The sequence below is a fragment of the Roseicella frigidaeris genome (genome assembly GCF_003258945.1).
Lineage (GTDB): Bacteria > Pseudomonadota > Alphaproteobacteria > Acetobacterales > Acetobacteraceae > Paracraurococcus > Paracraurococcus frigidaeris.
This window is the reverse complement of record NZ_QLIX01000004.1, coordinates 1-110,915: the sequence shown is the minus strand read 5'-3', so window position 1 is coordinate 110,915 and position 110,915 is coordinate 1. Positions and strand designations below refer to the sequence as shown.

The window sequence follows — 110,915 nt, the reverse complement described above, 5'->3', positions numbered from 1 at the left end:
CTGGAACGGATGGCGACCGGCGAGATGCGGGCGACGGGGCTGCGGCCGAGCGGCCCCGGCGCCGAGGCCCGCCCCGGCCCGGGCGGCGATGCGGCGGCCCGGCCCGGCCCCAACCCGATGCGCCCGGCGCCGGTGCCGAACCGGCCCGCCGGGCTCGATGCCCCGGCGGGCGGGCGCGAGGCCTGGGAGGGCGGCCGCGGTCTGGTGCCGGCGCCGGGCGGCGACCGGGCGGGCATGGCATGGCCTGATCCGGGCGGCCCCGGCGGCGCGGCCGGGGGCGGCTCTGGCGGGGCCATGGGCGGCGGCGGCCGCGGGCGCTGAGGCTGCCGCGCGGCAGCCCGTTGCCCTGGCGGGCGGAAGGGGCCACATGCGCCCCCATGTCTGCCCATTCCACCCAGGGCCAGCCCGATCTCGCGGGCTGGCACGGCACCACCATCCTCTCCGTCCGCAAGGATGGCCGCGTCGCCATGGCTGGCGACGGCCAGGTTTCGCTCGGCCAGACGGTCGTCAAGGGCAATGCCCGCAAGGTGCGGCGCATCGCCGGCGGCAAGGTGCTCGCCGGCTTCGCCGGCGCGACGGCCGATGCCTTCACGCTGCTCGAGCGGCTCGAGGCCAAGCTGGAGCGCTTCCCCGACCAGCTCGAGCGCGCCTGCGTCGAGCTCGCCAAGGACTGGCGGAGCGACCGCTACCTGCGCCGGCTGGAGGCGCTGCTGGCCGTGGCCGATGCCCGCCGCTCACTGCTGCTGACCGGCCAGGGGGATGTGCTGGAGCCGGAGGATGCGGTGATCGGCATCGGCTCGGGCGGCAATTACGCCCTCGCCGCGGCGCGCGCCCTGCTGCCGGTGCCGGATCTCTCGGCCGAGGAGATCTGCCGCCGCGCCATGCGGATCGCCGGCGATATCTGCGTCTACACCAACGGCAACGTCATCCTCGAAACCCTGGAAGCCGCCTGATCCGATGTCCGTGGAAGCCGTGAACCTGTCCCCGCGCGAGATCGTCTCCGAGCTCGACCGCTACATCGTCGGCCAGAACGACGCGAAACGCGCCGTGGCGATCGCGCTGCGCAACCGCTGGCGGCGGCAGCAGCTTCCCGAGGCGCTGCGCGAGGAGGTGGTGCCGAAGAACATCCTGATGATCGGCCCGACCGGCTGCGGCAAGACCGAGATCGCGCGCCGCCTGGCCAAGCTCGCCAACGCCCCCTTCCTGAAGGTGGAGGCGACGAAATTCACCGAGGTCGGCTATGTCGGCCGCGACGTGGAGAGCATCGTCCGCGACCTGGTCGAGGTGAGCATCACCCAGACGCGCGAGCAGTCGCGCCGTGGCGTGCAGGCCAAGGCCGAGCTGGCGACCGAGGAGCGGCTGGTGACGGCGCTGGTCGGCGAGGGCGCCTCGGGCGAGACGCGGCTGAAGTTCCGCCGCATGCTGCGGGAGGGCCAGATCGAGACCCGCGAGATCGAGGTGCAGGTGAGCGATGCCGGCGCCGGCGCGCCGCTCGGGATGATCGACCTGCCGGGCGCCCAGGGCATCCAGATGCAGAACATGCAGGAGATGCTCGGCAAGATGTTCGGCGGCCGGACCAAGCCGCGGAAGATGACGGTGGCCGAGGCGCGGCAGGTGCTGCTGAAGGAGGAGGCCGACAAGCTCCTCGACCAGGAGCAGCTGACGCGCGAGGCGGTGGCCAATGCCGAGAACAACGGCATCGTCTTCCTCGACGAGATCGACAAGATCGCCCGCGGCTCGGAGACCGGCACGCGCGGCGGCGATGTCAGCCGCGAGGGCGTGCAGCGCGACCTGCTGCCGCTGATCGAGGGCACCACGGTGACGACGAAGCATGGGCCGGTGAAGACCGACCACATCCTCTTCATCGCCTCCGGCGCCTTCCACCTCAGCAAGCCCTCCGACCTGCTGCCGGAGCTGCAGGGGCGGCTGCCGATCCGCGTCGAGCTCTCGGCGCTGACCCGCGAGGATTTCCGCCGCATCCTGACCGAGCCGGAGCACTCGCTCATCAAGCAATACGTGGCGCTGCTCGGCACCGAGGGGGTGACGCTCGAGATCACCGCCGATGCGGTGGATGCCGTCGCCGACCTTGCCGCCGACATCAATGCCCGGGTCGAGAATATCGGCGCCCGGCGCCTGGCGACGGTGCTGGAGCGGCTGCTGGAGGAGATCAGCTTCACCGCCTCCGACCGCCCGGGCGAGCATGTGCCGGTGGATGCGGCCTATGTGCAGGAGAAGGTGGCGCCGCTGGCCGGCAGCGCCGATCTCAGCCGCTACATCCTGTAGCGGCGGGATGACGCTTGCGGCCCGGCCCGATCCCTAGTTATAACGCTCGTGGCCACGATCCGGATGGGCTGGATCGACAGGAGAGTGTCATGGCGACCCTGAAGCTGCGGGCGATCGGCAATTCGGTGGGGCTGGTCCTGCCGAAGGAGCTGCTGGGCCGGCTGCGGGTCGATGAAGGGGATAGCCTGCAGGTGGTCGAGACGCCGGATGGCAGCCTGTTGCTGCGCCGGCACGAGCCGGAGATCGAGGAACAGCTCACCCATGGGCGCGAGCTGATGAAGCGCTATCGCGAGACCTTCCGGATCCTGGCGAAATGACCGAGCCGCGCTGGGTCTCCCGGCGCGCCTTGCAGCTCCTGCATCTCGAAAGCCTGACCGAGTTCGGCGGGGCCGAGGGGATGCGCGACGAGGGCCTGCTCGACAGTGCCATGGCGCGGCCACGCAACCTCCATGCCTATGAGGGCGAGACGGATCTGTGCCGCCTGGCGGCGGCCTATGCGGCCGGCATCGTGCGCAACCACCCCTTCGTGGATGGGAACAAGCGTGCGGGGCTGACGGCGGCTGGCGTCTTCCTCATGCTGAATGGCCTCGACCTGGTCGCCGACCAGGCGGAAGCCGCGGTCGCGGTGCTCGACCTCGCCGCCGGCGAGCTGCCGGAGGCGGAATTCGCCGCCTGGCTCCGCGACAACACGCGGCTGCGGGGCTGAGCCGCCGGCCTACTCCGCCGGCCGCAGCCATACCGCGATGTCGTGGAAGGCGACGCCGCCCGCCGGCGCCACCGGATCGGCGCCAACCAATGAGTTCACGCCGATCCCCTCGGGGAAGGCGTCGCTGGGCGCGATGCCCTCCAGCGCCAGCACCCCCTCCAGCACGCCCTCGAACAGCATCGCCGCCATGGTCAGCGCCCCGCGGGCATTGCCGATGCGCACCCGCCCCCCATCGGCGATGCCGAGCCGCGCCGCGTCCCGCGGGTTCACCCGCAGCCGCGGCGCCCCTTCCCGCTTCCGCGAGCCCGGCGTCTCGGTGAAGCTGGTGTTGAGGAAGCTGCGGGCCGGCGGGGTGATCAGGCGGAAGGGCGTCTCCGGCCCGGCCCATTCCAGCTTCTGCCAATAGCTCGGCAGGCGCGGCATCTCCGCCCCATAGGGGCCGAGCGCCGCCCAGTCCGGCTGGAAGCGGAAGCGCCCGTCGGGCTGCGGGAAGCCGGCGAAATCCGTCCCCGAGGGGATGTCGACCGCGACCGGCAGGAAGCCCGCCTCGACCGCCGCCGCCCAGCCGCCATGGCCGGAGGCGCGCAGCGTCGCGTCCAGGATCTCGACATCGCTCATCCCGAAGCCGGGATGCTCGGCGCCGAGCCGCGCCGCCAGGCCCTGCACCACCGCATGGTTCGAGCGCGCCTCGGCCTGCGGCGCGATCACCCGCGGCGCCACCGTCAGCGCGGTGTGGCCGAGGCCCATCATGATGTCGTCCTGCTCGAGGAAGGTCGTCGCCGGCAGCACGATATCGGCGAAGGCGGCGGTCGGGGTCAGGAATTGCTCGTGCACGGCGAGGAACAGGTCCTCGCGCGCCAGGCCGCGCCGCACCGCATGGCTGTCCGGCGCCACCTCGGCGCTGTTGGCGTTCTGGATCAGCATGGCGGTGACTGGCGGGCCGCCCATGAGCGCCGCCGGCTCGCCGTTCAGCACCGCGCCGATGCGCGACTGGTCGAGCACCCGCACCCTGGGATCGATCCGGTCGCTCGCCCAGGCGAGGCGCGTATCCAGCCCCCAGCCCTCCAGCGCATAGAAGAAGGCGCCGCCGCCCTCCCGCGCCCAGGCACCCGTCAGCGCCGCGAGGCAGGAGACGGCATGCATGGTGGCGGCGCCGTTGCGATGCCGGCTGAAGCCGACGCCGGCGCGGAGGAAGAGGCGCGGCGTCCCGACATAGAGCCGCGCCAGGGCCTCGATCTCCGCCACCGCGAGGCCGGTGACCTCGGCCGCCCAGGGGATGGAATGGCGGCGGAGATGCGCCTCCACCTCCGGCGACCAGTCGGTGTGGCGGGCGAGGAAGTCGCGGTCGGCGACGCCGGCCTCGAGCGCCGCGGCCATCAGGGCGAGGGCGAGCGCCGCATCGGTGCCCGGGCGCAGCACCAGGCCGAGATCGGCGGCCTCGACCGAGGGCGAGCGATAGGCGTCGATGACGACGAGCTTGGCGCCGCGCCGCTTCCGCGCCGCCTGGATGTGCGACATCAGGTTGACCTGGGTGGCGACCGGGTTGCCGCCCCACATCAGGATCAGGTCGGCCTCGGCCAGGCGCCGCGGGTCGCTGCCGCGGGCGGCGCCGATCCCGGCCTTCCAGCCGCTCTCGGCCGGGGTGACGCAGATGGTGCTCTTCTGCCGCGAATAGCCCATCACGTGCCGCAGCCGGTCGATGCCCCAGCGGGAGAGCACGCCGAGCGTGCCGCCGCTGTGATAGGGCCAGACCGCCTCCGGCCCGTGCCGCGCCGCCGCCGCGCGGAAGGCCGCGGCGATGCGGTCCAGCGCCTCGCCCCAGGCGATGGGCGCGAAGCGCCCTTCGCCCTTGGCGCCCAGCCGCGCCAGGGGCTGCGCCAGCCGTCCGGGATGGTGCACCCGCTCGGCATAGCGGGCGACCTTCGCGCAGCAGGTGCCGGCGGTGTAGTCGTAGCTGGCCGAGCCGCGGACGCGGCCGATGCGGGCGGGCGAGAGCCGCTCCACCTCCAGCACGCAGGCGCTCGGGCAATCATGGGGGCAGGCGGTGCGAATCATCGCGGGGGCAAGGCTGCCATCCATGGCACGTCTCCCGGGGCTTCCCCACATCCTGGGGGCCGGGCGAAGCCGGCGCCATCCCCGAAGGTTGTGACCCCCGCGATGACCGAGACCAGCCATCCCGCCCCGACCCTGCCCGAGCTCGCCCTGTCCGATGCGGCCCTGGCCGAGCTCGATGCCGCCGTGGTAGTGCTGGAGGGCACCTCCCTGCCGGTCCGCCTCGCCGCGCTGGTCGGCGGCACGGTGGAGGCGCTGAAGCGCCGCCTGCCGTCCGGCGCCCAGGGCATGATCGACGGGGCGGTGAGGCGGGCCCTGCTCGCCGCGCTGCGCACCGCGCTGCTGAGCGGGCCGGAGCGCCGCCCGGCGCGGCTGCCCGGGGAATGGCTGCATCGCGGGCTGCTCGCCGCCTCGGGCGCGGCGGGCGGGGCGCTCGGTCTGCCGGGGACGCTGATGGAGCTGCCGGTCTCGACCACCCTGCTGCTGCGCCAGGTGGCGGCGATCGCCGCCGAGCAGGGCGAGGACCTCTCGGACCCGCAGGTGCAGGCGGAATGCCTGAAGGTCTTCGCCCTCGGCGGCCGCAACCCGCAGGATGACGAGGCGGAGAGCGGCTATTTCGCGCTGCGCCTGGCCCTGGCCGAGGCGGTGCAGAGCGCGGTCGGGCGCGGCGTGGCGCAATTCCTGCCGGGCTTCCTCGGCGCCATCGCCGCCCGCTTCGGCGTGCCGGTGGCCTTCAAGCTCTCGGCCCAGGCGGCGCCGGTGGTGGGGGCGGCGGGCGGCGTGGCGGTGAACCTCGCCTTCCTCGAGCATTTCCGCGGCATCGCCCGGGCGCATTTCACGGTGCGGCGGCTGGAGCGGCGCTACGGGTCGGCGCTGGTGCGCGCCGCCTATGAGCGGCTGCGGGAACAGCCGTTCGGTTAGAGCAGATCCTGTCCGGATGACCTCATCCGGACAGGTGAAGATGCTCGTAAAAACAAACACCTAGAGCATTGCAGGTGAACGGACGTTCGCAGGACATGCTCTAGGGCGTGATCGCTTGAGGTGGACCCGCCGACAAGCGTGAATCACGCGATCGAACAAAGGCCTGGACCATGGTCCAGGGGCGCGCGGCAGGCCCCCAGAGCATCGGGCACCCGATCGGTTCAGGCGCGCTTCAGCTCCGCAGCACCGTCCGCAGCAGGAGGGCGATGGCGCCCACCGTCACCACACCCGCCGCCCAGAGGGCGAGGAACCAGAGCAGGCGGCGGCCCATCCTCAGTGATAGCCCTCGCCCGCCTTCACCTTGCCGCGGAACAGCCAGTAGACATAGCCGGTATAGGCCAGCACCACGGGGATCAGCACCACCGCCCCGACCAGCAGGAACAGCTGCGAATCCCGCGGCGCCGCCGCCTCCCAGATGGTGATGCTGGGCGGCACGATGGTCGGCCAGATCGAGATGCCGAGCCCGGTATAGGCGAGGAAGAACAGGCCAAGGGCGCAGGCGAAGGGGATGCCGTCGCGCCAGACCACGCGCCGGTGCTCGCGCCCGCCCCCGGCCTCGTCGAGGCCGCGGAACAGCCGCCAGGCCAGCACCACCACCAGGATCGGCACCGGCAGGGCGGTCAGGATCACCGGGAAGTCGAACCAGCGGTCCCGGAAGGCGGGCAGCAGGAAGGGCACCACGGCGCTGACCAGGGCGATGAAGCCGAGCGTCAGCCAGCCGAGGCCGCGCGCCAGGCCGCGCACCTGCTCCTGCAGCTCGCCCTCGGTCTTCCAGACCAGCCAGCAGGCGCCGAGCAGCCCGTAGCCGGCGAGGAGGGCGAGGCCGGTGACGATGGAGAAGGGCGAGAGCCAGTCCCACCAGCCGCCGGCATAGGCCCGCCCCTGGACCTCCACGCCCTGCACCAGGGCGCCGAGGGCGATGCCCTGGGCGAGGGTCGCCACATAGCTGCCGCCGGAGAAGGAGCGGTCCCACCAGGCATGCTGCCCCGGCGTCGCGGCGCGGAAGCGCATCTCGAAGGCGACGCCGCGGAAGACGAGGGCCAGCAGCATGACGATGATCGGCATGTAGATCGCCGGCATGATCGTCGCGTAGGCCAGCGGGAAGACGGCGAAGAGGCCGCCGCCGCCGAGGATCAGCCAGGTCTCGTTGCCGTCCCAGACCGGGGCGACGGTGTTCACCGCGAGATCCCGGTCCTCCTTCCCATGGATCCAGGGAAACAGGATGCCGACGCCGAGGTCGAAGCCGTCCATGCAGACATAGAGGAAGACGGCCGTCGCGATCAGGAAGGCCCAGATGGTGGCGATGGTCTCGGCCGACATGGGCTCACTCCGCCGGCTGCGGCCGGGCCTCGGCGGCCCGGTCCGGGTTGACCGAGGGCGCCGGCGTGATGCCGGCGCTGCGGATCGGCGGCTCGGACTCGGCGCCGCTCTCCTCCGCCTCGGGCGGGTGCCGGAACAGACGGAACAGGTACCAGATGCCGGCGCCGAAGACGACGAAGTAGACCACGATGAAGAGGACGAGCGAGGTGGCCACGGCCGGCGCCGCGATCGGGCTGACGCTCTCGGCCGTGGTGAGGTGGCCATAGACCGTATAGGGCTGCCGCCCCGCCTCCGTGGTGATCCAGCCGAAGGTGACGGCGAGCAGGCCGGAGGGGCCCATGGCGACGGCCCAGCGCAGGAACCAGTCGCGCTCGTGCAGCGCCCGCCGCCAGCGCAGCCAGAGCGAGACCATGCCGAGCGCGATCATCAGCAGGCCGAGCCCGACCATGATGCGGAAGGACCAGAAGACGAGCGGCACGTTGGTCGGCCGCGCCTCGGGCGGGAAGGCCTTCAGCCCGAGCACCTCGCCATCCCATTCGTGCTTCAGGATCAGGCTGCCGAGACGTGGGATGCCGAGGGCCAGCCGCGTCTCCTGCCGCTCCATGTCCGGCAGGCCGAAGAGGATGAGCGGCGCGCCGCGCTGCGTCTCCCAGTGGCCCTCCATCGCCGCCACCTTCTGCGGCTGGTAGTGCAGCGCCCAGAGCCCCTGCATGTCGCCGAACACCGCCTGGGCCGGGGCGACGGCGGCGGCCATCCACATCGCCATGCTGAACATCACCCGCGCCCGCTCGTTCCAGCGGTCGCGCAGCAGGTGGAAGGCGCCGACCGCGCCGACGATCATCGCCGTAGTGAGATAGGCGCCGGTGATGGTGTGCAGGTAGCGGAAGGGGAAGGAGGGATTGAAGACGATCTCCCACCAGTCGCCGGGCAGGAAGCGGCCGTCGGGGCCGAGGATGTAGCCTGTCGGCGTCTGCATCCAGGAATTGGCGGCGAGGATCCAGAAGCCCGAGATCAGCGTGCCGATGGCCACCAGGCAGGTGGCGGCGAAATGCAGCCCGCGCCCGACCCGGCCGAGGCCGAAGAGCATGACGCCGAGGAAGCCGGCCTCGAGGAAGAAGGCGGTCAGCACCTCGTAGCCGAGCAGCGGCCCCAGCACCGGGCCGGTGCGGTCGGCGAAGACCGACCAATTGGTGCCGAACTGGTAGGAAAGGACGATGCCGGAGACGACGCCCATGGCGAAGTTCACGGCGAAGACCTTCAGCCAGTAGCGGAAGAGGTCGAGGTAGAGGGAGCGGCCGGTCCAGATCCACAACCCCTCCAGCACCGCGAGGTAGCTGGCCAGGCCGATGGTGAAGGCGGGGAAGAGGAAGTGGAAGGTGACGGTGAAGGCGAATTGGAAGCGCGCTAGGTCAAGCGCGCTGGGGAAGGCGTCCCAAAGCATCGACCATGTCCCCTCGGCGTGACGGCACGTTAGGCGTGCCGCGCCGTGAGCGTTCCCCTCTCAGCCGTCGGTTTCTGTCACGAAGCCCGGAGCAGGCGGTGCAGCGGCAGCCTGGCCCCGAGCGCCGGGGTGGCCCGGGCGCTCAGGCGACGGCGCGCAGCAGCGGCAGCCGCTCCGTGAGCACCGCATGCACCCCAACCACCTGGCCGAGATTGCCGGCGACCAGATGCACCATCTCGGCCGGCATGGCATGCAACACCAGCTCGGCCCGCACCACCTCGCCCTCCCGTTCCACATGAAACAGGTCGGCGACGAGATCGCGTTTCGCGAGAGGCTGCAGGAGGCGGGGCAGAAGGCCGGGTGACACATCGGCCGTGACGAGGAATCGTGCTGCGACGACGTCGGACATCGGACTGGCTCCGGGATGAGGCGCGGGGAGGGAGGCGAACCCGGCTGCATGGCGCGCCACCCCTCGGGCGACGCGGCTCAGGCGGCCGGGCCGGTAATTCGCGCGGTGAGCGGTCCGATGATCGACATGCCCCCACCCTAGCCCTTCAGCCCGGGGCCAGTCCAGCATGCGGGGTCAACAAGCGCGTGTCGTGGCGGACCCGTAACGGAGGGGCCGCCGCTACCGGGATTGGCCGGCGCCCTACCCGATCTGCACCAGCCGTCCGCCATCGACCGGCAGCGCCACCCCGGTGATGAAGCCCGCCTCCTCCGAGGCGAGGAAGAGCGCCGCATTGGCCACGTCCCAGGCCGTGCCCATCTTGCGCCGCAGCGGCACCTTGGCGTCGCGCTCGGCCGCCACCTCGGCGCGGCTGCGGCCGGTGTGGCGGACGCGGGTGTCCACCGCCATCGGCGTGTCCATCAGCCCCGGCAGGATGGTGTTGCAGCGGATGCCGTGCGGGGCGTTCTGGTTCGCCACCTGCTCGGTGAAGGCGATCATCGCCGCCTTGGTGGTCTTGTAGGCGACATAGGGGTAGCTCTCGACCGCCGCGGCGGAGGAGATGGAGAGGATCACCCCCTCCTGCTGCTGCCGCATCACCGGCAGCGCGTGCTTCACCGCCATGACGAAGCCGCGGAGATTCACCGCCGTGACGCGGTCGAAGGCCTCCTCGGTGATCTCGGTCGGCGGCGCGTCGCCGCCCGCGAGCGACATGCCGACATTGTAGTGCAGGATGTCGAGCCGGCCCCAGCGCCGCACCGCCTCGGCGATGGCGGCGGCGAGGCTCGCCTCGCGCATCGCATCGGCCTCGATGGCAACGGCGCCGTTGCCGGCCAGCCGCGCCGTCTCCTCGGCCGAGGCGAGGTCGCGGTCGGCGCAGAGCACCAGCGCGCCCTCCTGCGCGAAGCGGATGGCGGTGGCGCGGCCGTTGCCCGTGCCCTCGCCGGGACTCTGCCCGGCGCCGATGATGATGGCCGTCTTGTCCTTGAGCCGCATGCGACGTTCCCCTCGGTTCGTCGCATGCTGCCCGCCCGGGCTGCACCGGTCCAGGGGCGGGGCCGGAGGGGTGTGCGGTTGTCGCGGCGGCGCGTCAGAACTCCCGCGGCGGGCGCGGGCGGCGCGGCGGCCGCGGGCCGCCGCCGAACTGGTCCTGCTGGTGCGTCGGCACCCGGCGCTCGCGCGGCGGCGGCGGCGGCGCGGCGAGGTCGGCCTCGAGCTCGCGGATCTTGCCGGCGATGGAGCTGCGCAGCTCCGGCGAGGTGTGCGGCTTCAGCGTCCGGATCGTCTCCTTCAGCTCGGCGAGGAGGCGCATCTTCTCCTCCCGCGTGCGCTTCAGCGGACGGTTGTCGGAGAACTGGCCTTCGAAGGAACGCATGTGACTGTCTCCCGGGGCGGGCGGCGCATCCTCCGGCGCCGACCCTTTTGCAGAAATGATAGCAAATCCGGCGCGGGGCGCCGCAGAAATACGGAGTGTCCGTGTGCGGTGGGATGCAGCGCCGCGGGCGGTCAGGCCATGGGAGGCTGCGCGGCCCCCGCAGGAGCGATGCCGCATCCTGGCCGCGAATTCACGCCAGACCGTTGACGGGGGCGGTGGCGGGGCGGGCGCCCGCAGGACGCGCCGAAGCGGCACCGGCGCCGCCCTCCGTCGGAGGGCGGGCCGGGCCGGCGCGGCGCTCCGGCGTCAGATATCCAGCATCAGCCGGCGCGGATCCTCGACGCTCTCCTTGACCCGGACGAGGAAGCTCACCGCCTCCTTCCCGTCGACGATGCGGTGATCGTAGGAGAGGGCGATGTACATCATCGGGCGGATCTCGACCTTGCCGCCGATCGCCATCGGCCGCTCCTGGATCTTGTGCATCCCGAGGATGCCCGATTGCGGCGGGTTCAGGATCGGCGTCGACATCAGCGAGCCGTAGATGCCGCCATTGGTGATGGTGAAGCTGCCGCCGGCCAGCTCCTCCAGCTTCAGCTGGCCGTCGCGGGCGCGCTTGCCGAAATTGCCGATCGTCTTCTCGATCTCGGCGAAGCCCATCCGGTCGGCATTGCGCAGCACCGGCACCACCAGGCCGTTCGGCCCGCCGACCGCGATGCCCATATGCACGAAATGCTTGTAGATGACCTGGTCGCCCTCGATCTCGGCATTGACCGCGGGGAATTCCTTCAGCGCGGCGACGCAGGCCTTCACGAAGAAGGACATGAAGCCGAGGCGCACGCCGTGCCGCTTCTCGAAGACGTCGCGGTACTCGCTGCGCAGCGCCATCGCCGCGCCCATGTCCACCTCGTTGAAGGTGGTGAGCATGGCGGCGGTGTTCTGCGCCTCCTTCAGCCGGCGGGCGATGGTGACGCGCAGCCGCGTCATCTTCACCCGCTCCTCGCCCTCGTCGAGCGCGCGCTGCGTCGCCGGCTTGGCGGCGGCGGCGGCCGGGGCGGCGGCGGGGCGCGAGAGGAAGTCGAGCACGTCGCCCTTGGCGATGCGGCCATCCTTGGCGCTGCCCTCGCCGATCTGCTCGGCGCCGACGCCGCGCTCGGCCATCAGCTTGGCGGCGGCCGGCAACGGCGCGTGGCCGGCCGCGCCCGGCACGGCAACGGGCCCCTGGGGCTGGCGCGGCGGCTCCACCTTCGGCTGCGCCGCGGCGGCCGGGGCGGGGGCCGGCTCGGATGTCTGCGGCTGCGGCCTGGCCGGCGCGGCGGCGGCCCCGCCGGCGGCGATGCTGCCGAGCACCGCGCCCGGCTCCACCTCGGCGCCCTCGTCGGCGGCGATGGATTCGATGACGCCGGCGGCCGGGGCATTCACCTCGACCGTCACCTTGTCGGTCTCGAGCTCCACCAGCGGCTCGTCGGCCTTCACGGCCTCGCCGGCCTTCTTCAACCAGCGCGCGACGGTCGCGGTGCTGACGCTTTCGCCCAGGGTGGGCACGAGAATTTCGGTCGCCATCGTCCTCATCGCCTTCCTGCGGGGTGCCGGTGATCCGGCGGCATGGCCCGGGCGGAGTTCGGCCCGGGCCGCGCCGTCAGAGGCCGAGCGCCTCCCGCACCAGGGTTTGCTGCTCCTGCTGATGCACCTTGGCGAGGCCGGTGGCCGGGCTCGCCGCCTCCTTGCGGCCGACATAGTCGGGCCGCTGCGCCTTGATGCCGATCTCCCGCAGCACCTTCTCCAGCCGCCGGTCGATGAAGGTCCAGGCGCCCATGTTCTCGGGCTCCTCCTGGCACCAGAGGAGCTCGGCGTTGCGGTAGGGCGCGAGCACCGTCTTCAGCGCGTTGACTGGGAAGGGATGGATCTGCTCGAGCCGGAGGATCGCCACGTCCTTCACGCCCTTGTCGCGCCGCTCCTGCAGCAGGTCGTAATAGACCTTGCCGGAGCAGAGCACGACGCGCCGCACCTCCTCCTCCGGCGCGATCGCGTCGATCTCCGGGATCACGGTGCGGAAGGCGCTGCCCGGGCCGAATTCCGAGAGGCTGCTGACCGCGAGCTTGTGGCGCAGCAGCGACTTCGGCGTCATCAGCACCAGCGGCTTGCGGTAGTTCGCCTTCAGCTGCCGGCGCAGCGCGTGGAAGTAGTTGGCCGGCGTGGTCAGGTTGCAGACCCGCATGTTGCGCTCGGCGCAGAGCTGCAGGTAGCGCTCCAGCCGCGCCGAGGAATGCTCCGGCCCCTGGCCCTCGTAGCCGTGCGGCAGCAGCATGACGAGGCCCGACATGCGCAGCCACTTGGTCTCGGCCGAGGCGATGAACTGGTCGATGATGACCTGCGCGCCGTTGGCGAAGTCGCCGAACTGCGCCTCCCACAGCACCAGGGTGTGCGGGTCGGCCAGCGAGTAGCCGTAGTCGTAGCCGAGCACGCCGAATTCGGAGAGCAGGCTGTTGAAGGCCTCGAAGCGCGGCTGGCCGTCGCGGATGTTGTTCAGCGGCACGTATTCGGCCTGGGTCTTCTGGTCGACCAGAACCGCATGGCGGTGGCTGAAGGTACCGCGCTGCACGTCCTCGCCCGAGAGGCGGACGCGGTGGCCCTCCAGCAGCAGCGTGCCGAAGCCGAGCGCCTCGCCGGTCGCCCAGTCGATGCCCTCGCCGCTCTCGATCGCCTGCTTCTTGGCCTCGAGCTGGCGGGCGATCTTCGGGTTGACGGCGAAGCCCTCCGGCACCCGGGCCAGGGCGGCGCCGACCTCGCGCAGCGTCTCGAGCGGCACGGCGGTGGACTGCAGCTGCTCGACCGAATCCTCGGCGCCAGCCGGCTTCAGGCCGGACCAGTGGCCCTCCAGCCAGTCCGCCTTGTTCGGCTTGAAGGTCTGCGCCGCCTGGTGCGCCTCCTCCAGCCGCTGGGTGAAGGCGTTCAGCACCGCCTGCGATTCCTCGGCCGGGATGCTGCCCTCGGCGGCCAGCTGCTCGGCATAGAGGGTCCGCGTCGTCTTCATCTCGCGGATGCGGCCGTACATGATCGGCTGGGTGAAGGCCGGCTCGTCGCTCTCGTTATGGCCGTGGCGGCGGTAGCAGACGATGTCGACCACCACATCGGTGCCGAATTGCTGGCGGAACTCGGCGGCGAGGCGGGAGACGAAGACCACCGCCTCCGGGTTGTCGCCGTTCACGTGCCAGATCGGCGCCTGCACCGACTTGGCGATGTCGGTGCAGTAGAGGCCGGAATAGGCGTGCGCCGGCACGGTGGTGAAGCCGATCTGGTTGTTGGTGACGATGTGCACCGTGCCGCCGGTGCGGTAGCCGATGAGCTGGCTCATCGCCATGGTCTCGTAGACCAGGCCCTGGCCGGCGAAGGCGGCGTCGCCATGCAGCAGGATGCCCATCACCGAGCGCCGGGTGCGGGTGTCGCCCGCCATGTCCTGGCGCGCCCGCACCTTGCCGACCACGACCGGATCGACCGCCTCGAGATGCGAGGGGTTCGGCTGCAGCGAGAGGTGGATGGTCCGGCCGGCGATCTCGACATCGGTCGAGGTGCCGAGATGGTACTTCACGTCGCCCGAGCCCTGGACGTCGTCCGGGTTGGCGCCGACGCCGGCGAATTCCGAGAAGACCTGGGTGAAGGGCTTCTTCACCACGTTCACCAGCACGTTCAGCCGGCCGCGATGCGCCATGCCGATGGCGATCTCGTTCACGCCGGCCTTCGCCGCGCTCTCGATCACCTCCTGCACCGCCGGGATGGTGCTCTCGCCGCCCTCCAGGCCGAAGCGCTTGGTCGAGACGTATTTCTTCGCGCAGAAGGCCTCGAAGCCCTCGGCCTCGGTGAGCTGCTCGAGGATCAGCCGCTTGCCCGCACGGTCGAAGGCGCTGGTCCAGGGGGCGCCTTCCATGCGCTGCTGGATCCAGGCCTTCTGGTCCGGGTCCTGGATGTGCATGAACTCGACGCCGATCGGGCCGCAATAGGTGGCGCGGCAGACCTCCATGATCTGGCGGACCGAGGCGCTCTCGAGGCCGAGCACGCCGTTGATGAAGATCGGCCGGTCCCAGTCGGCCTCGGTGAAGCCGTAGGTGGCCGGGTCCAGCTCGGGATGCGGCTTCGGCCGCTGCAGGCCGAGCGGGTCGAGCTGCGCCTCCAGATGGCCGCGCACCCGGTAGCTGCGGATCAGCATCAGGGCGCGGATCGAATCGAGCTGCGCGGCGCGGATCGTCGCCGGGTCCGCCGCCGCGCCGCGCCCCTTCGGCGCCGGCGGCGCCTCCGGCTCCGGCGCGAAGCCGCCGCGCGGCCGCGGCGCCCAGGAGGCGCCCGAGGCATCGGTCAGCACCGCCCGCGCATCGTCGTCCAGGGCGGCGAAGAGCTCGGCGAAGGAGGGTTCGACGCTGTCCGGCTTTTCCACCCAGCGGGCGTAGAGATCGGCGAGGAAGGCAGCATTCGCCCCCGTCATCGCGCTGGCGAGGATATCCACTCCGGCCATGTTTCTCTCCGTGCCGGCCGCCCATCAGGGGCCGGCGGCAACCTTCAGGTCTGTGCGCAGAACGCGCGGTCCCGGCAAGGCCGGGCCGCGCGCCGCATAACATAGTCATTGTGGCGGCGCTGCGGCAGGGGCGGCGACGATTCCCGGCCCTGCCGCATGGCAGCCGCAGCGTTTTCGCCGCCCCGGCCCGGGCTGGGCCGGGGCATGGCGGCGGGGCTCAGCCCCGCAGCGCCTTTACCATGGTCGAGCCCAGCGCCGCCGGGCTCTCGGCCACATGGATCCCGGCCGACCGCATCGCCTCCATCTTCGCCGCCGCCGTGTCCTTGCCGCCGGAGATGACGGCGCCGGCATGGCCCATGCGGCGGCCGGGCGGGGCCGTTGCGCCGGCGATGAAGCCGACCACCGGCTTCGCCCCGGCGCCGCGGTTCTCGCGGCCGAGGAACTCGGCCGCCTCGATCTCGGACTGGCCGCCGATCTCGCCGATCATGACGATCGACTTCGTTTCGTCATCGGCCAGGAACATCTCCAGCACCTCGACGAAATCGGTGCCCTTCACCGGGTCGCCGCCGATGCCGACGCAGGTGGACTGGCCGAGCCCGGCCGCGGTGGTCTGCGCCACCGCCTCATAGGTCAGCGTCCCGGAGCGGGAGACGATGCCGACCGAGCCGCGGCGGTGGATATGGCCCGGCATGATGCCGATCTTGCAGGCATCGGGGGTGATGACACCGGGGCAGTTCGGCCCGATCAGCCGCGTCCGCGAGCCCGACAGCGCCCGCTTCACCCGCACCATGTCGAGCACCGGGATGCCCTCGGTGATGCAGATGACGAGCGGGATGCCCGCATCGATCGCCTCCAGGATCGCATCCGCGGCGAAGGGCGGCGGCACGTAGATGACGGAGGCATCGGCGCCGGTCGCCGCCGCGCAGTCCGCCACCGTGTCGAAGACCGGCAGGCCGATATGGGTGGTGCCGCCCTTGCCCGGCGTCACGCCGCCCACATACTTGCTGCCGTAGGCGATGCCCTGCTCGGCATGGAAGGTGCCCTGGGCGCCGGTGAAGCCCTGGGTCATCACCTTGGTGGTCTCGTCGACGAGGATCGCCATGGCTCAGGCCGCCTTCTTCACCGCGTTGACCACCTTCTCGGCGGCATCGGCCAGGTTGTCCGCGGGGATGATGGCCAGCCCGCTCTCGGCCAGGATCTGCTTGCCCCGCTCGACATTCGTGCCCTCCAGCCGCACCACCAGCGGCACGGAGAGGGAGAGGTTCTTGCTCGCCGCCACGATGCCGGAGGCGATCATGTCGCACTTGGCGATGCCGCCGAAGATGTTGACCAGGATCGCCTTGACGTTGGCGTCCGAGGTGATGATGCGGAAGGCCTCGGTCACCCGCTCCGCCGTCGCGGTGCCGCCGACATCGAGGAAGTTCGCCGGCGAGGAGCCATAGAGCTTGATGATGTCCATCGTCGCCATGGCGAGGCCGGCGCCGTTCACCATGCAGCCGATCTCGCCGTCGAGCGCGACGTAGTTCAGGTCGTTCCTGACCGCCTCCAGCTCCTTCGGGTCCATCTCGCTGTCGTCGCGCAGGGCCTCGAGGTCCTTGTGTCGGAACAGGGCGTTGTCGTCGAAGGCGATCTTGGCATCCAGCGCCACGATCTCGCCGGCGCCGGTGACGACCAGCGGGTTGATCTCGACGATGGCGCAATCGAGTTCGAGCACCGCCCTGTAGAGGGCGGTCACGAATTTCGTGAAGCTCGCCACCTGCTTGCCCTCGAGGCCGAGGCCGAAGGCGAGCTTGCGGGCATGGAAGCCGGAGATGCCCGAGGCCGGGTCCACCGCGACCTTCAGGATCTTCTCGGGGTGGTGCTCGGCGACCTCCTCGATCTCCATCCCGCCCTCGGTCGAGGCCATGATGGTGAGGCGGGAGGTGGCGCGGTCCACCAGCAGGCCGAGATAGAGCTCGCGCTTGATGTCGCAGCCAGCCTCGACATAGACGCGGGAAACCACCTTGCCCTGCGGCCCGGTCTGCTTGGTGACCAGGGTGTGGCCGATCATGGCGGCGGCGGCGGCCTTCGCCTCCTCGGCCGACTTCACCACCCGGACGCCGCCCTTGCCCTGCGGGTCGTCCTGGAAGCGGCCGGCGCCGCGGCCGCCGGCATGGATCTGCGACTTCACCACATAGACCGGCCCGGGCAGCTTCGCCGCGGCCGCCGCCGCCTCCTCCGGGGTCCAGGCCACATGGCCGTCGAGCACGGCGACGCCGTAGCGGCGCAGCAGCTCCTTCGCCTGGTACTCGTGGATGTTCATCCGCTGGCCCTCATGCGCTGCTGGCCGGACCCCGGCCGGAAGGGACGGGCCGGGGGCGTCCCCCGGCCCCTGGCCACCTGGGCCGAAGCCTCAGACGCCGAGCTTCTTGAAGTCCGCGATCAGCTTCTTCACCGCGTCGCAGCTCTTCTCGAAGGCGGCCTTCTCCTCGGCCGTGAACTGCACCTCGACGATCCGCTCCACGCCCTTGGCGCCGATCACCACCGGCACGCCGACATAGAAGCCGGACTGCCCGTATTCGCCGTTCAGCAGCACCGCCGAGGGCAGGACCCGCTTCTTGTCGAGCAGGTAGCTCTCCGCCATGGCGATGGCCGAGGCGGCCGGGGCGTAGAAGGCCGAGCCCTTCTCCAGCAGCTTGACGATCTCGCCGCCGCCATTGGCGGTGCGGGTGACGATGGCGTCGATCTTCTCCTGCGTCGTCCAGCCCATCTTGATCAGGTCGGGGATGGGGATGCCGGCGACGGTGGAGTAGCGGGTCAGCGGCACCATGGTGTCGCCATGGCCGCCGAGCACGAAGGCGGTCACGTCCTCGACCGAGACGCCGAATTCCTGCGCCAGGAAGAGGCGGAAGCGGCTGCTGTCCAGCACCCCGGCCATGCCGACCACCTTCTCGGGCGGCAGGCCGGACTTCTGCTGCAGCACCCAGACCATGACGTCGAGCGGGTTGGTGATGCAGATGACGAAGGCGTCGGGGGCATAGGTCTTGATGCCCTCGCCGACCTTGGCGATGACCTCGGCATTCTTGGTCAGCAGGTCGTCGCGGCTCATCCCCGGCATGCGCGGGAAGCCGGCGGTGACGATGCAGACATCGGCGCCCGCGATCGCGGAATAGTCGCCGGCGCCGGACATGGCGGAATCGAAACCATCCACCGGCCCGGACTGCATGATGTCGAGCGCCTTGCCCGCGGCGACGCCCGGGAAGACGTCGAAGAGCACGACGTCGCCGAGCTCCTTCAGGCCGATCAGGTGGGCGAGGGTGCCACCGATGTTGCCGGCGCCGATCAGCGCGATCTTCTTACGGGCCATGAGCCGTCCTTCGCCAGGATCGTTGGAATAATGTTGCGGCGCACTCCTACTCCCCGCCGTCCGGGGGGACAAGGCGCTCGCCAGGGCGCGAATGGCTGCACGCTAGAGCGGATCGCCGCAGGGCGGAACCGCCCGCAGGCGTGAATCCGCTCGATGGGGTTGGGGCGGATCGCCGCAGGGCGGAACCGCCCGCAAGCGCGAATCCGCCCGGTGGCAGCCATATGCAACCAATCAAGTTGCATATCGTCCCCGGCGACCCGTCCGGCCGGGCCGGGGAGGCTCAGGTCAGATGCGGCAGGGCCAGGTAGTCCTGGCTCTGCATCTCCATCAGCCGGCTCGCCGTCCGCTCGAACATCGCCGCGTTCTCGCCCTGTTCGTAGAGGGCGTCCGGCGTCGCGGCGGCCGAGGCGACGAGCTTGCAACGATGCTCGTAGAGGGCGTCGACCAGGGTGATGAAGCGCCGCGCCCGGTCGAAATTCTCTGGCCCGAGGCGCGGCACGCCGTCCAGCACCAGGGTGTGGCAATGCGTCGCCAGCGCCAGGTAGTCGGCCGGGCCGAGCGGCTTGCCGCAAAGCGCGTCGAAATCGGCCCGGGCCACGCCGCGCGTCACCTCCGGCACCTCGATCACCCGGCCGAGGACCTTGAGCTGGCAGGGCGTGCCATGCGCCTCGCCGGTCAGCTCCAGGAAGGCGGCGTCCAGCGCCCGCTCCGCCCGGGCGCCGAGCGGGCTGTGCCAGGTCGGCAGCCCGCGGATGCGCTCCCGCCGGTAGTCGCGCTCGGCCTCGAGGTGCAGGACGTTCAGGCGCTGCTTGATCAGGGCGATGAAGGGCAGGAAGGCGTCCCGCCCCGGCTTGCCCTTGAACAGGTCGTCGGGCGCGGTGTTGGAGGTCGCCACCACCACCACGCCGCGGGCGAAGAGCGCCTCGAAGAGCCGGCCGAGGATCATGGCATCGGTGATGTCATGCACCTGGAACTCGTCGAAGCAGAGCAGCGAGGCCTCGGCCGCGATGCTGTCGGCGAGCGGCGGGATGGGGTCCGACTCGCCCGGATGCGCCTTCTTCCAGCGATGGATGCGCTGGTGGCAGTCCTGCATGAACTGGTGGAAATGGATGCGCTTCTTCCGCGGCACCTCGGCGCAGGCGAAGAAGAGATCCATCAGCATGGATTTCCCGCGCCCGACCTCGCCGACCAGGTAGAGGCCCTGCGGCGTCGCATCCACCGCCTCGGGGGCCGGCTTGCGGCGGAAGAAGCGGGCGAGGAAGCCATCGGGCTCCGGCGGCTCCAGCTGCGGGTCGTAGCCGCGCAGCCGCCGCCAGAGATCCTGCAGCGTCTCCGCCGCGAGCGCCTGGGCCGGGTCGGGCTTCAGCCGGCCGGCGGCGATCCGCGCGCGATAGGCGGGCAGGGGGCCCTCCGGCCGCGCCGCGCCGGGAGGGGTGCCGGTGGTCGCGTCCATGTCGCTGCCGGGATAGCCCCACCGGCGCCGGCCGACAACGGTGAAAGCCTGCGGCCCGTCCAGGCCGCGTTGGAGCGGGTCCTGATCAGGATGACCCCGGTCCGCCGGTCCCGCCCTCCGCGGGCGCCGGGGCCAGGGCGGATGGCAACCCCTCGCGCCCGGCGATGCCGGCGGGCCTCGCCCGCCTCCGGCTCAGGGCTGGTGCGCCATGTAGTGGGCGATGGCGGCGATCTCGGCATCCGAGACGCCGTGCATCACCGCGTTCATGTTGGTGTCCGTCCCGTGCCGCTGGTTGTCGCGATAGGCGGTCAGCGCGTGCTGCAGGAATTCCTCGCGCTGGCCGGCGATCCGCGGCACCTGCGCCTGGCCGTGGTAATCGGCCTTGTGGCAGATGCCGCAGCGCAGCTGCTCCGACAGCCCGGCGCCCGCCGCCAGCGCCGCCGCCTCTGGCGGCCCGCGGTCGGGCGCCGGGCCCGGCGGCAGCCCGGCATAGAAGGCGGCGAGGTCCTCCACCGCGGCATCGTCGAGCCCCTGCGCGAGATCCGGCATGGGCGGATCGGTGCGCAGCCGCTCGCGGAACAGGATGAGTTGCAGCGTGAGGTACTCGGCCTGCTGCCCGGCCAGGGAGGGCACGCCGCGCTCGCCGGAGAGGCCCGCCTCGCCATGGCAGCCGCCGCAGGCGCGGTCCCGGGCCAGCGCCTCGCCGCGCTGCGGGTCGCCGGCCCGCGCCGGGGCGGGGACCAGGGCGGGGAGGAGGGTGGCGGCCAGCAGGGCCGCCGCCGGCAGGAGGGCCCGCAACGGCCTCACGGGCCGTAGGTGATGCGGTAGATCGCGCCGGCCTGCTCGTCGGAGACGAGGAGCGAGCCATCGGGCAGCATCTGCACGTCGGTCGGCCGGCCGAGGAAGCTGTTGCCCTGCAGCAGGCCGCCGAGGAAGGGCCGCATCTGCGGCTTGCCCTGGGCGTCGAAGGTGACGTTCACCACGTCGTAGCCGCTGCGCTCCGTGCGGTTCCAGGAGCCGTGCCGGGCGATGAAGAGGCTGTTGCGGTACTCCGCGGGGAACATGCCGCCGGTGTAGAAGCGCAGGCCGAGGGCCGCGACATGCGGGCCGAGCAGCAGCGCGGGCTGGGCGAATTCCGAGCAGGCGCGGCCGGTGATCTCCGGGTCCGGCATGCTGCCCATATGGCACCAGGGGAAGCCGAAATGCTCGCCGATCCGCTGCACGACGGCGAGCGTGTCCTGCGGCTGGTCCTCGCCCGCCCAGTCGCGGCCGTTGTTGGTGAACCAGAGCTGGCCGGTTGTCGGGTGGAAGGCCTGGCCGACGCTGTTGCGCACGCCGCGCGCCACCACCTCGCGGCCGGAGCCGTCCGGGTTGAAGCGCAGCAGCACGGCATGCGTATCCTCGTCCACCTTGCAGATGTTGCAGGGGGCGCCGACCTGCAGGTAGAGCTTGCCGTCCGGGCCGAAGCTGGCGAATTTCCAGCCATGGTGCTCGTCCTTCGGCAGGTCGAAGGCGGCGGTGAGGTCGGTGGGCGTGCCGGGATTGTCGAGCTTGCCCTCGATGCCGTCGAAGCGCAGCACCCGGTTGATGGCGATGACGTAAAGCGCGCCGTCCTTGAAGGCGACGCCGTTCGGCTGCGGCAGGCCGGAGGCGATGGTGTGCACCTTGCCGTCCTTCACCGCATAGACCCGGCCGATGGTGCGGGTGCCGATGAAGAGCGTGCCGCCGGAGCCGAGCGCCATCATGCGGGCGCCGGTCATGCCATGGGCATAGACCTCGGCCTTGAAGCCCGCCGGCAGGGTCAGCTTGCCGACCGGTACCTGGTCGAGCGGCGTCGCCGTCAGCTTCGGCGCATTCGGCGCGAGCGACGAGCCGGCCATGCTGCCCGGCCGGCCCTGCTGCCAGCCGGGCACCGGGGGCTGCTGCGCCCCGGCGAGGGCTGGCAGGAGCAGCGCGGCACCGAGGCCGAGCGCGATGAGGCGCGATGTCACGATGGAATTCCTCCCTTGGGCCCGCATGGGAGCCGCCGCGCCGGACGATGCGGGCAAGCCGCCGCCGAGGCAAGGAAGGGAGAGGCTTGCGGTCTGATTTTCTTCAATTTTTGCCCGAACATAAAGACATGCTTATGCCTTGTGGCCAGTGCTGGCCAGGGCATTATGGCCGTGCTAGAGCGGGCGTCGGGATCGGGTGCGCCGGCGCCTTCGGCCCGCCGCCCCGTCAATCGGGCCCCATCGCGGCCCTGCCTGGCCACGTCGCCGCAGGGTGCGCCCCAGCCATCGAGGAAAGCCGCGTCATGGCCGTTGCCGCCGATCACATCGTGAAGGATCTCTCGCTCGCCGATTGGGGCCGCAAGGAGATCGCCATGGCCGAGGACGAGATGCCCGGCCTGATGGCGGTGCGGCGGGACTACGGCCCGTCCCAGCCGCTGAAGGGCGCCCGCATCGCCGGCTGCCTGCACATGACCATCCAGACCGCGGTGCTGATCGAGACGCTGAAGGCCCTCGGCGCCGATGTCCGCTGGTCCTCCTGCAACATCTTCTCGACCCAGGACCACGCGGCGGCCGCCATCGCCGCCGCCGGCACGCCGGTCTTCGCGGTGAAGGGCGAGAGCCTGCCGGAATACTGGGAATACGTGCAGAAGACCCTGGAATGGGGCGATGGCGGCGAGCCGAACATGATCCTCGACGACGGCGGCGACATGACGCTGCTCGTCCATTACGGCCTGCGCGCCGAGCAGGGCGACACCGCCTTCCTGCACAAGCCGCAGAACGAGGAGGAGGAGGCCTTCTTCGCGCTGATCCTGGTGGCGCTGAAGGAGAAGCCGGGCTGGTTCGGCCGGCTGGCCAAGTCGATCCGCGGCGTCTCGGAGGAGACGACGACGGGCGTGCACCGGCTCTACACCATGGCCAAGGAGGGCAAGCTGCTCTTCCCCGCCATCAACGTGAACGACAGCGTCACCAAGTCGAAATTCGACAACCTCTATGGCTGCCGCGAGAGCCTGGTGGACGGCATCCGCCGCGGCACCGACGTGATGATGGCCGGCAAGATCGCCATGGTCGCGGGCTTCGGCGATGTCGGCAAGGGCAGCGCCGCCTCGCTGCGCAACGCCGGCTGCCGGGTGATGGTGAGCGAGGTCGACCCGATCTGCGCCCTGCAGGCGGCGATGGAGGGCTACGAGGTGGTGACGATGGAGGAGGCGGCGCCGCGCGCCGACATCTTCGTCACCGCGACCGGGAATGTGGACGTCATCACCCTCGACCACATCCGGCAGATGAAGCACCGCGCCGTGGTCTGCAACATCGGGCATTTCGACAGCGAGATCCAGGTCGCCGCGCTCAAGAACTACAAGTGGCACAACGTGAAGCCGCAGGTCGACGAGGTGGAGTTCCCCGACGGCAAGCGCATCATCCTGCTCTCCGAGGGGCGGCTGGTGAATCTCGGCAACGCCACCGGGCATCCGAGCTTCGTCATGTCGGCGAGCTTCACCAACCAGACCCTGGCGCAGATCGAGCTCTGGTCGAACCCGGGCAAGTACGAGCGGAAGGTCTATGTGCTGCCGAAGCACCTGGACGAGAAGGTGGCGGCGCTGCATCTTGAGAAGGTCGGCGCCAAGCTGACCAAGCTCTCGCCGCAACAGGCCTCCTATATCGGCGTCGACCAGGCCGGGCCGTTCAAGGCCGATCAGTACCGGTACTAGGCTCCGGTCGGAACTCCCCGTGCCCCGCCGCGGCGGGGCACGGGGCCGGGGCCCGCCTCAGCGGCGGGCCTTGCCGCGCTGGATCTCGCGCTCGACCGCGCTGCGCTCGGCCGAGCCGATGCGGCGGATGATCTCGCGCACGATCGCCGGGGTCACCCGGTGCCGCTTGGCGAGATAGGCGATCTCCTCCTCCGGCGCGGCATCGGTCGGGGGGGTGGGGGTGGCTTTCGCCTGACTCTGGACCACGGGGCGTATCCTGTCGTTCCGGCCTCGCCAGGCGGGGCCGTTCTGCAAAAGGGGCTCAAGCGGGAAAAGGGCCGCCTTCCGGGCGACCCTGCCACCTCAATGTGGACCGGCCGGCGGCAATTTGCGCGTTTCGTTCTGTTGCCATGGCCCGCGTGCGGCGCGGGGGAGACCCTCGCTAGTGCTATGGCTCGCCATGGCCGGCCGGCTGCGGGCCGGAGGGCCGGGTGAGGATATAGGCCGCCACCGCCACCATGCAGGCCCCGACCAGCGCCGAGACCAGCGGCCGGCGCAGCAGCAGGGTCAGCATCAGCCAGCCGAGCCCCATGCCGATCAGCGCCGCCCGCTTGGCACCCGGGGCGATACTGCCATGATCCTCCCAATGCCGCAACGTGGCGCCGAAGCGCGGATGCGCCCGCAGCTTCGCCCGCAGCGCCGGCGAGGCGCGGCCGAAGGCCGCGGCGGCGCCGATCAGGAAGACGGTGGTCGGCATCCCCGGCACCACCACGCCAATCGCCGCCAGCGCCAGGCAGAGATAGCCGAGGCCGAGCAGCAGCAGCCGCGCCGGCCGGCGCAGCGCCCTTTCCTCATTAGGGGCCTCCTTGGGGCCCTCCTTCGAGCCCTCCTCCGGTGGCTCCGCCTCCGCCGGCACCGCGGCGGGTCAGGCGACGGCGAGGCGGGCGGCGACCCGGGCGACCAGCGCCTCCCGCTCCGCCCGCATCGCCGCGCCGCGCTGCCGGGCGGCCTCGAGCACCGCGGGCGGCGCGGTCGCCGGCTCGCCGGCCGTGAAGGGCGGGTCGGGCGCGTATTCGATCTGCAGCTGCACCGCCTGCGCCGTCTCCGGCCCGGCGAGCTCGGCGAGCAGCGCCAGGGCGAAGTCGATCCCCGCCGTCACGCCGCCGCCGGTCACCAGCCGGCCGTCGCGCACCACCCGCGCCCGCACCGGCTCGGCACCGAGGGCGGCGAGGAGGTCATGGCTCGCCCAATGCGTGGTCGCCCGCTTGCCGCGCAGCAGCCCGGCCGCGCCGAGCACCAGCGCGCCGGTGCAGACCGAGGTGATCCAGCGCGCCCCGGCGGCCTGCCGTTGGAGGAAGGCCAGCACCGCCGCATCCTCCATCAGCGGCGCCACGCCGGGCCCGCCGGGGACGCAGAGCAGGTCGAGGGGCGGGCAATCGGCGAGGGCGGTGTCGGCGAGGATGGTCAGGCCGGTATCCGCCCGCACCGGCCCCGCCTCCTTCCACAGCGTCCGCACCCGCGCCCCGGGCAGCCGGCTCAGCACCTCGAAGGGGCCGGTGAAGTCGAGCTGGGTGAGGCGGGGAAACAGCAGGAAGCCGATCTCGAGGCCGGATGGCGGGGGAGACGACATGCGGGCACTCCTCTCCGGGGACGGCGGCGCGTCCGGCGGCGGCGTTGCTGCGAGGGGACGAGACTGTGCCATGCCGGCGCGGTGGGGGAAACCGCGGGGCGGCGCCCGCCGCGCGCAGGGGCACGGCCGCGGCCGGGAGGCGGGCGTCCAGGGGGCATCACCGCCCGGCCGGGCGGATTCCCTCCCGCCGGGATCTGCCCTAGCCTCGCCGGACGCCCGCCGCGGGCCGGCACGGCGGGGACGGTGCGGCGCGCGGCGGCGCGGCCCGTGGGGTGGCTCCCGCGGGCGGTCGCCGATGCGACCGCGCCTGGCGGTGATGCGCGCCGGGGCGCCGCCCGCCCGGCCGCCCCGATCCAGACCCCGATCCAGACAGGGTGCGATGCGGCCTCGATCCTTCCCTTCCGCGCGGCGCCTCCGGCTGCATTCGGCACGCACCCAGCGGCAGGCGGTCTTCCTGCTCGGCGGCATCGTGGTCGGCGCCGCGGCGGTGGCGCTGGCCCTGCTCGCCGACCTTGCGCAGGAGGCCTTCCAGGCGCTGCTCGCGCGCTCGCGCTACGCGCCGCTGCTCGTCACGCCGCTCGGCATGGGGCTCTCCGTCTGGCTGGCGCGGCGCTACTTCCCGGGCTCCGGCGGCAGCGGCATCCCGCAGGCGATCGCCGCCCGCAAGCTGCTGAGCCAGTCGGCGCGGGCCTCGCTGGTCTCCCTGCGCATCGCGGTCGGCAAGATCCTGCTGACCCTGTTCGGCCTGCTCTGCGGCGCCTCGGTCGGGCGCGAGGGGCCGACGGTGCAGGTCGGCGCCTCCATCATGTTCGCCATCGGCCGGCTCTCGCCGCGGCGCCAGCCCGGGCTGATCCTGGCCGGCGCCTCGGCCGGCGTCGCCGCCGCCTTCAACACGCCGCTCGCCGGCATCGTCTTCGGCATCGAGGAGATGGGCCGCGCCTTCGAGGTGAAGTCGAGCGGGCTGCTCATCGTCGCCATCATCACCGCCGGCCTCACCTCGCTCGCGCTGCTCGGCAACTATACCTATTTCGGCACCACCACGGCGACGCTGCAGGGCGCCGCGGGCTGGCTCGCCGTGCCGGTCTGCGGCCTCGCCGGCGGGCTGCTCGGGGGCGCCTTCAGCCGCATCCTGGTCGAGGTGGCGCGCGGCCTGCCCGGCGCCGCCGGACGGGCCATCCGCCGCCATCCCGTCCGCTTCGCCATGCTCTGCGGCCTCGGTACCGCGCTCTGCGGCCTCGCCTCGGGCGACATGGTCTACGGCACCAGCTACGGCGAGGTGCGGGCGCTGGTCGATGACGGCGCGCCGCTGACGCAATCCTTCGCCCTGCTGAAATTCGGCGCGACCATCCTCGCCGCCATCAGCGGCATCCCGGGCGGCATCTTCGCGCCCTCGCTGGCCGTCGGCGCCGGGCTCGGCTTCAACCTCGCCACGCTGTTCCCGGATGTCGCCCTGAACGCCATGGTGCTGCTCGGCATGGTCGCCTACTTCGCCGGCGTGGTGCAGGCGCCGATCACCGCCTTCGTCATCGTCACCGAGATGACCAACGACCATGCCATGGTGATCCCGCTGATGGCCGCGGCGATCATCGGCTCGCAGGCCTCGCGCCTGCTCTGCGCCGAGGGCGTCTATCACGCGCTGGCGCACGGCTTCATCGCCGCCGCGGCGAAGCCGGGCGAGGCGGCGGCGAGCACCGCGGAGCAGCCCGGGCCGCGCTGAAGGCGGGCGCGGCGGGCCTGTGCGCATGCGCACAGGATTCCCGAATTCAGCCCTTGCGGCATCGCGCGCTGCGGCGGCACGGTCCCTGCCGCGCGGCGCTGCCGCGGGCAGGAGGCCCGGATGTCGAATATCGCCGGCAAGGCCTATGCGATGAACGTGCTGACGCCCATCCGGCGTCGCTGGAGCTGGCTGCCGCAATGGCGCTGGCTGCCGACGCGGCCGGGCTTGCAGGTGCTGTTCTTCATGCTGTCGCGCTGCCGTCCCTCGCAGCTCGGACGGCTGCTCGGCCTGCGGCTGATCCACTTCGCGCGCTGGGTCGTCATCCCGCGCGACGCCTGGCCGGATCTCGGCCAGGGCCGGCCGCACCTGCAACACGACGCCATGCTCTTCCTGAGCAATTTCAACGGCACCTGGGACCAGTACATCGACGCCTTCGCCGACGGGCTGCCGGATGGCCTCGACCTCTTCTGGTACACCAGCAGCAAGTATCCGCGCTCGATCCCGGTCGGCGAGTTCAAGGCCTACATCGCCCGCAACCAGATCGACACCAACTACTACTACAACGCCACGCCCGGCGCGGCGCAGCGCGACATCAAGCGGGCCCTGCGGCTGGCCCAGGGCCTCGCCGCGCTGACGGCGGTGCATGCGAAGGGCGATCCGGCGGCCTTCGCCGCGGAATATCGCCGGCAATTGGTGGAGGAGGGGCTGCAGAACTGCCTCGGCAGCCATGGCTACGCGCCCTCCGCCTCGGTCGCGGCGGAAAGCGCCGACAGGGACCGCGCCGCCTATCTCGACCAGAGCCAGGCCGCCGACTGGCGGGTGCCGGCGCCGGCCGACGCGCCATAGGAGCGGGCGATGCCGAATTTCGACGCCGGGCACTATTTCCTCACCGTCCTCGCGCCGGTGCGCGCCGGCCGCGACGCGCCGCTGGGCGAGGGGCAGGCGGAATCCCACCGTCAGCGCCTGCTCGAGGCCCTGGCGCGGCTGCCGCAATCCGAGACCACGGCGAATTCCCGCGGCCGCGCGCCGGGGAGCCCCTTCGCGCGCAGCCGCATGACGCATCTCGCCCGCTTCGTGCTGATCGACGACCTGCCCTACAACGGCCGCGAATCCGGCGATGCGCTGCTCGACCGCTTCGCCGGCGCCGACCCGCTGGTGCAGCAGCGGGTGGACCGGCTGCCGATGCCCTATCTGCTCTTCGCCGCCGAGTTCGACGCCGAGGATGGCAGCGAGACCTCGCTGCGGCGCTACACCGACACGCTCTGGCAGACCATGCGCCCCGAGCTGGAGGCCGTCTTCGGCGCCTGCCACGGCTTCGAGGCGGTGACCGGGGCCGAGGGCTTCTTCGACTACATCCGGCGCTGCCAGGTCGAGACGACCATGCCCTTCAACGACTACTACCCGGCGGAGCCGCAGCGGCTGCGGCTGCAGGATGTCCTGCCGCTGCCGCTCGACAGGCTCCGCCGCCTGCGCCAGCTCCTGCCCCGCCTCGCCTATGCCTGGGGCGCCGCGCTGCTCCTCGCCCTCGTCGTCGCGCTGATCGCGGGCGGGGCGCTGCCGCGCATCGCCGTCGGGCTGCTGCTCGGGAGCCTCCTGCTCCTGGTGCTGGCGCTCGGCGCCGCCTGGTTCGTCCTGCAGCGGTTCTGGCGCCGCGCCCTGGCGCTCGGCGCCGCGCCGCTGCAGCGCAGCGCCTCGCTGCCCGAGGTGCTGAAGGCGCTCTACCTGCAGCAGCATTTCGCCGATTTCGTCATCGCCGCGCAGGATGCGACGCCGGAGGCCCTGCATGCCGGGTTCAGCCGCTTCCTCGCCCGGCACCGGCCGGCGGAGATCGCGGCGCCGAGCCAGGCGCCGGGCCTGATCTGCCTGCCGGAGAAGATCCTGCCGCCGGGAGCCTGAGCCATGCCGAAGGACGACACCGCCACGCCGGGCCATTGGCAGGGCGAACCGGCCATGCCGGCCGCCCTGCGCCGCGGCGCGCCGCCGCCGGGCGGCGCGCGCCGGCTCGACCTGCCCGACATCCAGGGCAACATCCACCGCCCCTATGGGCGCTACGGCTTCCCCTATGCCCGCTATTTCCTGTTCCACATCGCCGAGGGCGGCAGCGCGGCGGGGCGCTGGTTCGTCGACCAGATCCGGCCGCAGGTCACCACCGCCGAGCCCTGGGCGAGCAGCCGCGTGCCGGGCGCGGACGGGCTGCGGCCGAAACCGCCGGTCGCGCTCAACATCGCCTTCACCTGGACCGGCCTCGCGGCCCTCGGCCTGCCGACCGCGACGCTGCGGCAGATGCCGGATGAGTTCATCGAGGGCATGGCCCGCCGCAAGCACGTCCTCGGCGATCTCGGCGACAACGATCCGGCGTGCTGGGACCCGGTCTGGCGCGAGGGGGTGGCGCGGCGCGAGCGGCGCGTGCATGTCTGGATCGGCCTCTGCGCCCAAGCGCGGGAGAGCGATGGCGGGCCGGTCGAGGCGCTGGAGCGCTGGACCCGTTGGCTGCAATCCCTCGTCGCGCATTGGCGCGCCGGCGGCAAAGTGCTGCTGCTGGAGGGGCATGGCCGCGACGGCGCCGGGCTGTGGCAGGACAGCGCCGCGATCATGGCGCGCGACCCGGAGAGCGGCCGGCTGGTGCCGACGGCGAAGGAGCATTTCGGCTTCACCGACGGCATTTCCGACCCGGTCTTCGCCGGGCAGGGGGTGCTGGAGGAGGATGCCGGGGCCGCGACCGGCGCCGGCAAGCTGCTCGCCAGCCCGCCCGGCGTGCCCCGCCGCTGGGAGCCGCTGGCCACCGGCGAGTTCCTGCTCGGCCATCCGAGCGAGGGGCAGGAGCTGGCGCGCAGCAGCGTGCCCTATGGCTTCATGCGCAACGGCACCTTCATGGCGCTGCGCAAGCTGCACCAGAACACCGGCCGCTTCGCCGCGGCGATCGAGCGGCATGCGGCGGTGTTCCAGCGCGTCGCCGGGCTGCCGACGCCGGAGGTGGCGCGGGAGACGCTGCGCGCCAAGATGGTCGGCCGCTGGTCGAGCGGCGTGCCGCTGATCCTGGCGCCGACCCATGCCGAGATGCTGGCGGTGCTGGACCGCTTCCCGCTGCTGCTGAAGCAGCAGCGCGGCCAGCCGCTGACCGCCGCCGAGGCGCTGGCGGCGAAGCGGCAGCTCGCCACTTTCAACCGGGAGGTCGCCGACTACCGCTACGGCGACGACCCGGAAGGCATGCGCTGCCCGCTGGGTTCGCATGTCCGGCGCGCCAACCCGCGCGACATGCTGGACCCGGCGCCGAAGGATGGCTGCACCGCCTCGACGCTGACCAACCGGCGGCGCATCCTCCGTCGCGGCCTGCCCTATGGCGAGACCACGCCGCGCGACGAGGACGAGCACGGCGTCTTCATCATGGCGCTCTGCGCCAGCCTGTTCCGGCAATTCGAGTTCGTGCAGCAGCAATGGATGCAGTACGGGCTCGACCTCGATTCCGGCAACGACACCTGCCCGATCACCGGCAGCCGCGGGCAGTCGACGCGCTTCGTCATCCCCGCCGACCCGGCCTCGGGCCGGCTGCCCTATGTCGCGGCGGAGCTGCCGCAATTCGTCGAGACGCGCGGCGGCGACTACTTCTTCATCCCGAGCCTGACCGCGCTGCGCATGATCGCCATGGGGGAGATCGACCCGACATGACCGAGCTCTCGGCGGCCCTGCCGGCCCACCTCGCCCCGGCGCCGGCGCCCGAGCCCGGCGGGCGGATCGCCGCCTGGCTGCGGCGGCACATGGATCTGGGCTTCCGCATCCTGCGCACCGTCGCGCCGATCCTTCGCTTCCGCCTGAAGGGCCAGCGCTGGGCGGTGGTGACGCGCGCCGAGGATGTCGAGGCGGTGCTGCGCCGGCCCGATGTCTTCGACGTGCCCTATGCGCCGAAGATCGCCACCGTCATGCAGGGCGGCAATATCTTCCTCGGCATGCCGGCCACCGAGGAGGCGCGGCGCGACAAGGCGAATATGCGCCTGACCGCGCCCTCGGCCGAGGCGCGGGCGCGGATCGGGCCGGAGACGGCGCGGCTGGCCGCCGGGCTGGTCGAGCAGGCGCGGCCGCGCGGCCGCCTCGACCTCGCCATGGAGCTCACCCAGGCCGCGACGACGCGGCTCTACCTCGCCTATTTCGGCCTGGCGGATCTGCCGGAGCGGGAGACCTCGGACCAGGCGCGGGCGCTGTTCGGCTACATGTTCGCCAGCCCGCTCGACGATCCGGCGCGCCACGCCGCGGCCGAGCCTGTCGCCGCGGCGCTGCGCGGCCGGGTCGAGGCGGCGATCGCGGCCCGCCGCGGGGCGCGGGGCGCGCAGGAGGACGTGCTGGAACGCTGCCTCCGCCTGCAGGAGCAGGGGCTGCCCGGCTTCACCGACCGCGAGATCCGCAACAACCTGATCGGCCTCGTCGTCGGCGCCCTGCCGCAGGCGCCGATGCTGGTCCCGCAGCTCTTCGACCTGCTGCTCGACCGGCCGCGCGAACTCGCCGCGGCGCAGGCGGCGGCGCGGGCGGATGACGAGGAGGCGCTGGCCCGCATCGTCTTCGAGGCGGCCCGCTTCCGGCCGCTGACGCCGGGCCTGTTCCGCCTCTGCCGCGAGGATCACCGGCTGGCGGCGGGGCATTGGCGGGGGCGGACCATCCGGGCCGGCACCATCGTCATGGCCGCGACGCGCTCGGCCATGATGGATGGCCGCCGGGTGCCGGCACCGCGCGAATTCCGCACCGACCGGCCGGACCCGCTCGGCCTGCATTTCGGCCTCGGCCAGCACGAGTGCTTCGGCATCCACATGAACCGGGTGATGCTGCCGCAGCTCTGCAAGCCGGTGCTGCGCCTGCCGGGGCTGCGCCGGGCGCCGGGGGAGGAGGGCCGGCTCCGCCTCGACGCCGCCTTCGGCATCTTCCCGATGAACCTGACCGTCGCCTTCGACTGACCGGCGCTTCCCGTCCCCCCTCGGGGGAGGGGAGCGCCAGCGCGCCCCTCGGCGCGGGAAGTCACTTGCATGATGATAGTGACTCCGCCTAGCCTGCCGGCATGCGCCGCACCGGCTTCGCCGACATGCCCTGCCCGATCGCCCGCGCCCTGGAGAGGGTGGGGGAGTGGTGGAGCATCCTGATCCTGCGGGACGCCTTCGGCGGCATGACCCGCTTCGATGAATTCCAGGCCAGCCTCGGCATCGCCCCGAACATGCTGACCCGGCGGCTCAATGCCCTGGTCGAGGCCGGGCTGCTGGAGCGCCGCCCCTATTCCGAGCGCCCGCCGCGGCACGACTACGTCCTGACCCCGCGCGGGCGGGATTTCCGCCCGGTGCTGCTGGCGCTCCTCGCCTGGGGCAACCGGCATTTCGCGCCGGAGGGCGCCGCGGTGCAGATCGTCGATGCCCGCACCGGGGCGCCGGCCGAGCCGCTGCTGGTCGACCGCGCCAGCCTCAGGCCGATCGACAGCGCCGACTTTACCCTCGCCCCCGGCCCGGCCGCCGGCGAGGGCATGCGCCGCCGCTTGGCGCGGCGCCGTCCCGGGCCGGGCGAGGAGAGGCCATGACCGCCGCCACCCCCATCCGGCCGGCGCCCCCCGCCGCCACGCCCGCCCTGGACCCGCGCACGCGCCTGCTGCTGCAGGGCCGGCCGCTGCCGGTGCTGCTGCGCCTCGCCTGGCCGAACACGCTGGTGATGCTGGCCCAGGCCTCGGTCGGGCTGATCGAGACCTGGTGGGTCGGGCATCTCGGCACCGATGCGCTGGCCGGCATGGCGCTGGTCTTCCCCGGCTTCATGATGATGCAGATGCTCTCGGGCGGGGCGATGGGCGGCGGCATCGCCTCGGCCATCGCCCGGGCGCTCGGCGGCGGCCGGCGCGCCGATGCCGATGCGCTGGTGCTGCATGCGCTGATCATCAACGGGCTGCTCGGCCTGCTCTTCTCCGGCCTCGTCCTCGGCTTCGGCCCGGCGCTCTATCGCAGCCTCGGCGGCGAGGGCGCCTCGCTCGAGGCGGCGCTCGCCTATTCCAACGTGGTCTTCGCCGGCGCCGTGCTGGTCTGGCTGTACAACGCCTTCGCCAGCGTGCTGCGCGGCACCGGCAACATGCTGCTGCCCTCGCTCGCCGTCGTGCTCGGCGTGCTGCTGCTGATCCCGCTCTCGCCGCTGCTGATCTTCGGCCTCGGCCCGGTGCCGGCGCTGGGCGTCGCCGGCGCCGGCTGGTCGGTGGTGCTGACCTCGCTGCTCACCACGGCGCTGCTCGGCTGGGCGGTGTGCAGCGGCCGCAGCATCGCGCGGCTGCGGCCGGTGCGGCTGCGCGCGGCGCTGTTCCGCGACATCCTGAAGGTCGGCGCCGTCGCCTCGCTCTCCACCTTCCAGACCACGCTGACGGTGATGCTGACCACCGCCGTGGTCGGCGCCGCCGGCGGGCCCGATGCGATCGCCGGCTACGGCACCGGCAACCGGCTGGAATACCTGCTGATCCCGCTGGTCTTCGGCCTCGGCGCGCCGCTGGTCGCGCTGGTCGGCACCAATATCGGCGCCGGGCAGCGGGAGCGGGCGCTGCGCATCGCGCTGACCGGCGGGGCGCTCGCCTTCCTGCTGACCGAGGCGATCGGCCTCGCCGCCGCCCTCTGGCCCGAGGCCTGGCTCGGCCTGTTCGGCGCCGATCCGCGGATGATCGAGACGGGGGCGGCCTATCTGCGCATCGTCGGCCCGGCCTATGGCTTCTTCGGGCTCGGCCTGTCGCTCTACTTCGCCTCGCAGGGGGCGGGGCGGCTGCTCTGGCCGCTGCTGGCGGGCGGGCTGCGGCTGCTGATCGCGGTCGGCGGTGGCTACGCCGCGCTGCACCTGACCGGCTCCCTCACCTGGGTCTTCGCCGCGCTGGCCCTGGCGCTGGTGGCCTATGGCACGCTGATCGCGGGCGTCCTCGCCTCCGGCGCGTGGTTCCGGGGCGACTGAGCGCAAGCGGGGCTCGCCTTCCGGCGATCCGTTCCGGTAGCATTCCCCGAACAAGCGGCAGCGAAGACGCCGCCACGGGGAGGCAAGGACAATGACCCAACTCGACCGCCGGGCCGTCGTGAGGGCGGCCGCGGCCGCGCCGCTGGCCGGCCTGCCCTGGCGCAGCGCCCGGGCGCAGGGGCAGAACACCATCCGGCTCGGCGTGCCGGTCGACATGTCCGGCACCTATCGCGACGTCACCGGCCAGGTCTCCGTCGCCGCGGTGCGCCAGGCGATCCAGGATTTCGGCCCGCGCGGCTTCGCGGTGGAGGTGCTGGCCGCCGACCACCAGAACAAGCCGGATGTCGGCGTCGGCATCGCCCGGCAGTGGTTCGACCGCGACGGCGTGGATTGCCTGGTCGACGTCGCCACCTCCTCCGTCGCCCTCGCGGTGAACGACCTGGTGCGGGAGAAGAACAAGGTCCATCTCAACAGCTCCGCCGCCAGCTCGGACATGACGGGCAAGGGCTGCTCGCCCAACATGGTGCACTGGACCTACGACACCTGGATGCTGGCCAACTCGGTCGGCGGCGCCACGGTGCGGGCGGGCGGCGACAGCTGGTACTTCATCACCGCCGACTACGCCTTCGGCCATGCGCTGGAGCGCGACACCACCGGCTTCATCAAGGCGGCCGGCGGCAAGGTGCTCGGCAGCGTCCGCACGCCCTTCCCGGGGACGCAGGACTTCTCCTCCTTCCTGTTGCAGGCGCAGGCGAGCAACGCCAAGGTCATCGGCCTGGCCAATGCCGGGGCCGACACCACCAATTGCGTCAAGCAGGCGGCGGAGTTCGGGCTGACGCGGCGCGGCATGAAGCTCGCCTCGCTGCTGCTCTTCATCACCGAGGTGCATTCGCTCGGCCTGCGCACGGCGCAGGGGCTGATCGTGACCGAGAGCTTCTACTGGGACCTCAACGACCGCAGCCGGGCCTTCACCGCGCGGCTGCGCCGGCTGGTCGGGCCCACCCCCGGCATCGCCAGCACCCATGCCGGCACCTATGCCGCGACCCTGCACTACCTGAAGGCGGTGCAGGAGATGGGCGTGCCGGCGGCCAAGGCCAGCGGCGCCGCGGCGGTCGCCCGCATGAAGGCGCTGCCGACGGATGACGACGCCTTCGGCCCCGGCCGCATCCGCGAGGACGGGCGCAAGCTGCACCCGGCCTATCTGTTCGAGGTGAAGCCGCCGGAGGAGTCGAAGGGGCCCTTCGACTATTACCGGCTGCTGCAGACCACCCCGGCGGAGGAGGCCTTCCGGCCGCTGGCGCAGGGCGGCTGCCCGCTGGTCAGGGCCTGAGCGGCAGCGCGGCCGGGAGGGGCGGGCGCGGCCCCGGCCAGGATGCCCAGGGTGCCGCGGATTTTCGCGCTGCACAACGGCCCGGGAATTGCCTAGACCCCCGCCTTCGGCACCAGGCATCCGGGACGGGCAGGCGGGCAATGAGCGGCACCAACCAGCGCATCGACGGCAAGCGGCTATGGGACAGCCTGATGGCCATGGCCGAGATCGGCGCCACGCCGAAGGGCGGCGTCCGGCGGCTGACGCTCACCGAGGTGGACAAGGCGGGACGCGAGCGCTTCCGCAGCTGGTGCGAGGCGCTGGGCCTGGCGGTGCGGGTGGATGCGATCGGCAACATGTTCGCCCGGCGCGAGGGGCGCGACCCCGATCGCCTGCCGGTGCTGATGGGCAGCCATCTCGACAGCCAGCCCTCCGGCGGCAAGTTCGACGGCGCGCTCGGCGTCATCGCCGGGCTCGAGGTGATGCGCAGCCTGAACGACCTCAACATCCAGACCGAGGCGCCGATCGAGCTGGTGAACTGGACCGACGAGGAGGGCAGCCGCTTCGGCCATTCGCTGATGGGCAGCGGCGCCTGGGCCGGGGTCTATCCGCTGGACAAGGTCTATGGCCTGCAGGACGTGGACGGGGTGAGCGTCGAGCAGGCGCTGACCGCCATCGGCTACAAGGGCGAGGCGCCGGCGAAGCCCTTTCCGGCCGATGCCTATTTCGAGCTGCATATCGAGCAGGGCCCGATCCTGGAGCAGGAGGGCAAGCGGATCGGCATCGTCACCGGCGCCCAGGCGCAGGTCTGGTGGGATGCCCGCATCCTCGGCCAGGACGCGCATGCCGGCACCACCCCGCCCTCCGCCCGCAAGGACGCGCTGGTCTGCGCCGCCCGCATCATCGACCTGGTGGACCGCATGATGCGCGCCCGCGGCGAGGATGGGCGCGGCACGGTGGGCTTCCTGCAGGTGATCCCCAACAGCCGCAACGTGGTGCCGGGCGAGGTGCGCTTCAGCGTCGAGTTCCGCCACCCGGACACCGCCGAGATCGAGCGGCTGGCGGCGCAATTCCCGCGCGAGGCCGGCTTCATCGCCCGCGATTGCGGCCTGCCGCTGGAGCTGACCGAGCTGTTCCGCTTCCCGCTGCAGCCCTTCGATGCCGGCTGCGTCGACCTGGTCCGCCAGGCGGCGGCGCGGCTCGGCCTGCCGGCGCGGGAGATCGTCTCGGGCGCCGGGCATGACGCGGTCTATGTGGCGCGCAGCGTGCCGACGGCGATGATCTTCACCCCCTGCAAGGACGGGCTCAGCCACAACGAGGCGGAGAGCATCGAGCCGGAGGAGGCCGAGGCGGGCTGCCAGGTGCTGTTCGAGGCGGTGCTGGCGCGGGCCAACCGGGCGCTCTGACGCCGCCCGGGGCCGGCGCGCCCGCCCCGGCGCGCCCGTCCCGCCGGGGCGCGGTCCAGAGCCTGTGTCGCCGCGGCACGATTGTTCGGGAGTCCGCGAGGCAACCTGCGTTAGGCTCGGCCGCTATCACCCTTCGGACGGCGAGGCGGCTGATGGCACCTGTGGACTGGTCCCGGATTTCCCGGCCTCGGCCCCGCCGGGGGCCCTGGCCCGAAGGACCCTGGTGGTTGCTCGGTGCCGCGGCGCTGGCGGCGCCGCCGGCGGTGCTGATCCAGGGGGGCGATCTGCATGTGGCGTTGCTCGCCTCGCTCGCCTGCCTGGCCACGCCGGGTGCGGCGATCGAGGCGATGATGGGGCTGGCGCGCCTCGCCCTGGCGGTGGCGCCGCCGCCGCGCTGAGCGGCTTCCCGCCGCGGCTCCGGAGCTCGCGAGCCGCGTCGTGAGGGCTTGCCAGCCCTGCAAACACCGCCTAGGCCCGCTCAGGGTTCCGTGTTAAGCCCCCCGCCTCTTTAGGGGTGCCCTGACGGGTGCCGCCGGGGCCCAGTCACGCGCCATCAGGAGCACCAGGCGATGAGCGATACCGCCGAGAAAGTTAAGAAGATCGTTGTCGAGCACCTCGGCGTCGAAGAGGCCAAGGTCACCGAGGATGCCTCCTTCATCGACGATCTGGGGGCCGACAGCCTCGACACGGTCGAGCTGGTCATGGCCTTCGAGGAGGCCTTCGGCGTGGAGATCCCCGACGACGCCGCCGAGAAGATCACGACCGTCAAGGAAGCGATCGCCTATATCGACAGCCAGAAGGCGGCCTGACCAGGGTCGGGACTGAACAGGGACGGAGAGGCCAAGCGTGTTCGCGAACGGAGCCGCGCCGCGGCGTGTCGTTGTCACCGGCATGGGCATGGTCTGCCCGCTGGGACTCGGCGTGGAGCATGTCTGGAAGCGTCTGATCGCGGGCGAGAGCGGCATTTCCGCCATCCAGTCCTTCGATACCAAGGACCTGCCGGCGAGGATCGCCGGCCAGGTGCCGTCTGGGACGCGGGAGACCGGCGGGCTCGACCTCGCCGAATGGATCCCGGTCAAGGACCAGAAGAAAATGGACCGCTTCATCCAGCTCGCCATCGTGGCGGCGACGGAGGCGGTCGAGGATTCCGGCTGGCGGCCGGAGGATGAGGAAGGCCGCTGCGCCACCGGCGTCATGATCGGCTCCGGCATCGGCGGGCTGCAGACCATCTACGAGGCCTCGCTCACCGTCGCCTCGGGCCGGGCGAAGCGCCTCTCGCCCTTCTTCATCCCGAGCGCGCTGATCAACCTGGCCTCCGGCCATGTCTCGATCAAATACGGCTTCAAGGGCCCCAACCACTCGGCGGTGACGGCCTGCGCGACCGGCGTGCACGCGCTCGGCGACGCGGCGCGGCTGATCGCCCTCGGCGATGCCGATGTCATGGTGGCCGGCGGCGCCGAGGCGGCGATCAGCGAGCTCGGCATGGCCGGCTTCTGTGCCTCCCGCGCCCTCTCCACCGGCTACAACGACACGCCGCAGCAGGCCTCCCGCCCCTGGGACGAAGGCCGCGACGGCTTCGTCATGGGCGAGGGCGCGGGCGTGATGGTGCTCGAGGAGCTCGAGCATGCGAAGCGTCGCGGCGCCAAGATCTATGGCGAGGTGGTCGGCTACGGCATGTCGGGCGACGCGCACCACATCACCGCGCCCTCCGATACCGGCGACGGCGCCTTCCGCTCGATGCGCGCGGCGCTGAAGAGCGCCGGCGTGGCGCCGGCCGAGGTGCAGTACGTCAACGCCCACGGCACCTCGACGCCGCTCGGCGACGATCTCGAGCTCGGCGCGGTGGAGCGGCTCTGGGGCGGCGATGCCGGCAAGCTCGCCATGTCCTCGACCAAGTCGGCGATCGGCCATCTGCTCGGCGCGGCCGGGGCGGTGGAGGGCATCTTCTCGGTGCTCGCCATCCGCGACGCTGTCGCGCCGCCGACGCTGAACCTCGAGAACCCGTCGCGCGAGAGCGCCATCGACCGGGTGGCGAAGCAGGCGCAGCCGCGCCGCATCGAGGTCGCGCTGTCCAACAGCTTCGGCTTCGGCGGCACCAACGCGAGCATCGTCTTCCGCGGCGCTCCCTGACGCCGCGGCTCAGGGACCGGGATTTTCTCCATGCGGGAGAATAGGTCCCGGTCCGGCTCACGGATCGCCGCTTTCCTCGCGCGGCGGCACGTTTCCGATGGAGCCGATCCCGGTTCCCGGGCGTTCTGACGGGGATGACCCTCCTTCCGACCATCCGGCCGGGCCGCCCCGGTGGGGCGGTGCCCCAAATGGCGCCCCGAGTGGCATCTCGGGCCGCGCCATGAGGCGCTGGCTGCGCCGCCTCGCCCTTGGCCTCGTGGTGCTGGCGCTGGTCGCCGGCGCCGTCGGCTGGCAGGCGATGCGCCTCTATCGGGCGCCGGGTCCGCTCGCCGCGCCGGCCAATGTCGTCGTGTCGCGCGGCGGCACCGAGGCGATCGCCACCTCGCTGTTGCAGGCGGGCGTCATCGCCGATGGCCGCAGCTTCACCGCCGCCGCCTGGGCGACGCGCGGCCAGGGGCCGCTGCGGGCCGCGGAATTCGCCTTCCCCGCCAATGCCTCGCTCGAGCAGGTGCTCGCCGTGCTGCGGACCGCCAAGCCGGTGCAGCATCGGCTCACCATTCCGGAGGGGCTGACGGCACGCCAGATCACCGCCGTGCTGCGCGAGGCCAGCGGCATGACCGGCGAGGCCGCCGCGCCGGAAGAGGGCAGCGTGCTGCCCGAGACCTATGCCTATCAGTGGGGCGACGACCGCGGGGCGCTGCTGCGCCGGGCGCAGGCGGCGATGGCGCAGGCGCTGAAGACCGCCTGGGCGGAGCGCGCCGAGGGCCTGCCGCTGGCCAGCCCGCGCGAGGCGCTGGTGCTGGCCTCCATCGTCGAGCGGGAGACCGCGGTGCCGGCGGAGCGGCCGCGCATCGCCGCCGTCTTCCTCAACCGGTTGAAGCGCGGCATGCCGCTGCAATCCGACCCCACCGTCGCCTATGCCGCGACGGAGGGCGGGGTGCTGGACCGGCCGCTGTCGCGCGCCGACCTGGAGCGCGACCATCCCTTCAACACCTATCGCAACCGTGGCCTGCCGCCGGCGCCGATCGCGGCCCCCGGCGCCGCCGCGCTGCGGGCGGTGACGCAGCCGGCGGCGAGCGACGATCTCTATTTCGTCGCCGATGGCAGCGGTGGCCATGCCTTCGCCCGCACGCTGGAGGAGCACAACCGCAACGTGGCGCGCTGGCGCGACATCGAGCGGCGCCGCGGCGACAAGGCGGAGGTGCGGCGCTAGAGCAGATCCTGTCCGGATGACCTCATCCGGACAGGTGAAGATGCTCGTAAAAACAAATACCTGGAGCATTTCCAGTGAACGGAAGTTCGCGGGAAATGCTCCAGAGCAGATCCCGATCGGGTGGAATCACCTGATCGGGTGAAGGGCGCTCCGGACCCTCCCTGCCCAATCGGGCCCGCGCCGATGCCGCCGCGGCGCCGGCCGTCAGTCGATCGCGTCGCCGATCGCGTGCACCGGCGCGCCGAGCGGCTTGCCGACCACCGGCACCACCTGGATGATGTCGCCGGTCACCCGGAAGGGCAGCGCCACCAGGCCGCAGCCCGAGAGGCTGAGGGCAGCCAGCAACAGCAGGGTCAGTCGCATCGTCGTCACTCCTTCGCCACGGCAGGTCGGCGCCACGGCCGGTTCGGGGCCATGCCCGGGAAACGTCATGGCGGCGGGGTCGTTCGGCGCGCTGCATCCTCGGTGATCCGCCCATCCTCCATCCGCACCACGCGGCTGCAGCGCGCGGCGAGCGCCGGATCGTGGGTGATGAGCAGCAGCGTGGTGCCGAGCCGCGCCTGCAAGTCGAAGAGCAGGTCGATGATCTGACCGCCGGTGGCGCGGTCGAGGTTGCCGGTCGGCTCGTCGGCCAGCAGCAGCGGCGGCTCGGCCACCGTGGCGCGGGCCAGGGCGACGCGCTGCTGCTCGCCGCCCGAGAGCTGGCCCGGATAGTGCCCGAGCCGATGGCTGAGCCCGACCGCCGCCAGCGCCGCCGCGGCGCGGTCGAAGGCGTCCCGCCGGCCGGCGAATTCGAGCGGCACCGCCACGTTCTCGAGCGCCGTCATGGTCGGGATGAGGTGGAAGGCCTGGAAGACGATCCCGACATGGGCGCGGCGGAAGCGCGCCAGCGCATCCTCGTCGAGTTGCGTCAGGTCCTGGCCGGCGACGCTGAGGCTGCCGCCGCTCGGCCGTTCCAGCCCGGCGAGCAGCATCAGCAGCGAGGTCTTGCCCGAGCCGGAGGGGCCGACGAGGCCGAGCGCCTCGCCGCGCCGGACGGAGAGCGCCACGCCGCGGAGAATGTTGACCTCGCCCGCCGCCCCCGCCACCCTGAATTGCAGGTCCCTGGCGGCGATGAGCGGTGCGGAGTCGTCGGATTCGATCAGGGATCGGGAGTTGTTTGCGATGGCATCCATGGCGCCGAGGGATTTCCGGGGTGCCGCTGGATATGGCCGCCGCCTCGTCTTGGGAACAGCCCTCGCCGGTTTCGGAGTGTTACCCCGCCGCGGCCGGGCCGCCGCTCCGCCGCGCCTGCTGGTGCTCGGCGACAGCCTGGCCGCGGGCTACGGCCTGCCGCAGGACCAGGGCTTCGTGCCGCAATTGCAGGCGGCGCTCGCGGCGCGCGGCCGCGCCGTGCAGGTGCTCAATGCCGGCGTCTCGGGCGATACCACGGCGGGCGGCCTGACGCGGCTCGACTGGGCACTGGCCGATGCGCCGCAGGCGGTGATCCTGGAGCTCGGCGGCAATGACGGGCTGCGCGCCCTGCCGCCGGCGGCGAGCCGGGCGAACCTCGCCGCCATCCTGGACCGGCTCAAATCCCGCGGCATCCCGGTGCTGCTGGCGGGGATGCTGGCGCCGCCCAATCTCGGCGCCGCCTATGGCGCGGAGTTCGCGGCCGTCTTCCAGGGGCTGGCGCGAGAATATCCAGACACAATTTTCTATCCATTCTTCCTGGAGGGGGTCGCGGGCGATGCCGGGCTGAACCAGCCGGACGGCATCCATCCGAACGGGCAGGGGGTGGCGGAGATCGTCCGGCGCATCCTGCCCGCCGTCGAGACCCTGCTGGACCGGGCGGTGCACCCGCCCGATTGATGAGGAGACAGCGCCCATGATCCGCCTCTTCGTCGCCCTGGCCTTGCCGGCCGCCATCAAGGCCCAGCTCGCCATGCTCGCTGGCGGCATTCCCGGGGCGAAATGGGTGCCGCCCGAGAATTACCACCTGACGCTCCGCTTCATCGGCGAGGTCGAGGGCTGGCAGGCGCAGGAGGTGGACGACGCGCTGGCCAATATCCGCGCCCGGCCCTTCGAGCTGTCGCTGCGCGGCGTCGGCATCTTCGAGAAGGGCGGGCGAATCAACACGCTCTGGGTCGGGGTCGAGAAGACCGAGCAGCTCGGCTTCCTGCAGACCAAGGTGGAGACGGCGCTGCAACGCATCGGGCTGCAGCCGGAGCGCAAGCGCTTCGCGCCGCACGTCACCCTGGCCCGCACCGAACGGGCGGCGCCGGAGAAGCTGATCACCTTCGTGCAGGCGCACAACCTGTTCCGCGCCCCCCCTGTCGCGGTCGAGCACTTCACCCTGTATTCCTCCCGCCTGGGCAAGGATGCGGCCGTCTATGTCCCGGAAGTGGAGTATGAGCTGGCCTGAGCCCGCGGCGCGGGCGCTGCTCGCGCTGGCCCTGCTGCTGGCGCCGCTGCGGGACCTGCCGGTTCCCGCGGCGGCGGCGCTGCTGCCCATCTGCGCGGCCCCGGGCGGGCCGCGGCACGCCCCCGATCCGGCGGCGCCGGCCCTGCCGCCGGCCGCGCATTGCGATGCCTGCCTGCTCGCCTGCCCCGCCCTGGCGGTGCCGGAGGCGAGGCTGCGGCCTCCCGCCGCCCTGCGCCTCGCCCCCACGCCGGCGGCGGCGCGGCAACCCGCCCCGGCCGTCCCGCCCGCGGCCCAGGCCCGGGGCCCGCCCCGCGGCTGACATCGCCCGCCTCTCCCCCGGCCCGACCGGCGGAGGCATGCGGGCCGCGGGCCCTGGGCCCGCCCCATCCCACCGCGCGCCCTGCGCACCCCACCCCTAGCGGGCCGACGACGCCAGCCTCGACAGGCGCGACCGGCTCCCGGAGATCCTGATGCGACTGTCTCTTGCCCTTGCCGGCGCGCTCTGCGCCCTGCCGGCCATCGCGCCCGCCCGGGCGCATGTCACCGTCGACCCCGTGGCGGCCCCGGCCGGCAGCTATGTCCGCGCCGCGCTGGGCGTGCCGCATGGCTGCGGCGGCGCCGCCACCACCCGCCTCTCGCTCGAGCTGCCGGAGGGGGTCTACGAGGCCAAGCCGATGCCCAAGCCGGGCTGGCGCCTCAGCATCGAGCGGCGGCGCCTGCCCGAGGCGGTCCGCAGCCCGCATGGCGCCGAGCTGGAGAGCGCGGTGTCGCGCATCACCTGGGAGGGCGGGCCGCTGCCGGATGCGCAGTACGACGAGTTCGTCGTGCTGCTGCAGGCGCCGAACGAGCCGAATGGCGTGCTGGCCCTACCGGTGGTGCAGGGCTGCGAGGGCGGCAAGGTCGATCGCTGGGTGGAGCGGCCGGCCGCCGGCCAGTCCGCGCACGACCTCGCCCGGCCGGCGCCGGCCATCCGCCTGGTGCCGCGGTGAGCGGCGCGGGCCTGCGGCGCCGCCGCCTCCTCGCCGCCGCCCTGCTCCCCGCGCTGCCGCTGGCGGCCCGGGCGCAGCAGGCGGGGGACCTGCGCATCGCCGAGCCCTGGACCCGCGCCGCCGGGCAGAGCGGCACCGGCGCCGGCTTCCTGACCATCGCCAACCAGGGCGGGGCGGCGGACCGGCTGATCGGCGCCAGCACCCCGGCGGCGCGCGTCACCGAGATCCACACCCATGTGCGGGAGGGCGATGTCCTGCGCATGCGCCCGGTGGCGGCGGTGGAGATCCCGGCCGGGCAGACCGTCACGCTGCAGCCCGGCGGCTTCCACCTGATGCTGATCGGGCTGCTAGCGCCGCTGATCCAGGGCCAGACGGTGCCGGTGACGCTGCGCTTCGAGCGGGCGGGGGAGGTCCAGGTGACGCTCGCGGTCCTGCCGGCTGGGGCAGGCGGGCCGAAGGCGCCGGCGCATTGAAGCCGGCGGCTCCGATGCATCCGTGCATCGGAGCCACGGCCCTGGTCGCCGCTCCGGGGCGCGGCGAGGTCTTCGGGCATGGCCTATCGGCCGCGGAAAGCAGCCCCGCAGCGCCAATACTATGACCGAGGACTGCATGTCAAAAGATTCAACTTTTGGTTAATATCCCTTCAATTTTCGAAGGTTGCGCGGAAAAATGCGGGTCTTTGAATAATAACTGCGTAGACTGCGCACTCTTCGCTTGTGTCGTTCTGATCGCTGTACGAAAGAGGTTACGCAACAATAATCCGGGAATATGAAGCGATGTGGCAGCACTTCCAGGGGGCCTTGGCGTATCTCAATCGTAAGGCTCCAGCCATCCGCCGGGTTTTGCCGGCTGAGTTGGACGCTGCCCTGATCTCCCTGTTCGATGGTCGGCTCGTGCCGAACGAACCGGACCGAAAATATCTGACCAGCGTGATCTTCCCGAACCTGGTCCCGCTCGAGCCGGGCCGCGTCCTCTTCGTCGGTTGCCGCAGCTACACCAAGCCCTACGAGGCCTTCTTCCAGGACAGCGAGTACTGGACGCTGGAGATCGACCCGATCCACGCGAAATGGGGGTCCAAGAACCACAAGACCGGCGATGTCCGCCATGCCGACAGCCTCTTCGCGCCGGGCTATTTCGACCTCGTCTTCCTCAACGGCGTCCTCGGCTTCGGCGTCGATGCCGATGACGACCAGGACATGACCTTCGCCGCCCTGCACCGGATCATGCGCCCGGGCGCCATCCTGCTGGTCGGCTGGAACGAGGGGCGGTGCAGCGACCCGCTGACGCGGCCGACCCTCGGCGCGGCCTTCCGGCACCAGGCGCTCTGCGGCATGCCGGCCCGCAAGGGCTTCGCCGCCTCGACCCATGTCTACGACCTGTTCCGCGCCGTCGGCGGCAGCCCGTCCAGGGCCGACCAGCTCTGCGGGGCGAGCGCGGGGCCGGCGTTGCGGGGATAGGGCAGCGCGGGGCGTCGCGGCCCCGCCCGACCCGGCCCGGGGCGGCCGCGCCCGGATCCTCCTTCGCGCCCGCGCCGGTTCGGAGTATCGGCTCGGGCATGACGCCGCGCGCCGCCCTGTCCTGCCTGACCGCTCCGTTCCGACGGGGGCGGGCGAGCCCAGGGCGGCGGCGCCTTGCCGCCGCCCTGGCGCTGTGGCCCGGCCTGGCCGCGGCCCAGCCGGCCCCGGTCGCCGCCCGCCCGGGTGAACGACCGCCCGGCATCGGCGCCGTCGATCCCCGCCGCCCGGTGAGCCTGGCGGAGGCGCCCTGGCGGGGCATCGGGCGGCTGCAACTCGAGCTCGGCCCGCGCTGCTCCGGCGCGCTGATCGGGCCGCGGACGGTGCTGACGGCGGCGCATTGCCTGGTCGCGCCGCGCACCGCGACGCTGGTGCAGCCGGGAACGGTGCATTTCCTGCTCGCCTACGACCAGGGCCGGCAGGCCGGGCATGCCCGCGCCGTGGCGTTGCAGGTTGCGCCCGGCTTCCGCCCGGCGCTGCGCGGGCCGCGGGCGGCGGACTGGGCCGTGGTCACGCTGGAGGCGCCGCTCGGCACGCCCGACCGGGTCCTGCCGCTGCTGGCCGCCCTGCCGGCGCCCGGGACGCCGCTCATGCTCGGCGGCTACCAGCAGGACCGGCCGGAGGTGATGCTGGCCGATTCCGGCTGCCACCTGCTCGGCGCGGCGCAGGCGGGGACGCTGCTGCTGCATGACTGCGCCGGCACCCGCGGCGCCAGCGGCGCGCCGCTGCTGGCGCGGGGCGAGGATGGGCGCTGGGCGGTGGCCGGGGTCATCTCCGGCGGGCTGGCGACGGGGACGGTCGGGGTGGCGGTGGCGCTGCCGGCCGCCGCGGCGGCGCTGCGCTGAGGGGATCCCTGGCTGGGATGCCGAGAGCCTCTTCACCCGATCAGGCGATGCCGCCCGACCGGGATCTGCTCTACTCCGCCTCCCCCTCGCCCTCCAGCCGGGCGATGTCGGCGTCCGAGAGGCCGAAATGGTGGCCGATCTCGTGCAGCAGCACGTTGCGGACCAGGCGGAAGAGATCCTCCCCGGTCTCGATCCATTCCAGCAGGATGGGCTCGCGGTAGAGCAGGATGGTGTCGGGCGCCTGCGGCACGTCCAGCACGCTCTTCTGGGTGAGCGGCACGCCGCGGTAGAGGCCGGTCAGGTCCCAGGGATTGTCGATCCCCATCTCGGCCAGCGTCTCGTCGTCGGGCGCCTCCTCGACCACGATGGCGGTGTCGCGGACCTGGGCGCGCAGCGCGGCGGGGATGGCGGCCAGGGCCGTCTCCGCCATATCCAGGATGTCCTCGAGGCTGGGCGGGGTGCCATGGCGCATGCCCGCACCGGAGGACGCGGCGGGCGCGGCGTCAAGCGTGAAAGGAGGCGGCATGGTCGAGCGGCTGGAGGCGCAGGCACGGGCGGGGCTGGCGGAAAGCCTGCCGCAGTGGCGCCTGGTGGAGGGGCGGGATGCGATCCGCCGGGAATTCCGCTTCCGGGATTTCTCCGAGGCCTGGGGCTTCATGAGCCGGGTGGCGCTGCTGGCCGAGGCGCAGGATCACCACCCGGAATGGTCGAATGTCTGGAACCGGGTCGAGATCCTGCTCAGCACGCATGATGCCGGCGGGCTGTCGGAGCGTGACCTGCGGCTGGCCCGGGCGATCGACGCGCTGGGGGCCCAGAGTGTGATCGCCTGAGACGGCACCACCGAAGGCGTGAATCGCACGACCAATCAGCGCGCTGGACCATGGTCTGGTGTCCTGCCCGCGAGGTTCGCGGGTTTACCCACCGGCCTCGCGGCCCGGCAGGCCGGTGGGGAGAAGGGCTGGCGCCGCCCGACCCCGCCATCGGCAGGACGGTCGGGGCCGGCGCATCAGCCCGCCGCGCGCATCGGCGTGCCCTGCCGCAGGCCCTCGGCGAGCTGGGCGATCGTCGTGGTGTCGAGATCCTGCAGCAGGACCATCTCCGCGGCGTCGAAGCGCTGGCGCAGCAGGGCGGGCACATGGCGGCCGACAGGGCATTCCGCATTGGTCTTCTGGTGGATGCCGAGCAGCTTTTCCTTCTCGGGATGGATGGCGCGCCAGACATCGCGCAGCGTGATCTGCGAGGCCGGGCGGGAGAGGGAGGCCCCGCCAGGCCCACGCTGGACGGAGATCAGCCCCGCCCGCGACAACTGGCCGGCGATGCGACGCACCACCACGGGGTTCGTGCCGATGCTCCAGGCCAGCCGTGCACTGGTGGAGTCGCCGGCGGAGTCGTCGGCGACGAGGAGCAGGATGTGGAGAGCGACGGAGAAGCGTGTTGCGATCATGTCCAGGAATGTAGGGCTGGCGACAATTGACAGCCGGAAGCCGGCATGGCCAGGGGGCAGCCCTTCGCGGAGCGGCGTGGCATGAACAAACTCCCCATCTGTGGCGGGTCGGTCGCACCAGCCGAGCGCACCTTGGCCATCTGCCGGGCCGCCACGCGCTTCTGCGCGCTGCGTGGCTGGGCGCCGGTGCAGGAGGTGCCGCTGCCCAATGGACGTCGCGCCGATATCCTAGCGCTGCAGCCGGATGGCGGGTTCGTCATCCTCGAGATCAAGTCCTGCGCGCGGGACTTCCTTTCCGACACCAAGTGGCCCGAATACCGCGACTTCTGCGACCGCCTTTATTTTGCGGTCGATCTGGACTTCCCGCAGGATCTCGTGCCCGAGGATGCCGGCCTCGTCGTCGCCGATGGCTGGGAGAGCGCCCTGCTGCGGGAGGCGTCGCCGCACCCGCTCGCACCGTCGCGGCGCCGTTCGCTGCTGCATCGTTTCGCCCGGCTCGCGGCCGGCCGGCTCGCCGCCCTCGCCGATCCCGAGGGGCATGCGGCGATGCGGGCGGCGCTGAAGGTCGAGTAGCCGCGGCCCCGCGGCCGGCTCAGGCGATCTGCAGCTCCTGCAAGGCCTGCTCCAATTCCTGGAAGCTCGGCATATAGGCCGTTGGGGCCATCTTGCGCCCGGTCTCGACCGCGACCTGCGGCGCGTTGCCATGCAGATGCGCGACCAGGACGGCGCGGATGACCTCGTAGTATTTCGATTCCTCCTCGACCACGCCCTTCAGCCGCGCCGCCATCGGCCCGACCATGCCATAGGCCAGCAGCACGCCCATGAAGGTGCCGACCAGCGCGCCGCCGATCATGCCACCGAGGATCGCCGGCGGCTGGTCGATGCTCGCCATGGTCTTGATGACGCCGAGCACCGCCGCGACGATGCCGAGCGCGGGCAGCGCATCGGCCACCGATTGCAGCGCATGCGAGGGGTGCAGCTCCTCGACCAGGATCTTCTTCAGCTCGCGCGCCATGACGTCCTCGATCTGGTGCGGGTCGTCGGCATTCATGCCGACCATGCGCAGGTAGTCGCAGATCAGCGCGGTGGCGTGGTGGTCCTTCTGGATCTTCGGGAATTTGCCGAAGGCGTTGCTCTCCTCCGGCTTCTCGATATGCGGCTCCAGCGCCATGGCGCCCTTCGACTGCGCCAGCCGGACGAAGAAGTAGAGCAGGCTCAGCATCTCGATGTAGTCGGCCTTCCTGAAGCGGGCGCCCTTCAGGATCTTCCCGAAGCCGCCCGCCACATGCTTGATGTCGCCGATGCTGTTCGCCATCACGAAGGCGCCGATGGCGGCGCCGCCGATCACGATCATCTCGTGCGGCAGGGCGTGCAGGATGATGTCGAACTTGCCGCCGGCGATGACATAGCCGCCGAAGACGCAGGCCAGCAGGAAGACGAGTCCGGCGATCGTCGTCATGGCGCGGCGGCCGGCCCGGACCCTGGTGCCGCGCCCGGGCCCGTGCCGGGGGTGCTGCGCAGCAGGGTGATGGCGACCCGGCGGTTGGCCGCGGCCATCGGCGCCTCGGGCAGCAGCGGCATGCGGTCGGCATGGCCGGCGACGCTCTGCAGCCGCCCCTCGGCGATCCCGGCCTCGAGCAGCAGGCGGCGGACGGCGTTCGCCCGCTCGGCCGAGAGCTCCCAGTTGCTCCGCGCGTCGCCGCGGAAGGGCGAGGCATCGGTATGCCCGGCGATGGCGAGCCCGTTCGGTAGCCGCGCCGCGACCGCCGCCACCTTGGCCAGCAGGGCGCGGGCGCGCTCGTTCGGCGCCGCGTTGCCCACCGCGAACATGGCCTGGCGCTCGGCATCGAGGAGCTGGATGCGCAGGCCTTCCGGCACCTGCTCGACGAGGAGCTGCCGGCCGAGATCGGCCAGCGCCGGGTCCTCCCGCACCGCGGCGCGGATCTCGGCGGCGGCCTGCTCGAAGGCATGGGCCTCGCGCCGCGCCAACTCGGCCCGCAGCGCCGCCTCGCCGAGCGCCGCGGCCCCGGCCGGCGGGTCCGCGGGCGTCGTGCCGGCCGGATGCGGGGCTGGCGGCGCAACCTCCGGCGCAGCCTCCCCCGGGGGCTGCGGCGGCCGCGCCAGGGCGGCCTGCGCCGGCGCCTCGCCCGCGGGCTGCGGCGGCGCCGGCGGCGCGGTCTCGGGCGGCGCGTCCGAGGGGCCGTCATCCTCGATGTCGAGCCGGACCGGGGCGCGCCCCTGCTCGATCCGGATGGCGCCGTTGTCCGAGACCATGGCGCCGTCCGAATTCGGCGTGGTGCCGCCGAAGGGCTCGCCCGAGCCGGTGGCGCTGCGGCCGAGCACGTTCGCGGGGGCGAAGTAGTCGGCCAGGCCGCGGCGCTGGTCGTCCGAGGTGGCGTTCAGCAGCCACATCAGCAGGAAGAAGGCCATCATCGCGGTGACGAAATCGGCATAGGCGACCTTCCAGGCGCCGCCATGGTGCCCGTCGCCGCCGGCCTCCTCCCGCCGCAGCACGATGGTCGGCGCCCCGTCGCGCCCCCCCTTGCCCTTGCCCGCCATCAGCCCCGCACCTGCCGCTCGGGCACCATCCTGCGCGGCAGGGGCTTAAGAATTCCCAAGGATGGCGCCAGGCGGCGCGGGCGCCGTCGTTGCGGGCAGGCTGCCCGCCGCTTGGGCAGCGGGGCCGCAACGGGGCGTCGCCGCGGCGCCGGCGGCATGGCACGCGGCTTGCGAACCGCCGGTCAGGAAGGGCGGGCCATCACCCCAGGCGGGGCGGTGGCCACGCCACATGCCCGGGAGTTCCCATGCTTCTCTACCTGCTGCGCCGGGTGGTCTACGCCGTGCCGATCGCGCTCGCGGTCGGCTTCGTCTGCTTCATGCTGGTGCAGATCGCCCCGGGCGACCCGATCAACGCCATCGTCCCGCCCGATGCCCCGGCCGACGTGGTCGCGCAGGTCCGCAAGGACTACGGCCTCGACAAGCCGCTGCCGGTGCAATTCGGCCTGTGGATCTCGAAGGTGGCGGTCGGCGATCTCGGCCGCTCCCTCGCCACCGGCCGGCCGGTCTGGTCGGACCTGCGCTCGGCCATCGGCAACACGCTGACGCTCGCCTTCGCCGCCTCGGCGATCGGCTTCACCCTCGGCTGCGTGCTCGGCGGGCTGGCCGGCACCTTCCGCGGCTCGGCGATCGACCGCGGCGCGGTCGGGCTCGCCGTCGCCGGCGTCTCGGTGCCGCATTACTGGCTCGGCATGGTGCTCGTCGTCGTCTTCTCGGTGCAGCTCAACTGGCTGCCGGCGATGGGCGCGGGGCCGGGCGGCTCCTCCGACTGGGGCTGGGACTGGGAGCATGTGAAGCACCTGGTCCTGCCGGCGGTGACGCTCTCGGTGATCCCGATGGGCATCGTCACCCGCACCGTGCGCGGCATCGTCGCCGAGATCATGAACCAGGAATTCGTCACCGCGCTGCGCGGCAAGGGGCTGACGCGCTGGGGCGTGTTCCGGCACGTGGTGAAGAACGCGGCGCCGAACGCGCTCGCCGTCATGGGCCTGCAGCTCGGCTACCTGATGGGCGGCTCGATCCTGGTGGAGACGGTGTTCTCCTGGCCGGGCACCGGGCTGCTGCTCAACAGCGCCATCTTCCAGCGCGACCTGCCGGTGCTGCAGGGCACCATCCTGGTGCTGGCGATGTTCTTCGTCGCGCTCAATCTCTGCGTCGACCTGGTGCAGACCTCGCTCGATCCCCGCATCAAGCGCGCCTGAGGAGAGCCCCGGCATGAGCACCACCACGACGACGGCGGCCGAGGCCGAGCTCGCCGTCCAGGCGCGGCAGGCGGTCGCCCGGTCCGAGGGCTACTGGGCCGGCGTCTGGAAGCGCCTGCGGCGCGACCCGCTGACCATCGCCTGCGCCGCCATCCTGCTGCTGATGCTGCTGGCGATCGTCTTCGCCCCGCTGCTGGCGCCGCACGACCCCTACCAGGGCAGCATGATCCGCCGGCTGAAGGCGATCGGCACGCCGAACTACCCGCTCGGCACCGACGAGCTCGGCCGCGACATCCTGACGCGGCTGCTCTATGGCGGGCGGCTCTCCTGGTTCATCGGCATCCTGCCGGTGGTCTTCGCCTTCGCCATCGGCTCGACGCTCGGCATCCTGGCCGGCTTCATGGGCGGCCGGGTGAACATGGCGATCATGCGCACCACCGACATCTTCTACGCCTTCCCCTCGGTGCTGCTCGCCGTCGCCATCTCGGGCGCGCTGGGGGCGGGCATCTTCAACGCCATCCTGGCGCTGACCCTGGTCTTCATCCCGCAGATCATCCGCGTCGCCGAGAGCGTGACCCAGGGGGTGCGCAGCCTCGACTTCGTGGACGCGGCGCGGGCCTCCGGCGCCTCGGGCTTCACCATCGTGCGGGTGCATGTGCTCGGCAACGTGCTCGGGCCGATCTTCGTCTATGCCACCTCGCTGATCTCGGTCTGCATGATCCTGGCCTCGGGCCTCTCCTTCCTCGGCCTCGGCACCAAGCCGCCGGAGCCGGAATGGGGCTTGATGCTGAACACGCTGCGCACCGCGATCTACGTGCAGCCCTGGGTGGCGGTGCTGCCGGGCGTGTGCATCTTCGTCACCTCCATCTGCTTCAACCTGCTGGCCGACGGGCTGCGGCAGGCGATGGACGTGAAGGGCTGAGCGGCCCGGCCGCGGGCATCGCCGGCCGGCGCAACCGCGCCGGCCGCCGGGCGTTGCCGAGCGGTTTCGGAGTGCCGCCCATGTCCCGCCCGACCCGCCGCCGGCTCGCCCCGTTGGGCCTTGCCACCCTCGGCCTCGCGGCCGGCCTGCTCGCCCCGCCGCGCGCCGCCCGCGCCGCCACGCGCCGGGAGATCGATGCCGAGGTCGAGGCGGCGCTGGTCCGGCTGCGGCAGATGCCCAATGCCGAGCCGCTGCTGCGGGCGGCCCACGCCACGCTGGTCTTCCCGCGCATCATCAGCGGCGGCTTCATCGTCGGCGGCCAGTATGGCGAGGGCGCCCTGCTGCGCGGCGGCGTGACGGAGGGCTACTACGCCATCGCCGGCCTCTCCCTCGGCTTCCTCGCCGGCGCCCAGTCGGCCGGGCTCGCCATGTTCTTCCTGCAGGAGTCCGCCCTTCAGGCGCTGCGACGGGCGGATGGCTGGGAGATCGGCACCGGCCCCTCGGTGGTCGCGCTCGACCACGGGCTGCAGGCCAATGCCACCTCCACCACCCTGACCGAGCCGGTCTATGCCATCACCTTCGGCCAGCAGGGGCTGATGGCGGCACTGGCGCTGAACGGCACCAAGATCACGAAGATCGAGCCGGGCGGCTGAGGCCCGGCCCGCGCCCCGGCCTTGGCGCGCCCCGGTTTCAGCGCGCCTCGGGCCGGGCCGGCGGCGCGGCGCCGGCCTCGCGCATCCGCCGCCGGGCGAGCGCCATGGCGAGGCCGACCAGGCCGAGATGCGAAAAGGCCTGCGGGAAATTCCCCACCTGCCGGCCATGCGGCACGTCGTATTCCTCGGCCAGCAGCCCGACATCGTTGGCGATCGCCACCAGCCGGTCGAGCACCGCTTCCGCCTCGGCCCAGCGGCCCTGCAGGGCATAGACCTCGCCGAGCCAGGCGGTGCAGGCGAGGAAGGTGCCCTCCGGCTGCGGCGGCAGCCCCTCCACCACCGGGTCCGGCCGGTAGCGCAGCACCAGCCCGCCTTCCATCAGCTCGCGCTCGATCGCCCGCACCGTGCCCTGCACGCGCGGGTCGTCGGCCGGCAGGAAGCCGACCAGCGGCATGCGCAGCAGGCTGGCATCGAGGTGCTGCGCGCCGTAGCTCTGGGTGAAGGCGCCGCGCCCGGCATCGAAGCCCTGGGCGCAGACCTCGGCGAAGACCGCGTCGCGGACCTGCCGCCAGGACTCGACGGGCCCCTCCAGCCCATCCGCCTCGGCGGCGCGCACCGCGCGGTCGAAGGCGACCCAGACCATCACCTTGGAGTGCACGAAGTGGCGGCGCGGCCCGCGCACCTCCCAGATCCCCTCATCCGGCTCGCGCCAGATCCGCGCCAGGTGCTCGAGCATGCTGCGCGCCATCGCCCAGCCCGTCCGATCCGGCCGCAGCCCGATGCGGCGCGCGGCGAAGAAGGCGTCCATCACCTCGCCATAGACGTCGAGCTGCATCTGCGCGCCGGCCTCGTTGCCGATGCGGACCGGCGCCGATCCCTCGTAGCCCGGCAGCCAGGGCAGGATCATCTCCGGCGTCCGGTGCTCGCCGGCGAGGCCGTAGAGCGGCCGCACCTGCTCGGGGTTGCCGGCCACGGCGCGCATCAGCCAGCGGCGCCAGGCCTCCGCCTCGCCGAGATGCCCGGCGCTGACGAGCGCATTCAGGGTCAGCGCGGCATCGCGCAGCCAGCAGAAGCGGTAGTCCCAGTTGCGCTCGCCGCCGAGCGCCTCCGGCAGGGAGGTGGTCAGCGCCGCGGCGATGCCGCCGGTCGGCGCATAGGTCAGCGCCTTCAGCACCAGCAGCGAGCGGCGGACCATCTCCGGATGCGGGCCGTCCTCCACCACCCGGGCGCCGGCCAGCCAGTCCTGCCAGTGATGCTCGGTGGCGGCGATGGCGGCCGCCGCATCCACCGGGGGGCCGGGCGGCTGGTGCGAGGGGGTCCAGACCAAGTGGAAGGGCACCGTCTCGCCCGCCGCGACGGTGAAGTCGCCGAGGGTGCGGCAGGCCTCGCCATGCAGCGGCACCGGGGTGCGCAGCGCCACCTGGTCCGGGCCGCAGATGGCGAGCAGCGCGCCGTCCGGGCCGCGATGCACCCAGGGCACCAGCGCGCCGTAGTCGAAGCGCAGGACGAGCTCCATGGCCATGGCGACGCGGCCACGGCGGCCCTCGACCAGGCGGACCAGGTCGGCGGCGCCGTTGCGCACCGGCATGCCGTCGATCAGCGCGACGACGCCCTCGGCGGTCTCGAACTCGGTCTCCAGCACCATCGTGCCGGGCCGGTAGCGGCGCCGCACCCGCAGCACCTCGCCCGCCGGGGCGATCCGCCAGCGGCCATGCTCCGGCGTGCCGAGCAGCGCCGCGAAGCAGGCGGCGCTGTCGAAGCGCGGCAGGCAGAGCCAGTCGATGCTGCCGTCGCGGCCGACCAGCGCCCCGGTATGGCCATCGGCGAGCAGGGCATAATCCTCGATGCGCAGCGCCACGTCGTCTCCGATCCGTTCCGTCCCTTGGGGGCCTTGGGAGGGGCAGGGGACAAACCCGGCTCACCCGGCCGGGTTCGGTGGCCGCGGGGCGCGCCGCGGCGGCTCGAAGCGGTAGGGCGCGTCGCTGGCCACCAGCGGGTCGAGGGCGAGCCGGTGCTCGAGCGGCGGGAAGGCGCGGCTGCGGCAATCCATGCGGTCGCAGAGCCGGCAGGACAGGCCGATGCCGACCATCGCCTTCTCGAGGTCCAGCCCGTCGCCATAGACCACCTCCGGCGCGCGGGAGATGTCGCAGCCCATGGCGACGACATAGACCGGCGGCGGGTCGCCCCAGCGCGCGGCGACGCCGTGCACGGTGCGGGCGACGCAGAGGAAGGTGCCGCCATCGGGAAGCTGGGCGAGCTGCACCCGCAGCGAGCCGGGCGTGGCGAAGGCCTGATGCACGATCCATTTCGGGCAGGAGCCGCCGAAGCGGGCGAAGGGGAAGCCGGCGGCGGCCAGCCGCTTGCCGACATTCCCCGCCGGGTCGACGCGGAGGAAGAAGAAGGGCACGCCGCGCTGCCCCGGCTCGTCCGGCCGCTGCAGGGTGGTGAGGCGGTGGCAGGCCTGCTCGAAGGAGACGCCGAAGCGCGAGGCCAGCGCCTCCAGATCGTGCCGCAACTCCCGCGCCGCGGCGAGGAAGGGGCCGTAGGGCATCAGCAGCGCCGCCGCGGCGTAGTTCAGCAGCCCGATGCGGATGAGCTGCCCGGCCTCGGCCGAGGAGGGCTCGAAGCCGCCGATCGCCGCCTGCACCGCCTCGCCTGCCTCCAGCAGCATGAGCTGGAAGGCGAGGTGGAAGCCGCGGCTCTCGCGCGGCAGCGTCTCCGAGAGGTCGAGGCGGCGGCCGGTGGGATCGTAGCGGCGGAGCGCCCCGGGCAGGGCGGTGACGGTGACGACGAGGCCATGCGTCTGCCGCAGCCGCTGCGCGACCGCATGGTTCATCTCGGAGGGCGCGGTGACGCCCATCTCGGCGGCGATCGCCTCGGCCGCCGCCTCCAGCCCCGGGAAATGGTTGGCGCGGTCGTGGAAGAAGTCGCGCGCCTCCTCGGTCGGCAGCAGGATGCGCCGCCCGGTCGGCAGGGCGATGCCGCCGGAATCCTCCCGCGCCACCCGCCAAGCGCGGTAGAGGGCGAGCATGGCGCGCGCGACATTGGGCGCGCTGCCGGCGAGCGTCCCCACCTCCTCCTCCGGCACCTGGTCGAGGCCGAGCAGCGGGTCGGAGAGCACCTCGCGCAGCCCGGTCTCGATCGCCTTCTCCCGCAGGCCGGAGAGGGCGGCGATGTCGACCTGCAGCGCCTCGGTCAGCTTGATCAGCAGGGAGGCGGTGACGGCGCGCTGGTCATGCTCGATCAGGTTCAGGTAGCTGGCGGAGATGCCGAGGCGAGCGGCCAGGGCCTGCTGCGCCAGCCCCTTCTCCTGCCGCAGCCGGCGGACCGTCCGCCCGATCAGTGTCCGCGCCATCCTTGACCACCTTTACGAAATTTACGCCAGCCCTGTGAAGACCGTTACAGCTTTGCCGGATTTCACGGCAATAGGGGCTGAACTTTGGCGTCGCAATGTGAATTATTGACCTGCCCGCCCGATGACGGCAGCAGGAGTTGGAACGATTATGCGTCAGACGACCCCCACCCCCACCTATGCGCCCGATGGCAGCTTCGGGGGTGACCGGCCCGAGCCCGGCCGCTTCGACGGTATCCGCCGCGACTACACCCCGGCGGATGTCGCGCGGCTCGCGGGCAGCTTCCGCATCCAGCACACGCTGGCCGATCGCGGGGCCCGTCGCCTCTGGCAGCTGCTGAAGTCCGAGCCCTATGTGAACACCCTCGGCGCCCTCACCGGCATGCAGGCCCTGCAGCAGGTGAAGGCCGGGCTGAAGGCGATCTACCTCTCCGGCTGGCAGGTGGCGGCCGACGCCAACAGCGCCTCCACCATGTACCCCGACCAGTCGCTCTACCCGGTCGACAGCGTGCCGACGGTGATCCGCCGGATCAACAACGCGCTGCGCCGCGCCGACCAGATCGCGGTGCAGGAAGGCAAGGGCGACGAGACGCACTACATGGCGCCGATCGTGGCCGATGCCGAGGCCGGCTTCGGCGGCCCGCTCAACGCCTATGAGCTGATGCGCGCCATGATCGAGGCGGGCGCGGCCGGCGTGCATTTCGAGGACCAGCTGGCGTCCGAGAAGAAGTGTGGCCATCTCGGCGGCAAGGTGCTGGTGCCGATCCAGCAGCATATCCGTACCCTGAACGCGGCCCGGCTCGCGGCCGATGTCGAGGGCGTGCCGACCGTGCTGCTCTGCCGCACCGATGCCGAGAGCGCGCAGCTCCTCACCAGCGACGTGGACGAGCGCGACCGCCCCTTCATCACCAGCGACCGCACGCCCGAGGGCTTCTTCCGCATCAAGCCGGGCGTCGGCAAGCAATACGCCATCGCCCGCAGCCTGGCCTATGCGCCCTATGCCGACCTGCTCTGGTGGGAGACCTCGGATCCCGACCTGCAGGATGCCCGCGACTTCGCCGAGGCGGTGCAGAAGGAGTTCCCGGGCAAGATGCTCGCCTACAACTGCAGCCCGTCCTTCAACTGGCAGCGGAAGATGGGCGTCGAGGCGGCGAGCAAGTTCCAGCGCGAGCTGGGCGCCATGGGCTACAAGTTCCAGTTCGTGACGCTGGCCGGCTTCCACAGCCTGAACCTGTCCATGTTCAAGCTGGCCCGCGGCTACAAGGACCGCGGCATGGGCGCCTATTCCGAGCTGCAGCAGGCCGAGTTCGCGGCCGAGGCCGAGGGCTTCACCGCGGTGCGGCACCAGCGCGAGGTCGGCGTCGGCTACTTCGATGCGGTGGCGACGGCGGCCGGCGGCGGCCAGTCCAGCACCACGGCGCTGGCGACCAGCACCGAGGCGGCGCAGTTCCACGACCACGACGATCACCACGCCCCGGCGAAGCAGCCCGCCCCGGCGAAGTGAGCGACGGGGCCGCGCCGCCCCGGTGGCGCGGCCCCCCCACCACGACCACCCCAACCAAGACAACCCCAACCAAGACAACAAGGAGGCTCCCGATGTCCCACGACGATTACGACGACGGCCTGGTGCACTCCCATGGCTGGGCCACCGAGCCGCCCGCCCCGGCGACCGGCCCGATGCGCGGCCGCGGCGCCGAGATCGCGGCGGCCATGGCGCAGCACCCGGAGGAAGCGGACTATGATGACGGGCTGGTGCATTCCCATGGCTGGGCCTGCGCCGAGCGCAGCCGGCTCGCGCATCAGCGCTGACCCCGGGACCCCATGACGCCGCGCCGCGGCGTCATGGGGATCAGCTCATCATGCTGGCGGTGACGTTCACCGCGGCCGCCAGGATCACCGCGTTGAACAGGAAGGCGACCAGGGCGTGCAGCAGCGCCAGCCGGCGCAGCAGGCGGCTCGAGATCTCCACGTCGGAGGTCTGGAAGGTCATGCCGATGGTGAAGGCGAAGTAGAGGAAATCGCTGAAATCGGGCGGCTCGCCGCCCGGGAAGTCCAGCCCGCTATCGGCCTGCCAGAATTCATGCGCGTAGCGCACCGCGAAGAGCAGGTGCACGAACAGCCAGGACAGCAGGATGGTGAGCAGCGCCAGCGCGATCTCGGGCGCCGCCATGGCGCCGGAGCGCGAGGCGAGGAACCAGCCCACCGCCCCGAGCGCGGCCACCGAGGCGAGCAGGCTCGCCGCCAGCACCGCCGCCTCGCCATCGTCCAGCAGCTCGGCCCGCCGGCGGATCTGCGCCGGGGTGGCGCGGTGCATGGCCCGCATCGTGGGGCCGGCATAGGCGAGCACCGCGACGCACCAGCCGATGAGCAGCGATGTCGGCGTCGGCAGGCCGCCGAGGCCGCACAGCACCCCGGCCAGGGCGCCGAGCCCCGCCGCGGCCAGCAGCACCGGCCGGTGGCGAAGACCGAGACGGAGCGGCATCAGGCGCTGGCCAGGGCCTGCACGAAGACGGCGGGATCGACGTTGCCGCCGCTGATGACGACGCCGATGGTCCGCCCCCGCGCATCCAGCCGGCCGGCCAGCAGCGCCGCCAGCGCGACGGCGCCGCCCGGCTCCGTCACCAGCTTCAGGTGGTCGAAGGCGAAGCGCATGGCGCGCAGCACCTCGGCCCGGCTGACGGCGAGGCCGCCGGCCAGGCGCGGGCGGTTGATCGCGAAGGTCAGCGCCCCGGGCTGGCGCGAGAGCAGGGAATCGCAGAACCCGTCCGCCTGGCCGTCGGCCGCGATGCGCCGCCCGGCCTCGAGGCTGCGGCGGGTGTCGTCCCAGCCCTCGGGCTCCACCGCCCAGACCTCGGCCTCGGGCGCCAGCGCCTCGGCCGCCAGCGCGCAGCCGGCGATCAGCCCGCCGCCGCCGGTGCAGACGGCGAGCGCATCCAGGGCGAGGCCGGCGGCGCGCGCATCCTCCAGCAGCTCGAGCGCCACGGTGCCCTGGCCGGCGATGACATGCGGATGGTCGAAGGGCGGGATCAGCGTCGCGCCGCGCGCCTCGGCCAGCCGGGCGGCGAGGGCGTCGCGGTCCTCGCCATGCCGGTCGAAGGGATGGATCTCCGCCCCCCAGCGCCGCGTGCTCTCCACCTTGATGGCGGGCGCGTCGTGCGGCATGGCGATCAGCGCCGGCATGCCGAGCATATGCGCCGCGCAGGCGATGGCCTGGCCGTGATTGCCCGAGGAATGCGTCACCAGCCCGGCCCGGCGGGCGGCGGGGTCGAGCAGCAGGGCGGCGTTGGTGGCGCCGCGCAGCTTGAAGCTGCCGGTCTTCTGCAAGGGCTCCGGCTTCACCAGCACCGTGCCGCCGGCGATCTCGTCCAGCAGCCGGTGGCGCAGCAGCGGCGTGCGCACCACCTTGCCGCGCAGCCGCGCCGCCGCCGCCTCGATATCGGCGAAGCCCACGGTCTCATGCATCGTCCAGCCCCCATCCTTTCCTGCCGGCCGCGCCGCGCCCGGGCCGCTTCTACCGCGGATGGATGCGGCTTGTAACGGCGGCTGGCGGCGGGCGGGGGCGGCGTAGGATTTTGTTGCCGGGCCCGCGGGAGGGCCCGGACCATACTGCCGCCGCAGGACCGGAGGCGGGCATGGACGCAGCGGGAGGCGCCGGAGGCGGGACGGTCTGGTATGGCGAGCGCGACGGCCAGGTCGAGGGCCCCTTCGACGAGGCGGCGCTGCGGGCGCGGCTGCGGCGGGAGGCCGCCGCCTGGCGCGTCTGGCGCTTCGGCATGGCGGGATGGCGGGAGGCGGCCGCCGTCTTCGGCGAGGCGGCCCTGGCGCCGGGCTCGCCCCGCGCCGCGCCGGCCGGGCGGCGGCCCGGCTACCTGGCGCGGCACTGGCGCGGCCTGCTGGGGCTGGGCACCAGCTTCTGGGTGAACGGCATCCTGCTGAACCTCACGGCCGCAGCCGGTGGCCTCGGCCTTGCGCTCGGATTGAGCGCCCTGCAGGCCTCGGCCTGGCAGACCGCCCTGCTGGCCAGCCTGATCCTGCTTCTCGGCATCCCTGTCCTCGTCTGGCAGGTGGTCGGCACTTGGCGCTCGGCCCGGCGGCATGTCGGGCGCGGCGGGCGGCGCGTCTGGGCCCTGGCGGCGCAGGCCACGGTGGCCCTGAGCTTCGGCTCTTCGCTCATCACCCTGGCCCGGGAAAGCCTGCCCCTGGTGCTGGCCAACTGGGTCCATGCGGCGCAGATCGCCCGCCTGCCGCCGCCCATGGCCCACAGCCTCCGCCGCGGCCGGGAGCTGGCCTTCACCGGCGCCATCCGGCCCGGCGCCGCCGCCATCCTGGGCCAGGCGTTGGACGCCGCGCCGGAGGCCCGGGTGCTGCATCTCGACAGCCCGGGCGGCGCCATCGCCGAGGCCGTGGCGATGGCGCAGATGGTGTGGCAGCGCGGCCTGACGACCTATGTCCGCGGCCAATGCGCCTCCGCCTGCACGATCATCTTCCAGGCCGGGCGCACGCGGCTGCTGCGGGAGGGCGCGAGCCTCGGCTTCCATCGCCCCAGCAGCCTTTCGTCGCCCGCCCCTCTGCCGGATTTGGCGGTGCAGGCCGAGCGCCAACGCATGCTGCGCAGCGGCCAGCCGGCCTGGTTCGTCGACCGCGTGATGGAGACCCCGCCCTCGCAGCTCTGGCTGCCGAGCGATGCCGAGCTGGTGCGGGCGGGCATCCTGACCCGCCGCGTCGATGGCGAGGAATTCTCCCCGGGGCGGCCGCCGGCGCCCCTGCGGGCGGAGGCGATGCGGGCCCGGCTGCGGGCGGAGCCCCTGGCGGCGGCGCTGGAACGCCTGGACCCGGCGGCGTTCGAAGCCCTGGCGACGGCCTGGCTGGCGCTGGCCGGCGACGGCGCGACCCGCGGCGAGAGGGCGGAGGCGCTGCACCGCGCCGTGCTGCCGCATTACGCGGCCGGGTTGTGGACCGCGCCGGATGCGGCGCTGCTCGCCCTGGCCGAGGCGGCGCTGCCGGCGATGGAGAGCCTGGCGCGGCGCCGCTCGGCGCGCTGCGCCGACTGGCTGCATCCGCCCGCGGGCGGCTCGCTGCCGGATGTGGCGCGGCTGCTGCTGGCAGCGGAGTGGGCGGCGCTGGAGACGGCGGCGGTGGCGGTCATGGAACAGGCCGACAGGCCGCCGGAGACGCCGGCGCTGGACCCGGAGCGGGTGGAGGCCCTGCTGCGGGAGGCGCAGGCGGCGATCTCGGTGCGGCTGGTCGCCTTCCAGCCCCTGGCCTCCGGCCTGTCGCCGCTGTCCGGCAGCGGCGGGCCGGCGACGGAGCCGGCCGCGCCATGCCGCGGCGCGGCGCGGCTGGTGCGGGAGATCCTGCGCCTGCCCGCGCCGGAGGCGGCGCCGGTGCTGCGCGAGGCGCTGCTGCGGCTCTAGGCCACGATCCGCTCACGCCGGTTCGCGGACCATGGTCCAGGGCGGCGCCGATCCAGCGCAGGCTTCATGATGCGAAGTGTTTCGCGGCGTGGCACGTGGCGCGGATGTGCGGCGCGGCGCGGCCCCTCCGGCGCCACGGGCCGTTGTCAGCCGAACCGGGCCGGGCCATGGTGCGCGCCAGGGCCGGAACAGGCTCGGGAAGGCTGTCGGGCGGGGCATCCCGCCGCTCTGGGAGAACCAAGATGGCAGGCAATCGGATCGGCCGGCGCGGCATGCTGCGCTCCGGCGCCGGGGTGGTCGCTGCGGGCGCGCTGGGCGCGCCCATGGTGCATGCGCAGGGAACGGGCGGGACGGTCCGCATCGCCTTCTGGGACCACTGGGTGCCGGGCGGCAACGACGCGCTGAAGCAGCTCTGCGCCAAATGGGGCGAGCAGAATCGCGTCAACGTCCAGCTCGACTTCATCAACACCACCGGCAACCAGCTCCAGCTCACCGCCGCGGCGCAGGCGCAGTCCCGCAACGGCCATGACGCCATCTCGCTGACGCCCTGGGATGTCGGCGCCTATGCCGACCAGCTCGAGCCGGTGGATGACGTGATCGAGCGGCTGATCGGCAAGTACGGCCCGATCAACCCGATCGCCGAGTATCTCGCCAAGCATGGCGGCAAGTGGCGCGGCGTGCCGGCCACCTCCGGCACCCAGACCAAGCCGGCCTGCGTGCGCTACGACCTGTTCGAGCAGCATGCCGGCATCGACATCCGCGCCATGTGGCCGGCCGAGGGCAAGCCGGGCCCGGGCGCCGATGCCTGGAATTGGGACACCTTCCTCAAGGCGGCCGAGGCTTGCCACAAGGCGAACGTCCCCTTCGGCCTGCCGATGGGCCAGTTCAGCGATGCGGTGGACTGGGTCGGCGCGCTCTTCCTCAGCTACGGCGCCCAGATCACCGACGAGAAGGGCAACCCGACGATCAAGGGCAACGACAAGCTGAAGCAGGTGCTCGACTACGCCGTGCGGCTGTCGAAATTCCTGCCGAACGACGTCTGGGCCTGGGACGACGCCTCCAACAACCGGGCGCTGATCTCCGGCCGCTCGGCCCTCGTCTTCAACCCGCCCTCCGCCTGGGCGGTGGCCAAGCGGGACGCGCCGCAGGTGGCCGAGAAATGCTGGACGGTGCCGATGCCCGCCGGCCCGGCGGGGCGCTTCCTCGCCTATCTGCCCTTCACCACCGGCGTCTGGGCCTTCGGCAAGAACAAGGCCGCGACGAAGGCATTGCTGGAGTTCCTCGGCCAGCGCGAGAGCGCCGAGTTCACCACCAACACCAGCGGCGGCTACGACATCCCGCCCTTCGCCAGCATGGCCGATTTCCCGGTCTGGACGACGCAAGGGCCGCCGCCGGGGACGATCTACAACTACCCGCTGAAGCCGCACCACCAGGCGAAGTACTCCATCGCCTATTCGCCGGCGCCGGCCGAGCTCGCCTCGCAGATGTACGTCCAGGCGCTGAACACCAAGGTGATCGCCCGCGTCGCCCAGGGCGGCGAGTCCGCCGACCAGGCGATGGGCTGGCTGGAGCGCGAGATCAACAACATGCGGCGCGGCTGAGGCGCCGCTGGGGCCGGCGCGACGGATCGGAATTGAAGGCCGGGCCGGCTTGCGCCATAGCTCCGCGCGGCAGGTCCAGGCGCCCGGGCCAATCCCGGCACCTGGCCTGACCACAGGCAGGGACGGCGCCGGCGCGCCGCCCTCTTCGCCCAAGCACGACGACAGGGAGAGGCTTCCATGGCGCTGGATGCCACCACAGTGACCGCAGCGGGGCCGGCGGCCGCCCCGCCCCGGACCGGCGTCACCTTGCACCGCATCGCCCGACGACGGTCCACCATCGCCTTCCTGATGGCGCTGCCGCTGATCGCGGTGATCGCCGGGCTGGTCGCCTGGCCGGCGGGCTACGCCATCTACCTCTCCACCCTGAACCGGCGGATGACCAGCTTCATCGGCCTCGACAATTTCCAGATCCTGCTGGAATCCGAGACCTTCCGGATGGTGATCTGGCAGAGCTGCATCTTCGCCATCAGCGCGGTGGTGCTGAAGGCGCTGCTCGGCTTCTGGCTGGCGCACATGCTGCACCACATCCCGACCAAGGGGCAGCGGATCTGGCGCGGGCTGCTGCTGCTGCCCTGGGTGGTGCCGCCGGCGCTTTCCACCCTCGGCTGGTGGTGGATGTTCGATCCCAGCTATTCCAGCCTGAACTGGCTGCTGAACGCGGTCGGCGCCCCCTCGGTGCCCTGGCTGGGCGAGCCGGGATGGGCGCGCGCCTCGGTCATCATCGTCAATGTCTGGGCCGGCACGCCCTTCTTCATGATCATGTACCTGGCGGCGCTGAAATCGGTGCCCGACCAGCTCTACGAGGCGGCGGCGATCGACGGCGCCACCGGCTGGCAGGGGCTGCGCTACGTGACGCTGCCGATGATGCGCAACATCATCAGCATCACCGTGCTGTTCAGCCTGATCGTCACCTTCGCCAATTACGACATCGTCCGGGTGCTGACCAATGGCGGCCCGCGCGACCTGACGCATGTCTTCGCCAGCTATGCCTTCCAGGTCGGCGTGCTCTCGGGGAACATCCCGCGCGGCGCCGCGGTGAGCCTGTTCATGTTCCCGCTGCTGGCCGTCGTCGCCTTCTTCATCCTTCGCGGCGTCAACCAGCGCAACCGGGAGATGGCCTGATGTCCGCCACCGCCGCCACCCCCTCGGCCGCCATCCCCGGCCTCGGCCGCCGCATCGGCTCGCTCCGCAAGGAGCGGCGGTGGGCGCTGATCACCGCCTATATCTCGCTGGTCATCGCCGCCATCGTCATGCTGGCGCCGCCGCTCTACATGCTGCTCACCAGCCTGAAGACCAGCGCCGAGATCTCGAACCCGGTGGGCACGCCCTGGATCGTGCGCCACCCGACGCTCGAGAATTACTGGGCGCTGATCAGCGACCCGATGTTCCGCGGCTTCTTCTTCAACAGCCTCAAGGTCACGGTCTGCGTCGTGGTGCTGACCATGGTGATCTCGGTGCTGGCCGCCTTCTCGCTGGCGCGGATGAAGTTTTTCGGCAGCCAGGTGCTGGCGACCGGCGTCTTCCTCACCTACCTGGTGCCGGACACGCTGCTCTTCATCCCGCTCTACCAGATCGTCGGCGCGGTCGGGCTGCTGAACTCCACCTGGGGCCTGGTGCTGGTCTACCCGACGCTGACCGTGCCCTTCTGCACCTGGATCATGATCGGCTACTTCGCCTCCATCCCGAAGGAGCTGGACGAGGCGGCGCTGATCGACGGCGCCAACTGGATGCAGATGCTGACCAAGATCTTCATCCCCGTGGCGCTGCCCGGCATCATCGCGGCGACGATCTTCGCCTTCACCGTCTCCTGGGCCGCCTTCGTCTACCCGACCGCCTTCATCACGCGGCCGGACGAGATGCCGCTGACCATCGGCGTCGTCAGCCAGCTCATCCGCGGCGACACCTTCGCCTGGGGCCAGCTCATGGCCGGGGCGCTGCTGGCGGCGCTGCCGCCGGTGGTCGTCTACGCCTTCCTGATGGACTACTACATCGCCGGCCTCACCGCCGGCGCCACCAAGGGATAAGGCCGCCTGGCCGGGGGAGAAGCACAATGGCACAGGTCAAGCTGAACCGCGTCGTCAAGGAGTACGAGGGCGGCGTGCAGGCGGTGAAGGGCATCGACCTCGACATCGCCGACCATGAGTTCGTCGTCCTGGTCGGGCCCTCGGGCTGCGGCAAGTCGACGACGCTGCGCATGATCGCCGGCCTCGAGGAGATCTCGCGCGGCGACATCCTGATCGGCGGCACGGTGGTGAACGACATCCCGCCGCGCGACCGGGACATCGCCATGGTGTTCCAGAACTACGCGCTCTATCCGCACATGTCGGTCTACGACAACATGGCCTTCGGGCTGATGCTGCGGAAATTCCCCAAGGAGGAGATCCGCCGGCGGGTGGAGAACGCGGCCCGCATCCTCGACATCGGCATGCTGCTCGACCGCAAGCCGAAGGCGCTCTCGGGCGGGCAGCGGCAGCGCGTCGCCATGGGCCGGGCCATCGTGCGCGACCCGAAGGTGTTCCTGTTCGACGAGCCGCTGTCCAACCTCGATGCCAAGCTGCGGGTGCAGATGCGCACCGAGATCAAGAAGGTCCACCAGACCGTCAAGACCACCACCGTCTACGTCACCCACGACCAGGTGGAGGCGATGACGCTGGCGGACCGCGTGGTGGTGATGAACCACGGCGTCATCGAGCAGGTCGGCCCGCCGACCGAGCTCTACCACAAGCCGGCCACCAAATTCGTCGCCGGCTTCATCGGCAGCCCGGCGATGAACTTCATCCCGGCCAGGCTCGCCAACGGCAGCGGCGCGCTGAACATCCTGCTGCCGGGCGGCATCAGCCTGCCGGTGCCGGAGGCGCGGGCCAAGCGCTATACCGGCCATGCCGGCAAGGAGGTGCTGTTCGGCATCCGGCCGGAGCACCTGACGGAGGTGCGCCCCAACGACCACCGGCCGAACCTCGCCCCGCTGCAGCTCACCCCCGAGGTGGTGGAGCCGATGGGCATGGAGACGCTGGCGCATATCTGGCTCGAGGGCGCCGAGATCGTCGCCCGCATCGACCCGAGCGTGCCGGCCGAGCCGGGCCGGGCCTTGCCGCTGGCCGCCGATATGGGCCAGATGCACCTGATCGATCCGCAGACCGATCGCGTGATCTGAACCCGACCCGGCCGGGGCCGCCTTCCGCCCCGGCCGCAATCCCTGGGGACCCCATGGACACCTATGCACCGGTGCTGATCGGCGCCGATACGCTCGAGGACCTCGTCACCCGCATCTTCCGCGCCAATGGCTGCGACGCGGCCGAGGCGGACCGGATTTCCCGCCACCTGCTCGGCGCCAACCTCGCGGGCCATGACAGCCACGGCGTGGTCCGCGTGCCGCGCTATGTCGAGTGGCAGCAGGCCGGCTATGTCGTCGCCGGCCAACAGGCGGAGGTGGTGACCGATGGCGGCGCCTTCGCGCTGCTCGACGGGCATTACGGCTTCGGCCAGACCGTCGCGCCGCAGGCGACGGCGATGGGGATCGAGCGGGCGCAGCAGCACGGCACCGCGGTGATCGCGCTGCGCAATGCCGGGCATATCGGCCGCGTCGGCGCCTATGCCGAGCAGGCGATCGCCGCCGGGCTGATCTCCATCCACTTCGTCAACGTCGCCGGCAGCGTGCTCGTCGCGCCCTTCGGCGGCACCGAGCGGCGCTTCTCCACCGCCCCCTTCAGCGTCGGCGTGCCGACCGACCCGCCCGTGCTGCTCGACTTCGCCACCTCGCGCGTCGCCGAGGGCAAGGTGCTGGTCGCCTCCAACGGCGGCAAGGCGCTGCCGGCCGATGCCCTGGTGGAGCCGGATGGCCGCCTCTCGGCCGATCCGCACACCCTCTATGGCGACTATCCGCCGATCGGGCCGCGCAACCCGGCCAACGGCCTCGGCGCCATCCGCGCCTTCGGCGAGCACAAGGGCTCCGGCCTCGCCTTCATGTGCGAGCTGCTGGCCGGCGCCTTCACCGGCGGCGGCTGCTCCGGCCCGGTGGATGCGCGCGGCCGCATCGCCAACGGCATGCTCTCCATCTTCATCTCGCCGCGGCATTTCGGCACCGAGGCGGGCTTCCGCCAGGCGGCCGAGGACTATGTCGCCTGGGTGAAGTCCTGCCGGCCCGACACCGCCGGCGGCGAGGTGCTGGCGCCGGGCGAGCCGGAGGCGCGGCTGCGCGCCGAGCGCCTCGCCCAGGGCGTGCCGCTGCAGCCCGATACCTGGGAGAGCATCACCCGTTGCGCCCGCGCCCTTGGCGTGACGGTGCCGAACTGACGTGACCGGGGAGGCGACCCCGGCCGCCCGCTACGCGCGCTATGCCGGCCTCCGCCGGCACCTGCTGACCGAGGCCGCGAAGCGCATCCCGCTCGCCTCCCTCGCCAGCCAGGCGCGCGCCCTCTCGCTCTGGGACGGCAAGCAGGTGCGGCCGGCCGACGAGATGCAGCTCGCCGCGGTCTTCGATCTCGGCGTGCTCGATCCCGTCGGCGGCCATGGCCGCGCCATCGAGCGCCAGGCGCGGGCCGAGCCGCCCCTGCCAGGCAGCGAGGAGGCGCGGCTGCTGCAGGCCCTGATGGCGGCGCGCTTCGCCCTGGTCCGCATCACCGGCCCGCGGGCCGAGGGGGGCGTCGCGGCCGAGACCTTCCCCGAGGGGGAGGGGCTGGTGATCTGGGACAACCACCTTGCCCGCGGCCGGGCGCCCGGGGCGCTGGTCGGGCTGCGCCTCGCCTGGCCGGAGCCGGATCTGGCGATGACCTGCGGCACCGCCCTCTCGCTCGACAGCCGGGTGGTGGAGCGGCTGCTGCTCGGCACGCCGCCGCAGCGTGGGCCGGTGCGGCCGAGCCTGCCGCTGCCGGAGGACGGGCCGGCGCTGGCGCGGCTGGTGGCCGAGCCGGCGGCGCGGCTGCGCCTCGCGGCGCTGGCCGCGGCGCCGGGCTTCGCCGCCGCCGTCACCCGCGCCGCCCTCGATCTCGGGCTGATGGGGCCGGTGATCACCCGCATGCCCGCCGATGCCCTGCCGCCGGGCTGACGGCGCCCAACCCGAAGGAGCCGCCCCGATGCGCCGCCGCACCCTCGCCCTCTCCGCGCTTTCGCTGCTGGCGGGCCCGGCCCTGGCGGCCTATCCCGAGCGCGTGGTCACCATGGCCACCGGCTTCGCCCCCGGTGGCTCCACCGATATCGCCGCGCGGCTGCTGGCGGACCGGATGGCCGAGCATCTCGGGCCGCAGACCCGGCTGGTGGTGGAGAACCGGCCGGGCGCCAGCGGCATCGTCGCCAGCGACTGGCTGCGCCGGCAGGCGCCGGACGGCTACACCGTCATGCTGGTCGAGAGCTCCTCGCATGCCATCGCGCCGAGCGCGCTGGTCGGCGGCACCCGCTACGACCCGCTGCGCGATTTCTCGCATCTCGGGGTCATAGGCCTCGCCCCGCTCGCCCTCGTCGTCAACAAGGATTTCCCGGCGCAGGATGCGGCCGGGGTGGTGGCGACGCTGCGGGCGGCGCCGCCCGAGACCTACACCTATGCCACCTCCGGCGTCGGCTCCATCCCGCACCTCGCCTCGGAGCTGCTGGCGCTCGGCCTCGGCACCCGCTTCGTGCATGTGCCCTATCGCAGTGGCGGCCAGATGCTGACCGCGATCTTCCAGGGCGAGGGGCAGTTCGGCATCGCCGTCCTCGCCTCGGCGGCGCAGCAGATCCGCGACGGCATGGTGCGCGGCATCGCCGTCACCGGCGACCGGCGCTTCCCCTCCTTCCCCGATCTGCCGACGCTCGCCGAGAGCGGGGTCAGCGGCTACGACCTCACCACCTGGAACATCCTGCTCGGCCCGCCGGCCATGCCGGCCGAGATCCAGGCCGCGCTGAACCGCGCCCTCAACGCCGCCCTGGCCGAGCCCGGGCTGCGCGAGCGGCTGCTCACCGCCGGGGTCGAGGCCTGGGACCGGCCGAACGCGCCGGCCGATGCCCGCGCCTTCCTCGCGCGCGAGGTGGCGAAATTCCGCGACGTGGTGCAGCGCACCGGGGTCCGGCTGGAGACCTGAGGGCGCGGACCCCGTCCCGACCGGGGCCTTGAACCGGCACCGCGCCGCATCGTAACAGGGAAGCCGGGAAGGGCGCCGGGACCCGCGCGGGCATCAGCCAGGGGGGGCCGGAATTGGCGGAGCCGGAAGAGAGCGTGGACACGGTGCCGCCGGCACCGAAGCTGCTGGCGCTCGCCCTGCAGCATGTGCTGGTGATGTATGCCGGCGCCGTCGCCGTGCCGCTCATCATCGGCCGCGCCGCGAAGCTGCCGCCGGCGCAGGTGGCGATGCTGGTCAATGCCGATCTCTTCGCCTGCGGCATCGCCACGCTGATCCAGTCGCTCGGCCTCGGCCCCTTCGGCATCCGCCTGCCGGTGATGATGGGCGTGACCTTCGCCGCGGTCGGGCCGATGGTCGCCATGGCCAGCAACCCCGAGCTCGGCCTGCTCGGCATCTTCGGCGCGGTCATCGCCGCCGGCCTGGTGACGATGCTGATCGCGCCCTTCGTCAGCCGGTTGCTGCCGCTCTTCCCGGCCGTCGTCACCGGCACGATCATCCTGATGATCGGCATCTCGCTGATGCGGGTCGGCGTCAATTGGGCGGCCGGGGCGCCGGCGCCGAACCTGCCCGGCTATGGCGAGCCGCTGCATCTCGGCATGGCGGCGGCGGTGCTGGTGCTGATCCTGCTGATCACCAAGTACGCCGCCGGCTTCCTCGCCAACATCTCCGTCCTGGTCGGCATCGTGCTCGGCTGCGCCGCCGCCTGGGCGATCGGGCGGATGAGCTTCGCCCGGGTGGCGGAGGCGCCCTGGTTCGACCTGGTGCTGCCCTTCGCCTTCGGCATCCCGGTCTTCGAGCCGGTGGCAATCATCACAATGAGCATCGTCATGGTGGTGGTGATGATCGAATCCGCCGGCATGTTCCTCGCCCTCGGCGAGATGACCGGCCGGAAGCCGGACCAGGCGGCGATGACCCGCGGCCTGCGCACCGACGGGCTCGGCACCGTCATCGGCGGCATCTTCAACACCTTCCCCTATACCAGCTTCTCGCAGAATGTCGGGCTGGTCGGCGTCACCGGCGTCAAGTCCCGCTACGTCACCGCCATGGGGGGCGCGGTCATGCTGGTGATGGGGCTGGTGCCGAAGCTCGGGGCGCTGGTCGAGAGCGTGCCGCTCTTCGTCCTCGGCGGCGCCGGCATCGTCATGTTCGGCATGGTGGCGGCGACCGGGGTGCGCATCCTCTCGGGCGTCGATTTCGCCGGCAACCGCCACAACCTCTACGTCGTCGCCATCTCCATCGGCTTCGGGCTGATCCCGCTGGTGGCGCCGCAATTCTTCCGCGCCATGCCGCATGCCCTGGCGCCGATCCTCGACTCCGGCATCCTGCTCTCGGCGCTGATGGCGGTGGTGCTGAACCTCTACTTCAACGGCCCCGGCACGGCGACGCAGGCGGATGCCGCCGCCGCGGCGCGCGCCCAGGAAGCGATGCACTGATGGACCCGTATATCCACGAATGGGGCGGCATGCTGCTGCGCTGGCTGCACGTGCTGGCCGGCATGGCCTGGATCGGCGCCAGCTTCTACTTCATGCATGTCGATGCCGCGCTGAAGCCGGCGCCCGACATCCCGGCCGGCAAGGGCGGCCAGCTCTGGGAGGTGCATGGCGGCGGCTTCTACCAGGTGCGGAAATGGCTGGTGGCGCCGGCCGACCTGCCGCCCGACCTGCTCTGGCACAAATGGGAGGCCTACACCACCTGGCTCTCCGGCTTCGCGCTGCTGGCCTGGCTCTATTACGGCGCCTCCGAGCTCTACCTGATCGACCCGGCGGTCGCCGATATCGGCCCGGTGACGGCGGCGGCGATTGGCATCGGCGCGCTGCTGCTCGGCTGGGCGGCCTACGACCTGCTCTGCCGCTCGCCGATCGGCCAGAACGAGGTGCTGCTGGGGGCGATCGGCTTCGGCTTCGTGGTGCTGCTCGCCTTCCTCTTCCAGCAGGTCTTCAGCGGCCGCGGCGCCATGCTGCACACCGGCGCGGTGATGGCGACCTGGATGGCCGGCAACGTCGCCATGGTCATCATCCCCAACCAGCGCAAGGTGATCGCCGCGCTGCTGCGGGGCGAGGCGCCGGACCCGGCGCTCGGCAAGGCGGGGAAGACCCGCAGCACGCACAACAACTACCTCACCCTGCCGGTGCTGTTCCTGATGCTGGCGAACCACTACCCGATCCTGTGGTCGACCCGCTGGGCCTTCGTGATCGTCGGGCTGGTGCTGGTGGCCGGGGCGGTGATCCGGGTCTTCTACAACCTCCGCCACAGCGGCCGCGGCAATGCCTGGTGGTGCTGGGGGGTGGCGGCGCTCTGCCTGCTGCTGGCGGCGCTGGTCAGCCTCACCTCCTCGCCGATCGGGCGGGAGCGGCTCGGCCTCGCCGCCATCGAGGCGTCCGCGGAGGTGCCAGCGGCGGCGGCGGCGCCGCCCGATGCGGTGGTGGAGATCGTCACCAGCCGCTGCTCCATGTGCCATGCGGCCGAGCCGGTCTGGGCCGGCCTCGCCATGGCGCCGAAGGGGGTGCGGCTGGACACGCCGGCGCAGATCGCCCGCGCGGCGGCGGCGATCCGGGTGCAGGCGGTGCTCAGCCATGCCATGCCGCCGAACAACGTCACCCAGATGCCGCCGGAGGAGCGGCAGGTGCTGGCGGCCTGGCTGGGCCGGTGACGCCGCGCCGGGGGCGGGGCCCCGGCCTCCGGCGATGGCGGCCTCAGCGGCCCGTGGCCCTGGCCGCGAGCAGCGCATCGGGGGCGCGGCGGTCCGGCGCCGCCTCGCCGCAGCCGGTGGTGCGGCCCTCGACGAAATCGAGCAGGCAGGCGCCGTAGCGCAGGGTGAAGCGGGCATCGGCGCCGCCACCATGCCCGGTGACCTCGGCCGGGCGGTCGAGGAAGAGCAGGCCGCCGACCTGCGGGGCGTTCAGCCGGCGGAACAGGGCGGCGCGGCGCTCCGGGTCCGGGTCGAACTCGTCCTCGGCGAAGCTCGCCACCGCCACCCGGGCGGCGGGGCTGCGGGCGGCGGCGACCACCTGCTGCAGGTCGTCGAGTGCCCAGGCCCAGGCCGGGCTGCCCGCCGCGCCATGCGCCGCCGGCGCGATGGCCACCACGCCATCCACCAGCCCGGGCGTGTCCAGCGCCTGCAAGGCATTCCAGGCGCCGCGCGACTGGCCGCCGATGACGACGCGCCCATAGCCCTGGGCGCGCAGGCTGCGCAGCGCGCCGCGCAGCCAGGTGGCGGCGAGGTCGGTCTCGTCGGTGGCGGGGTCGCGGTCGAAGCGGAAGACGTCGTAGCCGACATTGTTGAAGACGCGCACATGCGGCTGCGGCTGGCTGCCGCGGCTGTCCTGGCCGCCGGCCGCCCTTCCATGCGCCCAGACATAGGCGCCCCGCGCGGCGCCCGGCCCCTGCCAGAGGAAGCGGCCATCCGGCACCAGCGACCAGCCCGGCCCGGCCGCGACCGGCTGGGGCGGCCCCGGCGGCGGGGCCGGGCGCTCCAGCCCCGGCCAGACCACGGCGAGGTCCTCGGCATAGATCTTGCAATCCTTGCCGCCCCAGGAACCGCAGAGCTCCAGCGCCCGTGCCGCAGTGATGGCCGCGTCCGGCAGCGCCGCTGCCCAGCCCCAGGCCCCATCCGGGCTCAGGGCGAAGGCGCGCGGCGTCGCCTGCAACAGGAAGCGGGCGTAATCCTCGCGTCCCTCGGGGCCCAGATGCGGCACCGCCCCGGGGTCGAGGAGAGGGATGCGGGAGGGCTCGGCCCGCAGCGGGCCGAAGCCAGCAACGCATAGGATAAAATACAATAGTATGCGATATCCCATAAAAGTGATGAAACCACATCGCCGGTGCCGTTGGCAATAAGCCTCTTGTCCCCTGCGCCGCGCCGGGGCAGGACACCCCCCTCGCTTTCGGGCCGTGGGGGCGCCCCCACGGCCGGCCAAGGAACATCGCGATGCGCGTGAAGGACGTGAAGAAGGTGGTCCTCGCCTATTCGGGCGGGCTCGACACCAGCGTCATCCTGAAATGGCTGCAGACCACCTATGCCTGCGAGGTGGTGACCTTCACCGCCGATCTCGGCCAGGGCGAGGAGCTCGGCCCGGCCCGCGACAAGGCGCTGTTGCTCGGCATCAAGCCGGAGAACATCTTCGTCGACGACCTGCGCGAGGAATTCGTGCGGGACTTCATCTTCCCGATGTTCCGCATGAACGCCCTCTACGAGGGCCAGTACCTCCTCGGCACCTCCATCGCCCGGCCGCTGATCGCCAAGCGGCAGATCGAGATCGCCGAGCAGGTCGGCGCCGATGCCGTGGCGCATGGCGCGACCGGCAAGGGCAACGACCAGGTGCGTTTCGAGCTCGGCTACTACGCCCTGAAGCCGGAGGTGAAGGTCATCGCCCCCTGGCGCGAATGGGACCTGACCAGCCGCACCAAGCTCATCGAATTCGCCGAGCAGCACCAGATCCCGATCGCCAAGGACAAGCGCGGCGAGGCGCCCTTCTCGGTCGATGCCAACCTGCTGCACAGCAGCAGCGAGGGGAAGGTGCTGGAGGAGCCCTGGGACGCGCCGCCGGAGATGGTCTGGCAGCGCACCATCCGCCCCGAGGACGCGCCCGACAGCCCGACCGAGATCGTCATCGCCTTCGAGCGCGGCGATGCGGTGGCGATCGACGGCAAGCCCCTCTCGCCGGCGGCGCTGCTGACCGAGCTGAACGCGCTCGGCAAGGCCAATGGCATCGGCCGCCTCGACCTGGTGGAGAACCGCTTCGTCGGCATGAAGAGCCGCGGCTGCTACGAGACGCCCGGCGGCACCATCCTGTACCAGGCGCACCGGGCCATCGAGAGCATCACCCTCGACCGCGAGGCTGCCCATCTGAAGGACAGCCTGATGCCGCGCTATGCCGAGCTGGTCTACAACGGCTTCTGGTTCAGCCCGGAGCGGCGGATGCTGCAGGCGCTGGCCGATGCCAGCCAGCACAGCGTCACCGGCGAGGTGCGGCTGAAGCTCTACAAGGGCAATGTCATCGTCACCGGCCGTCGCTCGCCGAACAGCCTCTACTCCATGAAGCACGTGACCTTCGAGGAGGACCAGGGCGCCTACGACCAGTTCGACGCCCAGGGCTTCATCAAGCTGAACGCGTTGCGGCTGCGGCTCGGCGCCATGGCCGGGCGGAAGGGCGGCGACCTCTGATGCGGCGGGCCGCTGCGGCCGGCCTGCTGGCGGCGCTGCTCGGGCCGGTTGCCGCGCTCGGCCAGGGTGCCGCGGCGCAGGGCGCCTGCCCGGGCCATCTCTCGGCGACCGCGCTGGCGCCGCTGCCGCGCGACGCGGTGCTCGGCATCGCGCTCCGCAGCGACGACGCCACCAGCCGGGCGCTGCGCGACGCTGCCGAGGCGGCGCTGCGCGAGGCGGGCCACCGGGTCGGCGAGCCGGCGACGCACCGGCTCTCCTGGCGCGGCAGCCTGTCCGCGCCCGGGGGCGGGCGTGGCGGCAGCGACCCCTTCAGCTTCCGCGACGCCGACAACAACCCGGATGGCGACGACCTGTCCTGGATGCGCGACCTGTCGCCCCGGTCGCGCCGCGGCGCCACGCCGCCGCAGCGGCTGACCGGAAGCGTCGAGCTGCGGGACCGCGCGACGGGCCGCGTGATCTGGACCGCCCTGCTCTCCTGCGACCGGCAGGGCAGCGACCAGGGGGCGCTGATCCGCACCCTGGTCGGCGCGGTGGTGCCGGCGATCGGCGAGACGGTCGCCGGCCGGGCCTTCTGAGCGAAGCTGGCCCGCTGCTGGACGCGCCCCGACCCCTCGCCGATGCCGCCTGGCGGCTCGCCTATCGCCTGGCCTATCGCGGCGCCCGGCTGTGGTGGGCGCTGCGCCGCCCGGCGCGGCAGGGCGTGGTGGTGGCCCTCTGGTGCGGGCCGCGAGTGCTCATCCTGCGCCAGTCCTACCGGCCGGGTTCGACCTTCCCGGGGGGCGGCCTGCGCCGGGGCGAGGCGCCGGTGCTGGCCGCCTGCCGCGAGCTCCGCGAGGAGACCGGCCTCGACCTGCCGCCGGAGCGGCTGCGCCTTGCCCGCGAGGTGACGCTGCGCTTCGAGGGCTGCCTCGATCATGTGCAGGTCTTCGAGGCGCGGCTGGCCACCGAGCCGACGCTGCGGCCCGATCGGCGGGAGGTGGTCGCGCTCGGCTTCCAGCATCCCGAGGCGGCGCTGCGCGACCCGGCCATGGCGCCCTATGTGCGGGTCTATCTCGAGGCGGCGCCCTGGGGCTGGCCGTCGGAGGACGCCGCCGGGCGCTGAGCCGGAACCCCCCTTCCACCCTGGCGTTCCGCCCCCGAACCAGCGGAGGGGGACATGGCGAAACCAACGCCACCGAAGGAGACGGGCCAGGGCACCGGAGAGCCCGGTTGGACGCCGCAGGAGAAGGGGCAGGATGCGTCCGGCGGCGATCCGGCGGCCGGCGCCGCCGGCGACGGACAGGCCAAGGGCAAGCCGCACAATGATCGCGAGGCCACCGAACGCGCCGCGGAGCGAACGGAGCACGACCCGAAGCCCTGAAACCGAGCGCAGGACGGCTTCACCGTCCTGCGCCTCGGATGCCGGACGCGGACCTCCGGTTTGCCTCGGTCTTCGCGGCATAAGCCGCGGCGCCTGTTTGGGCGCTCGGCCCTGCGGGCCGCAGATCGGCGCGTCGTGCGCCTGATATGCGGCGGCTGCATAATCCGAGGTAGAAGACCCGCCGCGAACGCAACCCCGCCCCGTGCCGGTTGCCGTTGCGGGCCCGGTCGACCCTCGGGCAGGCTGCAAGCATGTACAACCCGCCCGCCTTCCGGGAGGAACGCCCGGATATCCTCTACGGCCTGATCCGCGAGGCCCGCCTGGCGCTGCTCGTCTCCAACGGCGCCGGCGGCGTGCCGGATGTGACGCATCTGCCCCTGACGCTGGTGGAGGAGCAGGGCGTGCTGCTCGGCCATGTCGCGCGGGCCAACCCGCATGCCGCGGCGCTGCGCGAGGCCGGCCGGGCGCTTGCCATCTTCCGCGGCGCCGAGGCCTATGTCTCGCCCAACTGGTACCCGTCCAAGGCCGAGCATCACCGGGTGGTGCCGACCTGGAATTACGAGGCGGTGCATGCCGAGGGCCCGGTCGAGGTCATCGAGGACCCGGCCCGGCTGCATGCCATCGTCGCTCTGCTCACCGAGCGGCAGGAGGCGGCGCAGCCGCGGCCCTGGTCGGTGGAGGATGCCCCGGCCAGCTTCGTCGCCGGGCAGCTCAAGGGCATCCTTGGCCTGTCGCTGCGGATCGAGCGGCTGACCGGCAAGCGCAAGCTCAGCCAGAACCGGGCCGAGCCGGACCGGTCGGGGGCGAGGGCCGGGCTGGCGGCGAGCGTCGATCCGCGCGACCGGGCGATGGCCGAGGTGATGCAGCGAGCGGCGGATCGCGGCTGACGCCGGAGGCGTGCCTCACCCGATCAAACGCTGGTCCCGGTCATGATCCGTGAGCCCGGATGAACGGGGCCTGGTCTGGAGAGACGGAAAGCCCCCTGCCTTTGGGGAAAAGCAGGGGGCTGGCCCTGTCGGCGCTTGGGGGCAGCCAACAGGGCGGTTGCGCCCGCCGGTTGGGGGGGTGACGCGCGCAACAGTCCGCGTTCCAATTAATGATTCCGATCCTGGTTTGCTCCCAGCCCGTTTCAATTCTTTTGCGGATTTCATGTAATTTCCCAGCTCCGTGATCGGGCATGTCCAGCCCCGCCACGGCTGAGGCGGGGGCCAGTGGCCGAGCATCGGCCCGGCGGCCAATGGCGCCGGGACATCCCCTCTGGTTCTGGGATCGACCTGAAATCGCCGGCCGCCATCGCCGAGCGGCCGGGGGCGCGGATCATGGTCCAGGCCAGGGCCCGATCGCGTGAGCACGCTTGTCGGCGAGGCCGCCTCGAGCGATCAGAGTCTGGGGCCTGCGGCGTCCGGATGCGCCCGCGCGGCACGCTCGACCGCGTGCCGGGGCGCGCTCCGCCCTATCGCGAGGTTTTCTGCGCCCGCCGCAGGGCGCGGCTCAGCAGCAGCATCGCCAGCGCCGGCAGGCCGACGCCGGCGATGCGGAGCCATTCCGCCGTGGTCGGCGTCGGCAGCCAGAGCAGCGCCAGCAGGGCCGCGGCCAGCAAGGCCACCGTGCCCAGAAGGCGCAGCAGCCGATAGAGCTTCATGCGCCCGCCAGCCCGCGGCGGGCTAGCGCCGCCTCCAGCGTGTTCTCGAGCAGGCAGGCGATGGTCATCGGCCCGACCCCGCCCGGCACCGGGGTGATGGCGGCGGCCCGCGGCGCCGCCTCGGCAAAGGCGACGTCGCCGACCAGCTTGCCATCCGCGCCGCGGTTGATGCCGACATCGATGACGATCGCGCCCTCGCCGATCCAGTCGCCTCGCACCAGCGCCGGCCGGCCGACGGCGGCGACCAGGATCTCCGCCCGGCGGCATTCGGCCGGCAGGTCGCGGGTGCGGGAATGCGCCATGGTCACCGTGCAGTCGGCGGCCAGCAGAAGCTGCGCCATCGGCCGGCCGACGATCTGGCTGCGGCCGAGCACCACGGCCCGGGCGCCGGGCAGCCGCGCCCCGGCCTCGCGCAGCAGATGCATGACCCCCTTCGGCGTGCAGGGGACGAGGCCGGGCTGCTGCGTGGCGAGCCGCCCGGCATTCACCGGGTGGAAGCCATCGACGTCCTTGGCCGGGTCGATGGCGGCGATCACCCGGTCCTGGCGGATCTGCGGCGGCAGCGGTAGCTGCACCAGGATGCCGTCCACCGCCGGATCGATGTTGAGGTCCTCGACCAGCATCAGCAGGTCGGATTCCCGGCAATCCGCCGGCAGCTGGATGGTGGCGCTGTCGAAGCCGGCGGCCGCGGCGGCGCGGTCCTTGTTGCGGACATAGACGCCGCTCGCCGGATCCTCGCCGACGCGGACCACGCGCAGGCCGGGCCGGAAGGGCAGGGCGGCGATCCGCGCCGCGAGGCCTTCGCGCAGCCGCGCCGCCACCGCCTTGCCATCGATGATGCGCCCCATGGCGGGGGAATTCATGCCAACGCCTCCAGCCTGTCGCCGAGCGCCTTGGGGTCGCCGGCCACGAAAACCACCTTTTCCCGTGCCGCGCCGCCCTGTTCAACGGCCGCGACCGAGGGCGGCATGCCCAGGGCGCGGGCCAGGGCGGCGCAGACCGCGCGGTTGGCGCGGCCATCCTCCGGCGCTTCGGTCACCGCAATCTTAAGGCGCGGCCCATCGGCGCCGGGGACCAGGCCCTGCAGGCCGGCCCGCCGCGCCCGCGGCTGCACCCGGACGCGCACCGTGACGCCGTCGCCACGGGCCCGCCACCAAGGGCTCAAAAATACAGCCCGTTCCGCAGCAGGGCGTTGGCGATGGCGCCGAGCAGCAGTTTGCAGGCGGTGATCAGCAGCAGCACGACCAGCGGCGAGAGGTCGAGCGGCCCGAAATTCGGCAGCACCCGCCGCACCCGGCCGAAGAGCGGCTCGGTCACCCGATAGAGGAAATCGGCGATCGTCCAGACCAGGCGGTTCCGGGTGTCGAGCACGCCGAACTGGATCAGCATCTGCACGATCACCGCGAGCAGGACCGCCCACCAGAGCAGGTCGAGCACCGCGCCCGCCAGGAAGAACACCACATCCAGAAACATCGCCGGTCCCGCCAGAAACGCCGGCGCAACCTAGTGATGCCGCCGCGGCGCGACAAGCATGGCGCCCGGCGGGCCGGAAATCGCCGCGAGGCGCTTGACCTGCCCGGCGGCCTGGGGCATATCGCCGCTCCCCGCGGACCCCAAGCCGCGGTGCGGTGGCACGGGGCTGTAGCTCAGTTGGGAGAGCGCGTCGTTCGCAATGACGAGGCCAGCGGTTCGATCCCGCTCAGCTCCACCATCCCACCCTGACCATCGTCTTCGCATCCTCCGCCCGCCGATGCGCTGACCGGCCGAGGCCGCGTGGCCTCAGCTGTTGGCCGCCGTGTGCCGGATCGCCGGGCGCGACGCCTCGGGTGCGGCACGTCCGGGCTCCGGCCGGCGCAGCGGCAGCGTGATGCGGAAGCGGCTGCCCATCCCCGGCGCCGCCTCCGCCGCGATGCTGCCGCCCATGCCCTCGAGCAGCATCCGGCTGATGGCGAGGCCGAGGCCGAGGCCGCCGAAGCGCCGGGCCGCCGAGCTGTCGGCCTGGGTGAAGGGCTCGAACAGCCAGGCCTCGGTCTCGGGCGCGATGCCGATGCCGGTATCGGTGACGGTGATGCCGAGCCGCCAGCCCTTCGCATCCTCCGCCAGCACGGCCGCCTCCAGCGTGATGCGGCCCGTCTCGGTGAACTTCACGGCGTTGTCGAGCAGCTTGTGCAGGACCTGGCGCAGCCGCTCCTCGTCGCCGAGCGCCGCCTGCGGCAGGCCGGCGGCGAGCAGCAGCGTGAAATCCAGCTGCTTCGCCCTGGCGCGGGCGGCGGTCAGCCGCGCCATGTCGGCCAGCATGGCGCAGGGATCGAAGACCGCCTCGCGCAGCACCATGCGGCCGCGCTCGAGCCGGGTGATGTCGAGGATATCGTCCACCAGGACCAGGAGCTGCCGGCCCGCCTCGACGACCAGCTGCAGGTCCGGCGCCTGGTCGGGGCGCGGGTCCCGCACCAGCAGCACCTCGGTCAGCCCGATCACCGCGTTGAGCGGCGTGCGCAGCTCATGGCTGACGATCGCCAGGAATTCGGTGCGGCTGCGCAGCGCCGACTCGGCCGCCAGTCGTGCCGCCTGCTGCGCCTGCAGCGCCGCCTGCCGGGCGGTGACGTCGCTGAAGCTGTGCAGGGTGCGGCCATCCGGCAGGTCGCGGACCCGTATCTCCAGGATGCGGCCCTGGCGCGTCCGCCGCGTGACCGGGGCCGGCTCCCCGGCCGTCGTCTCCGCCGGGACGGCCGGCTCCTCCTCGCCGGCCACGCCGATGCCGCGGCGCAGGATCTCCGGCATCGGCGTTCCCGGCTGGCTCAGCTCCGGCGGCAGGTCGAGCAGCGCGATGGCCGCGTGGTTGATGAAGGCAAGGCGCTGCGCGGCGTCGACCAGGGCGATGCCGATCGGCGCGTTCTCGAAGGCGGCGGCGAGGGCGGCGCGGGAGGCCAGCGCCTCCTCGCGCGCCGCCGCCTCGGCCCGCAGGGCGGCATGGTGGGCGGAGACATCGGTGAAGGTGCGGATGAAGCGGCCATCCGCGAGGAAGGTGGTGCGCACCTCGATCACGCGCCCATCCGGCTTCACCCGCTGATAGGCGAGGTCCGACACGGTCCGGTTGCGGATGGCGTCCCAGGAGCGCCTGATCGCCTCGCTCCCGGCATCGGTCTCGCCGGTTTGCTTCTGGTGCTCGATCAGGGCCTCGATGGTGGTGCCGGGCCGGGCCAGCTCCGGCGGCAGCCCGGCCAGGTCGATCGCTGCCTGGTTGATCACCCGGACGCGATTCTCGGCATCCACCAGCATGACGCCGTGCGGCACGCTCTCGAAGGCGGCCATCATCGCCGCCTCCGCCGCGAGGGCGCGGTCGCGGGCGGCGGCAAGCGCCTCGGCGCTGCGCCGCGCCTCGGTGATGTCGGTGAAGGTGCGGACATGGCTGCCGTCGCCGACATAGTTGGTGCGGATCTCGAGCACCCGGCCGTTCGGCCGGGTCCGCACCGTCACGAAGGGTGGCGAGCCGGGGCCGCCGAGGCTGTCGATATGGGTGTGCGGCGCCGGGCCGCCGCCGAACTCCCCCGCCTGGGCCTGCCAGGCGGCGATGTCCTCGATCCGCCGTCCGGGCGCGACCAGCGCCGGCGGCAGGTCGAGCATCCGGACGACCTGGCTGTTGGCGATCGCGACCCGGCGGTTGGGGTCGATCATCATGATCCCCTGGCCGGCATGCGCGACCACCGCCTCGAGCTGGGCGCGCGCGATCGCCTCCTGCCGCCGGAGGCGGGGGACGAGCAGGCAGAGCGCCGCCACCATGAGGGTGACGAAGCCGCCGAGGGCCAGGAGCTCGCGCTGCTCCTCGCGGGCCGGGGCCAGCACCGCATCGGCCGCGAGCCCGACCGCGACGATGAGCGAGCGGCCCTCGACCCGGCGATAGGCGATGAAGCGGTCGACGCCGTCCAGCGGGCTCACCGCGTGCCGGGTCGCCTCCAGCGCGCCGGCGCGGAAGCTCGCCAAGCTGGCCGGCGGAACCATGGTGCCGACCAGGCTGACCGGCCGGGGGACCCGGGCGCGCAGCGCGCCGTCCAGGCCGAAGAGCGCGATCACCGCATCCCGCAGCTCGAGTTGGCGGTAGAGCCGGGTGAAGGTGGCGCTGTCGAGGCTGACCAGGATGATGCCGGCGAAGCCGCCGGCGGCATCGCGCATCGGCCAGGCGATGTCGAGCGCCATCCGGCCGTTGCCGGCCGGGTGCAGCGCGCCGACCTCCAGCCGGTCGGGGTCCGGATCGGCCAGGATGGCGGCAATGATCGACCGGTCGCGCAGCGCCGCCGGATCGGCCGGTGGCGCGGCCCGGCTGAAGCGGGTGCGGCCGTCCGGGCCGAGAACCGCGGCATCAAGGATGTCGGGATCGGGGTCGATCGCCAGCCAGGCCGGGATGGAGAAGCCGGCGGGGTCGCGGGCCAGCAGCGCGGCGCCGAAGCGGAGCAGGCTCTCGATGCCGCGCAGCCGGTTGGCGACGCTGGATTCGAGGCTGCGGGCGAGGATGGTCGATTGCCGCCAGCCTGTCTCAGCCGCCCGGCGGAACTCGGCCTGCACGGCGAGATGGACCAGCAGCCACAGCAGCAGGAGCAGGGCGGCCGCCACGGCAAGCCCGGCCCGGTGCTTCCACCGGGCCGGCCTGCCGGATTTGACCGCCTCGTCTGTCTGCAACCCCATGCTCCGGACCCACGGCTGGCCGGGGCCGGGCCCCTGGGGAGGCCCGCCTGCCCTGCCGTTGCAGCCCGCGGTGTATCACAAAAATTTTAATCCGGCCTAATAGATATGTCAGGCGGCCAGATTGTCTCAGGCGGCGAGACGCTCGCCCGCCCGCGGCTCGAGGCGATAGGCGCCGCGATCGGTCAGCAGGAGCTGCGGGTTCGCCGGATCGGCCTCCATCTTCTGCCGCAGGCGGTAGATATGCGTCTCCAGCGTATGGGTGGTGACGCCGCTGTTGAAGCCCCAGACATCGGCGAGCAGCGTGGCGCGGTTCACCGGCGCCGCATTGGCCCGCAGCAGGTACTTCAGGATGCGGCACTCCTTGTCGGTCAGCCGCACTTTGCGGTTCTTCGCCGGGTCGACCAGCAGCCGCGCGCTCGGGCGGAACATGTAGTGGCCGATGGTGAAGGTCGCGTCCTCGGAATTGTCGAAGACCCGCAGCTGGGCGCGGACACGGGCGAGGAGCTCGGAGAGGCGGAAGGGCTTGGCGATGTAGTCGTTGGCGCCGGCATCGAGCCCGCGCACCACGTCCTGCTCGGCATCGGCGCCGGTCAGCATGATGATCGGCATGCGCTGGCCGTCGCGGCGGAGGCGGGCGCAGACATCGCGGCCATCGGCGTCGGGCAGGCCGATATCGAGCAGGATGGCATCGTAGCGGGTCTCGGCATCGGCGAGCTTGGTCATCGCCTCGGCCGCCGACCCCGCCTCATGGACGACGAACTCGCCCTCCATGGCGATCTGTTCCGCCAGGCTGGCACGCAGCGCCTCGTCGTCCTCAACGATCAGGATGGGGCGGGCGATGGTCATGGCATTCTCCTTCGTGGCACGGTCCAGCACGTTGCGCGTAGATGCTTAAAAAAAGCACCACCACTCAACTTGTGATACTGGATACGCGATGTCCTGTGCGATCTGCCAACGAATAGTCGCAGCATTACGAACACGTTGATGTGCGGGATCACACACGCTCTCATCACTTAGACAAGTGAAGTTTCGCCAAAGGTTGGGCGCTCGAAAGGGCAGCAAAGGGGCGAAGGTGCGGCAACGCTCGTCAAATGCAATGGATGTTGCCGAAGGACCACACCCCCGGTTTCGCGGCGCTGCAGCATGTAACCCTACATCACTTTCCCGGCCGCAGGCAGGTTTTTGACACCGATGTTCTTGCGGAGCGTGGGTCTGGCGCGTGGGACATTGTCCCTCTTGTCCCGTGGCGACTTGCCGGTGCGGCCATCCGGCTTTGGCCGTGACCGGTCCCAGGCCACGACAGCCTCCCCAGGCGGCACGCGACGATGCGGGCGTGCCGAGGCGCGTCGCAGAACCGCCGCGGGGCCCCTGGCCAAGCGGAACCGGCGGCATGGCGTTCGCGCTCAGGGCTGCGTGTCCGGGCGCGGCCTTGCCGTTTTCGCTGGAGCGTCTTCCGTACGCCCGCGCCCGGGGCAAATGCTCTAGCCTCCTGTTTTCAGAGCATCTTCACCCGATCAGGTGAGTCCGCCTGATCGGGATCTGCTCCAGCGGAAGGAGATCCAACCGATGTCCGGCACCGATACGGCCATGCCGAACCCCCTCCCGGGCCTGCCGCCAGGGCGGTTCCCGCTCATCCGCCTGATGGCCCAGGGCTGGTGGGTCTTCGTCCTGCGCGGCGTCGTCGCCATCCTCTTCGGCCTGGTCGCCTTCCTCGCCCCCGGGATGGGGCTCGCCTTCCTCCTCGGCCTGCTCGCGGCCTGGATGGCGATCGATGGCATCTCCACCCTCTACCAGGCGATCAAGGGGCCGCCGGAACGGCACGGCTTCTGGTTCTGGCTCGATGGCCTCGCCTCGATCGCCGCCGCCGCCGCCATCCTGTTCCTGCCCGGCCTCTCGGCGATCATGCTGGTCTTCATCACCGGCCTCTGGAGCATCCTGATCGGCGTCTTCCGCCTCGTCCTCGCCTTCCGCCTGAAGAGCGTGCTGATGGGGCTGTTCGGCGCGGTCAGCGTCTTCTTCGGCGTCTGGCTGCTGGTGAATCCCGGCCCGGGCCTGCTGGCGCTGATCTGGATCGTCGGCATCGAGGCGGTGGTCGCCGGCGCCCTGCTGATCGGCCTCGGCTGGCGGCTGCGGCGCGTCCACAACGACCCGCACGGCCCGGCGCCCGCCCAGGTCTGAGCCCAGGCCTGAAGCGCCGGGGTCGGTGGACGCCCCGGCGCTTTCCGGCGAGCATGGCGCCGCCGTTCCGGCCCACCGACCCCGCCGATGCGCGTCGCAGCCCGGGCCCCGGCGTGACCGGAGAGACAAGCTTGCCCGCTGCGCCCGATCCCAGCCCGCCCGCGACCGTGACCCCCAGCCGGCTCGAGCTCTTCCTCGGCTACGTCAAGATCGGCCTGTTCGGCTTCGGCGGCGTCGCCGCCTGGGCGCGGCGCGTGATCGTCGAGGAGCGGCGCTGGCTGACCGAGCGCGACTATGCCGAGGTGCTCGGCCTCGGCCAGGTGCTGCCCGGGCCGAATGTCGGCAATGCCGCGGTGATGATCGGCCGGCGCTTCCATGGCCTTGCTGGCGCGGTGCTGGCGACGGGAGGCATCTACAGCGCCCCCCTCGTCATCCTGATCGCGCTCTGCCTGCTCTACGACCGCTATGGCCGGCTGCCGGAGGTGAAGCCGGTGATGGCCGGCATCGCCGCCGCCGCGGCCGGCATGGTGATCGGCACCGCCTGCAAGATGGTCGGCAAGCTGAAGCTGGCGCCCGAGGCGGTGGCGCTGCTGCTGGTCGCCGCCTTCTGCGCCGCCTGGCTGCGCCTCTCCCTGCCGCTGATCGTGCTGGCGCTGGCGCCGCTCTCCATTGCCGCCTCGCTCTGGCGGGCCGGGCTGATCCTGCGCCGGGCGACCTCCTGATGGCCCTGCTGCTGCAGATCCTGGTCACCTTCTCCATCCTCTCCCTCGTCGCCGTGGGTGGCGCCAATGCGGTGCTGCCGGAGATGCACCGCCAGCTCGTCGAGCTGCGCGGCTGGATGGACGACGCCACCTTCTCCCAGCTCTACGCGCTGGCCCAGGCGGCGCCGGGGCCGAACATCCTGGTGGCCAGCGTCATGGGCTGGCGCGTCGGCGCCTGGGGCGGCATGGCGATGGCGACCATCGGCATGCTGCTGCCCTCGGCGATCCTCGCCTGGGGCATGGCCGGGCTGCTGCACCGGCTGCGCGGCGCCGCCTGGCTGAAGCCGGCCCAGGCGGGCCTGGTGCCCATCGCGGTCGGGCTGCTGCTGGCGGCGGGGCTGGTGATGGCCGAGGCCTCCAGCCAGTTCGGCCCGCTGCCGCTCGTCATCGTCGCCATCTCCACCCTCTTCGTCTGGCGGACGAGCTGGAGCCCGCTCTGGGTGCTGGCGGGCGGCGGGGTGCTCGGGCTGCTCCTGCTCGGCTGAGCGTCGGCTGATACGAACGGCCGTTCGTATCAGAACAGCGGGAAGGCGCCGACCAGCCCGCCCGCGAGCAGCATCACCAGCGCCGCGCAGAGCGCCCAGGGCAGGGTGAAGCGCTGATGCGCGCCGAAATCCACCTCGCAGAGCCCGACCAGCAGATAGGTCGAGGCGACCAGCGGGCTCAGCAGGTGCACCTGCTGCCCGACCAGCGAGGCACGGCCGATCGCCTCGGCGGCATGGCCGAATTTGCTGCCGGCCTCGGCCAGGATGGGCAGGATGCCGAAATAGAAGGCGTCGTTGGAGATGAGGAAGGTGAAGGGGATGCTCACCAGCGCCGTGATCAGCGGAATGAAGCGGCCGGCGCTGTCGGGAATGACGGCGGTGACGCTGCGCGCCATCGCCTCCACCATCCCGGTGCCGGAGAGGATGCCGGTGAAGACGCCGGCGGCGAAGATCAGCGAGACCACCGCCAGCACGTTCGGCGCATGCGCGGCGATGCGCCGCTTCTGCTCGGCGAGATCGGGGTAGTTGATCGCGGTGGCGAGCGCGAAGCCGATCATGAAGAGCAGCGGCAGCGGCAGCACGCCGAGCAGCAGGCAGGCCATCAGCACCACGGTGAGGGCGAGGTTCACCCAGAGCAGGTGCGGCCGCCGCTCCGGCGGCAGCGGCTCGACCGTGTCCACCGTGCCGCCGGTCGGCGCCGGCACCTCGTCCAGCCCCGGCAGGTTGGCGACGCCGATCCGCGCCCGCTCCCGCCGCCCGAGCACCCAGGCGACGAAGAGGGCGAAGCAGAAGCAGGCGACCATGGTCGGGATCAGCGGCACGAAGAGCGTGTTGGCATCGACATGCAGCGCGCTCGCCGCCCGCGCCGTCGGGCCGCCCCAGGGGGTGAGGTTCATGTTGCCCGCCGCCAGCATGATGACGCAGGCGGCCGTCAGCGGCCGCATGCCGAGGCGCCGGTAGAGCGGCAGCATGGCGGTGGTGGTGATGATGTAGCTGGTCGAGCTGTCGCCATCGAGCGAGACGACGGAGGCGAGCACCACGGTGCCCATGACGATCTTCACCGGATCGCCGCCGACCAGGCGCAACACGGTCCGCGCCACCGGGTCGAACAGCCCGGCATCGATCATGATGCCGAAATAGAGGATGGCGAAGAGCAGCAGCACGCCGGTCGGCGCCAGGTTGCGGATGCCGTCCAGCACCATCTTGCCGAGGCTGCCGCCGAAGCCCGCGAGCAGGGCGAAGGCGACGGGGACGAGGATCAGCGCCAGCAGCGCCGAGAGCCGGTCCGTCATGATCAGCACCATGAAGACCAGCACCATGGAATAGGCCAGCAGCGTCAGCATGCATCCTCCCGGACCGCCGCCTTGACGGCACTTCGGGCGGCCGGGCGGGGCTGTCTCTCGTGCGGCAGCGGGACCTCGCCCCGGCCGGCGGCGGGCGACGGCGGAGGGCAGGCGGGCCCGGAACCATCCGCTGTAACCAACCGCAACGGCGGCGACAAGCGGCCGGGCGCCCCGCCCGCGCAACCGTCATGCCGGCCCGCCCTCAGCCCCGGCGCACGACGTGCTGGCCTGCGGCCCGCAGGGCCGAGCGCCCGGATGGGCGCCGCGGCTCATGCCGCGAAGGCCCCGGCAAACCGGAGGGTTGCGCCCGGTCTCAGAAGGCGAAGCGGGTCCCGACATAGAGGCTGCGCCCCTCGCCGGGGTAGAACACCGCCGTGCTCACCCCTGGGGCCCGGGCATCGGTGATGGTCGAGAGGTCGGAGACGTAGCGCTTGTTGGTCAGGTTGCGGGCATCGAGGAAGAGCGTGATCCCCGGGGCCAGCGTCACCCCCGCCTCCAGGCCGAGCTTGATGTAGCTGTTGGCCCGCAGCGTGTTGGCGTAGTCCGCCCAGGCCCCCTGCGGCACCCAGTCGAGCGCCGGGCGGAGGAAGAAGCGGTCCGGCTGGGCATAGGCGAGGGTGGTGCGCAGCACATGCGGCGGCAGGCCGGCGATGCGGTTGTCGCCGTATTGCCGGTCGTTCCTGAAGCGGAAGTCGTTGAAGGTCCAGACCTGGCCGAGGGTCAGCCGGTCGCCGGCCGCCAGCATGTCCTGCGCCAGGTCGTAGCGCGCGGCGAGCTCGACGCCCTGGTTGACGGTGTTGCCGGCATTGAAGGTGCCGGCCGGGATGGAGGGGTCCAGCGTGTATTGCAGCATCTGGCCCCGGAGGTTGCTGCGGAACAGCGCCAGGTCCCAGCCGCCGCGGGCGAAGCGGCCGCGGGTGCCGAGCTCGACCGTCCAGGCGCGCTGGGCCTCGAGCGGCACCCAGACGGGGCGGTTGCCGACGGTCTGCAACTGGTCGGAGAAGTCCGGCACGTCCTGGCTGCGGGTGATGTTGGTGAAGAATTGCAACTCCGTGCGCGGCTGCCAGAGCAGGCCGAGCTTCGGGTTGAAGCCGTCATAGGTGCTGCTGTAGCGCTGGCCGGTCAGCCGGTTCTCGTAGTCCCGGTCGTTGCGCAGCGCCTTGGCGCCCGCGACCAGGGCGAGGGAGGGCGTCACCCAGAGCCGGTTCTCGAGGAAGAGCTCGTAATTCCGGGCGGCTTGCTGGCCGTTCGCGGTGAGCGCACCGCGCGAGCCGCGGGTGTTGACGTATTGCAGCGCATCGTTGGTGCCGGCGAAGTAGCGGCCGCCGAGGATGAGCTCGTCGCGCAGCCCGCCGATGGTGAAGGCCTGGGACCAGCGCGGCGCGATGCCCCAGCTCAGCCCATCCTGGTCGATCACCTGGAAGATCGGGTGGTAGAGCGATTTGTGGATGATCCAGGAATCGATGTCGACCTGCCCGGCATCGAGCCGCACCGAGGTGCGGTTGGCGAAGCGCTCGGCCCAGACATTGCGCGCCTGGTTCTGGGCGATCTGCGCCGCGCCGGCCATGGTCGGGGTGTTCAGCGCCTGGGAGAGGGTGAGCGAGCCGGGCAATTGCTGCCGGGTGATGTAGACGCCGGCGTAGAAGCGCGTCTCGACCCGGTCCGAGAGGCGGTAGCCGACATTGCCGTTGAACTGGTCGTACTGGCCGCGGCTGTGCTGCCGCCAGCCATCCGTCGAGAAATGCGAGTAATTGGCCAGGGCATCGGCATTGCCGAAGACCTGCGAGGCCTGGCCGGAGAGGCGCCAGGTGCCGAAGGTGCCGCCCTCGGCGCGCAGGATCGTCGGCGCCTCGGCGGTATGGGCCGTCGCCGTGGTGAAATTGATGGCGCCGCCGAGCGTCGAGGCGCCGAAGGCCAGCCCGTTGCCGCCCGGATAGACCGCGACGCTGCGCACCGCGAGCGGGTCGATCTGGTAGAAATCCCCGGACCCGTCGGCGAGGTTCACCGGGATGCCGTCCTGCAGCACCTCGACGCCGCGCAGGTGGAAGCCGCGGGTGATGCCCGAGCCGCGGATGGAGAGCCGCAGCTCCTGCCCGTAGCGTTCCTGCACGAAGAGGCCGGGCGTCTCCTGCAACATGTCCCGCAGGTTGAAGGCCCGACGGTTCTCGAACTGCTCCGAATCGATGAAACGGACCGCGGCCGGCGCCTGCTCCACCCGGGCGCGCTGCTCGGCGACCGAGGGGACGGTGAGGGAGCCGGGCGCCCGGCCGATCACCTCGGTTTCCGGCAGGGCGAGGACGGAGCCGCTCCCGGCCTCCGGCGGCGGCGTGGCGGGGGCGGTCTGGGCCAGGGCAAGGCCCGGCAGGGCACTGGCGAGCAACGCGCCGGCGAGGCGCGGGAAGGACGGCATGGCACGATCTCCTGACAGGCAAGGGCACCGCGCGGCGTGGCGCGGCGGGTCGGCTGTCAGGCGAGGGGTGGGGCGCGGGGCTGTTGCGGCGGGGCGCGCGGCCCGGCGGGCGGCAGGCCGGCGAGGCGCGGCGCCGCGGGCGGCAGCCGGTAGCGCACCGGCTGCGCGGCGACGGCAGGGGCCGCGGGCGCGGGCGCGGCGCTGCCAGGGCAGAGCGGGCAGCTGTCGTGGGCATGGGACGTCGGCGCGGCGGGCTGCCCGTCCTCGCCGACCAGCAGCGTGCGGAGGCCATCGGCCGAGCAGATCTCGACCGTGTGGCCGGCGGCCGCCGGCAGCGACAGGCCGGCGAGGCAATGCGCGAAGGCCGTCGCCCACTGCAGCGAGAGCAGCAGGGCGAGCACAACCGAACACCGGGGTGCACGACGCCTCATCGCGGCCTTATGCCCCGAACGCCGGGGCCGTGCCACCCCGGCCCCGCCGCGGCGGCCCCGCGCCGGGCTGGCACGGCCCCGGTGCATCGCAGGGGTGAGAATTGACCCTGGCCGCCTTCCGGCCCAGGAGTCGCGCCATGCCCGACGATCAACCCCCGCCGCCCCTGCCGCCCGGCCTCCTCGACCGTCTTGCGAGCCTTCTCGGGCCGCGCGGGTTGCTGACCGGGGCAGGGGATCTCGCGCCCTATCTCGCGGATTGGCGCAACCTCTACCAGGGCCGCACGCCCTGCCTGCTGCGGCCTGGCACGGTCGAGGAACTGGCCGAGGCGGTGCGGCTCTGCGCCGCGGCCGGCCTGCCGCTGGTGCCGCAGGGCGGCAACACCTCCATGGTCGGCGGCGCGACGCCGGACGAGAGCGGCCGGCAGCTCGTCGTCTCGCTGGCGCGGCTGAACCGCGTGCGCGACATCGACCCGCTGGACATGACGATGACCGTCGAGGCGGGGCTGGTGCTGAAGGCGGCGCAGGAGGTGGCGGCCGAGGCGGGTTGCCTCTTCCCGCTCTCGCTCGGCGCCGAGGGCACGGCGACGGTGGGCGGCGTGCTCTCGACCAATGCCGGCGGCAACACCACGGTGCGCTACGGCAATGCGCGCGAGCTGATGCTGGGGCTCGAGGTGGTGCTGCCGGACGGGCGGGTCTGGGACGGCCTGCGGCGGCTGCGCAAGGACAATACCGGCTATGCGCTGCGGCACCTCTTCGTCGGCGCCGAGGGCACGCTCGGCTTCATCACCGCCGCGGTGCTGCGGCTCTTCCCGCGGCCGCGGGAGACCGAGCTCGGCTTCTGCGCGGTGCGCGACGAGGCGGCGGCGCTCGCCCTCTTCCGCCGCTTCCGCGACCGCGACGAGGGCGCGGTGCGCGCCTTCGAGTACATGTCGGGCACCGGCGTCGGCTTCTATGCGCGGCACATCGAGGGCGGCAGCGTGCCGCTGCCGGGGCATGACCACTACGTGCTGGTGGACCTCGCCTCCTCCCGGCCCGAGGCCGGGCTGCGGGCGCTGATGGAAGCGGTGCTCGAGGAGGCGCTCGAGGCTGGCGAGGTGCTGGATGCGACGATCGGCGAGAGCGAGGCGCAGCGCGCCGCCCTCTGGCGCATCCGCGAGGAGCATCCGGAGGCGCAGAAGCGCGAGGGGGCGAGCGTGAAGAACGACGTCTCGGTGCCGGTGAGCCGCGTGCCGGAGCTGATCCGCCGCGCCTCCGAGGCCTGCCGGGCGCTGATCCCCGGCATCCGCCCGGTGCCCTTCGGCCATATGGGCGACGGCAACATCCACATGAACCTGGAGCAGCCGGAGGGCATGGACGGCGCCGCCTTCCTCGCCCGCAGCCACGACATCATGGAGACGGTGAACGCCGTGGTGCGCGACCTCGGCGGCAGCTTCTCGGCCGAGCACGGCATCGGCCGGCTGAAGACCGACATGATGGAGGACTGGCGCGGCGGCGCCGAACTCGACCTGATGCGCCGCATCAAGGCGGCGATCGACCCGCAAGGCCTGATGAACCCGGGCAAGGTGCTGCCCGGGTAAGCGCCCTAGGATTTTGTTTTCAGAGCATCTTCACCTGTCCGGATGAGTTCATCCGGACAGGATCTGCTCTAGCCGCCCGCGCGCCAGCGCCGCTCCGCCTCGTCCCAGGCGGCCAGCGGCTGCAGGTCGGGCACCCAGGCGAGGCCGGTCTTGGCGTCGGAGGAGACCGCCTCGGGCGTCACCACCGCATCGATCAGCGCCGGGCGGTTGGCCATGGCGCGGGCGATGGCGGGGCCGAGCTGCTCGGCCGTCTCCACCCGCTCGGCATGCATGCCGAAGGCGCGCGCCATGGCGGCGTGGTCGCTGAATTGCAGCCGGGTGCCGACCACCTTGCCATGGGTGACCGCCTGGTCGTGCACCTCGATCTGCCAGGCGCCGTTGTTGGCGACGACGATCAGCACCGGCGCCTTGTGCCGCACCGCGGTGTCGATCTCGATGGCGTTGAAGCCGAAGGCGCCGTCGCCGGTGGCGACGACCACCGGCCGCTCGGGGAAGGCGAGGCTGGCGGCGATGCCATAGGGCACGCCGATGCCGATGCAGCCGAAGGGGCCGGGATCGAGCATGGCCGGCGCCGAGAGGCCGACGCGGGCGAAGCTGAGGAAGTCGCCGCCATCGGTGACGACGATCGCCTCCGGCCCCATCGCCTCCTGCAGCGCGGCGAGCACGCGGTTCGGGTGCAGCCGGCCGTCGCCGCCATTCGGCGCGGTGGCCATGCTGTGCCGCAGCTTCTCCGCCCGCGCCTCGTGCCCGGCGCGGAGCTTCGCCGCCCAGCCGCGGTCGAGGGCGGGGGTGCGGTTGCCGGCCGCCTCGACCAGCGCCCGCAGCGCCGCGGCCGGCGAGGCCAGCAGCTCCACCTCGCCGCGGCGGTTGTCGCGCAGCTCGCCCGGCACCTCGCCGATGCGGACGAAGCGCGCCTCGCCGAAGACGGCCGGCGAGCCATAGGCGAGCTGGAAGTCGAGCCGCCGCCCGACGGTCAGCACCAGGTCGGCATCGCCCATCACCGCGCCGCGCATGGCGGCGACCACCGAGGGGTGCGAATCCGGCACCAGGCCGCGGCTCTCCCCGGTGTCGAGATAGGCGGCGCCGAGCCGGTCGAGCAGCGCCACCAGCTCCGGCCCCGCCCCGCGGGCGCCGCGGCCGGAGACCACCAGCACGCGCCGCGCCGACCAGAGCAGCTCCGCCGCCTCGGCGATGCGCGCCGGATCGGGCAGGGTGAGGGGCCGCGGCTTCGGCCGCAGATGCTCCTCGCGCTGCAGCGGCTTCGGCACCGGGGCGCGCAGCGTGTCGGTCGGGACGTCGAGATAGGCGGGGCCCGGCTCGCCGGCCTCGCCGAAGGCGCGGGCGATCGCCTCGTCCAGCTCGGCCAGCACCAGCGCCGGATCGCGCACGGTGCGGGCGTAGCGGGTGATCGGGCGCAGAAGCTGCGTGTGGTCGAGATCCTGCAGCCCGCCGCGATTCTCCTGCGGCTGTGGGCTGGTGCCGGAGAGCACCAGCACCGGCGCGCGCGAGACATGCGCGTTGGCGATGCCGGTCATGGCATTGGTCACGCCCGGCCCGGCGGTGACGAGGGCGACGCCGAGCTGGCCCGTCAGCTCGGCATGCGCCTGCGCCATATGCACCGCCGCCCGCTCGTCGCGGACATCGACGATGCGGATGCCCTCGGCGTCGAGCCGCATCCAGATCGGCATGATGTGGCCGCCACAGAGCGCGAAGACGCGCTCCACGCCGCGCCGCTTCAGCAGCCGCGCGATCAGGCCGGCCACGCTGTCGGGATCGATCGCCATGCCGCGTCTCCTCGAAGTCTCGTCGTTCGGCGCCGCGCTCAGCCCTTGTCCTGCCGCGGACCGTCTTCCGTGGCGAGCTGCGTCTTCAGCACCCGGTGCAGCACCTTGCCCGTGGCGTTGCGCGGCACCTGCTCGTCGCGGAGGAAGGAGACCGAGCGCGGGCGCTTGTAGCCGGCCAGCCGCGGACGGCTCCAGTCCAGCAGCGCCGCCTCGGTCAGGCTCGCCCCCTCGCGCAGCACCACCGCGGCATGCACCCGCTCGCCCCAGCGGGCGTCGGGCAGGCCGATGACGATGGCATCCCGCACCGCCGGATGCGAGGCGAGCAGCGCCTCGACCTCGGAGGGATAGACGTTCTCGCCGCCGGTGATGATCATGTTCTTCTTGCGGTCGAGCAGGCGGATATAGCCGTCCGGCCCGCGCATGGCGACGTCGCCGACCGTCAGGTAGTCGCCGCGATAGGCCTCGGCCGTCTTCTCCGGCAGCCGCCAGTAGCCGTCGAAGGCATAGGGGCTGCAGGAATGGAGCTCGCCCGGCTCGCCATCCGGCACCTCCCGCCCGGCCTCGTCGAGCAGGCGGATCGGCGCCGAGCCCACCACCTCGCGCCCGACCGTGCCGAGCTGGTCGAACTGCTCGTCCGGATGCAGCATCGTCACCCAGCCGGCCTCGGTGGAGCCGTAGAGCTCGAAGAGGCCGGAATTGGGGAACATCTCCATCACCGCCCGCTTGGTCTCGGCCCGCGCCGGGGCGGAGGAGACCAGCAGCTTCTCGACCCGGGCGAAGTCGCGGGCCTCGAGCGCGGTGCGGCTGTCGAGCATCATCTCGTAATGCGTCGGCACCAGCGAGGTGAAGGTCGCGCCCGTCCCGGCCAGGGTCCGGAGGCAGAGCACGGGGTCGAAGCTCGGCCGCGAGAAGACGCCGATGGCCGAGCCGCCATAGAGGAAGGCCGAGAAGAAGTTCAGCGAATTGGCGTGGCACATCGGCATGACCAGCAGCGCCTCGTCGCGCCGCCGCAGGCCGAACTCGACGCGCGTCATCATCGCCAGCATGGCCATGCCGCGATGCCCGCGGATCGCCCCCTTCGGGTTGCCGGTGGTCCCCGAGGTGTACATGAGGCACCAGGGGTCCTCTGGCAGCACCTCGATCGGCGGCGCGGCCTCGGACGCCGCTTCGATCAGCCCCTCGTAGCGGCACCAGCCCGCCGGCGCCGGGCCGGCGCCGAGATGGATGCAGCGCTCCGGCCCGATCCGCAGCCCCGGCGCGATCTCCTCGACCGGGCCGAGCAGCGGCGCCTCGACGATCAGCGCCGCCGCCTCGCTGTTCTCGAGGATGAAGCGGATCTCGGGGCCGACGAGGCGGAAGTTGATCGGCACCGCGACCAGCCCGGCCTTCGCGGTCGCGGCATAGATCTCGACCCATTCGATGCGGTTGTAGGCGAGCACCGCCACCCGGTCGCCCTTGGCCAGGCCGAGCCCCAGCAGCGCGTTCGCCAGCCGGTTCGCCCGCGCTTCCCATTGCCGGAAGGTCATGTGGCGCTCGAGGTCGCGCGCGCCGATTCGCTCGCCCTGCAGGCGCGCCTGCACGCTGAGCATCTGCCCGAGGGTCAGGAGTGCACCCATGTTCCGCCTCGCGACGCGACGTTTCAACCCGCGGCCGTATCGGCCTTTCGCCTACTCGACACCGCCGGCGGGAGCCTGTCCACTGCGATGCGTCGCCGCCGCCGCCTTGGTCTCCGATGCCGCCTCACGCCGCCGTGCGGGCCGCGGCGGCCGGGCGCGCGGCGCAGCGCGGCCACACCCCCGGCGTCCCGGCGACGCTGCGGCCCTCCGGCGCTTTCCGCCGCCCCCCGCCGCCGCTAGGGTGCCGCCAACCCCATGACCCGGCTCGATCGTTACATCTTCCGTCAGCTCTCCGTCGCCCTGCTCGCCGTCACCATCGGCCTGGCGGCGCTGGTCTGGCTGACGCAGTCGCTCCGCTTCATCGAGCTGGTGCTCGACCGCGGCCTCTCCTTCATGGTGTTCATCGAGCTGACCGGCCTGCTGCTGCCGAGCTTCTTCGCCGTCATCCTGCCGATCACCACCTTCGTGGTGACGCTCTTCGTCTATGTCCGCCTGGCCGCGGACCGCGAGCTGGTGGTGATGCGGGCTGCCGGCCTGTCGCAATGGCGGCTTGCCCGGCCGGCGCTGGCGCTCGCCGGGCTCGCCGCGCTGCTCTGCTACGGGCTCAATCTCTGGCTGGTGCCCTCCAGCCAGGCCGCCTTCCGGGCCTGGCAATACGAGATCCGCAACCAGCTCGCCGCCATCCTGGTGCAGGAGGGGGTGTTCTCCTCGGTCGGCGACGACCTCACCGTCTATGCCCGCTACCGCGACCCCGACGGCACGCTGCGCGGCATCCTGATCCACGACGCGCGGGAGCGGGGGGCGCCGGTCACCATCCTGGCCGAGGCCGGCCGCATCACCCCGGGCCCGAACGGCCCGCGCGTGACGCTCGAGAACGGCGAGCGGCAGCAGGTCGAGCGGGTGCCGCCCCCGGCCGGCGCGCCGCCCGGGACGCCGGCCACCACCCGCCTCTCGGTCCTCTCCTTCAGCGAGAACAGCGTCGACCTCGCCCGCACCAGCCGGGGCGCCACGGCGGAGGCGGACCGCTACCGCAACGCCCAGGAGCGGACGATCGACGAGTTGCTGCACCCCGACCCGGCCGACCACGTGCCCGACCGCGACCTGCGGCGCTTCCGGGCCGAGGCGCATCAGCGCCTGGCCTCGCCGCTGAACGCCATCGGCTTCGGCCTGGTCGCGCTCGCCACCGCGCTGACCGGGCAGTTCCGCCGGCATGGCGGCGGCCTGCGGCTGTTCACCGGCATCATGGTGGTGGTGGGGCTGCTGGCGATCGGCCTGATGACCGGCAACCTCGCGGCACGGCAGAACGTCATGATCCCGCTGATCTGGGTGAATGCCCTGGTGCCCGGGCTGGTCTCGGCCTGGGTGATCGGCGGGATGCCCGGCCTGCCGCATCTGCGCCGGCCGCGCCGGCCGGCGGCGGGCCCGGCATGACCATCGCCACCACCCTCACCCTCTATGTCGCGCGCCGCTTCCTCGGCGCGACCTTCGCGATGCTGGCCGGGCTGACCCTGCTGGTCTCGCTCTTCGACTTCATCGAGCTGCTGCGCCGGGCCGCGGCGCGGCCGGATGCCGGCTTCGCCCTGGTGGCGACCATCGCCGGGCTGCGCCTGCCCTTCGTCGCGCTGCAGATCCTGCCCTTCGCCATCCTGCTCGGCGGCATCCTCGCCTTCTGGCGGCTGACCCGCTCCTCCGAGCTGGTGGTGGCGCGCGCCGCCGGCATCTCGGCCTGGGGCTTCCTCTCCGGGCCGCTCGCCGTCGCCCTGCTCTTCGGCGTCATCGCCACCACCGCCGTCTCGCCGCTCTCCTCGGTGATGCTCGCCCGCGCCGAGCGGCTGGACTACGCCTATCTGCGGGCGAGCGCCGGGCTGACGGCGATCGCCGGCGGCCGGCTCTGGCTGCGCCAGGCGGATCGCGGGCTGGAGCCGCAGGGGGTCGCGATCCTCTCCGGCCGCCCCGCCGCCGCCAATCGGCCGAGCGAAAGGCCGGGCGAGTTCACCCTCACCGATGTCAGCCTCTGGCGGCTTTCCGCCGGCGACCGGCCGCTGGCGCGGATCGAGGCGCCGCGCGCCCGGCTGCTGCCCGGCCGCTGGGTGCTGGAGGACAGCGTGACCTTCAACGCCGACCGCAGCGCCGGCCGGCGCGAGACGCTCTCCTTCCCCACCGAGCTGACGCCCGACCGGATCGAGAACAGCTTCGCCTCGCCCGACACGCTCTCCTTCTGGGCGCTGCCCGGCTTCATCGCGGTGCTGGAGGCGGCGGGTTTCTCCGCGGTGCGGCACCAGCTGCATTTCCAGAGCCTGCTCGCCCTGCCCGTGCTCGCCGCCGCCATGGCGCTGCTCGCCGCCGGCTTCTCCATGCGCCCCTCGCGCCGCGGCGGGGTGGCGCAGATGATCGGCGCCGGCGTCGCGGCCGGCTTCGCGCTCTTCGTGCTCGACAAGATCACCAGCGAGTTCGGCGAGGCCGGCACCCTGCCGGTCGAGCTCGCCGCCTGGGCGCCGACCATCGCCGGGCTGCTGCTCGCTCTCGCCCTGCTGCTGCACCTGGAGGATGGATGAGCCCTGCCGCTCCCCGGCGGCGCGCCGGCGCCGCCCGCGCCCTCGCCCCGCTGCTGCTCGGCCTGACCCTCCCCAGCCTGCCGCTGCCGGCGCTGGCGCAGTTCGACCAGCCGAGCGTGACCCCGCGCGACCCGACGCCGGCGCCCTCCGTCGGCCAGCCGGGGACGCAGCGGATCGAGCCCTTCGCCGGCCTCGGCGGCGGCTCGCGCCAGGACACCAACGCCCCCGTCACCTTCACCGCCGACGAGGTGGAGTACGACCGCGAGAAGGGCCTGGTCACCGCCCGCGGCAAGGTCGAGGCCTGGCAGGGCGAGCGGCTGATGCGGGCCGACGAGTTCACCTATGACCGCAACACCGGCGTCGCCACCGCCCGCGGCAACGTGCAGCTGCTCGAGCCGGACGGCACGGTGCTCTTCGCCGACTCCGCCGAGCTGAAGGACCGCTTCCGCGACGGCGTGCTGGAGGGGGTGCGGGCGTTGCTCGCGGCCAACGGCAAGATGGCGGCGAACGGCGCCCGCCGCACCGGCGGCACGATCAATGAGCTCGGCCGCGTGGTCTATTCCTCCTGCGACCTCTGCAAGGACGACCCGACCGCGCCGCCGCTCTGGCAGGTGCAGGCCCGCCGCGCGACGCAGGACAAGGAGGCGCTGCGCATCTCCTACCGCGACGCCACGGTGCGCTTCTTCGGCGTGCCGGTGCTCTACACGCCCTATCTCTCGCACCCCGATCCCTCGACGCCGCGCGCCTCGGGCTTCCTCTTCCCGACCGTGGGCTATACCCGCTTCCTCGGCGCCTTCTTCGAGACGCCCTATTTCTGGGCGATCGACGACACCTCCGACCTCACCATCACGCCCATCGTCTCCTCGCGGCAGTATCCCAATCTCGGGCTCGAGTACCGCAAGCTGTTCAACAGCGGCGAGATCCTGGGCAGCGCCTCGATCGGCGGCCTCAACGGCAAGGATACCGGCGGCAAGGAGGAGCTGGCCGGCCACATCTTCCTCAAGGGCCGCTTCACCGTCGACGAGAACTGGCGCGCCGGCTTCGACCTGAACCGCGCCAGCAGCGAGATCTATCTCCGCACCTTCCGCTACGAATACCGGCGGGTGCTGACCAGCCAGGTCTATACCGAGGGCTTCTGGGACACCCAGGGCTATGTCCGCCTCGATGCCCGCGCCTATCAGGGCCTGCGCACCTCGGACGACACCCGCCAGGTGCCCTATGTGCTGCCGAACATCTATGCCGAGCGGGCACCGCGGGAGAAGGTGCTCGGCGGCTTCCTCACCCTCGATGCCGGGCTGCTCGGCATCTACCGCGACATCGGCAGCCAGTCGCAGCGCATCGCCACCCGCGCCCGCTGGGAGCGGCCGGAGATCGACGGGCTCGGCGGCGTCTGGACCTTCAAGCTGCTGGCGGACGGCATCGGCTACCGCGCCCAGGGCCAGCAGGAGCCGCCGACCAACCTGCCGGACGCCAACGGCACGCGCGGCGTCGGCAACATCCGCGCCGCCGTCGATTGGCGCATGCCCTTCGTCCGCTCGGCCGGCGCATACGGCACCCAGACCATCGAGCCGCGGGTGCAACTCGTCACCGGCCCGCGCATGGGGCCGCAGCGCAGCATCCCGAACGAGGACAGCGTCGATTTCGAGTTCACCGACGCCAACCTCTTCGCCCTCAACCGCTTCAACGGCCGCGACCGGCAGGAGGGCGGCAGCCGGGTGGATGCCGCCATGCGCAGCGCCTGGGATTTCCCGAATGGCGGGCAGGTGGAAGGGCTGGTCGGCCGCTCCTACCGCTTCGACAATGATTTCCGCAACGAGAACCCCTATGCCGGCTCCGGCCTCGACGAGCGCGCCTCGGCCTGGGTGGCGCGGCTGCGGGTGGCGCCCGTCTCCTGGTTCGAGACCATCGGCCGCGTCCGCACCAAGGGCGACCAGCCGCTGAACCGGCAGCTGGCCGACACCACGGCGAACCTGACCGTCAAGGGCGTCACCTTCTCGGCCGGCTACCTCTATTCCGTGCCGCTGCCCTACCTGACCTCGGACACGGTCGGGCGTACCGCCTCGCGCTCGCGCGACGAGGTCTCGGCCGGCATCGCCGGCAAGATCAACCAGTACTGGCGCGCCGGCTTCGCGGCGAAATACGATCTCGGCATCGGCCGCTGGGTGCTGATGCAGGGCTTCGCCGGCTACGAGGACGAGTGCTTCATCCTGGAGGGGCGCTTCATCAAGCGCTTCGCCCAGGACCCGACCACGGCGACGCTCTATCCGGCGAACACCGTCGTGCTGTTCCGCATCGGCTTCAAGACGCTCGGCGAGTACTTCTTCCGGGCGCTGTAGCAAGCCCCACGACGTCGCTGCGCGACGCCGCGGGGGGCCGGAGTCGCTGCGGGGTCGGCGGCGCGTCGCAGCCGGCCGAGGCAAAGCCTCGGCCGGGCAACGGGCAGCGGCGGGCGGCATCATTTCGGGGGCTTGATGGGTTGCGCCGGCGCCGCGGCATGCGCAGTCTCGGGACAAAGCCCGGAGGAGTCCCGAGAATGACCCTGCTTCACCGCCGGCGCGGCCTGCTCGCCCTCGGCGCGGCCGCGCTGGCGAGCCCCGCCCTCGCCGCCTTCCCCGACCGCCCGATCCGCCTCGTCGTGCCCTGGCTGCCCGGCGGCTCCGCCGACACGCAATTCCGGGTGCTGTCGGAGATCGCCGCGAAGCGGTTCGGCCAGCCGGTGGTGGTGGAGAACCGGCCGGGCGCGACCGGCACCCTCGGCGCCCAGATGATGGCGCAGGAGCGGAGCGCCGACGGCACGCTGGTCGGGCAGATGCCGATCAGCGCCTTCCGTCTGCCGGTGATGACGCGCCGGCCGAGCTTCGACCCGATCGCCGACTTCACCTACATCATCCACCTCACCGGCTATGTCTTCGGCGTGGTGGTGCGGGCCGACCAGCCCTGGCGGACCTGGCAGGAATTCCTCGCCCATGCCAAGGCCAATCCCGGCCAGGTCACCTATGGCACGCCCGGCGTCGGCAGCACGCTGCACATCACCATGGAGCGCATCGCCCAGGCCGAGGGGATCGAGTGGCTGCACGTGCCCTTCAAGGGCGGCGCCGACAACACCCAGGCGGTGCTCGGCGGCCAGGTGGTGGCGAATGCCGACAGCACCGGCTGGGCGCAGCTGGTGCAGGAGGGACGGCTGCGCCTGCTGGTGGTCTGGACCGCCGAGCGGGCGAAGCGCTTCCCCGAGGTGCCGACGCTGCGCGAGGTGGGCATCGATATCGTCGCCGACAGCCCCTATGGCATCGTCGGGCCGAAGGGCATCGACCCCGGCACCGTCCGGGTGCTGCACGATGCCTTCCGCGCGGCGCTGCTCGACCCGAAGCATGTCGAGACGCTCGAGCGCTTCGACATGCCGGTGCGCTACATGGGGCCGGAGGAGTATGCCGGCTTCGCGCGCAAGCTCTATGCCGAGGAGAGCGCGATCATCCAGAGGATGGGGCTGCGGATCGACTGACGGCCGTCATCCCCGCGGGCGCGCGCCCCGTCGCGCCCCGCGTCGCGCCCCTTGGGCCAGCCAGAGCGTCGCGGCCAGCATCAGCGCCGTGCCGAGGGCGAGGCTCCAGCCCGGCTGCTCGTGGAACAGCAGCAGCGCGAAGAGCGCGGTGATCGGGATGCCGGCATAGTCGACCGGCGCCAGCAGCCCGATCTCCGCCCGGCGCGAGGCCGCCTGCAGCAGCAGGTCGCCCGCCACCGCCAGCGCCGAGCCGCCGAACAGGCCGAGCAGGGCGATGGGCGAGGGGGAATCCCAGACCAGCGCCGAGACCGGCCCCCAGACCAGCACCGAGCTGATGCCGTACCAGGCGACGACGCGCGGCGGCGGCTCGGTCGCCGCCATGCGCTTCATGGCGATCATCACCAGCGCCCCGGTGATGCCGCTGGCGACCGCGGCGAGGACGCCGAGCAGGGCGGTCTCGCTCATCGCCCCGTCCGGCCGGGCGATGACCAGCACGCCGAGGAAGCCGAGCAGCGCCGCCAGCACCCGCTCCCGCCGCAACTGCTCGCCGAGCAGCAGCACGGCGAGCGGCAGCGCCCAGAGCGGCTTGGCCTGCATGATCGCCACCGCGTCGGCCAGGCGCATCCAGGCGATGGCCACGAGGTAGAGCATGAAGCTGGCGATGCCGGCGGCGCAGCGCAGCGCATGCCCCCAAGGGCGCCGCGTGGCGAGCGCCGAGGGGCCCTGGCGCAGCAGCCAGGGCGCCAGGATCAGCAGGGTGAAGGCGCCGCGCGCGAAGGGCAGCAGGGGCAGCGGCAGCCCATCCTGGATGGCGAGGCGGAAGCAGACGCCCATGCCGGCGAAGGCGGTGGTGGCGGCGAGCATCAGCCCGAGGCCGGCCAAGGCGCGGGACGATTCCGCGCGGGACGAGTCCATGATGGCCACCCTTACGACCCCGCTGCGATGCAGCAAAGCCCTTGCCGCACGGTTGACGCGCCGCGGCCGCGCCGCAAGGCTGGCGGCGCTGCGGGCGGCCCCGGGGAAGGACGAATGCGATGTACCGGCTCGACGTGCTGATCCAGGGCTATCCCGGCAAGTCGCTCTGCCATGGCGGCCTCGGCTGGAGCACCATCGCCCTGCTGCGCGGCGAGGGCCGCAGCATCCTGATCGATGTCGGCGCCTTCGCGGTGCGGCCGGAATTCGGCCGGCAGTTGCAGGCGGCCGGCTGCGCGCCGGAGAGCGTGACCGATGTGGTGCTGACGCATGCGCATTGGGACCACGCGGTGAACTACACGCTCTTCCCCAATGCCGCGATCTGGATCGGCCGGGTGGAGATGGACTGGGCGCGCCAGGTGCCGGCCGGCTTCAACCCGCTGCCCGAGCTCTATGTGCGCGACCTGGCGCAGCATCCGCGGCTGCACCTGCTGGAGGATGGCGAAGGCTTCCTGCCCGGCCTCGCGGCGCATCTCTGCCCCGGCCATACGCCGGGCTGCCTGGTCTACCGCCTGACCGGGGGCGAGGTGCCGGTGGTCTTCAGCGGCGATGCAGCGAAGAACCGGGCCGAGCTGCTCTCCATGGCGACCGACATGACCATGGATGCCGGCGCCAGCCGCGCCAGCCTGGAGCGCATCTGGGGCCTCTGGCGGCAGGTGCCGGGGACGCTGCTGATCCCGGGGCACGACCTCACCATGCGGCTCGATGCCGCCGGCCGGCCGGACTATCTCGGCGAGCGCCGCGCCGGCATCGCCGCCTGGTTCAGCGAGGACCTCTCGGTGACGCAGGAGATCGACCTCGCCACGCCGCGCTTCTGAGGAACGGGAGAGCCGGCTGGCGGCCGGGGAGGCGGGGCGGGCCGCGGCCGGCGAGGCGCGCGCCTGGGTGCGGCTGCCCTCCGGCCGGCGGCTCGACCTGCTGGCGCCGACGCCCTTCGACTGGACCGACGAGGACCTGGCGATCGGCCTCGCCCGCACCTTCCGCTGGGGCGGGCATTCCATCTGGCCCGGCGCGCCGCTCTCCGTCGCGCAGCATTCGCTGGCGGTGCTGGCGCTGCGCCGGAGCCGGGAGCGCGGCGGGCTGACGCAGGCCGAGGCGCGGCGCGAGCTGCTGCACGATGCCGAGGAGGGGCTGCTCGGCTTCGACTGCATCTCGCCGCTCAAGCCCTTCCTCGGCGCCGGCTTCGCCGCCCTGCAGGCGCGGCTCGGCACTGCCGTCGCGCTGCGCTACGCCCTGCCCGCCTGGACGCCGGAGGCGAAGCGTCGCCACAAATCCTGCGACATCGCCCTCGCCGCGGCGGAGGCGGTGCATGTCGCCGGCTGGACGCGGGCCGAGGTGCGCGGGACGCTCGGCATCCGCGCCGCGGTGATGGAGGCCGACCCGTTGCAGGCGGCCTATGGCGGCGAGGCGGGCTTCGCGCCCTGGCGGCCCTGGCCGCCGGAGCTGGCGGCGGCGCGCTTCCTCGCCGCGCTCGCGACGCTCACCGGGCTCTGACAGGCGGCGCCGGCCTGCGGGGCCGATGTGCGCTGGCGCACGGCCGCGCCGCTGCCGCTTGCGGTAAAGCCTTGATCCGCCGCGATGGACCCGGGGCCGGTGCCGGGGATGGGTGCATCGCCGCGGCAGGCAGGGCACCCTTCGCCGTGAAGGGCCGGTCCGTTGCCAGGGGGCAGGGCATGACCATGGATGCGGCCGAGGACCCGGCGCCATCGCCGGATGCGATTCTGCAACTCGGGCTCGGCTTCTGGGGCTCGAAGGTGCTGCTGAGCGCGGTGGAGCTTGGCCTGCACACGCATCTCGCCGAAACCGGGCCGCTGCCCGCCCTGGTGCTCGGGACGCAGCTCGGCCTGCATCCGCGCGGGCTGTACGACTTCCTCGATGCGCTGGTCGCGCTCGGCATGCTGCGGCGGGATGCGGCGGGGCGCTACGGCAACACGCCGGCGACCAACGCCTTCCTGGTCCGCGGCCGGCCCGGCTATGTCGGCGGCCTGCTGGAGATGGCCAATCTCCGCCTCTATCCCTTCTGGGACCGGCTGACGACGGCGCTGCGCACCGGCCGGCCGCAGAACGAGGCGGCGGATGGCCGGCCCGACCCCTTCTCCGCCATCTATGCCGATCCGGCGGCCCTGCAGGCCTTCCTTGCCGGCATGACCGGCGTCAGCCGCCCGGTCGCGCGCGCCATCGCCGATGCGTTTCCCTTCGCGGACCGGCGCTGCGTCGCCGATATCGGCTGCGCCCAGGGCGGCTGCCTTGCCGAGCTCCTGCGGGCGCATCCGCACCTCACCGGCATCGGCTTCGACCTGCCGGCGGTGCGGCCGGTCTTCGAGGCCTTCGCGGCCGGGCAGGGCCTGGCCGGCCGCGCCCGCTTCGTCGCGGGCAATTTCTTCGCCGACCCGTTGCCCGCCGCCGACGTGCTGGTGATGGGGCATGTCCTGCACGACTGGGATCTGGACCAGAAGCTGGCGCTGCTGCGCAAGGCGCATGCCGCGCTGCCGCCGGGCGGCGCGCTGCTGGTCTACGACGCGATGATCGACGATGCGCGGCGCGAGCATGCCTTCGGCCTACTGATGAGCCTCAACATGCTGATCGAGACGCCGGGCGGCTTCGACTATACCGGCGCCGATTGCCGGCGCTGGATGGCCGAGGCGGGCTTCGCCGAGACCCGCCTGCTGCCGCTGCCGGGGTCGCATTCCCTGGCGATCGGCATCCGCTGAGGCGGCTCCGCCGCCGGCCGATCCGGCCTATGCTCGCCGCATGGACGACCGGCCCGACCACCTGGCGGATTTCGCCTTCACCCATCCCCTGCGTGTGCGCTGGGCGGAGCTCGATCCGCAGCGCATCGTCTTCAACGCGCATTACCTGACCTATTTCGACGTCGCCCTGTCGGAATACCTGCGCGCCATCGGCTGCAAGTCCCCCGAGGGGCTGGGCCAGCATGGCTGCGACATCGTGCTCGCCCATGCCGAGCTCGATTTCCGCGGCTCCGCCCGCCAGGACGACGCGCTGACCCTGGCCGCGCGCGTGGCCCGGCTCGGCCGCACCAGCCTGACCTTCCGCATGGGCTGCTTCCGCGGCCAGCAACTCCTGGTCGCGGCGCGGATGGTCTACGTCAACGTCACCCTCGGCGAGCACAAGCCGGTACCGCCGCCGCCGGCCTTCCTGGCGAGGATCCTCGGCTTCGAGCGCATCGCCCCGGATGGTGCCGCCACGCCGCCGCCGGCCTGACGGGAAGAGCCTGGCGGGAAAAGAATGGACAATCCGCCTATTGCGGGGGAATCTTCAGACGCGTTCTCATGTTATCCCGCCAAGGTGGCGTGGCTTCGGCATGCCGCTCGCGCCAGGCTCTGACGCCCCGCCGGCCGCCCGAGACGGCGCCCCGGGGCAGGGAAGGTTCCAACCGCCATGCTGGCGGGCTCGCATGTCGCCCTCGGTGCCGCCGCCTGGATGGCGCTCGCGCCACATCTCGGCCGCCCGCCGCTCGATGCCGAGGCGCTCGCCCTGGCCGTCGCCGGCGGGCTGCTGCCCGATATCGACCATCCGAAGAGCTGGGTCGGGCGGCGGCTGCGGCCGGTCTCGGACCTGGTGGCGGGGCTGTTCGGCCATCGCGGCGTCACCCATTCCCTGCTCGCGCTGTGCGGCTGCGGCTGGCTGCTGCAGGCCGGCGCCCTGCCGGCGCGCTGGGCGGAACCGCTGGTCGCGGGCTATCTCAGCCATCTGCTCGGCGACCTGCTGACCCCGGCCGGGCTGCGCCTGCTCTGGCCGCTGCGCGGCACCTGGTCGCTGCCGCTCTGCCGCACCGGCTCGCCCTTCGAGCCGCTGGTCGTGGCGCTGGTCCTCGTCGCCGCCTGGAGCACGCTGCCCGAACGCCCGGATGCGCGGGCGGCGCTGCACCGCCTGGGGCTCTTCATCGCCGGCGCCACCGAGCCGGCGCCGCCGCCCCCGCCGCCGCGGCGACACAAGGTAGCGGATATGCCGCGAAGCCAAGTTTGAAAACGCGATCCATGATTTCAACTGTGATGACGATCACAGACATCCTCAAGCCGTCTCGCCACGATCCGCTAACATCCGTTAACGGATCGGGAGCAGAGGGACAGCTCAATGCGTATCGGCAGAAGATGCTTGCTGACGTCAATTATGGGCGGCGCAATCTGGCCGTTTGCGTCAGACGCTGCGCTGCGCTGCACCCCATTTGGACCTAATGGCATACAGGCTTGTGAAGCAGGCCTTACGCTTGGTGGTGCTCGGGAAGCCAAGCAGGAACACTCATTCTGGTGCTGGGCTGCCTGTATCGAGTCAGTTTTCCGCTTTCATGGTTTCAATGTAAGGCAGGAAAAGATCGTTGCGCGAGTTTTCGATTACGCAGCAAATGTATCCGCAAATGGCCCACAGATTGTCCGTGCTATTGACGGAGATTGGGTGGATGAAGGCGGAGAAAATTTTTCTGCTACATCAGAGGTGCTTTGGGATAGTCAATTTTTCTTTGGAAGGCTAGACGCAGTAAGCCAAGCTGCGCAGCAGTTGGTCGCTGGTAATCCGCTTATTATCGGAGCACTAGGACATGCAACTGTATTGACTGCTATGACCTATATTCGAGATTTGTCTGGTCGTGGCACCCCATTATCCTTAACCGTTCGTGACCCCTGGCCTGGCAGGCAAAGCCCACGGATTCTTGGCGCTGACGAGGCGATGCAGGCGCAATTTCTTGCCGCGATTTCCGTCGAACGATTTTGATTGTCATCAAAAATATTTCTACTAATGGATATATATGTTGAGGCTAAGGACGGAATTTTTGAGGCTCCGCCAGGAGGAGGCAATGTCCAAAATTTCTGATCAGCTAAACACAATAAAAGATGGAAATCATAAATCAGATTTTTCTGAAGATTCTCAGAAAATTTTGAATGAAGAATCGTCAAGGAACAAACCAGAAATCTGGTGGAAGAATCATTCTTTGATTATATCTGTGCTTGCCTTTTTATTATCGCTAGCCACAGCTTCATTTTCTGCCTTGGTCGGGCACCGCAAAGATATTCATGACCAACAAACACAACTTTCTGCGCAGACACAACTTTTATCTAATCTAAATATAAAGTATTTTGAAATGATAGAAAAATACCGTGGTTCGCAAATGGAAGGAAATATTGTATCACTAATTACAGCACAAATAAATACAGTATATAAGAACGCTACAGAAATTGCTCTTAGGCTTGGCACATATGCTACGACTGCTGAGTTTGTGACGCTGGCGCTGGGTGCACAAAATATGGGAGATATTACAAACGCAAAATTGTTATATGAATTGGCACTTGCGGCAGCGCGTACTGTGAATGATGAGTCAGCGGCATTGAGAGGGTTGGGGTTTATGGACTTACGCTGGGCAACGTCTCCTGAAATGCGAGATCGTGGAGCCAGCAGATTCCGCCAAGCTGGCAATCTTGATGCAAAATATGCAGCTTTGCCCGATATTCCAGGCGTACTTCCATACCTGAAAGCAATCGCGGAATTTAATTGGGCTGGAGCCATTTCGCATCAAAATTGCAATGAAGCTCGTGTGCATTTTAGCAACGGTCGGCAATTCCTGGCAGGTGCGCCATCGACGCCTGATATTGAACAGTTACGCCGCGCTTCGGAGCAGGAAGCAAAGGCAGGCATTGGTGGGGTGCTGAACTGTCTCCCAAATCCTTGACGCCGGTGAGGTTGCTGAGCGCGCGATAAACTAAGCTTGAGTTTGGCCATTCAGGCGGCGTGGCAGAGCGCGTATGCGATGCCCTCGCGGAGGGCTGGCGAGAGTTTTGTGGTCTCGATGGACTGCCGGGACATGACGAAACCCTGCTCGCTCCAGATCGCGCGTCGTACTGCGGCGAGGCTGTCGGCAAAGGTCGGCCGCTGCTTGTGGTACCAGGCGCTGGTCGAGACCGCGATCCGGGCACGGTCGTCGAGGCGCGATGCCAGCAGGGTGACGATCGAGAACAACCCGAGCAGGCATGGCGTGGTGCGGGCGATGGCCTTGTCCGACCACTGCCGCTGGGTCTCCACACCGAGGTGGTCGCGGACCTCGCGGAAGGTGACCTCGAGCTGCCAGCGCTGGATGAACCAGCGGATGATCTGCAGCGGCTCCTGCGCTGGATCGGTGCAGAGCAGGGCCTGCGGGTCGAAGCGTCGGCAGGGATCGCGCAGCAGCACCCAGCGGATCGGCACGACCGGCATGCCGCTGTGACGCCAGACGGCGGTATCCGAGTAGATTTCCACCACGCGATCGCCCTCGCCGTACCAGCCCGGCACGGTCAGGCGCTGCCAGCGGGTGGTCCTGTCGGCCAGCACCTCGGCCAGGGTCGGCAAGCGCTCGCCCTTGATCCGAGGCCGCCCGAGGGTGCCGGGCCGCCGCGGCGGAGCCGGCTGGTAGAGGGCCGCGTCGAGGCGCAGGCGGGTGACGCAGGTGACCTCCTGCCGGAGCAGGGCAGCCAGGAACTCCAGGGCGGAGAAGCCGCTGTCGGTTACGAGAACAAGCTGCCGCTCCGGCATCCAGCGGCGGGCCTGCAGGACCAGTTGCCGGCCCCAGTCGGTCAGCTTCTTGTGCCGCAGCCCGCGCTCGCGGCAGTACCGCTCCGAGGGCGCGAGGGCGGTCAGGAACGGCAGCGCCCAAACCCGCCCGGCCCAGGAGACCGGCACCAGCAGCATCAGGCTGAGCCAGCGCAGGCCGCTGGCCTTGACGAAGTGGCCGTGGCTGGAGCGGACCGGATCCCGATAGATCCCCTTGGCGCTGATGCGCTTGCCGCGCCGGCGCTCGATCGTGTCGTCGAGGCCCAGCAGCACCGGCCCCGCCGGCACGAAGGCGTCCAGCAGCAAGCCAAGCAGCACTCGCGCCGCTGCCCGGCCGCTCCAGGCGGCCCGGCTGAGAATGCGATGGTAGTTGACGAACCGCCGCTCCCGGCTGCGTCCGGTGATCCGCAGAATGCTCGTCACCGTGCGCCGGCCCGGTGCCAGGATCGCCCCGATCAGCACCACCACGGCATGCTGCCAACTCCGTCGGAAGAACAGCGGCGCGAAGCATAGGATCACCGCGGCGAAGCGGGCCGGCAGGCGTGGCATGGTGGCTGTCCTTTGGCCGGGACGCCCCACCTTAGCCAGTCACTCGCTCCGCCGCTTCAGCCCACGCAAATGGCCAAACTCGAGCTAAGAGCGCCTAACGAAACCTAGTTTGGTGCGTTTCTGGGGGCATGGCGAAGCCCCTGGTGTCTGATGATCTCTGGTCGGCGATCGAGCCGCTGTTGCCGCCCGAGCGGCCCAAGCCTAAGGGTGGGCGGCCGCGGCTGCCGGACCGGGCGGCATTGACGGGGATCGTGTTCGTGCTGGTCAGCGGTATCCCATGGGAGAGGCTGCTGGGAGAGGCTGCCCGCCGAGATGGGCTGCGGCTGCGGGATGAGTTGCTGGCGGCGGTTGCGCGACTGGCAGGCGGCGGGCGTGTGGGCCGCCTTGCACCGCCTGCTGCTGGAGCGGTTGCAGGCCGCCGGGCAGATCGACTGGCGGCGGGCCGCGCTGGACAGTGCCACTGTTCCGGCAAAAAAGGGGGCGCCGCGACCGGCCCGAACCCGATGGACCGCGGCAAGCCAAGCACGAAGAGGCATCTCGTCCACGGATGCCCGCGGCACCCCGCTTGGCCTGAAGCTGACCGGCGCCAACCGTCACGATAGCTTGCTCCTGTCGCCTACCCTGGATACCATCCCGCCCCTGCGCGGGCGTCATGGCCGTCCGCGGCAGCGGCCGGGCAAGCTGCATGCCGACAAGGCCTACGATGCCCACATCCGCCCGCAGGAGTGCCGCCTCCGCGGCATCATCCCCCGCATTGCCCGCAAGGGCATCGAGAGCAGCGAACGCCTGGGCCGGCACCGCTGGGTGGTCGAGCGTACCCACGCCTGGTTCAACCGCTTCCGCCGCCTGATCGTGCGCTACGAACGCCGCGTCGACATCCATCTCGCCTTCACCACCCTCGCCGCCTCCCTCATCACACTTAACCAAATCAAACGGTTCTGTTAGGCGCTCTTAGGCATATCGAAAGTCTTCAGCCTCAGACATCTGGCGCCGCATCGCCGCCCGCGCTTGGATGCGCGCCAGCCTGAGGGAGTGAACCATGCCAGGAAACCCAGCCGTGCCGATCCGCGGCAACCGCTTCTGCATCGTCGGCGGCGCCAGCCTCGTCGGCTCCGCGACGGCGGGCGAGCTGCTCGACCACGGCGCGGCCGAGGTGGTGCTGTTCGACAATTTCGCCTTCGGCTCGGACGCCGCCATCGCGCATCTGAAGGACCATCCGCGGCTGCGCCTGGTCCGCGGCGACGTGATGCGCATCGCCGACCTGCTGCGCGCGACCGAGGGCATGGCCGGCGTGCTGCAGCTCGCGGCCTACATGACCCTGTCGATGGACCGCGACCCCTGGGGCGGGCTCGACGTCAACATCCGCGGCGTGCAGAACGCGCTGGAGGCCTGCCGCGTCAACAAGGTGGGGAAGGTGGTCTTCGCCTCCTCCAACGCCACCTATGGCTATGGGCCGGGCGTGGCCGGCGAGCTGGTCGAGGACACGCCCTTCCATTCGGTGGGGGCGCCGCCTGCCGCCATCCTCTACGGCGCCAGCAAGATCATCGGCGAGCAGCTCTGCCGCGACGCCTTCCGCAAATGGGGCCAGGACTACGTGGTCCTGCGCTACTCCACCGTTTACGGCGAGCGGCAGCACTACCGCGCCGCCAATGCGCTCTACATCATCGAGACGCTGGAGAAGGTGCGGCGCGGCGAGCCGCCGGAGGTCTTCGGCGACGGCTCGGAGACCAAGCATTTCGTCTATGTCGGCGACCTTGCCCGGGCCAACCGCATGGCCTTCGAGAGCGCGGCGACCGATGTCGCGGTCAACGCCTCCGGCCCGGCCCCGACCACCACGCTCGAGCTCGTCCGGCTCGTCACCGAGCTGGCCGGCGCCAAGGGGGAGGCGGCCCCGGCGCCGCGCTTCGTCGGCAACGAGCCGGGCAAGGTGCGGCTGACCAGCGGCGGCGCCTTCCGCATCGCGCATGAGGCGGCCTTCCAGGCGATCGGCTGGAAGCCCGAGGTGGATATGCGCGAGGGGCTGCGGCGGCTGATCGCCTGGCGCGACTCGAACGAGGGAAAGGCGGCGTGAGCGATCCCGCCCGCGGCACCGCGACCCGCCGCGCCCTGCTGGGCGGCGGCGCCGGGCTGCTCGCCGCCCCGCTCGCCACCCCGGCGCTCGGCCAGCCGCGCTGGCCGGAGAAGCCGATCGAGATCCAGGTCGGCTTCGTCGCCGGCGGCGGCACCGATCTCGATGCCCGCAGCTATGCCCGGGCGCTCGAGAAGCGGATCGGCGGCACCGTCGTCGTCACCAACCGCCCCGGCGCGGGCGGCGAGCTGGCGCTGGCCGCGGTGGTGCGCGCCAAGCCGGATGGCCATACCCGGTGATTGTCAAAGAAGTTGTCCGGTGCCGATCAGGCGGCGTCTCTGATTTTGTGGTCGCTGAGGTCGCGCTCGGGGTTGAGGCAGACGTCACCGACCGGCG

At 71.9% G+C, this 110,915-nt stretch carries 108 protein-coding genes, 1 tRNA gene and 2 pseudogenes (1 of these 111 running past the window's edge); 69 read left to right on the top strand and 42 right to left on the bottom strand.

Annotation, left to right across the window (positions count from 1 at the left end):
* The 5 genes from DOO78_RS28380 to DOO78_RS07790 form a co-directional block, all read left to right on the top strand.
* Positions 1–321, top strand: partial view of a DUF5666 domain-containing protein gene (locus DOO78_RS28380; protein WP_111469187.1) — the 3' portion only. The gene continues 1,023 nt to the left of window position 1, outside the view; 321 of the gene's 1,344 nt are visible here — the last part of the coding sequence; its start codon lies beyond the left edge, outside the window; the stop codon is at positions 319–321.
* Positions 322–377: 56 nt separating this feature from the next.
* Positions 378–953 (top strand): ATP-dependent protease subunit HslV, encoded by a 576-nt coding sequence (hslV, locus tag DOO78_RS07805; protein WP_111469186.1) that lies wholly within the window; start codon positions 378–380, stop codon positions 951–953.
* A gap of 10 nt (positions 954–963) precedes the next feature.
* Positions 964–2,283, top strand: a complete 1,320-nt coding sequence (hslU, locus tag DOO78_RS07800; protein WP_279387778.1) for an ATP-dependent protease ATPase subunit HslU — start codon at positions 964–966, stop codon at positions 2,281–2,283.
* Positions 2,284–2,372: 89 nt separating this feature from the next.
* Complete coding sequence (locus tag DOO78_RS07795) at positions 2,373–2,600, top strand: AbrB/MazE/SpoVT family DNA-binding domain-containing protein (protein WP_111469184.1); 228 nt, start codon at positions 2,373–2,375, stop codon at positions 2,598–2,600.
* Positions 2,597–2,989 carry a type II toxin-antitoxin system death-on-curing family toxin gene (locus DOO78_RS07790; protein WP_111469183.1) on the top strand — a complete coding sequence of 131 codons (393 nt, stop codon included), beginning with the start codon at positions 2,597–2,599 and terminating at the stop codon, positions 2,987–2,989. Before DOO78_RS07795 ends, DOO78_RS07790 begins: the two co-directional genes overlap by 4 nt.
* Before the next feature lie 9 nt (positions 2,990–2,998).
* Here the strand turns inward: DOO78_RS07790 and DOO78_RS07785 are convergent, their stop codons facing one another.
* Positions 2,999–5,068, bottom strand: coding sequence for a molybdopterin-containing oxidoreductase family protein (locus tag DOO78_RS07785; RefSeq protein ID WP_207802827.1), 2,070 nt, complete (start codon positions 5,066–5,068; stop codon positions 2,999–3,001).
* Between the two features lie 78 nt (positions 5,069–5,146).
* Here DOO78_RS07785 and DOO78_RS07780 point away from each other — a divergent pair, with 78 nt between their 5' ends.
* Positions 5,147–5,962 carry an EcsC family protein gene (locus tag DOO78_RS07780; protein WP_111469182.1) on the top strand — a complete coding sequence of 272 codons (816 nt, stop codon included), beginning with the start codon at positions 5,147–5,149 and terminating at the stop codon, positions 5,960–5,962.
* Between the two features lie 232 nt (positions 5,963–6,194).
* Here the strand turns inward: DOO78_RS07780 and DOO78_RS28080 are convergent, their stop codons facing one another.
* The 14 genes and pseudogenes from DOO78_RS28080 to DOO78_RS07710 all read right to left on the bottom strand — a co-directional run bounded on the left by DOO78_RS28080 (position 6,195) and on the right by DOO78_RS07710 (position 21,897).
* Complete coding sequence (locus DOO78_RS28080) at positions 6,195–6,293, bottom strand: DUF2474 family protein (protein ID WP_111469181.1); 99 nt, start codon at positions 6,291–6,293, stop codon at positions 6,195–6,197.
* 2 nt (positions 6,294–6,295) lie between these two features.
* Positions 6,296–7,342, bottom strand: a complete 1,047-nt coding sequence (gene cydB, locus DOO78_RS07770) for a cytochrome d ubiquinol oxidase subunit II (protein ID WP_111469180.1) — start codon at positions 7,340–7,342, stop codon at positions 6,296–6,298.
* A gap of 4 nt (positions 7,343–7,346) precedes the next feature.
* Positions 7,347–8,783 (bottom strand): cytochrome ubiquinol oxidase subunit I, encoded by a 1,437-nt coding sequence (locus DOO78_RS07765; RefSeq protein ID WP_111469179.1) that lies wholly within the window; start codon positions 8,781–8,783, stop codon positions 7,347–7,349.
* Between the two features lie 142 nt (positions 8,784–8,925).
* Positions 8,926–9,192, bottom strand: coding sequence for a hypothetical protein (locus DOO78_RS07760; RefSeq protein WP_111469178.1), 267 nt, complete (start codon positions 9,190–9,192; stop codon positions 8,926–8,928).
* A 240-nt stretch (positions 9,193–9,432) separates the two neighbouring features.
* Entirely contained in the window at positions 9,433–10,224 is a 792-nt protein-coding gene (locus DOO78_RS07755) for an SDR family NAD(P)-dependent oxidoreductase (RefSeq protein ID WP_111469177.1), read from the bottom strand.
* A 94-nt stretch (positions 10,225–10,318) separates the two neighbouring features.
* Positions 10,319–10,603 (bottom strand): hypothetical protein, encoded by a 285-nt coding sequence (locus DOO78_RS07750; RefSeq protein WP_111469176.1) that lies wholly within the window; start codon positions 10,601–10,603, stop codon positions 10,319–10,321.
* Positions 10,604–10,909: 306 nt separating this feature from the next.
* Positions 10,910–12,163 carry a 2-oxoglutarate dehydrogenase complex dihydrolipoyllysine-residue succinyltransferase gene (gene odhB, locus DOO78_RS07745; RefSeq protein ID WP_111469175.1) on the bottom strand — a complete coding sequence of 418 codons (1,254 nt, stop codon included), beginning with the start codon at positions 12,161–12,163 and terminating at the stop codon, positions 10,910–10,912.
* 76 nt (positions 12,164–12,239) lie between these two features.
* Complete coding sequence (locus tag DOO78_RS07740; RefSeq protein WP_111469174.1) at positions 12,240–15,107, bottom strand: 2-oxoglutarate dehydrogenase E1 component; 2,868 nt, start codon at positions 15,105–15,107, stop codon at positions 12,240–12,242.
* Between the two features lie 217 nt (positions 15,108–15,324).
* Complete coding sequence (gene sucD / locus DOO78_RS07735) at positions 15,325–16,209, bottom strand: succinate--CoA ligase subunit alpha (RefSeq protein ID WP_111469173.1); 885 nt, start codon at positions 16,207–16,209, stop codon at positions 15,325–15,327.
* A gap of 3 nt (positions 16,210–16,212) precedes the next feature.
* Positions 16,213–17,412 (bottom strand): annotated as a pseudogene (gene sucC / locus DOO78_RS07730) (ADP-forming succinate--CoA ligase subunit beta); the annotation flags it as partial.
* Positions 17,413–17,499: 87 nt separating this feature from the next.
* Positions 17,500–18,453 (bottom strand): malate dehydrogenase, encoded by a 954-nt coding sequence (gene mdh, locus DOO78_RS07725; protein ID WP_111469171.1) that lies wholly within the window; start codon positions 18,451–18,453, stop codon positions 17,500–17,502.
* Between the two features lie 280 nt (positions 18,454–18,733).
* The gene (gene zapE / locus DOO78_RS07720) at positions 18,734–19,906 is read right to left on the bottom strand and encodes a cell division protein ZapE (protein ID WP_111469170.1); all 1,173 of its coding nucleotides are present in this window, start codon (positions 19,904–19,906) and stop codon (positions 18,734–18,736) included.
* Positions 19,907–20,098: 192 nt separating this feature from the next.
* Positions 20,099–20,713, bottom strand: a complete 615-nt coding sequence (locus tag DOO78_RS07715; protein ID WP_111469169.1) for a c-type cytochrome — start codon at positions 20,711–20,713, stop codon at positions 20,099–20,101.
* Positions 20,710–21,897 carry a PQQ-dependent sugar dehydrogenase gene (locus DOO78_RS07710; protein WP_243634448.1) on the bottom strand — a complete coding sequence of 396 codons (1,188 nt, stop codon included), beginning with the start codon at positions 21,895–21,897 and terminating at the stop codon, positions 20,710–20,712. Before DOO78_RS07710 ends, DOO78_RS07715 begins: the two co-directional genes overlap by 4 nt.
* Positions 21,898–22,199: 302 nt before the next feature.
* Here DOO78_RS07710 and ahcY point away from each other — a divergent pair, with 302 nt between their 5' ends.
* Complete coding sequence (gene ahcY, locus DOO78_RS07705) at positions 22,200–23,603, top strand: adenosylhomocysteinase (RefSeq protein WP_111469167.1); 1,404 nt, start codon at positions 22,200–22,202, stop codon at positions 23,601–23,603.
* Positions 23,604–23,660: 57 nt separating this feature from the next.
* Here the strand turns inward: ahcY and DOO78_RS07700 are convergent, their stop codons facing one another.
* The 3 genes from DOO78_RS07700 to DOO78_RS07690 form a co-directional block, all read right to left on the bottom strand.
* The gene (locus DOO78_RS07700) at positions 23,661–23,849 is read right to left on the bottom strand and encodes a hypothetical protein (RefSeq protein WP_111469166.1); all 189 of its coding nucleotides are present in this window, start codon (positions 23,847–23,849) and stop codon (positions 23,661–23,663) included.
* A 181-nt stretch (positions 23,850–24,030) separates the two neighbouring features.
* Positions 24,031–24,498: a YbaN family protein gene (locus DOO78_RS07695; protein ID WP_207802826.1), complete on the bottom strand. Its 468-nt coding sequence runs from the start codon at positions 24,496–24,498 to the stop codon at positions 24,031–24,033.
* A 9-nt stretch (positions 24,499–24,507) separates the two neighbouring features.
* Positions 24,508–25,212, bottom strand: coding sequence for a DJ-1/PfpI family protein (locus DOO78_RS07690; protein WP_111469165.1), 705 nt, complete (start codon positions 25,210–25,212; stop codon positions 24,508–24,510).
* A gap of 379 nt (positions 25,213–25,591) precedes the next feature.
* Between DOO78_RS07690 and DOO78_RS07685 the strand changes: the two genes are divergently transcribed.
* The 13 genes from DOO78_RS07685 to mltG all read left to right on the top strand — a co-directional run bounded on the left by DOO78_RS07685 (position 25,592) and on the right by mltG (position 39,926).
* Complete coding sequence (locus tag DOO78_RS07685) at positions 25,592–26,929, top strand: chloride channel protein (protein ID WP_111469164.1); 1,338 nt, start codon at positions 25,592–25,594, stop codon at positions 26,927–26,929.
* Positions 26,930–27,049: 120 nt separating this feature from the next.
* Complete coding sequence (locus DOO78_RS07680) at positions 27,050–27,775, top strand: hypothetical protein (protein WP_111469163.1); 726 nt, start codon at positions 27,050–27,052, stop codon at positions 27,773–27,775.
* A gap of 9 nt (positions 27,776–27,784) precedes the next feature.
* Positions 27,785–28,825: a hypothetical protein gene (locus DOO78_RS07675; RefSeq protein ID WP_111469162.1), complete on the top strand. Its 1,041-nt coding sequence runs from the start codon at positions 27,785–27,787 to the stop codon at positions 28,823–28,825.
* Between the two features lie 3 nt (positions 28,826–28,828).
* Positions 28,829–30,595 (top strand): Dyp-type peroxidase, encoded by a 1,767-nt coding sequence (locus DOO78_RS07670; RefSeq protein ID WP_207802825.1) that lies wholly within the window; start codon positions 28,829–28,831, stop codon positions 30,593–30,595.
* Positions 30,592–31,869 carry a cytochrome P450 family protein gene (locus DOO78_RS07665; RefSeq protein WP_111469161.1) on the top strand — a complete coding sequence of 426 codons (1,278 nt, stop codon included), beginning with the start codon at positions 30,592–30,594 and terminating at the stop codon, positions 31,867–31,869. The genes DOO78_RS07670 and DOO78_RS07665 overlap by 4 nt, the downstream gene beginning before the upstream one ends.
* Before the next feature lie 101 nt (positions 31,870–31,970).
* Positions 31,971–32,477: a winged helix-turn-helix transcriptional regulator gene (locus tag DOO78_RS07660; RefSeq protein WP_111469160.1), complete on the top strand. Its 507-nt coding sequence runs from the start codon at positions 31,971–31,973 to the stop codon at positions 32,475–32,477.
* A complete protein-coding gene (locus DOO78_RS07655) occupies positions 32,474–33,868 on the top strand; it encodes an MATE family efflux transporter (RefSeq protein ID WP_111469159.1) in 1,395 nt (464 codons plus the stop codon). Before DOO78_RS07660 ends, DOO78_RS07655 begins: the two co-directional genes overlap by 4 nt.
* Before the next feature lie 91 nt (positions 33,869–33,959).
* Positions 33,960–35,198, top strand: a complete 1,239-nt coding sequence (locus DOO78_RS07650) for an ABC transporter substrate-binding protein (protein WP_111469158.1) — start codon at positions 33,960–33,962, stop codon at positions 35,196–35,198.
* A 140-nt stretch (positions 35,199–35,338) separates the two neighbouring features.
* Positions 35,339–36,583: a Zn-dependent hydrolase gene (locus DOO78_RS07645; RefSeq protein ID WP_111469157.1), complete on the top strand. Its 1,245-nt coding sequence runs from the start codon at positions 35,339–35,341 to the stop codon at positions 36,581–36,583.
* Positions 36,584–36,810: 227 nt separating this feature from the next.
* Positions 36,811–36,981 carry a hypothetical protein gene (locus DOO78_RS27425; RefSeq protein ID WP_165838780.1) on the top strand — a complete coding sequence of 57 codons (171 nt, stop codon included), beginning with the start codon at positions 36,811–36,813 and terminating at the stop codon, positions 36,979–36,981.
* A 171-nt stretch (positions 36,982–37,152) separates the two neighbouring features.
* Complete coding sequence (locus DOO78_RS07640; protein WP_111469156.1) at positions 37,153–37,392, top strand: acyl carrier protein; 240 nt, start codon at positions 37,153–37,155, stop codon at positions 37,390–37,392.
* 37 nt (positions 37,393–37,429) lie between these two features.
* Positions 37,430–38,713, top strand: a complete 1,284-nt coding sequence (gene fabF, locus DOO78_RS07635) for a beta-ketoacyl-ACP synthase II (RefSeq protein WP_279387775.1) — start codon at positions 37,430–37,432, stop codon at positions 38,711–38,713.
* A 220-nt stretch (positions 38,714–38,933) separates the two neighbouring features.
* Entirely contained in the window at positions 38,934–39,926 is a 993-nt protein-coding gene (mltG, locus tag DOO78_RS07630; RefSeq protein WP_111469154.1) for an endolytic transglycosylase MltG, read from the top strand.
* Between the two features lie 204 nt (positions 39,927–40,130).
* Here mltG and DOO78_RS07625 read toward each other — a convergent pair whose 3' ends face one another.
* Complete coding sequence (locus DOO78_RS07625) at positions 40,131–40,289, bottom strand: DUF6726 family protein (RefSeq protein ID WP_111469153.1); 159 nt, start codon at positions 40,287–40,289, stop codon at positions 40,131–40,133.
* A gap of 65 nt (positions 40,290–40,354) precedes the next feature.
* A complete protein-coding gene (locus DOO78_RS07620) occupies positions 40,355–41,101 on the bottom strand; it encodes an ABC transporter ATP-binding protein (RefSeq protein WP_111469152.1) in 747 nt (248 codons plus the stop codon).
* A gap of 76 nt (positions 41,102–41,177) precedes the next feature.
* Here DOO78_RS07620 and DOO78_RS07615 point away from each other — a divergent pair, with 76 nt between their 5' ends.
* From DOO78_RS07615 to DOO78_RS07585, 7 genes are all read left to right on the top strand, one after another.
* Complete coding sequence (locus tag DOO78_RS07615) at positions 41,178–41,777, top strand: arylesterase (protein ID WP_243634447.1); 600 nt, start codon at positions 41,178–41,180, stop codon at positions 41,775–41,777.
* A gap of 16 nt (positions 41,778–41,793) precedes the next feature.
* Positions 41,794–42,330, top strand: coding sequence for an RNA 2',3'-cyclic phosphodiesterase (gene thpR, locus DOO78_RS07610; RefSeq protein ID WP_207802824.1), 537 nt, complete (start codon positions 41,794–41,796; stop codon positions 42,328–42,330).
* The gene (locus DOO78_RS07605; protein ID WP_111469150.1) at positions 42,317–42,649 is read left to right on the top strand and encodes a hypothetical protein; all 333 of its coding nucleotides are present in this window, start codon (positions 42,317–42,319) and stop codon (positions 42,647–42,649) included. The genes thpR and DOO78_RS07605 overlap by 14 nt, the downstream gene beginning before the upstream one ends.
* Before the next feature lie 151 nt (positions 42,650–42,800).
* Positions 42,801–43,319: a YcnI family protein gene (locus DOO78_RS07600; RefSeq protein WP_111469149.1), complete on the top strand. Its 519-nt coding sequence runs from the start codon at positions 42,801–42,803 to the stop codon at positions 43,317–43,319.
* The gene (locus DOO78_RS07595) at positions 43,316–43,792 is read left to right on the top strand and encodes a copper chaperone PCu(A)C (RefSeq protein ID WP_243634446.1); all 477 of its coding nucleotides are present in this window, start codon (positions 43,316–43,318) and stop codon (positions 43,790–43,792) included. The genes DOO78_RS07600 and DOO78_RS07595 overlap by 4 nt, the downstream gene beginning before the upstream one ends.
* A gap of 381 nt (positions 43,793–44,173) precedes the next feature.
* Positions 44,174–44,776, top strand: a complete 603-nt coding sequence (locus DOO78_RS07590; RefSeq protein WP_111469148.1) for a class I SAM-dependent methyltransferase — start codon at positions 44,174–44,176, stop codon at positions 44,774–44,776.
* A 98-nt stretch (positions 44,777–44,874) separates the two neighbouring features.
* Positions 44,875–45,678 (top strand): trypsin-like serine peptidase, encoded by an 804-nt coding sequence (locus DOO78_RS07585; RefSeq protein ID WP_111469147.1) that lies wholly within the window; start codon positions 44,875–44,877, stop codon positions 45,676–45,678.
* Positions 45,679–45,748: 70 nt separating this feature from the next.
* Here DOO78_RS07585 and DOO78_RS07580 read toward each other — a convergent pair whose 3' ends face one another.
* Positions 45,749–46,150, bottom strand: a complete 402-nt coding sequence (locus tag DOO78_RS07580; protein ID WP_111469146.1) for a metallopeptidase family protein — start codon at positions 46,148–46,150, stop codon at positions 45,749–45,751.
* A 52-nt stretch (positions 46,151–46,202) separates the two neighbouring features.
* Here DOO78_RS07580 and DOO78_RS07575 point away from each other — a divergent pair, with 52 nt between their 5' ends.
* Positions 46,203–46,508, top strand: a complete 306-nt coding sequence (locus DOO78_RS07575) for a 4a-hydroxytetrahydrobiopterin dehydratase (protein WP_111469145.1) — start codon at positions 46,203–46,205, stop codon at positions 46,506–46,508.
* Between the two features lie 176 nt (positions 46,509–46,684).
* Here DOO78_RS07575 and DOO78_RS07570 read toward each other — a convergent pair whose 3' ends face one another.
* On the bottom strand, positions 46,685–47,122 hold the full coding sequence (locus DOO78_RS07570) for an Rrf2 family transcriptional regulator (RefSeq protein WP_111469144.1): 438 nt from the start codon (positions 47,120–47,122) through the stop codon (positions 46,685–46,687).
* Positions 47,123–47,203: 81 nt separating this feature from the next.
* On the opposite strand from DOO78_RS07570, the gene DOO78_RS07565 reads away from it, so the two are divergent.
* A complete protein-coding gene (locus DOO78_RS07565; RefSeq protein ID WP_111469379.1) occupies positions 47,204–47,695 on the top strand; it encodes an MmcB family DNA repair protein in 492 nt (163 codons plus the stop codon).
* 19 nt (positions 47,696–47,714) lie between these two features.
* On the opposite strand, the gene motA is transcribed toward DOO78_RS07565, so the two are convergent.
* Together motA and DOO78_RS27420 are read right to left on the bottom strand one after the other, a co-directional pair.
* Positions 47,715–48,581, bottom strand: a complete 867-nt coding sequence (gene motA, locus DOO78_RS07560; RefSeq protein WP_111469143.1) for a flagellar motor stator protein MotA — start codon at positions 48,579–48,581, stop codon at positions 47,715–47,717.
* A complete protein-coding gene (locus DOO78_RS27420) occupies positions 48,578–49,681 on the bottom strand; it encodes a flagellar motor protein MotB (protein ID WP_111469142.1) in 1,104 nt (367 codons plus the stop codon). The genes motA and DOO78_RS27420 overlap by 4 nt, the downstream gene beginning before the upstream one ends.
* A gap of 245 nt (positions 49,682–49,926) precedes the next feature.
* Here DOO78_RS27420 and DOO78_RS07550 point away from each other — a divergent pair, with 245 nt between their 5' ends.
* The 3 genes from DOO78_RS07550 to DOO78_RS07540 all read left to right on the top strand — a co-directional run bounded on the left by DOO78_RS07550 (position 49,927) and on the right by DOO78_RS07540 (position 52,455).
* Positions 49,927–50,880: an ABC transporter permease gene (locus DOO78_RS07550; RefSeq protein WP_111469141.1), complete on the top strand. Its 954-nt coding sequence runs from the start codon at positions 49,927–49,929 to the stop codon at positions 50,878–50,880.
* Between the two features lie 13 nt (positions 50,881–50,893).
* Positions 50,894–51,802, top strand: a complete 909-nt coding sequence (locus DOO78_RS07545; RefSeq protein WP_111469140.1) for an ABC transporter permease — start codon at positions 50,894–50,896, stop codon at positions 51,800–51,802.
* A gap of 80 nt (positions 51,803–51,882) precedes the next feature.
* Positions 51,883–52,455 (top strand): lipid-binding SYLF domain-containing protein, encoded by a 573-nt coding sequence (locus tag DOO78_RS07540; RefSeq protein ID WP_111469139.1) that lies wholly within the window; start codon positions 51,883–51,885, stop codon positions 52,453–52,455.
* Positions 52,456–52,492: 37 nt separating this feature from the next.
* Here DOO78_RS07540 and DOO78_RS07535 read toward each other — a convergent pair whose 3' ends face one another.
* Both DOO78_RS07535 and DOO78_RS07530 read right to left on the bottom strand, forming a co-directional pair.
* Positions 52,493–54,313 (bottom strand): glycoside hydrolase family 15 protein, encoded by a 1,821-nt coding sequence (locus tag DOO78_RS07535; protein WP_111469138.1) that lies wholly within the window; start codon positions 54,311–54,313, stop codon positions 52,493–52,495.
* A gap of 60 nt (positions 54,314–54,373) precedes the next feature.
* Positions 54,374–55,810 carry a helix-turn-helix domain-containing protein gene (locus DOO78_RS07530; protein WP_111469137.1) on the bottom strand — a complete coding sequence of 479 codons (1,437 nt, stop codon included), beginning with the start codon at positions 55,808–55,810 and terminating at the stop codon, positions 54,374–54,376.
* Positions 55,811–55,958: 148 nt separating this feature from the next.
* Here DOO78_RS07530 and aceA point away from each other — a divergent pair, with 148 nt between their 5' ends.
* Both aceA and DOO78_RS07520 read left to right on the top strand, forming a co-directional pair.
* Positions 55,959–57,311, top strand: a complete 1,353-nt coding sequence (aceA, locus tag DOO78_RS07525; protein ID WP_111469136.1) for an isocitrate lyase — start codon at positions 55,959–55,961, stop codon at positions 57,309–57,311.
* A 92-nt stretch (positions 57,312–57,403) separates the two neighbouring features.
* On the top strand, positions 57,404–57,616 hold the full coding sequence (locus DOO78_RS07520) for a hypothetical protein (RefSeq protein WP_111469135.1): 213 nt from the start codon (positions 57,404–57,406) through the stop codon (positions 57,614–57,616).
* Positions 57,617–57,656: 40 nt separating this feature from the next.
* Here the strand turns inward: DOO78_RS07520 and DOO78_RS07515 are convergent, their stop codons facing one another.
* On the bottom strand, positions 57,657–58,289 hold the full coding sequence (locus DOO78_RS07515) for a DUF1345 domain-containing protein (protein ID WP_111469134.1): 633 nt from the start codon (positions 58,287–58,289) through the stop codon (positions 57,657–57,659).
* Complete coding sequence (locus DOO78_RS07510) at positions 58,289–59,269, bottom strand: threonine ammonia-lyase (protein ID WP_111469133.1); 981 nt, start codon at positions 59,267–59,269, stop codon at positions 58,289–58,291. Before DOO78_RS07510 ends, DOO78_RS07515 begins: the two co-directional genes overlap by 1 nt.
* Before the next feature lie 170 nt (positions 59,270–59,439).
* Between DOO78_RS07510 and DOO78_RS07505 the strand changes: the two genes are divergently transcribed.
* The 10 genes from DOO78_RS07505 (at position 59,440) to DOO78_RS07460 (ending at position 71,564) form a co-directional block, all read left to right on the top strand.
* The gene (locus tag DOO78_RS07505; RefSeq protein ID WP_111469132.1) at positions 59,440–61,221 is read left to right on the top strand and encodes a COG3904 family protein; all 1,782 of its coding nucleotides are present in this window, start codon (positions 59,440–59,442) and stop codon (positions 61,219–61,221) included.
* Positions 61,222–61,463: 242 nt separating this feature from the next.
* Positions 61,464–62,822 (top strand): ABC transporter substrate-binding protein, encoded by a 1,359-nt coding sequence (locus DOO78_RS07500; protein ID WP_111469131.1) that lies wholly within the window; start codon positions 61,464–61,466, stop codon positions 62,820–62,822.
* A gap of 177 nt (positions 62,823–62,999) precedes the next feature.
* Positions 63,000–63,944 (top strand): carbohydrate ABC transporter permease, encoded by a 945-nt coding sequence (locus tag DOO78_RS07495; protein WP_111469130.1) that lies wholly within the window; start codon positions 63,000–63,002, stop codon positions 63,942–63,944.
* Positions 63,944–64,846, top strand: a complete 903-nt coding sequence (locus tag DOO78_RS07490; protein ID WP_111469129.1) for a carbohydrate ABC transporter permease — start codon at positions 63,944–63,946, stop codon at positions 64,844–64,846. Before DOO78_RS07495 ends, DOO78_RS07490 begins: the two co-directional genes overlap by 1 nt.
* 26 nt (positions 64,847–64,872) lie before the next feature.
* A complete protein-coding gene (locus tag DOO78_RS07485) occupies positions 64,873–65,976 on the top strand; it encodes an ABC transporter ATP-binding protein (RefSeq protein WP_111469128.1) in 1,104 nt (367 codons plus the stop codon).
* A 53-nt stretch (positions 65,977–66,029) separates the two neighbouring features.
* Entirely contained in the window at positions 66,030–67,115 is a 1,086-nt protein-coding gene (locus tag DOO78_RS07480) for a malate/lactate/ureidoglycolate dehydrogenase (RefSeq protein ID WP_111469127.1), read from the top strand.
* Position 67,116: 1 nt separating this feature from the next.
* Entirely contained in the window at positions 67,117–67,866 is a 750-nt protein-coding gene (locus DOO78_RS07475; protein ID WP_111469126.1) for a hypothetical protein, read from the top strand.
* A 28-nt stretch (positions 67,867–67,894) separates the two neighbouring features.
* Entirely contained in the window at positions 67,895–68,875 is a 981-nt protein-coding gene (locus DOO78_RS07470; protein WP_165838779.1) for a Bug family tripartite tricarboxylate transporter substrate binding protein, read from the top strand.
* Between the two features lie 134 nt (positions 68,876–69,009).
* Complete coding sequence (locus tag DOO78_RS07465) at positions 69,010–70,347, top strand: nucleobase:cation symporter-2 family protein (protein ID WP_243634445.1); 1,338 nt, start codon at positions 69,010–69,012, stop codon at positions 70,345–70,347.
* Entirely contained in the window at positions 70,347–71,564 is a 1,218-nt protein-coding gene (locus DOO78_RS07460; RefSeq protein WP_111469123.1) for a urate hydroxylase PuuD, read from the top strand. The genes DOO78_RS07465 and DOO78_RS07460 overlap by 1 nt, the downstream gene beginning before the upstream one ends.
* 43 nt (positions 71,565–71,607) lie before the next feature.
* Here the strand turns inward: DOO78_RS07460 and DOO78_RS07455 are convergent, their stop codons facing one another.
* Positions 71,608–72,690 (bottom strand): hypothetical protein, encoded by a 1,083-nt coding sequence (locus DOO78_RS07455; RefSeq protein WP_111469122.1) that lies wholly within the window; start codon positions 72,688–72,690, stop codon positions 71,608–71,610.
* 149 nt (positions 72,691–72,839) lie between these two features.
* Here DOO78_RS07455 and DOO78_RS07450 point away from each other — a divergent pair, with 149 nt between their 5' ends.
* The 5 genes from DOO78_RS07450 to DOO78_RS07435 all read left to right on the top strand — a co-directional run bounded on the left by DOO78_RS07450 (position 72,840) and on the right by DOO78_RS07435 (position 76,322).
* On the top strand, positions 72,840–74,075 hold the full coding sequence (locus tag DOO78_RS07450; RefSeq protein WP_111469121.1) for an argininosuccinate synthase: 1,236 nt from the start codon (positions 72,840–72,842) through the stop codon (positions 74,073–74,075).
* Positions 74,075–74,650, top strand: a complete 576-nt coding sequence (locus tag DOO78_RS27415) for a hypothetical protein (protein WP_165838778.1) — start codon at positions 74,075–74,077, stop codon at positions 74,648–74,650. The genes DOO78_RS07450 and DOO78_RS27415 overlap by 1 nt, the downstream gene beginning before the upstream one ends.
* Positions 74,651–74,781: 131 nt before the next feature.
* Positions 74,782–75,177 carry an NUDIX hydrolase gene (locus tag DOO78_RS27410; RefSeq protein ID WP_165838777.1) on the top strand — a complete coding sequence of 132 codons (396 nt, stop codon included), beginning with the start codon at positions 74,782–74,784 and terminating at the stop codon, positions 75,175–75,177.
* Between the two features lie 54 nt (positions 75,178–75,231).
* Positions 75,232–75,435, top strand: a complete 204-nt coding sequence (locus DOO78_RS07440) for a hypothetical protein (protein ID WP_111469119.1) — start codon at positions 75,232–75,234, stop codon at positions 75,433–75,435.
* Positions 75,436–75,686: 251 nt separating this feature from the next.
* Positions 75,687–76,322: an FMN-binding negative transcriptional regulator gene (locus DOO78_RS07435; protein WP_111469118.1), complete on the top strand. Its 636-nt coding sequence runs from the start codon at positions 75,687–75,689 to the stop codon at positions 76,320–76,322.
* A gap of 566 nt (positions 76,323–76,888) precedes the next feature.
* Here the strand turns inward: DOO78_RS07435 and DOO78_RS07430 are convergent.
* From DOO78_RS07430 to DOO78_RS07415, 4 genes are read right to left on the bottom strand one after another with little or no spacing between them, the layout of a single operon-like run.
* Positions 76,889–77,077 carry a hypothetical protein gene (locus tag DOO78_RS07430; protein ID WP_111469117.1) on the bottom strand — a complete coding sequence of 63 codons (189 nt, stop codon included), beginning with the start codon at positions 77,075–77,077 and terminating at the stop codon, positions 76,889–76,891.
* Positions 77,074–77,940 (bottom strand): bifunctional methylenetetrahydrofolate dehydrogenase/methenyltetrahydrofolate cyclohydrolase FolD, encoded by an 867-nt coding sequence (gene folD / locus DOO78_RS07425; protein WP_243634444.1) that lies wholly within the window; start codon positions 77,938–77,940, stop codon positions 77,074–77,076. The genes DOO78_RS07430 and folD overlap by 4 nt, the downstream gene beginning before the upstream one ends.
* Positions 77,937–78,203, bottom strand: a complete 267-nt coding sequence (locus DOO78_RS07420) for a DUF167 domain-containing protein (protein WP_279387777.1) — start codon at positions 78,201–78,203, stop codon at positions 77,937–77,939. Before DOO78_RS07420 ends, folD begins: the two co-directional genes overlap by 4 nt.
* Positions 78,204–78,238: 35 nt before the next feature.
* A complete protein-coding gene (locus DOO78_RS07415; protein ID WP_111469115.1) occupies positions 78,239–78,550 on the bottom strand; it encodes a YggT family protein in 312 nt (103 codons plus the stop codon).
* A gap of 162 nt (positions 78,551–78,712) precedes the next feature.
* On the opposite strand from DOO78_RS07415, the gene DOO78_RS07410 reads away from it, so the two are divergent.
* Positions 78,713–78,788, top strand: a tRNA-Ala gene (locus DOO78_RS07410).
* A 68-nt stretch (positions 78,789–78,856) separates the two neighbouring features.
* Here DOO78_RS07410 and DOO78_RS07405 read toward each other — a convergent pair.
* On the bottom strand, positions 78,857–81,751 hold the full coding sequence (locus tag DOO78_RS07405) for a PAS-domain containing protein (RefSeq protein ID WP_165838776.1): 2,895 nt from the start codon (positions 81,749–81,751) through the stop codon (positions 78,857–78,859).
* A gap of 132 nt (positions 81,752–81,883) precedes the next feature.
* A complete protein-coding gene (locus tag DOO78_RS07400; RefSeq protein ID WP_111469113.1) occupies positions 81,884–82,603 on the bottom strand; it encodes a response regulator transcription factor in 720 nt (239 codons plus the stop codon).
* Between the two features lie 720 nt (positions 82,604–83,323).
* On the opposite strand from DOO78_RS07400, the gene DOO78_RS07395 reads away from it, so the two are divergent.
* The 3 genes from DOO78_RS07395 (at position 83,324) to DOO78_RS07385 (ending at position 85,181) form a co-directional block, all read left to right on the top strand.
* Positions 83,324–83,935 (top strand): HdeD family acid-resistance protein, encoded by a 612-nt coding sequence (locus DOO78_RS07395; RefSeq protein ID WP_111469112.1) that lies wholly within the window; start codon positions 83,324–83,326, stop codon positions 83,933–83,935.
* A 167-nt stretch (positions 83,936–84,102) separates the two neighbouring features.
* Positions 84,103–84,657 carry a chromate transporter gene (locus DOO78_RS07390; RefSeq protein WP_165838775.1) on the top strand — a complete coding sequence of 185 codons (555 nt, stop codon included), beginning with the start codon at positions 84,103–84,105 and terminating at the stop codon, positions 84,655–84,657.
* Entirely contained in the window at positions 84,657–85,181 is a 525-nt protein-coding gene (locus tag DOO78_RS07385) for a chromate transporter (RefSeq protein WP_111469110.1), read from the top strand. Before DOO78_RS07390 ends, DOO78_RS07385 begins: the two co-directional genes overlap by 1 nt.
* 29 nt (positions 85,182–85,210) lie before the next feature.
* Here DOO78_RS07385 and DOO78_RS07380 read toward each other — a convergent pair whose 3' ends face one another.
* From DOO78_RS07380 to DOO78_RS07370, 3 genes are all read right to left on the bottom strand, one after another.
* Positions 85,211–86,524, bottom strand: a complete 1,314-nt coding sequence (locus DOO78_RS07380) for a CitMHS family transporter (RefSeq protein ID WP_111469109.1) — start codon at positions 86,522–86,524, stop codon at positions 85,211–85,213.
* A gap of 313 nt (positions 86,525–86,837) precedes the next feature.
* Positions 86,838–88,934 (bottom strand): TonB-dependent receptor family protein, encoded by a 2,097-nt coding sequence (locus tag DOO78_RS07375; RefSeq protein ID WP_111469108.1) that lies wholly within the window; start codon positions 88,932–88,934, stop codon positions 86,838–86,840.
* A gap of 56 nt (positions 88,935–88,990) precedes the next feature.
* The gene (locus DOO78_RS07370) at positions 88,991–89,335 is read right to left on the bottom strand and encodes a DUF2946 family protein (RefSeq protein ID WP_111469107.1); all 345 of its coding nucleotides are present in this window, start codon (positions 89,333–89,335) and stop codon (positions 88,991–88,993) included.
* A 167-nt stretch (positions 89,336–89,502) separates the two neighbouring features.
* On the opposite strand from DOO78_RS07370, the gene DOO78_RS07365 reads away from it, so the two are divergent.
* Positions 89,503–90,942: an FAD-binding oxidoreductase gene (locus tag DOO78_RS07365; protein WP_111469106.1), complete on the top strand. Its 1,440-nt coding sequence runs from the start codon at positions 89,503–89,505 to the stop codon at positions 90,940–90,942.
* Between the two features lie 68 nt (positions 90,943–91,010).
* Here the strand turns inward: DOO78_RS07365 and DOO78_RS07360 are convergent, their stop codons facing one another.
* Entirely contained in the window at positions 91,011–92,726 is a 1,716-nt protein-coding gene (locus DOO78_RS07360) for a thiamine pyrophosphate-binding protein (RefSeq protein ID WP_111469105.1), read from the bottom strand.
* A gap of 38 nt (positions 92,727–92,764) precedes the next feature.
* Positions 92,765–94,342: a class I adenylate-forming enzyme family protein gene (locus DOO78_RS07355; protein ID WP_111469104.1), complete on the bottom strand. Its 1,578-nt coding sequence runs from the start codon at positions 94,340–94,342 to the stop codon at positions 92,765–92,767.
* A 255-nt stretch (positions 94,343–94,597) separates the two neighbouring features.
* On the opposite strand from DOO78_RS07355, the gene lptF reads away from it, so the two are divergent.
* From lptF to DOO78_RS07335, 4 genes are all read left to right on the top strand, one after another.
* Entirely contained in the window at positions 94,598–95,773 is a 1,176-nt protein-coding gene (gene lptF / locus DOO78_RS07350; RefSeq protein WP_111469103.1) for an LPS export ABC transporter permease LptF, read from the top strand.
* The gene (gene lptG / locus DOO78_RS07345) at positions 95,770–96,897 is read left to right on the top strand and encodes an LPS export ABC transporter permease LptG (RefSeq protein ID WP_111469102.1); all 1,128 of its coding nucleotides are present in this window, start codon (positions 95,770–95,772) and stop codon (positions 96,895–96,897) included. Before lptF ends, lptG begins: the two co-directional genes overlap by 4 nt.
* Positions 96,894–99,233: an LPS-assembly protein LptD gene (locus tag DOO78_RS07340; protein WP_111469101.1), complete on the top strand. Its 2,340-nt coding sequence runs from the start codon at positions 96,894–96,896 to the stop codon at positions 99,231–99,233. The genes lptG and DOO78_RS07340 overlap by 4 nt, the downstream gene beginning before the upstream one ends.
* 197 nt (positions 99,234–99,430) lie before the next feature.
* On the top strand, positions 99,431–100,396 hold the full coding sequence (locus DOO78_RS07335) for a tripartite tricarboxylate transporter substrate binding protein (protein WP_111469100.1): 966 nt from the start codon (positions 99,431–99,433) through the stop codon (positions 100,394–100,396).
* Positions 100,397–100,402: 6 nt separating this feature from the next.
* On the opposite strand, the gene DOO78_RS07330 is transcribed toward DOO78_RS07335, so the two are convergent.
* The gene (locus tag DOO78_RS07330; RefSeq protein WP_243634443.1) at positions 100,403–101,278 is read right to left on the bottom strand and encodes a DMT family transporter; all 876 of its coding nucleotides are present in this window, start codon (positions 101,276–101,278) and stop codon (positions 100,403–100,405) included.
* A 152-nt stretch (positions 101,279–101,430) separates the two neighbouring features.
* On the opposite strand from DOO78_RS07330, the gene DOO78_RS07325 reads away from it, so the two are divergent.
* The 7 genes from DOO78_RS07325 (at position 101,431) to DOO78_RS27055 (ending at position 107,048) form a co-directional block, all read left to right on the top strand.
* A complete protein-coding gene (locus DOO78_RS07325; protein WP_111469099.1) occupies positions 101,431–102,186 on the top strand; it encodes an MBL fold metallo-hydrolase in 756 nt (251 codons plus the stop codon).
* Positions 102,187–102,253: 67 nt separating this feature from the next.
* Entirely contained in the window at positions 102,254–102,862 is a 609-nt protein-coding gene (locus DOO78_RS07320) for an HD family hydrolase (protein WP_207802823.1), read from the top strand.
* A gap of 179 nt (positions 102,863–103,041) precedes the next feature.
* Positions 103,042–104,079 (top strand): methyltransferase, encoded by a 1,038-nt coding sequence (locus DOO78_RS07315; RefSeq protein WP_207802822.1) that lies wholly within the window; start codon positions 103,042–103,044, stop codon positions 104,077–104,079.
* 40 nt (positions 104,080–104,119) lie between these two features.
* Positions 104,120–104,590: an acyl-CoA thioesterase gene (locus DOO78_RS07310; RefSeq protein WP_111469098.1), complete on the top strand. Its 471-nt coding sequence runs from the start codon at positions 104,120–104,122 to the stop codon at positions 104,588–104,590.
* A gap of 177 nt (positions 104,591–104,767) precedes the next feature.
* A complete protein-coding gene (locus DOO78_RS07305; RefSeq protein WP_111469097.1) occupies positions 104,768–105,355 on the top strand; it encodes a metal-dependent hydrolase in 588 nt (195 codons plus the stop codon).
* Positions 105,356–105,499: 144 nt separating this feature from the next.
* Entirely contained in the window at positions 105,500–106,096 is a 597-nt protein-coding gene (locus tag DOO78_RS07300; RefSeq protein ID WP_165838774.1) for a papain-like cysteine protease family protein, read from the top strand.
* An 82-nt stretch (positions 106,097–106,178) separates the two neighbouring features.
* Positions 106,179–107,048: a hypothetical protein gene (locus DOO78_RS27055; protein ID WP_128080019.1), complete on the top strand. Its 870-nt coding sequence runs from the start codon at positions 106,179–106,181 to the stop codon at positions 107,046–107,048.
* Between the two features lie 50 nt (positions 107,049–107,098).
* Here DOO78_RS27055 and DOO78_RS07295 read toward each other — a convergent pair whose 3' ends face one another.
* Positions 107,099–108,451, bottom strand: a complete 1,353-nt coding sequence (locus DOO78_RS07295) for an IS701 family transposase (RefSeq protein WP_111469095.1) — start codon at positions 108,449–108,451, stop codon at positions 107,099–107,101.
* Between the two features lie 128 nt (positions 108,452–108,579).
* Here DOO78_RS07295 and DOO78_RS28075 point away from each other — a divergent pair.
* The 4 genes and pseudogenes from DOO78_RS28075 to DOO78_RS07280 form a co-directional block, all read left to right on the top strand.
* Positions 108,580–108,681, top strand: a pseudogene (locus DOO78_RS28075) (IS5/IS1182 family transposase); the annotation flags it as partial.
* Between the two features lie 118 nt (positions 108,682–108,799).
* Positions 108,800–109,396, top strand: coding sequence for an IS5 family transposase (locus tag DOO78_RS07290; protein ID WP_243634442.1), 597 nt, complete (start codon positions 108,800–108,802; stop codon positions 109,394–109,396).
* 112 nt (positions 109,397–109,508) lie between these two features.
* Positions 109,509–110,522 (top strand): NAD-dependent epimerase/dehydratase family protein, encoded by a 1,014-nt coding sequence (locus DOO78_RS07285; RefSeq protein ID WP_207802821.1) that lies wholly within the window; start codon positions 109,509–109,511, stop codon positions 110,520–110,522.
* A complete protein-coding gene (locus DOO78_RS07280; protein ID WP_207802820.1) occupies positions 110,519–110,818 on the top strand; it encodes a tripartite tricarboxylate transporter substrate-binding protein in 300 nt (99 codons plus the stop codon). Before DOO78_RS07285 ends, DOO78_RS07280 begins: the two co-directional genes overlap by 4 nt.
* Positions 110,819–110,915: the final 97 nt, after the last annotated feature.

Excerpts from the sequence above, each read along its gene's own strand:
- hslV (WP_111469186.1), top strand. The coding sequence starts at position 378 with ATGTCTGCCCATTCCACCCAGGGCCAGCCCGATCTCGCGGGCTGGCAC.
- DOO78_RS07795 (WP_111469184.1), top strand. The coding sequence starts at position 2,373 with ATGGCGACCCTGAAGCTGCGGGCGATCGGCAATTCGGTGGGGCTGGTC.
- DOO78_RS07790 (WP_111469183.1), top strand. The coding sequence starts at position 2,597 with ATGACCGAGCCGCGCTGGGTCTCCCGGCGCGCCTTGCAGCTCCTGCAT.
- DOO78_RS07785 (WP_207802827.1), bottom strand. The coding sequence starts at position 5,068 with ATGGATGGCAGCCTTGCCCCCGCGATGATTCGCACCGCCTGCCCCCAT.
- DOO78_RS07780 (WP_111469182.1), top strand. The coding sequence starts at position 5,147 with ATGACCGAGACCAGCCATCCCGCCCCGACCCTGCCCGAGCTCGCCCTG.
- DOO78_RS28080 (WP_111469181.1), bottom strand. The coding sequence starts at position 6,293 with ATGGGCCGCCGCCTGCTCTGGTTCCTCGCCCTCTGGGCGGCGGGTGTG.
- cydB (WP_111469180.1), bottom strand. The coding sequence starts at position 7,342 with ATGTCGGCCGAGACCATCGCCACCATCTGGGCCTTCCTGATCGCGACG.
- DOO78_RS07765 (WP_111469179.1), bottom strand. The coding sequence starts at position 8,783 with ATGCTTTGGGACGCCTTCCCCAGCGCGCTTGACCTAGCGCGCTTCCAA.
- DOO78_RS07760 (WP_111469178.1), bottom strand. The coding sequence starts at position 9,192 with ATGTCCGACGTCGTCGCAGCACGATTCCTCGTCACGGCCGATGTGTCA.
- DOO78_RS07755 (WP_111469177.1), bottom strand. The coding sequence starts at position 10,224 with ATGCGGCTCAAGGACAAGACGGCCATCATCATCGGCGCCGGGCAGAGT.
- DOO78_RS07750 (WP_111469176.1), bottom strand. The coding sequence starts at position 10,603 with ATGCGTTCCTTCGAAGGCCAGTTCTCCGACAACCGTCCGCTGAAGCGC.
- odhB (WP_111469175.1), bottom strand. The coding sequence starts at position 12,163 with ATGGCGACCGAAATTCTCGTGCCCACCCTGGGCGAAAGCGTCAGCACC.
- DOO78_RS07740 (WP_111469174.1), bottom strand. The coding sequence starts at position 15,107 with ATGGCCGGAGTGGATATCCTCGCCAGCGCGATGACGGGGGCGAATGCT.
- sucD (WP_111469173.1), bottom strand. The coding sequence starts at position 16,209 with ATGGCGATCCTCGTCGACGAGACCACCAAGGTGATGACCCAGGGCTTC.
- mdh (WP_111469171.1), bottom strand. The coding sequence starts at position 18,453 with ATGGCCCGTAAGAAGATCGCGCTGATCGGCGCCGGCAACATCGGTGGC.
- zapE (WP_111469170.1), bottom strand. The coding sequence starts at position 19,906 with ATGGACGCGACCACCGGCACCCCTCCCGGCGCGGCGCGGCCGGAGGGC.
- ahcY (WP_111469167.1), top strand. The coding sequence starts at position 22,200 with ATGGCCGTTGCCGCCGATCACATCGTGAAGGATCTCTCGCTCGCCGAT.
- DOO78_RS07690 (WP_111469165.1), bottom strand. The coding sequence starts at position 25,212 with ATGTCGTCTCCCCCGCCATCCGGCCTCGAGATCGGCTTCCTGCTGTTT.
- DOO78_RS07685 (WP_111469164.1), top strand. The coding sequence starts at position 25,592 with ATGCGGCCTCGATCCTTCCCTTCCGCGCGGCGCCTCCGGCTGCATTCG.
- DOO78_RS07680 (WP_111469163.1), top strand. The coding sequence starts at position 27,050 with ATGTCGAATATCGCCGGCAAGGCCTATGCGATGAACGTGCTGACGCCC.
- DOO78_RS07675 (WP_111469162.1), top strand. The coding sequence starts at position 27,785 with ATGCCGAATTTCGACGCCGGGCACTATTTCCTCACCGTCCTCGCGCCG.
- DOO78_RS07670 (WP_207802825.1), top strand. The coding sequence starts at position 28,829 with ATGCCGAAGGACGACACCGCCACGCCGGGCCATTGGCAGGGCGAACCG.
- DOO78_RS07665 (WP_111469161.1), top strand. The coding sequence starts at position 30,592 with ATGACCGAGCTCTCGGCGGCCCTGCCGGCCCACCTCGCCCCGGCGCCG.
- DOO78_RS07660 (WP_111469160.1), top strand. The coding sequence starts at position 31,971 with ATGCGCCGCACCGGCTTCGCCGACATGCCCTGCCCGATCGCCCGCGCC.
- DOO78_RS07655 (WP_111469159.1), top strand. The coding sequence starts at position 32,474 with ATGACCGCCGCCACCCCCATCCGGCCGGCGCCCCCCGCCGCCACGCCC.
- DOO78_RS07650 (WP_111469158.1), top strand. The coding sequence starts at position 33,960 with ATGACCCAACTCGACCGCCGGGCCGTCGTGAGGGCGGCCGCGGCCGCG.
- DOO78_RS07645 (WP_111469157.1), top strand. The coding sequence starts at position 35,339 with ATGAGCGGCACCAACCAGCGCATCGACGGCAAGCGGCTATGGGACAGC.
- DOO78_RS07640 (WP_111469156.1), top strand. The coding sequence starts at position 37,153 with ATGAGCGATACCGCCGAGAAAGTTAAGAAGATCGTTGTCGAGCACCTC.
- mltG (WP_111469154.1), top strand. The coding sequence starts at position 38,934 with ATGAGGCGCTGGCTGCGCCGCCTCGCCCTTGGCCTCGTGGTGCTGGCG.
- DOO78_RS07625 (WP_111469153.1), bottom strand. The coding sequence starts at position 40,289 with ATGCGACTGACCCTGCTGTTGCTGGCTGCCCTCAGCCTCTCGGGCTGC.
- DOO78_RS07620 (WP_111469152.1), bottom strand. The coding sequence starts at position 41,101 with ATGGATGCCATCGCAAACAACTCCCGATCCCTGATCGAATCCGACGAC.
- thpR (WP_207802824.1), top strand. The coding sequence starts at position 41,794 with ATGATCCGCCTCTTCGTCGCCCTGGCCTTGCCGGCCGCCATCAAGGCC.
- DOO78_RS07605 (WP_111469150.1), top strand. The coding sequence starts at position 42,317 with ATGAGCTGGCCTGAGCCCGCGGCGCGGGCGCTGCTCGCGCTGGCCCTG.
- DOO78_RS07600 (WP_111469149.1), top strand. The coding sequence starts at position 42,801 with ATGCGACTGTCTCTTGCCCTTGCCGGCGCGCTCTGCGCCCTGCCGGCC.
- DOO78_RS07585 (WP_111469147.1), top strand. The coding sequence starts at position 44,875 with ATGACGCCGCGCGCCGCCCTGTCCTGCCTGACCGCTCCGTTCCGACGG.
- DOO78_RS07580 (WP_111469146.1), bottom strand. The coding sequence starts at position 46,150 with ATGCGCCATGGCACCCCGCCCAGCCTCGAGGACATCCTGGATATGGCG.
- DOO78_RS07575 (WP_111469145.1), top strand. The coding sequence starts at position 46,203 with ATGGTCGAGCGGCTGGAGGCGCAGGCACGGGCGGGGCTGGCGGAAAGC.
- DOO78_RS07570 (WP_111469144.1), bottom strand. The coding sequence starts at position 47,122 with ATGATCGCAACACGCTTCTCCGTCGCTCTCCACATCCTGCTCCTCGTC.
- DOO78_RS07565 (WP_111469379.1), top strand. The coding sequence starts at position 47,204 with ATGAACAAACTCCCCATCTGTGGCGGGTCGGTCGCACCAGCCGAGCGC.
- motA (WP_111469143.1), bottom strand. The coding sequence starts at position 48,581 with ATGACGACGATCGCCGGACTCGTCTTCCTGCTGGCCTGCGTCTTCGGC.
- DOO78_RS27420 (WP_111469142.1), bottom strand. The coding sequence starts at position 49,681 with ATGGCGGGCAAGGGCAAGGGGGGGCGCGACGGGGCGCCGACCATCGTG.
- DOO78_RS07550 (WP_111469141.1), top strand. The coding sequence starts at position 49,927 with ATGCTTCTCTACCTGCTGCGCCGGGTGGTCTACGCCGTGCCGATCGCG.
- DOO78_RS07545 (WP_111469140.1), top strand. The coding sequence starts at position 50,894 with ATGAGCACCACCACGACGACGGCGGCCGAGGCCGAGCTCGCCGTCCAG.
- DOO78_RS07540 (WP_111469139.1), top strand. The coding sequence starts at position 51,883 with ATGTCCCGCCCGACCCGCCGCCGGCTCGCCCCGTTGGGCCTTGCCACC.
- DOO78_RS07530 (WP_111469137.1), bottom strand. The coding sequence starts at position 55,810 with ATGGCGCGGACACTGATCGGGCGGACGGTCCGCCGGCTGCGGCAGGAG.
- aceA (WP_111469136.1), top strand. The coding sequence starts at position 55,959 with ATGCGTCAGACGACCCCCACCCCCACCTATGCGCCCGATGGCAGCTTC.
- DOO78_RS07520 (WP_111469135.1), top strand. The coding sequence starts at position 57,404 with ATGTCCCACGACGATTACGACGACGGCCTGGTGCACTCCCATGGCTGG.
- DOO78_RS07515 (WP_111469134.1), bottom strand. The coding sequence starts at position 58,289 with ATGCCGCTCCGTCTCGGTCTTCGCCACCGGCCGGTGCTGCTGGCCGCG.
- DOO78_RS07510 (WP_111469133.1), bottom strand. The coding sequence starts at position 59,269 with ATGCATGAGACCGTGGGCTTCGCCGATATCGAGGCGGCGGCGGCGCGG.
- DOO78_RS07505 (WP_111469132.1), top strand. The coding sequence starts at position 59,440 with ATGGACGCAGCGGGAGGCGCCGGAGGCGGGACGGTCTGGTATGGCGAG.
- DOO78_RS07500 (WP_111469131.1), top strand. The coding sequence starts at position 61,464 with ATGGCAGGCAATCGGATCGGCCGGCGCGGCATGCTGCGCTCCGGCGCC.
- DOO78_RS07495 (WP_111469130.1), top strand. The coding sequence starts at position 63,000 with ATGGCGCTGGATGCCACCACAGTGACCGCAGCGGGGCCGGCGGCCGCC.
- DOO78_RS07490 (WP_111469129.1), top strand. The coding sequence starts at position 63,944 with ATGTCCGCCACCGCCGCCACCCCCTCGGCCGCCATCCCCGGCCTCGGC.
- DOO78_RS07485 (WP_111469128.1), top strand. The coding sequence starts at position 64,873 with ATGGCACAGGTCAAGCTGAACCGCGTCGTCAAGGAGTACGAGGGCGGC.
- DOO78_RS07480 (WP_111469127.1), top strand. The coding sequence starts at position 66,030 with ATGGACACCTATGCACCGGTGCTGATCGGCGCCGATACGCTCGAGGAC.
- DOO78_RS07470 (WP_165838779.1), top strand. The coding sequence starts at position 67,895 with ATGCGCCGCCGCACCCTCGCCCTCTCCGCGCTTTCGCTGCTGGCGGGC.
- DOO78_RS07460 (WP_111469123.1), top strand. The coding sequence starts at position 70,347 with ATGGACCCGTATATCCACGAATGGGGCGGCATGCTGCTGCGCTGGCTG.
- DOO78_RS07450 (WP_111469121.1), top strand. The coding sequence starts at position 72,840 with ATGCGCGTGAAGGACGTGAAGAAGGTGGTCCTCGCCTATTCGGGCGGG.
- DOO78_RS27415 (WP_165838778.1), top strand. The coding sequence starts at position 74,075 with ATGCGGCGGGCCGCTGCGGCCGGCCTGCTGGCGGCGCTGCTCGGGCCG.
- DOO78_RS07440 (WP_111469119.1), top strand. The coding sequence starts at position 75,232 with ATGGCGAAACCAACGCCACCGAAGGAGACGGGCCAGGGCACCGGAGAG.
- DOO78_RS07435 (WP_111469118.1), top strand. The coding sequence starts at position 75,687 with ATGTACAACCCGCCCGCCTTCCGGGAGGAACGCCCGGATATCCTCTAC.
- DOO78_RS07430 (WP_111469117.1), bottom strand. The coding sequence starts at position 77,077 with ATGAAGCTCTATCGGCTGCTGCGCCTTCTGGGCACGGTGGCCTTGCTG.
- folD (WP_243634444.1), bottom strand. The coding sequence starts at position 77,940 with ATGAATTCCCCCGCCATGGGGCGCATCATCGATGGCAAGGCGGTGGCG.
- DOO78_RS07415 (WP_111469115.1), bottom strand. The coding sequence starts at position 78,550 with ATGTTTCTGGATGTGGTGTTCTTCCTGGCGGGCGCGGTGCTCGACCTG.
- DOO78_RS07400 (WP_111469113.1), bottom strand. The coding sequence starts at position 82,603 with ATGACCATCGCCCGCCCCATCCTGATCGTTGAGGACGACGAGGCGCTG.
- DOO78_RS07395 (WP_111469112.1), top strand. The coding sequence starts at position 83,324 with ATGTCCGGCACCGATACGGCCATGCCGAACCCCCTCCCGGGCCTGCCG.
- DOO78_RS07385 (WP_111469110.1), top strand. The coding sequence starts at position 84,657 with ATGGCCCTGCTGCTGCAGATCCTGGTCACCTTCTCCATCCTCTCCCTC.
- DOO78_RS07380 (WP_111469109.1), bottom strand. The coding sequence starts at position 86,524 with ATGCTGACGCTGCTGGCCTATTCCATGGTGCTGGTCTTCATGGTGCTG.
- DOO78_RS07375 (WP_111469108.1), bottom strand. The coding sequence starts at position 88,934 with ATGCCGTCCTTCCCGCGCCTCGCCGGCGCGTTGCTCGCCAGTGCCCTG.
- DOO78_RS07365 (WP_111469106.1), top strand. The coding sequence starts at position 89,503 with ATGCCCGACGATCAACCCCCGCCGCCCCTGCCGCCCGGCCTCCTCGAC.
- DOO78_RS07360 (WP_111469105.1), bottom strand. The coding sequence starts at position 92,726 with ATGGCGATCGATCCCGACAGCGTGGCCGGCCTGATCGCGCGGCTGCTG.
- DOO78_RS07355 (WP_111469104.1), bottom strand. The coding sequence starts at position 94,342 with ATGGGTGCACTCCTGACCCTCGGGCAGATGCTCAGCGTGCAGGCGCGC.
- lptF (WP_111469103.1), top strand. The coding sequence starts at position 94,598 with ATGACCCGGCTCGATCGTTACATCTTCCGTCAGCTCTCCGTCGCCCTG.
- lptG (WP_111469102.1), top strand. The coding sequence starts at position 95,770 with ATGACCATCGCCACCACCCTCACCCTCTATGTCGCGCGCCGCTTCCTC.
- DOO78_RS07340 (WP_111469101.1), top strand. The coding sequence starts at position 96,894 with ATGAGCCCTGCCGCTCCCCGGCGGCGCGCCGGCGCCGCCCGCGCCCTC.
- DOO78_RS07335 (WP_111469100.1), top strand. The coding sequence starts at position 99,431 with ATGACCCTGCTTCACCGCCGGCGCGGCCTGCTCGCCCTCGGCGCGGCC.
- DOO78_RS07325 (WP_111469099.1), top strand. The coding sequence starts at position 101,431 with ATGTACCGGCTCGACGTGCTGATCCAGGGCTATCCCGGCAAGTCGCTC.
- DOO78_RS07315 (WP_207802822.1), top strand. The coding sequence starts at position 103,042 with ATGACCATGGATGCGGCCGAGGACCCGGCGCCATCGCCGGATGCGATT.
- DOO78_RS07310 (WP_111469098.1), top strand. The coding sequence starts at position 104,120 with ATGGACGACCGGCCCGACCACCTGGCGGATTTCGCCTTCACCCATCCC.
- DOO78_RS07305 (WP_111469097.1), top strand. The coding sequence starts at position 104,768 with ATGCTGGCGGGCTCGCATGTCGCCCTCGGTGCCGCCGCCTGGATGGCG.
- DOO78_RS07300 (WP_165838774.1), top strand. The coding sequence starts at position 105,500 with ATGGGCGGCGCAATCTGGCCGTTTGCGTCAGACGCTGCGCTGCGCTGC.
- DOO78_RS27055 (WP_128080019.1), top strand. The coding sequence starts at position 106,179 with ATGTCCAAAATTTCTGATCAGCTAAACACAATAAAAGATGGAAATCAT.
- DOO78_RS07295 (WP_111469095.1), bottom strand. The coding sequence starts at position 108,451 with ATGCCACGCCTGCCGGCCCGCTTCGCCGCGGTGATCCTATGCTTCGCG.